Annotated in this window: 85 protein-coding genes and 1 tRNA gene (2 of these 86 only partly in view); 35 read left to right on the top strand and 51 right to left on the bottom strand. The window is 55.9% G+C overall.

What is annotated here, in order from left to right:
• From ACQKLP_RS23285 to ACQKLP_RS23260, 6 genes are all read right to left on the bottom strand, one after another.
• Positions 1–909, bottom strand: partial view of a carbohydrate-binding family 9-like protein gene (locus tag ACQKLP_RS23285; protein WP_427325380.1) — the 5' portion only. The gene continues 162 nt to the left of window position 1, outside the view; the window shows 909 of its 1,071 coding nt (coding positions 1–909); the start codon lies at positions 907–909; its stop codon lies beyond the left edge, outside the window.
• 139 nt (positions 910–1,048) lie between these two features.
• A complete protein-coding gene (locus tag ACQKLP_RS23280) occupies positions 1,049–2,626 on the bottom strand; it encodes a RagB/SusD family nutrient uptake outer membrane protein (RefSeq protein WP_427325378.1) in 1,578 nt (525 codons plus the stop codon).
• Between the two features lie 29 nt (positions 2,627–2,655).
• Positions 2,656–5,958 carry a TonB-dependent receptor gene (locus ACQKLP_RS23275; RefSeq protein ID WP_427325377.1) on the bottom strand — a complete coding sequence of 1,101 codons (3,303 nt, stop codon included), beginning with the start codon at positions 5,956–5,958 and terminating at the stop codon, positions 2,656–2,658.
• A gap of 187 nt (positions 5,959–6,145) precedes the next feature.
• On the bottom strand, positions 6,146–7,309 hold the full coding sequence (locus tag ACQKLP_RS23270) for a FecR family protein (protein WP_427325375.1): 1,164 nt from the start codon (positions 7,307–7,309) through the stop codon (positions 6,146–6,148).
• Positions 7,310–7,406: 97 nt separating this feature from the next.
• The gene (locus ACQKLP_RS23265) at positions 7,407–8,006 is read right to left on the bottom strand and encodes an RNA polymerase sigma factor (protein WP_427325374.1); all 600 of its coding nucleotides are present in this window, start codon (positions 8,004–8,006) and stop codon (positions 7,407–7,409) included.
• A 254-nt stretch (positions 8,007–8,260) separates the two neighbouring features.
• On the bottom strand, positions 8,261–9,154 hold the full coding sequence (locus ACQKLP_RS23260; RefSeq protein WP_427325373.1) for an SDR family NAD(P)-dependent oxidoreductase: 894 nt from the start codon (positions 9,152–9,154) through the stop codon (positions 8,261–8,263).
• A 122-nt stretch (positions 9,155–9,276) separates the two neighbouring features.
• Between ACQKLP_RS23260 and ACQKLP_RS23255 the strand changes: the two genes are divergently transcribed.
• From ACQKLP_RS23255 to ACQKLP_RS23245, 3 genes are all read left to right on the top strand, one after another.
• Positions 9,277–9,993: a hypothetical protein gene (locus tag ACQKLP_RS23255; RefSeq protein ID WP_427325372.1), complete on the top strand. Its 717-nt coding sequence runs from the start codon at positions 9,277–9,279 to the stop codon at positions 9,991–9,993.
• 38 nt (positions 9,994–10,031) lie between these two features.
• Positions 10,032–10,847: an AraC family transcriptional regulator gene (locus tag ACQKLP_RS23250; protein WP_427325371.1), complete on the top strand. Its 816-nt coding sequence runs from the start codon at positions 10,032–10,034 to the stop codon at positions 10,845–10,847.
• Positions 10,848–11,006: 159 nt separating this feature from the next.
• A complete protein-coding gene (locus ACQKLP_RS23245) occupies positions 11,007–11,387 on the top strand; it encodes a VOC family protein (RefSeq protein ID WP_427325369.1) in 381 nt (126 codons plus the stop codon).
• A 51-nt stretch (positions 11,388–11,438) separates the two neighbouring features.
• On the opposite strand, the gene ACQKLP_RS23240 is transcribed toward ACQKLP_RS23245, so the two are convergent.
• Entirely contained in the window at positions 11,439–11,651 is a 213-nt protein-coding gene (locus tag ACQKLP_RS23240) for a dodecin family protein (RefSeq protein WP_427325368.1), read from the bottom strand.
• Positions 11,652–11,952: 301 nt separating this feature from the next.
• Between ACQKLP_RS23240 and ACQKLP_RS23235 the strand changes: the two genes are divergently transcribed.
• On the top strand, positions 11,953–12,681 hold the full coding sequence (locus ACQKLP_RS23235; RefSeq protein ID WP_427325367.1) for a phytanoyl-CoA dioxygenase family protein: 729 nt from the start codon (positions 11,953–11,955) through the stop codon (positions 12,679–12,681).
• Positions 12,682–12,736: 55 nt separating this feature from the next.
• Here ACQKLP_RS23235 and ACQKLP_RS23230 read toward each other — a convergent pair whose 3' ends face one another.
• The 4 genes from ACQKLP_RS23230 to ACQKLP_RS23215 all read right to left on the bottom strand — a co-directional run bounded on the left by ACQKLP_RS23230 (position 12,737) and on the right by ACQKLP_RS23215 (position 20,185).
• Entirely contained in the window at positions 12,737–14,086 is a 1,350-nt protein-coding gene (locus ACQKLP_RS23230) for a PhoPQ-activated pathogenicity-related family protein (RefSeq protein ID WP_427325366.1), read from the bottom strand.
• A 24-nt stretch (positions 14,087–14,110) separates the two neighbouring features.
• Complete coding sequence (locus tag ACQKLP_RS23225; RefSeq protein ID WP_427325365.1) at positions 14,111–15,808, bottom strand: SusD/RagB family nutrient-binding outer membrane lipoprotein; 1,698 nt, start codon at positions 15,806–15,808, stop codon at positions 14,111–14,113.
• A 10-nt stretch (positions 15,809–15,818) separates the two neighbouring features.
• Positions 15,819–19,259: a SusC/RagA family TonB-linked outer membrane protein gene (locus ACQKLP_RS23220; protein WP_427325364.1), complete on the bottom strand. Its 3,441-nt coding sequence runs from the start codon at positions 19,257–19,259 to the stop codon at positions 15,819–15,821.
• Between the two features lie 71 nt (positions 19,260–19,330).
• On the bottom strand, positions 19,331–20,185 hold the full coding sequence (locus ACQKLP_RS23215) for a FecR family protein (RefSeq protein WP_427325363.1): 855 nt from the start codon (positions 20,183–20,185) through the stop codon (positions 19,331–19,333).
• A 25-nt stretch (positions 20,186–20,210) separates the two neighbouring features.
• Between ACQKLP_RS23215 and ACQKLP_RS23210 the strand changes: the two genes are divergently transcribed.
• A complete protein-coding gene (locus ACQKLP_RS23210; protein ID WP_427325362.1) occupies positions 20,211–20,837 on the top strand; it encodes a hypothetical protein in 627 nt (208 codons plus the stop codon).
• A gap of 971 nt (positions 20,838–21,808) precedes the next feature.
• Here the strand turns inward: ACQKLP_RS23210 and ACQKLP_RS23205 are convergent.
• The 4 genes from ACQKLP_RS23205 to ACQKLP_RS23190 form a co-directional block, all read right to left on the bottom strand.
• The gene (locus ACQKLP_RS23205; RefSeq protein WP_341841493.1) at positions 21,809–22,324 is read right to left on the bottom strand and encodes an RNA polymerase sigma-70 factor; all 516 of its coding nucleotides are present in this window, start codon (positions 22,322–22,324) and stop codon (positions 21,809–21,811) included.
• 29 nt (positions 22,325–22,353) lie between these two features.
• Positions 22,354–22,857 (bottom strand): lipocalin family protein, encoded by a 504-nt coding sequence (locus ACQKLP_RS23200; RefSeq protein ID WP_427325361.1) that lies wholly within the window; start codon positions 22,855–22,857, stop codon positions 22,354–22,356.
• A gap of 97 nt (positions 22,858–22,954) precedes the next feature.
• Positions 22,955–25,219, bottom strand: a complete 2,265-nt coding sequence (locus ACQKLP_RS23195; RefSeq protein ID WP_427325360.1) for a hypothetical protein — start codon at positions 25,217–25,219, stop codon at positions 22,955–22,957.
• A gap of 67 nt (positions 25,220–25,286) precedes the next feature.
• Positions 25,287–26,246 carry a 2-hydroxyacid dehydrogenase gene (locus ACQKLP_RS23190; RefSeq protein WP_427325359.1) on the bottom strand — a complete coding sequence of 320 codons (960 nt, stop codon included), beginning with the start codon at positions 26,244–26,246 and terminating at the stop codon, positions 25,287–25,289.
• Positions 26,247–26,324: 78 nt separating this feature from the next.
• Here ACQKLP_RS23190 and ACQKLP_RS23185 point away from each other — a divergent pair, with 78 nt between their 5' ends.
• Entirely contained in the window at positions 26,325–27,275 is a 951-nt protein-coding gene (locus tag ACQKLP_RS23185) for an aldo/keto reductase (protein WP_427325358.1), read from the top strand.
• Positions 27,276–27,342: 67 nt separating this feature from the next.
• Here ACQKLP_RS23185 and ACQKLP_RS23180 read toward each other — a convergent pair whose 3' ends face one another.
• Complete coding sequence (locus tag ACQKLP_RS23180) at positions 27,343–28,857, bottom strand: sulfatase family protein (protein WP_427325357.1); 1,515 nt, start codon at positions 28,855–28,857, stop codon at positions 27,343–27,345.
• A gap of 147 nt (positions 28,858–29,004) precedes the next feature.
• Here ACQKLP_RS23180 and ACQKLP_RS23175 point away from each other — a divergent pair, with 147 nt between their 5' ends.
• The 6 genes from ACQKLP_RS23175 to ACQKLP_RS23150 all read left to right on the top strand — a co-directional run bounded on the left by ACQKLP_RS23175 (position 29,005) and on the right by ACQKLP_RS23150 (position 37,892).
• A complete protein-coding gene (locus ACQKLP_RS23175) occupies positions 29,005–29,403 on the top strand; it encodes a response regulator (protein WP_427325356.1) in 399 nt (132 codons plus the stop codon).
• Positions 29,404–29,500: 97 nt separating this feature from the next.
• Entirely contained in the window at positions 29,501–32,125 is a 2,625-nt protein-coding gene (locus tag ACQKLP_RS23170) for a PKD domain-containing protein (RefSeq protein WP_427325355.1), read from the top strand.
• Between the two features lie 15 nt (positions 32,126–32,140).
• A complete protein-coding gene (locus ACQKLP_RS23165; protein WP_427325354.1) occupies positions 32,141–33,001 on the top strand; it encodes a helix-turn-helix domain-containing protein in 861 nt (286 codons plus the stop codon).
• A gap of 61 nt (positions 33,002–33,062) precedes the next feature.
• Positions 33,063–33,749, top strand: a complete 687-nt coding sequence (locus ACQKLP_RS23160) for an ankyrin repeat domain-containing protein (protein WP_427325352.1) — start codon at positions 33,063–33,065, stop codon at positions 33,747–33,749.
• Between the two features lie 204 nt (positions 33,750–33,953).
• Positions 33,954–35,675, top strand: a complete 1,722-nt coding sequence (locus ACQKLP_RS23155; protein WP_427325351.1) for a hybrid sensor histidine kinase/response regulator — start codon at positions 33,954–33,956, stop codon at positions 35,673–35,675.
• 114 nt (positions 35,676–35,789) lie between these two features.
• The gene (locus tag ACQKLP_RS23150) at positions 35,790–37,892 is read left to right on the top strand and encodes a copper-translocating P-type ATPase (protein WP_427325350.1); all 2,103 of its coding nucleotides are present in this window, start codon (positions 35,790–35,792) and stop codon (positions 37,890–37,892) included.
• Positions 37,893–38,001: 109 nt separating this feature from the next.
• Here the strand turns inward: ACQKLP_RS23150 and ACQKLP_RS23145 are convergent, their stop codons facing one another.
• Positions 38,002–39,234 (bottom strand): alkaline phosphatase family protein, encoded by a 1,233-nt coding sequence (locus ACQKLP_RS23145; RefSeq protein ID WP_427325349.1) that lies wholly within the window; start codon positions 39,232–39,234, stop codon positions 38,002–38,004.
• A 49-nt stretch (positions 39,235–39,283) separates the two neighbouring features.
• Here ACQKLP_RS23145 and ACQKLP_RS23140 point away from each other — a divergent pair, with 49 nt between their 5' ends.
• Positions 39,284–40,132, top strand: coding sequence for an SMP-30/gluconolactonase/LRE family protein (locus tag ACQKLP_RS23140; RefSeq protein WP_427325348.1), 849 nt, complete (start codon positions 39,284–39,286; stop codon positions 40,130–40,132).
• Between the two features lie 53 nt (positions 40,133–40,185).
• Positions 40,186–43,281 (top strand): ligand-binding sensor domain-containing protein, encoded by a 3,096-nt coding sequence (locus tag ACQKLP_RS23135; protein ID WP_427325347.1) that lies wholly within the window; start codon positions 40,186–40,188, stop codon positions 43,279–43,281.
• Here ACQKLP_RS23135 and ACQKLP_RS23130 read toward each other — a convergent pair.
• Genes ACQKLP_RS23130 through ACQKLP_RS23115 form a run of 4 tightly spaced genes read right to left on the bottom strand, consistent with a single transcriptional unit; the run spans position 43,278 to position 48,404 of the window.
• On the bottom strand, positions 43,278–44,681 hold the full coding sequence (locus ACQKLP_RS23130; RefSeq protein WP_427325346.1) for an MBL fold metallo-hydrolase RNA specificity domain-containing protein: 1,404 nt from the start codon (positions 44,679–44,681) through the stop codon (positions 43,278–43,280). The two genes, ACQKLP_RS23135 and ACQKLP_RS23130, sit on opposite strands and share 4 nt — an antisense overlap.
• Positions 44,678–45,172, bottom strand: coding sequence for a DUF4442 domain-containing protein (locus tag ACQKLP_RS23125; RefSeq protein WP_427325345.1), 495 nt, complete (start codon positions 45,170–45,172; stop codon positions 44,678–44,680). The genes ACQKLP_RS23130 and ACQKLP_RS23125 overlap by 4 nt, the downstream gene beginning before the upstream one ends.
• 10 nt (positions 45,173–45,182) lie before the next feature.
• On the bottom strand, positions 45,183–47,180 hold the full coding sequence (ppk1, locus tag ACQKLP_RS23120) for a polyphosphate kinase 1 (RefSeq protein ID WP_427325344.1): 1,998 nt from the start codon (positions 47,178–47,180) through the stop codon (positions 45,183–45,185).
• A gap of 3 nt (positions 47,181–47,183) precedes the next feature.
• Positions 47,184–48,404 (bottom strand): Pycsar system effector family protein, encoded by a 1,221-nt coding sequence (locus tag ACQKLP_RS23115; protein ID WP_427325343.1) that lies wholly within the window; start codon positions 48,402–48,404, stop codon positions 47,184–47,186.
• Between the two features lie 71 nt (positions 48,405–48,475).
• Here ACQKLP_RS23115 and ACQKLP_RS23110 point away from each other — a divergent pair, with 71 nt between their 5' ends.
• Both ACQKLP_RS23110 and ACQKLP_RS23105 read left to right on the top strand, forming a co-directional pair.
• The gene (locus ACQKLP_RS23110) at positions 48,476–49,330 is read left to right on the top strand and encodes a hypothetical protein (protein ID WP_427325342.1); all 855 of its coding nucleotides are present in this window, start codon (positions 48,476–48,478) and stop codon (positions 49,328–49,330) included.
• Entirely contained in the window at positions 49,327–52,953 is a 3,627-nt protein-coding gene (locus tag ACQKLP_RS23105; RefSeq protein WP_427325340.1) for a BamA/TamA family outer membrane protein, read from the top strand. Before ACQKLP_RS23110 ends, ACQKLP_RS23105 begins: the two co-directional genes overlap by 4 nt.
• A 158-nt stretch (positions 52,954–53,111) precedes the next feature.
• Here ACQKLP_RS23105 and ACQKLP_RS23100 read toward each other — a convergent pair whose 3' ends face one another.
• The 4 genes from ACQKLP_RS23100 to ACQKLP_RS23085 form a co-directional block, all read right to left on the bottom strand.
• Positions 53,112–55,493: a hypothetical protein gene (locus tag ACQKLP_RS23100; protein ID WP_427325339.1), complete on the bottom strand. Its 2,382-nt coding sequence runs from the start codon at positions 55,491–55,493 to the stop codon at positions 53,112–53,114.
• A gap of 67 nt (positions 55,494–55,560) precedes the next feature.
• Positions 55,561–56,184, bottom strand: coding sequence for a DUF3267 domain-containing protein (locus tag ACQKLP_RS23095; protein ID WP_427325338.1), 624 nt, complete (start codon positions 56,182–56,184; stop codon positions 55,561–55,563).
• A 5-nt stretch (positions 56,185–56,189) separates the two neighbouring features.
• Entirely contained in the window at positions 56,190–57,416 is a 1,227-nt protein-coding gene (gene lysA / locus ACQKLP_RS23090; RefSeq protein WP_427325336.1) for a diaminopimelate decarboxylase, read from the bottom strand.
• 38 nt (positions 57,417–57,454) lie between these two features.
• The gene (locus ACQKLP_RS23085) at positions 57,455–57,841 is read right to left on the bottom strand and encodes an RNA-binding S4 domain-containing protein (RefSeq protein WP_427325335.1); all 387 of its coding nucleotides are present in this window, start codon (positions 57,839–57,841) and stop codon (positions 57,455–57,457) included.
• Positions 57,842–58,304: 463 nt separating this feature from the next.
• Between ACQKLP_RS23085 and ACQKLP_RS23080 the strand changes: the two genes are divergently transcribed.
• Positions 58,305–59,678, top strand: a complete 1,374-nt coding sequence (locus ACQKLP_RS23080; RefSeq protein ID WP_427325334.1) for a cation:proton antiporter — start codon at positions 58,305–58,307, stop codon at positions 59,676–59,678.
• 66 nt (positions 59,679–59,744) lie between these two features.
• Here the strand turns inward: ACQKLP_RS23080 and ACQKLP_RS23075 are convergent, their stop codons facing one another.
• The 11 genes from ACQKLP_RS23075 to ACQKLP_RS23025 all read right to left on the bottom strand — a co-directional run bounded on the left by ACQKLP_RS23075 (position 59,745) and on the right by ACQKLP_RS23025 (position 72,020).
• A complete protein-coding gene (locus tag ACQKLP_RS23075; protein WP_427325333.1) occupies positions 59,745–61,487 on the bottom strand; it encodes a carboxypeptidase-like regulatory domain-containing protein in 1,743 nt (580 codons plus the stop codon).
• A gap of 573 nt (positions 61,488–62,060) precedes the next feature.
• A complete protein-coding gene (locus ACQKLP_RS23070; protein ID WP_427325332.1) occupies positions 62,061–63,749 on the bottom strand; it encodes a carboxypeptidase-like regulatory domain-containing protein in 1,689 nt (562 codons plus the stop codon).
• A 464-nt stretch (positions 63,750–64,213) separates the two neighbouring features.
• Positions 64,214–65,452: a lytic transglycosylase domain-containing protein gene (locus ACQKLP_RS23065; RefSeq protein WP_427325330.1), complete on the bottom strand. Its 1,239-nt coding sequence runs from the start codon at positions 65,450–65,452 to the stop codon at positions 64,214–64,216.
• A gap of 15 nt (positions 65,453–65,467) precedes the next feature.
• Positions 65,468–66,916: an Asp-tRNA(Asn)/Glu-tRNA(Gln) amidotransferase subunit GatA gene (gene gatA / locus ACQKLP_RS23060; RefSeq protein ID WP_427325329.1), complete on the bottom strand. Its 1,449-nt coding sequence runs from the start codon at positions 66,914–66,916 to the stop codon at positions 65,468–65,470.
• Positions 66,917–66,998: 82 nt separating this feature from the next.
• The gene (locus tag ACQKLP_RS23055) at positions 66,999–67,226 is read right to left on the bottom strand and encodes a Sec-independent protein translocase subunit TatA/TatB (RefSeq protein ID WP_427325328.1); all 228 of its coding nucleotides are present in this window, start codon (positions 67,224–67,226) and stop codon (positions 66,999–67,001) included.
• 184 nt (positions 67,227–67,410) lie between these two features.
• Positions 67,411–67,758 carry a 50S ribosomal protein L19 gene (rplS, locus tag ACQKLP_RS23050; RefSeq protein ID WP_126244091.1) on the bottom strand — a complete coding sequence of 116 codons (348 nt, stop codon included), beginning with the start codon at positions 67,756–67,758 and terminating at the stop codon, positions 67,411–67,413.
• Between the two features lie 85 nt (positions 67,759–67,843).
• Positions 67,844–68,524 (bottom strand): tRNA (guanosine(37)-N1)-methyltransferase TrmD, encoded by a 681-nt coding sequence (gene trmD / locus ACQKLP_RS23045; RefSeq protein ID WP_427325327.1) that lies wholly within the window; start codon positions 68,522–68,524, stop codon positions 67,844–67,846.
• A 13-nt stretch (positions 68,525–68,537) separates the two neighbouring features.
• Positions 68,538–69,059, bottom strand: coding sequence for a ribosome maturation factor RimM (gene rimM, locus ACQKLP_RS23040; RefSeq protein WP_427325326.1), 522 nt, complete (start codon positions 69,057–69,059; stop codon positions 68,538–68,540).
• 77 nt (positions 69,060–69,136) lie between these two features.
• On the bottom strand, positions 69,137–69,601 hold the full coding sequence (gene rpsP / locus ACQKLP_RS23035; protein ID WP_126244094.1) for a 30S ribosomal protein S16: 465 nt from the start codon (positions 69,599–69,601) through the stop codon (positions 69,137–69,139).
• Between the two features lie 124 nt (positions 69,602–69,725).
• A complete protein-coding gene (ffh, locus tag ACQKLP_RS23030; RefSeq protein WP_427325324.1) occupies positions 69,726–71,045 on the bottom strand; it encodes a signal recognition particle protein in 1,320 nt (439 codons plus the stop codon).
• 105 nt (positions 71,046–71,150) lie between these two features.
• Positions 71,151–72,020 carry a sigma-70 family RNA polymerase sigma factor gene (locus ACQKLP_RS23025; protein ID WP_074240841.1) on the bottom strand — a complete coding sequence of 290 codons (870 nt, stop codon included), beginning with the start codon at positions 72,018–72,020 and terminating at the stop codon, positions 71,151–71,153.
• 400 nt (positions 72,021–72,420) lie between these two features.
• Here ACQKLP_RS23025 and ACQKLP_RS23020 point away from each other — a divergent pair, with 400 nt between their 5' ends.
• A complete protein-coding gene (locus ACQKLP_RS23020; RefSeq protein ID WP_126244096.1) occupies positions 72,421–72,801 on the top strand; it encodes an START-like domain-containing protein in 381 nt (126 codons plus the stop codon).
• On the opposite strand, the gene ACQKLP_RS23015 is transcribed toward ACQKLP_RS23020, so the two are convergent.
• Positions 72,798–73,403: a hypothetical protein gene (locus ACQKLP_RS23015; protein WP_427325322.1), complete on the bottom strand. Its 606-nt coding sequence runs from the start codon at positions 73,401–73,403 to the stop codon at positions 72,798–72,800. The genes ACQKLP_RS23020 and ACQKLP_RS23015 overlap by 4 nt on opposite strands.
• Positions 73,404–73,545: 142 nt before the next feature.
• Here ACQKLP_RS23015 and ACQKLP_RS23010 point away from each other — a divergent pair, with 142 nt between their 5' ends.
• Complete coding sequence (locus tag ACQKLP_RS23010; protein ID WP_427325321.1) at positions 73,546–74,985, top strand: LptF/LptG family permease; 1,440 nt, start codon at positions 73,546–73,548, stop codon at positions 74,983–74,985.
• Between the two features lie 113 nt (positions 74,986–75,098).
• Positions 75,099–76,337, top strand: coding sequence for an ArnT family glycosyltransferase (locus ACQKLP_RS23005; RefSeq protein WP_427325320.1), 1,239 nt, complete (start codon positions 75,099–75,101; stop codon positions 76,335–76,337).
• A gap of 169 nt (positions 76,338–76,506) precedes the next feature.
• Here the strand turns inward: ACQKLP_RS23005 and ACQKLP_RS23000 are convergent, their stop codons facing one another.
• Positions 76,507–77,235, bottom strand: coding sequence for a superoxide dismutase (locus ACQKLP_RS23000; RefSeq protein WP_427325319.1), 729 nt, complete (start codon positions 77,233–77,235; stop codon positions 76,507–76,509).
• Between the two features lie 565 nt (positions 77,236–77,800).
• Between ACQKLP_RS23000 and ACQKLP_RS22995 the strand changes: the two genes are divergently transcribed.
• From ACQKLP_RS22995 to ACQKLP_RS22975, 5 genes are read left to right on the top strand one after another with little or no spacing between them, the layout of a single operon-like run.
• A complete protein-coding gene (locus ACQKLP_RS22995) occupies positions 77,801–78,904 on the top strand; it encodes a ThiF family adenylyltransferase (RefSeq protein WP_427325318.1) in 1,104 nt (367 codons plus the stop codon).
• Positions 78,905–78,932: 28 nt separating this feature from the next.
• Positions 78,933–79,631, top strand: a complete 699-nt coding sequence (locus ACQKLP_RS22990) for a hypothetical protein (RefSeq protein WP_126244102.1) — start codon at positions 78,933–78,935, stop codon at positions 79,629–79,631.
• Positions 79,632–79,688: 57 nt separating this feature from the next.
• Positions 79,689–81,848 (top strand): sensor histidine kinase, encoded by a 2,160-nt coding sequence (locus tag ACQKLP_RS22985; RefSeq protein ID WP_427325317.1) that lies wholly within the window; start codon positions 79,689–79,691, stop codon positions 81,846–81,848.
• A gap of 22 nt (positions 81,849–81,870) precedes the next feature.
• On the top strand, positions 81,871–82,968 hold the full coding sequence (locus tag ACQKLP_RS22980; protein ID WP_427325316.1) for a sensor histidine kinase: 1,098 nt from the start codon (positions 81,871–81,873) through the stop codon (positions 82,966–82,968).
• On the top strand, positions 82,952–83,368 hold the full coding sequence (locus ACQKLP_RS22975; protein ID WP_126244105.1) for a response regulator: 417 nt from the start codon (positions 82,952–82,954) through the stop codon (positions 83,366–83,368). Before ACQKLP_RS22980 ends, ACQKLP_RS22975 begins: the two co-directional genes overlap by 17 nt.
• Before the next feature lie 91 nt (positions 83,369–83,459).
• On the opposite strand, the gene ACQKLP_RS22970 is transcribed toward ACQKLP_RS22975, so the two are convergent.
• The 4 genes from ACQKLP_RS22970 to ACQKLP_RS22955 all read right to left on the bottom strand — a co-directional run bounded on the left by ACQKLP_RS22970 (position 83,460) and on the right by ACQKLP_RS22955 (position 87,473).
• Positions 83,460–84,950 carry a trypsin-like peptidase domain-containing protein gene (locus ACQKLP_RS22970; protein WP_427325315.1) on the bottom strand — a complete coding sequence of 497 codons (1,491 nt, stop codon included), beginning with the start codon at positions 84,948–84,950 and terminating at the stop codon, positions 83,460–83,462.
• Positions 84,951–85,028: 78 nt separating this feature from the next.
• Positions 85,029–86,264 carry a sensor histidine kinase gene (locus tag ACQKLP_RS22965; protein ID WP_427325313.1) on the bottom strand — a complete coding sequence of 412 codons (1,236 nt, stop codon included), beginning with the start codon at positions 86,262–86,264 and terminating at the stop codon, positions 85,029–85,031.
• 20 nt (positions 86,265–86,284) lie between these two features.
• Positions 86,285–86,962, bottom strand: a complete 678-nt coding sequence (locus ACQKLP_RS22960) for a response regulator transcription factor (RefSeq protein ID WP_427325312.1) — start codon at positions 86,960–86,962, stop codon at positions 86,285–86,287.
• 136 nt (positions 86,963–87,098) lie between these two features.
• Entirely contained in the window at positions 87,099–87,473 is a 375-nt protein-coding gene (locus ACQKLP_RS22955) for a DUF805 domain-containing protein (RefSeq protein WP_427325310.1), read from the bottom strand.
• A 222-nt stretch (positions 87,474–87,695) separates the two neighbouring features.
• Here ACQKLP_RS22955 and ACQKLP_RS22950 point away from each other — a divergent pair.
• A tRNA-Ala gene (locus ACQKLP_RS22950) sits at positions 87,696–87,771 on the top strand.
• A gap of 116 nt (positions 87,772–87,887) precedes the next feature.
• Here the strand turns inward: ACQKLP_RS22950 and ACQKLP_RS22945 are convergent.
• The 7 genes from ACQKLP_RS22945 to ACQKLP_RS22915 all read right to left on the bottom strand — a co-directional run bounded on the left by ACQKLP_RS22945 (position 87,888) and on the right by ACQKLP_RS22915 (position 97,197).
• The gene (locus ACQKLP_RS22945) at positions 87,888–88,469 is read right to left on the bottom strand and encodes a hypothetical protein (RefSeq protein WP_427325309.1); all 582 of its coding nucleotides are present in this window, start codon (positions 88,467–88,469) and stop codon (positions 87,888–87,890) included.
• Between the two features lie 199 nt (positions 88,470–88,668).
• On the bottom strand, positions 88,669–89,490 hold the full coding sequence (locus tag ACQKLP_RS22940) for a BT_3044 domain-containing protein (RefSeq protein ID WP_427325308.1): 822 nt from the start codon (positions 89,488–89,490) through the stop codon (positions 88,669–88,671).
• A gap of 28 nt (positions 89,491–89,518) precedes the next feature.
• Entirely contained in the window at positions 89,519–91,441 is a 1,923-nt protein-coding gene (locus ACQKLP_RS22935) for a RagB/SusD family nutrient uptake outer membrane protein (RefSeq protein WP_427325307.1), read from the bottom strand.
• A 31-nt stretch (positions 91,442–91,472) separates the two neighbouring features.
• Complete coding sequence (locus ACQKLP_RS22930; RefSeq protein WP_427325306.1) at positions 91,473–94,559, bottom strand: SusC/RagA family TonB-linked outer membrane protein; 3,087 nt, start codon at positions 94,557–94,559, stop codon at positions 91,473–91,475.
• Positions 94,560–94,592: 33 nt separating this feature from the next.
• Positions 94,593–95,906, bottom strand: coding sequence for an IPT/TIG domain-containing protein (locus tag ACQKLP_RS22925; protein WP_427325305.1), 1,314 nt, complete (start codon positions 95,904–95,906; stop codon positions 94,593–94,595).
• A gap of 253 nt (positions 95,907–96,159) precedes the next feature.
• Entirely contained in the window at positions 96,160–96,591 is a 432-nt protein-coding gene (locus ACQKLP_RS22920) for an acetyltransferase (RefSeq protein ID WP_427325304.1), read from the bottom strand.
• A gap of 24 nt (positions 96,592–96,615) precedes the next feature.
• Entirely contained in the window at positions 96,616–97,197 is a 582-nt protein-coding gene (locus tag ACQKLP_RS22915) for an RNA polymerase sigma-70 factor (RefSeq protein ID WP_427325303.1), read from the bottom strand.
• Between the two features lie 97 nt (positions 97,198–97,294).
• Between ACQKLP_RS22915 and ACQKLP_RS22910 the strand changes: the two genes are divergently transcribed.
• The 9 genes from ACQKLP_RS22910 (at position 97,295) to ACQKLP_RS22870 (ending at position 111,015) form a co-directional block, all read left to right on the top strand.
• On the top strand, positions 97,295–98,299 hold the full coding sequence (locus tag ACQKLP_RS22910; protein WP_427325302.1) for a FecR family protein: 1,005 nt from the start codon (positions 97,295–97,297) through the stop codon (positions 98,297–98,299).
• Between the two features lie 254 nt (positions 98,300–98,553).
• Entirely contained in the window at positions 98,554–101,826 is a 3,273-nt protein-coding gene (locus ACQKLP_RS22905; RefSeq protein ID WP_427325300.1) for a TonB-dependent receptor, read from the top strand.
• Positions 101,827–101,835: 9 nt separating this feature from the next.
• Complete coding sequence (locus tag ACQKLP_RS22900; RefSeq protein WP_427325299.1) at positions 101,836–103,494, top strand: RagB/SusD family nutrient uptake outer membrane protein; 1,659 nt, start codon at positions 101,836–101,838, stop codon at positions 103,492–103,494.
• A 20-nt stretch (positions 103,495–103,514) separates the two neighbouring features.
• Positions 103,515–104,801, top strand: a complete 1,287-nt coding sequence (locus ACQKLP_RS22895) for an IPT/TIG domain-containing protein (protein ID WP_427325298.1) — start codon at positions 103,515–103,517, stop codon at positions 104,799–104,801.
• Between the two features lie 18 nt (positions 104,802–104,819).
• Positions 104,820–105,941 (top strand): family 20 glycosylhydrolase, encoded by a 1,122-nt coding sequence (locus ACQKLP_RS22890; RefSeq protein ID WP_427325297.1) that lies wholly within the window; start codon positions 104,820–104,822, stop codon positions 105,939–105,941.
• A 173-nt stretch (positions 105,942–106,114) separates the two neighbouring features.
• Positions 106,115–107,377, top strand: coding sequence for a hypothetical protein (locus tag ACQKLP_RS22885; RefSeq protein WP_427325296.1), 1,263 nt, complete (start codon positions 106,115–106,117; stop codon positions 107,375–107,377).
• Positions 107,378–107,870: 493 nt separating this feature from the next.
• Positions 107,871–108,269: a hypothetical protein gene (locus ACQKLP_RS22880; protein ID WP_427325295.1), complete on the top strand. Its 399-nt coding sequence runs from the start codon at positions 107,871–107,873 to the stop codon at positions 108,267–108,269.
• Between the two features lie 141 nt (positions 108,270–108,410).
• Entirely contained in the window at positions 108,411–110,489 is a 2,079-nt protein-coding gene (locus tag ACQKLP_RS22875) for a M3 family metallopeptidase (protein ID WP_427325294.1), read from the top strand.
• A 163-nt stretch (positions 110,490–110,652) separates the two neighbouring features.
• The gene (locus ACQKLP_RS22870; RefSeq protein WP_427325293.1) at positions 110,653–111,015 is read left to right on the top strand and encodes a response regulator; all 363 of its coding nucleotides are present in this window, start codon (positions 110,653–110,655) and stop codon (positions 111,013–111,015) included.
• Here ACQKLP_RS22870 and ACQKLP_RS22865 read toward each other — a convergent pair.
• Positions 111,008–111,832: a CheR family methyltransferase gene (locus tag ACQKLP_RS22865; protein WP_427325292.1), complete on the bottom strand. Its 825-nt coding sequence runs from the start codon at positions 111,830–111,832 to the stop codon at positions 111,008–111,010. The genes ACQKLP_RS22870 and ACQKLP_RS22865 overlap by 8 nt on opposite strands.
• A gap of 9 nt (positions 111,833–111,841) precedes the next feature.
• Positions 111,842–115,343, bottom strand: the 3' portion of a protein-coding gene (locus tag ACQKLP_RS22860; protein WP_427325291.1) for a response regulator. It continues 83 nt past the right edge of the window; 3,502 of the gene's 3,585 nt are visible here — the last part of the coding sequence; its start codon lies off the right edge, out of view; it ends in the stop codon at positions 111,842–111,844.

Below are 115,343 nucleotides of genomic sequence, written 5' to 3'. Positions count from 1 at the left end.
CCGGCGGAACCGGTGCTGGCGGTAATAAATCTCCCAAAGCAAGGCCTCCGCTTCCACCCAGGCGGGCGCTGCGTAAAGTACCTTTTCTCCCGGTGATTTCGTCGTGAACTGCAGGAAACCCCATCTTTCGGGGGCATGCATGTCCACGATCCCCTGGGGCGACCAAACCCAGTTGTATTCCGGCGTCCCCTTCCGCTTGCGGTAGGTATTCCCTTCCACTTCGTGCTGCCACTGCACCCGCGAAAAATTCACGCGCCAGGTGCTGCCGTCGCGCGGCACGATGCGGGTATGATACGCGGCCAGCGCACGGAACGGGATGGCCATCTCCAGCGTCCAGCGGGTGTCTGTATCCTGGGGATCATTGAGCGTCCCTTTGATGTGGACGGCCGTTTGCAGCCCCTGCACGTCCCAGTTGAGGATCGCGCGGCCACCGGCGCGGTAGGCGCGGGGCATGAGCAGGTCCATCACGGTGTTGAGGGCATTCACTTCGATCTCGAAATATTCATACGCGTTGCCGTCGGGGTCGAGGAACATCTCGAAATCGTTATCTGCATAAATGATAGTGTCGCGCTGGCGGAGGCTGCCCCAAACATGCGGTTCCTCCAGTTCGGCGAACACGTAGAGGTAATTTTCGTCCCACAGCATTTTGGCGCGCGTCCGATAAAGCGGCGCGGGTTTGCGATGGCCTTCGATGTCGATGAAATCATCCGTCCACGGTGCTTTATTCCACACGGCTTCCCCGTCTTTCCCATCGATGTCCATAGGCGATGCAATGTGGTGGCAAACGTAATGGCGGGGCGTGTCCGTAAATACACGCGAATGTTCACTGTGCTGTTGCGCGCGCAGGGCGAAGGGGAGCAAAATCCATCCGCCTGCCATCGCTGCAACCAAATTCCGTAAATGCTGCATTATGGTTAAATATAAAGAATGGGGCGGGATGATGGCGGGCTGTGCTGACATACGGCTGATTTCATGTACCGGCGGCATAAAAAAAGCCCGCCGTTTACCGGCGGGCCTGTCACAAAAAGAGTAGCACCTATGGGTTTTATCAATAATTCGGATTCTGTTTCAGGTTCCTGTTCACATCGATTTCTTTCTGCGGGATGGGCCACAGGTAGTTTTTGGATGCGTCGAACTTCCGGGTTTCCACCACCACGTTGGTGCCGGTGAGGGTGAGCGCGCCGGTGTTCGGATCTACCTTTCCGGGGCGAACGCCGTGGATGGCGCCTTTCCGCACCTGGTCACCGATTTTCCAACGCTGGATATCGTACCAGCGGAGGCCTTCGAGCGCCAGTTCCACCCTTCTTTCACGGCGTACCAGTTCGCGCATTTTCGCCTGGCCGGTGTATACCGTCTGGTCCACATCGGGCATTCCGGCGCGGTTACGAACGTCGTTGATGGCGTCGTACACGCTCTGGTCGATCTGGCCTTTCTCGATCTTCGCTTCGGCGTAAGTGAGCAGCACTTCCGCGTAGCGGATGAAGATCGCGTTCTGGCCCGTGTTCCACATATCCGCGAAATCGTTCAGGTCGTAGGTGAACTTGCGGAAGAGGTAACCGGTTTTGGCGTTGTTATCGCCCTGGTAGTAATCGCCGGATTCGGGATCGATCGGATCGTAGAATTTGCCGCCGTATTGCTGGCCGGGAACCACGATGGAAGCCTGGAGGCGGGGATCGCGGTTGGCGTAGGGATTGGCGGCATCGTAGCCGGAGCCGGCTTCGGTGATCAGCTTCCCGTTCTTCATTTCATAAGCGTCCACCAGTTCCTGCGTGGGGCTGATAGAGCCCCATCCGCCGTAGCCAGACGACGGCATGATGCCGAGCCAGCCATTGGAAAGGGTGTTTTCCATGTATTGCAGGTCGAGGATCACTTCGGCGTTGTTTTCGTGCTGAATCCTGAAAAGGTCGGGATACACGGGGTACAACTGATAGCCGAGCTGCATTACTTTCTGTGCGTCGGCGATGGCGTCGTCATATTTGGCCATGAACAGTTCGAGACGCGCACGGAGGGCCAGCGCAGCGCCACGGGTGACGCGGCCCTTGTCGGCAGCGGTTACCTCCAGCTGCGGCGCGATGGCGGCCAGCTCCTCGAGAATGAACTGGCGCACCTCGGCCTGAGGGGCTTGTTTGATCGTATTGGCTTCATCCATGGTTACCGTTTTGGTTACCAGCGGAACATCGCCATATAGCTGTGTCAGGGTAAAATACTTATACGCGCGCAGGAAGCGGGCCTCGGCCTTCATGCGGTTCTTTTTGGCATCGTCCATTTTCACCTGGTCCACATTCTCCAGGAAGTTGTTGCATTTCTGGATGGTGGTATAGGTGAAGCGGTTTTTGGCGTCGGGGTCAGACGGGGTGGCATCGCCATTGCCGTGGGCCGTGAACCCTTCCCAGAAATACTGGTTGTAGGCGTTGTCCGACACGCAATCCATGTAGATAAGGTTTTCCGCGTCTTCCCAATCTTTATAGCAGCCATTGAGCGCAGCCAGGGCGTCGGATTCCGTTTTCCAGAGCACGTTGTTGCTGTACGCGTCCAGCGGCGTGCGTTCCAGGAAATCTTTATTACATGCCGAGAGGAGGGCTCCGGCAGATATTGCAGTTAATATGATGAAGTTCTTCCTTTTCATTTGTCAGTTTTTTTAAATGATACCTTCCGTTAGAATGTTACGTTCAGGCCCAGCGTATTCACTTTCACCTGCGGATAGTAGTAGATGCTGGAAGAGCTCGGTGCTTCGGGATCCACCCATTTGTACAGACCGCTGAAGGTCAGGATATTCTGGCCGCTGTAATAAACCCTTGCACGCTTGATGCCGATGCGGCGGAGCATATTCTCAGGCAAGGTGTACCCGAGCTGCAGGTTTTTCAGGCGGAGGTAAGAAGCGTCTTTCACCCAGAAGGAAGAAGGCATGCTGGACTGATCGTTCTGCTTCCAGGTGTAAAGGATCCTGGGAAGGGAAGCGCCCGGGTTCTCGGGAGACCAGGTATCGAGGAGGGCCGAAGTAGGCTTGCCGGCCGAAGTGCTGACGTTACCCAGTTTACCACCGTCGATGTAGGTTTTAACGCCTGCAGCGCCCTGGAAGAACACCGTCAGGTCGAAACTTTTCCAACCACCGTTGAGCGTAAGGCCGTAGGTAGCTTTCGGATAATAGTTGCCGATATAGGTCTTGTCTTTGGTATCGATGACGTTATCGCCGTTGAGATCGCGGTAACGGATATCACCTGCATTCGTATTGCCGTTCTGCTTGGCGTGGGCGTCCACTTCGGCTTTCGACTGGAAGATGCCGTCGGCGATGTAACCCCAGAATGCATTGATGGGCAATCCTTCCTGTTTGATCGTATAGCCGGAGGGGCCGCTGGAAATGAATTTCTCGATGTTGTTGCGGATAAACGATACGTTACCGTTGGCGCCCCAGTTGAAGTCGCCCTTGCTGTCGCTATACCCTACCGTGAATTCCCAGCCTTTGTTCACCACGATACCGGCGTTCTGCGCAGGCGGTTTGAGGCCGTACACGGCGCTCACGGGCACTTCGATGAGGATGTCGCGGGTACGTTTCTTGAACCAGTCTACCGTCAGGTTCACCTTGCCGCCCAGGATCGATGCGTCCAGGCCAACGTTGGATTCTGCCGTGGTTTCCCAAACGATGTCGGCATTGGCGCCGCGAAGCAGGGAGATCCCCGGCGCGATAGCGCCGCCGAAACCATAGTTCTGGCTGCCGAAGTACATCGGGATGTAAGGATAGAACGGCGCTGCGGGGTTTTCCCCATCGTCGGCGAGCGTCTGGTTGCCCAGTTCGCCCCAGGAAGCACGCAGCTTCATCGCCGTCACATATTGCTTCACGCCCTGGAAGAAGTTTTCACGATCGATGTTCCAACCTGCGGAGAACGAAGGGAACGTGCCCCAGCGGTTCTTCTTCGCGAAACGGCTCGAACCGTCGCGGCGGATGTTGGCTTCGAAGAGATATTTACCGTCGTAATCGTAGTTGATACGGCCGAAGAGCGACTGCAGTGCGGACTCATATGCATAGCCGCCCGTGGTTTGCCCGTCTGCCGAACCGAGGTTCAGCTGGCTGAGGTTGTTGTTCAGGAAGTTTTTCCGGAAACCTTCGTTGAACGTGTATTTGGTATATTCCTGGAAATAACCGGCGAGGGCTTTCAGGTTGTGTTTGCCGAAGCTGGTACCGTATTCGAGGAGGTCCTGGTGGGTCACTACCATGTTGGTCTGGCTGCCGTCTTTCAGCGAGTTGGGACCGGGGTACATGGTCGGATTACCGTTTTTGTCGTAGTACTGGATGTCGGAGATGAAGGATTTGGTCTGCACCGTACGCTGGGTATATGCCAGCGAAGGCTTGAAGTGCAGGCCTTTGATGATTTCCAGGTCGGCAGACACGTTGCCGAGCAGATCGGAAGTATTATCGTTCCGGAAGCTGGGCGATTCCAGCCATGCGGCCGGGCTGCCATCGGCGATGTAACCGTAGTGGCCATTGGCGAACTTGTACGGTACGGTCGGCGAAATACGGTTGAACTGGCGGATGATCTGGGTGAAATCGGGCACGCCGGGGTAGCTGGACTGCGGTTCTTTCACCGGGTTGTAAGTGTAGGCCAGGTTACCGGAAACGCGTAGGCGCTGGCTCAGTTGCTGGCTGATGTTGAAGCGGGTGGTGTAGCGTTTGGCATTGGTTTTTTCTACGAGACCGGCCTGGTCGAACATCCCGAGCGACAGCGAGTATTGTCCCGTTTCGCTGCCTCCGCTGAGGCCAAGGTAATAGTTTTGCTGGATACCGGAGCCCTGGTAGGCGAGGTCGAGCCAATCGGTGTTGGGGTAGTTGAAAGGATCGGAGCCGTCTTTGAATTTCTGGATCTCTTCCGGTTTATAGTAAGCCGCATTGCCCTGGTTCAACTGGGCCTGGTTGTACAGGGATGCCGATTGCCAGGAGGGCAGGAAGTCGGGCAGCGCGGTGGCTTTTTGCTTGCCTACATAAGTATTGAATACGATCTGAGGCGCGCCTTTCTTTCCTTTCTTGGTGGTGATGAGGATCACGCCGTTGGCCGCACGGGAACCGTAGATGGATGCGGAGGCGGCGTCTTTCAGTACGGAAATGGATTCGATATCGTCGGGGTTCACATTGTTCATGCTGGAGATCACACCGTCTACCACCACCATGGCGCTGGAATTGTTCAGCGTGCCGATACCGCGAACGCGGATGACGCCACCGTCTTTACCAGGCTGGCCGCTGTTGGCTGCCGTTACGGCCACGCCGGCCATGGTACCCTGCAGGGCGCTGGCTACGTTGGTTACCGGGCGGTCGGCCAATTGCTTGGAAGTTACGGCGGCTACGGAGCCGGTGAGGTTCACTTTCTTCTGGGTGCCGTAACCCACTACAACTACGGCTTCCAGGTCGGATTGCTTCGGTTTCAGGACGATCTTCATGTTTTCGGTCGCGGGCAATTCCAGGGTTTCGAAACCCATTTGGGAAACGAGGAGAACGGCGCCGGCGTCTGCCTGCAGCTGGAAGTTCCCTTCGCCGTCGGTAACAGTACCGCGTTGGGTGCCTTTGATCTGAATGGTGGCGCCGGGAAGCGGTTCACCCTTTTCGTCGGTCACTTTGCCTTTAATTTGCATGAGCGGTTTGGCATCGGGAATTTCCGAACGGGCTGCTGCGGAAGCAGCTTTTTCTTTCACGATCACCACATCGTCCAGCAGCGTAAATACCAGCGGCTGATTCCGGAAGCAGGCTTCCAGCACCTCGCTGATATGACGGTTTTTCACGGAGAGCGTAACCGGCGCGGCCTTTTCGAGTTGTTTGGCCGTGTACACGAAAGAAAAGCCGGTCTGGCGCTTGATCTCCCGGAACACCTTTTCCAGGGGAGCGTTCTTCTCCGAAATAGTCACCTGTTGACTGAGCGTTTTGGCGCTCACGCACATACATGCAGACAACAGGAACAAAGCGGTGAGTTTCATGATCCGCAATTTTTTGTTAATACCCTCCGGCAGGAAGGCATAAAGGAGCTTTAAATGCATAGATTTGCATAGTTTGAGTGATTCAATAAACTTTCTATCAGAGTGGACTGTTTTTAGTACTCAGACCTTCAGCGCCCTGCGGACCAGGCAGGGCGTTTTTATGTCCGGTACCTGCGTACGTGGTGTTTTACTTCATAACGACGATTTTTTTGCCTTCTATTTTAAATTTGACTTTTCCTGTTAATTCGAGCGCCTTCAGCACATCGGAGAGTTTTTTGCTGCGGGGCAGATCGAGGTAGAAACGATCGTCTACCTGTTCTATATCTCCCACCTCCACATCGTACCAGCGGGAAAGCTGGTTCATGACGCGGGCGATAGGCTCCCCTTCGAACACGAACCGTCCGTTCTTCCATCCCATCACCTGGTCGAGGTTTACGTGCTGATGCACGTCCAGCCTGCCGTTGCCGGCCTGCGCCTGCTCGCCCGGGGCGATGGTGCGGGAACCTGCGGCGGTGGAGACTTTCACTTTCCCTTCCAGCAGCGTGGTGCGCACGGCGCCGTCTTCGGGATACGCGCTTACGTTGAAATGCGTGCCCAATACGGCAATGTCTACCCCATTTGCTTTTACCGTGAAGGGCATCTTCTCGTCTTTCGCCACCTCGAGATATACCTCACCGGTGATCGTCACGCTGCGCGAGGCTCCCGCGAACGCGGTGGGAAAAGTGATGGAGGAAGCGGAATTGAGCCAGGCTTTCGTGCCATCGGGCAAGGTGAGGCGGTATTGGCCGCCGCGGGGCGTAGTCATGGTATTATATACGATTTCCCCTTCCCGGTTGTCTTCGCCGTCGTAAACGAGCTGGCCGTTAGACAGTTTATTGACGGAAGTGCCGCCCTGCTGCGCCAGGAGCCCGTTGGCCGCGCTATCGAGCACGATCTGACGGCCGTTGGAGAGGGTGAGCACGGCCTTTTCACCGCCGGGCATTACATCGTTGGCGACTTCTTCCTGTACGTTTGCGAGGGGCTCCTGCGCCGTTCTTGTACCTTTCCAGATGCCAAGGCCCGCCAGGAACAGCACAGCGGCCGCAGCGGCGGGTTTCCACCAGGCGATGCGCATCCTTGTACGGTCCGTTTCGTCGGAAATCCGTGCGTATACGCGCTCCATGGCGGCTTCGCCAAGTTGCCGGTCGGGCGCCGACGGCTCGTAATTGCGCCAGGCTTCTTCCAGCACCGATTGCAATGCCGCGTCGGATGCAGACCGGTTTACCCAGTCGGCCAACTCCTGCCGTTCGTCTTCCGAACTGGCGCCCTCAAAAAAGCGGTTGACGAGATATTGGATCCTTGCGTTAGACATATGGTTGAAAATTAAGATAACGTGAGCCCGCCCATAGCGTTGCTACAGATAAAGACAACCGCCGGAAGCGATAGGCATAGTGGTCGGGAAAAAAAATTTAACAAAATGGAAACACGAGGCAGGGCAACAGGAGGATTTCGAGGGAATGGGGGTGCCGGCTGAGCGTTTCGCGGAGGGTGCGCAGCGCCTGGATCATGTGGTTTTTTACCGTACCGGTAGTGATTTGCAGCCTCCGGGCGATTTCTTCGTGCTTGACGCCCTCTTCGCGGCTGAGGAGGTAAATGGCTTTCTGACGGGGCGGCAACTGCTGAATGGCCTGGTGCAACAGTTCGCGGGTCTCTTTCAGGGAAATATGGGACTGGGGGGTACTGTGCGCCGGCGCTTCATCTGTATGCAACTGGCGGATGACGTTCTCTTCCCGCGCCATTTTCCGGAAACCGTTGATGGCGTGGTTTTGTGCCATGCGGAAGAGATAACTGCCGAAGGAATCCACGTCGCGGAGCGACTTCCGGTCTTTCCATAGCTTCAGGAATACGTCCTGCACCACATCCTCCGCCGTGGCCGGCGAACCGGTCAGCTTGCTGATGAAGCCGTACAGCTTGAACTTGTATGCATGAAAAAGATGCGTAAACGCTAGCTCATCCCCATCTGCAGCCATTTTCAGCCATTCCTCCTCGTATTGAATAGACGTAGACAACGTGTTTAATCCCCTTGAAATTGGTCTCGACAAATTTATCGACATTTCAACTAATTGCCGCAGAACTTTTTTAGCGGGAATCTGCATGGATATCTGACTGAGAATCAATTGATACTATTTTCACACCCCCAAACATGACATTTCCCTCCAAATAAAAAGACCGGAAATTGCGGGATCGTTCCCAAATTTCGGGGTGCCCCCCGCAAGAACGAAAGCGCCCCCGGCCGGGGGCGCCCCTGTTTCCTTTTCCGTTCTTACCGCATATCGCCCTGTTCGTTGCCGATCAGTTCGCGTTCCCGCTGCGATGCATCGTGCGAAGAGTGTGTCCGCCATTCGTTTACCGGTTTGTCGGTCGGCTGCATGTTTTCATGCATGGTTTCGGCGTTGGCCTCGTCGTGTTTGGCGTTCATCATGCCCATCATCATTTTCGTTTGTGCGCCAGACACCACGCGGGATTCGCCTTTCACGAGCGCATCGTAACCATCTGCGGCCACTTCGGCCGGGTCTGCCAGGGAATGCTCCTGGTATTCTTTGGAATCATCCATATGCGCTTTGAAGAAGAAATCCGTGTCCGTCCGGCCAGGCACCAGGGCAGTCACCGAAACGCCGGTCCCTTCGAGCTCCACGCTCAAGGCCTGGGAAAACGACAGCACGAAAGCCTTCGATGCTGCATACACCGAAAAATCGGGGGCGGGCGACTTAGAGACGATCGACGCGAGGTTTAATATCCGTCCTTCCCCGCGTTCCACCATATCGCAGGCGATGAGCCGGGTGAGGGTGACGACGGAGGTAATGTTCAATTGGATGATGTCCAGGTGCCGTTGCAGCGGCACCTGGCAAAAGGGTCCCCGTTCTCCCTGGCCGGCATTGTTCACCAGGATGCTCACGGGCAGGTTCTGCGCACGTACCGTTTCATACACCTCCTTGGCCGCTTCCGGCCGGAAGAGGTCTGCCTCCAGCGGAATGGCCGTTACGCCCTGTGTGCGGAATTCGTTGCACACTTCTTCCAGCCGTTGGCCACTGCGTGCTACCAGGATGAGATTGTATCCGTCTTGGCAAAGCAATTTCGCCAGTTCGTACCCGATGCCGCTCGTTCCCCCTGTTACCAGTGCGTAGCCCCGGCCGGAAGGGTTCAGTTCGTTTTTCATGTTGCAGGTTTTTGATGTGAATCAATCTTTCGTTTACCCGGTATGCGCGTCAAACCCCATTCCATTCCCCAACAGCCTTGGTCGTGGCATGAAATGTGGACGATTGCCGTAAAACGGCTACCATGGCAACAACCACAAGAAAAACCCCCGTGAAGAAGAAACCCGCCACCCGCAGCAAACCGGTAGCGAAAAAGAAGGAAGCGAAAAAAGACGCCGGCAAAGCGTACGACGAGTTCAAGGAATTCGAAGGGCAACATTATACCGGCATGCGCGTGGGCCGGTCGCACAAATGGAAATATGACGCGGGTGACTGGAAGGAGACCAAAATCACCCCAGACCTCTGGGAAATCAGCTACGCCGTTACCAAACGCCGCGCAGGCCGCGCCCCGGAAGGGTCTGGCGTGCCCACCGGCACGGAATACCACTGGTACATCCTCGCGCACCAGCACGTTCGAAAACTGAACGCGAACGACTACACCACCTCCATGACCGGACTGAAGTATAAACTGGCGCATAAACGCGCCGATCGGAATAAATGGAGCGCCACCGCCAAAACCCAGCGCAAACGGCTCGTCAAAATGCTGCAGGAAATCATCGCACAACTGGAAAAGGAACCCGTTCCGCTGGAATTCGAGTATGATGGAAAAACGTACAAAGGCGAAGCGTTCCCCATCTCCCCTACCTGCCACGACGGCGTGTGCGACCAGCTCGAGATCACACTGAACGATGAAAACCTTGGCATCATCCGCTGCATGAAAAGCGGCTGGAAGCTGGACGGGGTGAAAGATCAGGGGTTGATCGACGCCATCGGCGAGGAAATTTTCCTGTGGTTCGAGTAGATTCGCTACCTTGCCGGCAATCAGCTATATCGGCAATTATGCGAGCGTTCACCCATATCCGGGATCTCTACAAACCCGTCCAGCCCGCGGTTTCCGCGGCCGGCGAAGCGGTTTCGTATGTGGAAATGCTTCCCTGTCCTGCCCTGCAGCCTTATATTTATTGTTACTGGCAGCTGAAAACGAATGAGGCGGCCGTGGGAGCGTTTCCGTACCGGGTGGTGGCCGATGGCTGCATGGATATTTTCTTTGCGCCGGGGAACGCCGCCGAAACCTGGTTGATGGGTATCTCTGACGCCTATACGGAGTTTCCGCTGACGGGGCATTTTCATTTCGCCGGGATCCGTTTCCTCCCCGGTATCTTTCCGCAACTCTACCACATTCCGGCCGATGCATTTACCGGGAAAACGGAACACCTCGCCGCCATCGATCCGGAATTGACCCGCCAACTGGCCGACCGGTGCGCCGGCATCCAACAACCGGAAGCCCTGGCGCTGGTGCTCGACGAGCTCCTGCTCGGGCTCATCAGTGGCAATACGTTCAGTCCCGACGGGCGCTTCTACGAAGCCCTCGATCTCATCCTGCGCCACAACGGCACCATTCAACTGGAAAAGGAGATCCAGACGGGGATCAGCCCGCGGCAACTACGCCGCATGTTCGGGCAATACGTCGGCGATACGCCCAAAGCCTTCAGCAGCATCGTCCGTTTCCAGCGGATATTGCAGGCCAAGCCTTCGTTGCGGAGCCTGCGGGAAGACAAGCTTTTCTTCGACGCCGGTTATTACGACCAATCCCATTTCATCCGCGAATTCAGGCGGTTTTACGGCCTTACGCCCGGCCAGGCATGGGGAAGGTAGCATTATGTCCGTTTTGTACTATGATCCCGGACGGTACCGGCCGAACTTTGTACCGTCATCTTCTAACAACCGAACATCATGCAGAAACATTTCTTACTGGCGGCCATGCTGCTTTTCTCCTTACCGCTATTCGCACAAAAAACCACAAAACCTCCGACCATGAAAATGAACGCCGGGATCATTACGCCCAAACTCGCGGAAACAAAAAAATTCTACACCGAAACACTGGGTTTCGGCGTAACGTTCGAAAACGAATTCTACCTGCTCATGCACACACCGGGCCATGCCGCGGAAATCAGCTTCCTGCTGCCGAAACATCCGTCGCAGCAACCGCTGTTCCAGCCAGCGTTCGGCGGCCAGGGCGTATACCTGACGATCGAGGTGGATGAAGTCGATAAAATGTATAAGGAATTGAAATCCAAAGGCGTTACGATCCGCATTGAATTGCGCAACGAGCCCTGGGGCGACCGGCACTTCGCCATCGAAGACCCCAACGGCATCGGGATCGACATCGTGACGTACGCCCCGCCTGCACAATAAATCAATATCCGGCCAGTTCCCGATGGGGCTGGCCGTTTCGGCCGTGCTGTTTTAGCGGTTCGCTTCGTCTATCCGGAAAGAAACCTTGCAAATGCAGCCGAACGTAGTGATCTGACCGTCTTTCACATGCACCTTGATATCCTTCACGTACACGGAATCCACGTTATGAATGGTTTTGCTCACTTCCGTAACAGCATTACGGATCGCATCTTCCAGGCTTTTTTCTGACGACGCGATGATCTCGATGACTTTTACGATAGGCATAATGCAGATTTAAATGGTGATGAATGGAACTGACAAGGGAATGCGCACACAAAACAAGCCAACCCCAGCTGCCGTAGCGGCTTTCAGCCATGCAGGGAATTGATCCGCAAAGCGTTTGGCGGCTGTTCTTTCCCGGAAATATATAACACATCCCCCCAAAAAGTGTTGACCTGCCGCCCCGGTCCGCGCCCTGTATGCGGATTACAGGTCGAATACATTACGCGGTTATAATATTTGTAAGATTTTAGATAGTCCTGAATGCAATGGAGGCGATGTATCGGCCGAATGCTTATTTTTAACCATGATTTCCGGCTTCCCTTCTGCCTTACAATTTTCCGAAAACGGCTTCGCCATCACGCAGCCGCTGTTCTCCGACGATCAGATCGCAGCGATCGTCCACGCCATCGATGCAACAGACCATTCCCAGCCCACTTTCCGCAAATCGGCCGATCTGTTTGCCGTGCGGCGCTTCCTGCACGAGGTCCCCGCCGTTCAGCCGCTCGTGCTCACCGATGCATTGTTGCAACTCGTGGAAACTTTTGCCGGAAGCGGTCATCGCCCCGTTAAATCCATCTATTTCGACAAGCCCCCGGAATCGAACTGGTTCGTGTCCTACCACCAGGACCTCACCATTTCGGTCGATAAAAAATCCGACGCGGAAGGCTATGGCCCCTGGACGGTGAAGCCCGGGCAGTTCGCCGTTCAGCCGCCGCTTGAAATGCTTGAAAACAATCTTACGCTGCGCATCCACCTCGACGATACAGACGAGCACAACGGCGCGCTGCGCGTGGTGCCCGGCTCCCACCGCAAAGGCGTCTACCGTCCTGAAACGATCGACTGGCAGCGGGAAACGGAGGTTTCCTGCGCCGTACCCCGCGGCGGCGTGATGCTCATGCGCCCTTTGCTGCTGCACGCTTCGGGGCGCACCACCAATAACCGCCGCCGTCGCGTTATCCACATCGAATTCAGCAACAGCGTGCTGCCGGAAGGGATGCAGTGGTCGGAATTGCTGCCGGGGACCTTCGCATAAAAAAAAGGGGACCTCCGCCTGGAAGTCCCCCTTGCCGATCCCAAGGCGTATTTATTTACCGGACTTTTTCCGTGTCTGTCAGGAACACGCGGGTACTCACCGTGTAAGGATCCCCTTTCTCCTGGCTGTATTTCAGGTCTACGTAAAATGCCTGGTAACCCGTTGCCGGCAATGGGCGCGACACCGAAACGTTCGACGTCGCGGAAATCCCCAGGCTTGTGGACGTCCATTTGTCGTTGCGGAAATCCAGGTCGGGCGAAGTTGCCGTCCAAACCACCACGTCTTCCAGTTTATCGGAAGTAGCCTTGATGTTGAGGGTCACTTCCTTGCCTTTCTTCTTCACGGTATAACTGCATTCGGGGTAGTGCTGTCCGTTGAAAGTGATGCCGAAAAAGGCGCTCAGCCCGTTCATCACCTGCTTTCCGTCGCCCATATTGTGCCCGGCGTTCGGGACGTAATTGAGGAGATATTTTCCGGGGATGTCATTGATATAATTCTTTACGTTATCGACCACCCAATATTCATCGTTCGTGCCCATGAACAGCATTTTCGGCATGTCCAGCTGTTTGCGGTAGCTGTACGGGTCTACCATCGCGGTAATGGCTTTTCCTTCCGCCGTGCCCGTCTGTTGCGGGATGCCGAGTTTTACATAATCCTCGATCTGGATGCTGTATTCTTTCCAGGTCTCGATCTGGTAGTCGAGGCTTTTGGGCATGTTCAGGATATCGATCACCATCGGGGCGATGGCTTTGACGCGGCCGTCGCTGGCGCCGGTGAGCCAGGTGGTCCACCCGCGCTTGGAAGCACCCGCCACCACGAACTTTTCCACGGGTTTGGAGGCGCGGCTGCGGGAAAGTTCCTGCACGGCGTCCATCGCGCGAACGGCGCTTTTCACCATCGGGAACAGCAGCGGCCAGGTGTAATCTTTCGACTGTTTGAAATTGTGCAGGGTGTAGGAAATCAACGCGTCTTCGGTGAGATCGTTGTACAGGGGCTGATTGGGCGTTTGCCGCAGCACGGCCGTGATGGCCTGCCGGTCGTGCGCGATCTGGCCGATGGCCTGGTACAATTTATCGTTGGCGCCCGTCCACCGCGGCTCCCCGTCTTTCAAAGATCCGCCGGTGATGAACAGCAAAGCGCCGTTATGTTTCACCGTTTTCGGGACAAAAACCATCAGCTGGTGTTTCCAGGTATGCTCGCGCCATTGTTGCGACGTGAGGGCTACGGAATAAGCAGTGATGTCGGCTACTTCGAACGAGTCGCGGACGGTCCATTGGAACGATTTGTCGTCGTTGTTGAGGTACGACCGGAGGGCGGTTTCGGGCGTCACCTGTGCGCGGGCGGCACCTGCCGCCAGAACGGCTACCAGGAAAATGTTAAGCGTTTTCAACATGCTGTATCTCATAATGCATCGGAATTTTCGGGTTGCTTACCAGGGTTTGCCGGTGCCGCTGATAACCCAGGGTTTCGACCAGGGGCTGTTCTGCGGACCGTTGGCGCCGAAGGCGGAATAAGTGGTTATCTCCAGTTTTGCCGCGGCGGCCATGATATTGGTGTTGTTCAGGTTTCTTTCGTCGAGCATATAGTAAAAACGGACGGGTACCACGGGCCCTTTCGCATTGGGACCAGCGGTCAGCACAGGGAAACCGGTGCGTTTATAATCCGCCCAGGCTTCGGTGGCGTTCGTCCATGCCGCGATCCATTTCTGTTCGATGATCTGCCGCTGCGTTCCCTGGAAAGTTCCGGCCGGGCCGGCCAGGTAGGCCGCCAATTTCGCCGTCACGCCCCAGGTTGTGAAAGACGCTTCGATCCCTTTGCGGTAATGCGTTTCCGCATCGCCTGCGGCCCAACCTTTCAGGGCGGCTTCGGCCAGGATGAAATGAACTTCCGCCGCGGAAATGAAGCGCGCTTTCAATAAGGGGCCTTTCGCCTCCTTGTAAATATCGTTCAGCCACGACACATGTGCGTTGGTGGATGCCTGCGCCGCATCGTTGCTCATGTTGTACACCGCAGGACCGGCCAGCGCGGGCGGAAGCCCCACGTAATCCACGTCCTGATCGATGTCTGCCGGCGTGAGCCCCCGGGAAGCCAGCACATCGGGCGAGATGTAGCGAACCTTGCGCGGCTCGCCGTTCACGATGGTATCCCGCGGTTGATAGATGTTCCCTGTGCCGGCGGGCTTCGTGTCGTCCACCAAAAGAAAACATTCCACTTTCTTTCCCCAGACGCCCAGCCGCGGATCGCCGAGCGATTGCAGCATATTCACGAATGTACTGCACATTTTGATGCGGCGGTAGCGGCTGCCGGCTTCGCGGTCGTACGTGGCGTTAACGGGCCAGGAATCCGCGTCGCTCGTGCCGATGAAAGCCATGGTAGCGTCGTCTGACGCATTGAGGATCAACGGGTACTGGTCCGGCGCCCCTACGATTTTTTCGATGCCCGGCCTGGCCACGGCGGGCAATTTTTCTGCGAGGCGCATGTAATAGCGGAGCGCGAGGGAATTGGCCATTTTCCGCCATTTGGCGGGGTCGCCCTGATAATAGACGTCTACGAGATCGATGGGTGCGGTGTATTGGTTTTTAGGTTTGGACAGGAGTTGATTGGCGCGGTCGAGGTCTTGCAGGATACCGGTGTAGACCTGCTGCTGGGGGTCGCAGGCGGGAGCGGCGTTGCCGGGGCCTTCCTGGTCGCCGCGGAGCGCCTGGCTGTAGGGGACGTCTCCGTAAAGATCGGTCAACAGGCCGAACAGCATGGCTTTCATCACCAGCGCCACACCTTCGTGCAACTCAAAACCCGCTGCCTTGGCTTTTTCAAGCACCAGCTGGTTGTTGCGGAGGATGTCGTAATAGGCCGTCCAGCTGTTGCTGCCGCCCCAGTCGTATTCGTTGTGCGTGCCTACCCATCCGTCTTTCTGCGTATGCTGCATCACGCCGGCGAGGTCCTGGAACCCGAGGTTCACGTAATTCTTCCCCGTTTCGGTGAGCACGGTAGACAGCACGAAGCTGGGATTGGTTTTGTCGGGATTGGCGCCGTTGGGATTCTCGTTGAGCGACATGAGGTGCTTCCGGCACGATGGGCCCGCAAGCATCAGGAGGCAACATACGATGAGGGTCTGTCTGCTTTTCATGTCGAATAATTTAAAATGTCAGGTTAAGTTTGAAACCGATCGGGATCGACCAGGGCGTTACGTTATACCGTTCTATACCCTGCTTGAACTGGATCCCCGATCCCTGCACGCCCGAAGCCGGCTGGTACGCCTGTTCCGGGTCCACGCCGATCTTGGCCGCCGTCCACAAAATAATGTTGCGGCTGTACACGGAAAATCCAGCGCTCCTCGCCCCGATGCGCTTCACGATGTTGCCGGGGATGTCGTAAGACAGCGCCACTTCCCGCAATTTCAGGTACGACGCGGGAAACAGGAACGCACGGGTGAAAGACCAGGTGGTACTGCCTGCATACGGCAGCGTCAGCGTTCCCGGTCCGCCGAGATTTTCAGCGAAACCGGTCGGATTGCCCTGCGGATCGAACCCCGTTGGGCGTACCCCGGGAATGAATACGCCGCCGTACGGCAATGTATACGGGCCATACGTAAAGGGATACCCGTTATATTCCGGCGTGGGCCCGCCCACCAGCGGGAAATAATTCCCGTTGACGCGGATCAGCCTGTCCTGGTTGGCTTTCAGGTAGTTGGCCAGCTCTTCGCCACGCATGTTGCCCGGGTTGATCAGCTTGTCGAGGAAACGCTGTGAATTGCCGTGCTCTTCCCCGTAACGATAGGTTTGCGACACAAAATCGCCGCCGTTCCGCCAGTCAAAAGTCATCGCCAGCGAAAAACGTTTATAACTGATCGTGGTTTGACCGCCGAGAATGAAATCAGGATTGAAGTTGCCGATCTTGTTGCGGGTATTTTGCGCGTCGATCGCCTGCCATTTGCCGACCGCATCGAGGATGGGATACCCGAAATACGGAGATTTCTCGTCCTTCACCGTCACCAGTTCCGCATCGTAAATATCGCCGATGTCTTCGCCGACATACGTCCAGGCGCCGCCACGCCCTTCTTCCCACAACACGTAATACGGCATATCTTCTGTAAGACTGGCGATCCGGGTGCGGTTGCGCGTGAGGTTGAGGTTTACGTCCCACCGGAAATCCTTTTTCAGCACCGGCGTTCCGCCTAGCGTCACTTCCACGCCGCGGCTGCGCAGCAATCCGGCGTTGATGTTCTTGCTCGAATACCCCGACGACGGCGGGATTTTGGTGCTGAAAATCTGGTTTTTATTTTCCACGACATAATACGTGAAATTGAACCGGAACCGGTCTTTGAAAAGAACCACATCCGTTCCCACTTCGTACGACGTCGCGATTTCGGGTTTAAGATAAGGATTGAGCAGCGTGCCCGAAGTGCCGAGCCGCGGGATATTCCCCCAGGCGCCGGCGTTGTTCAGTACCGCCTGGAGTTGGTAGGGCGAGGCGTCGTTGCCCACTTTTGCAATGCCCGCCCGCAGCTTGATCATGTTCACGTTGCGATGGTCCCATCCCGCCAGTTTATCGGCCAGCACGCTCAGCGAAGCACTGGGGTAGAAATACGGCGCCGCGTCCGGCAGGGTGCTCGACCAGTCTGTTCTGCCCGTTATGTCGAGATAAACGCGGTCGCGGTAGCCGACGTTGGCGGTACCGTACACGCTGTGCACGCCTTTTTCGTAGCGGCTCGTCCAGGCATCGAGGTTTTCGGGCAGGATGTTTTGCAGGGTAAACACGCCGGGAACGATGAGCCCGGTGCCGGGTTTATTCGTATTGCTGACGGTTTTGCCCGTTTGATAGCGCAGATTGCCGCCGGCGGACACGGAAAAATCGAATTGTCCCGCGCGTTGTTTGTAGGTCAGCAACGCATCCGTATTCCGTTCCATATGACTGATCCCGATGACACCGTAAGCACCGTTGCGCGAATCGAGGTAACTGCTGGCGATCTTCGTTTCGCGTTCTTCCCGGTAAGTATCCAGCGCATAGCGGACCATGAGGCTCAGGTGCGGCGTGATCTGCCAGTCGGCATGAATGTTCCCGAAAACACGGTCGCGCACGAAGCCATTCTGCACTTCGTACGCAAGGAACCAGGGATTATTGAATACGCCGTTCGACTGCGTTCGCTGCTGGATCCCTTCCTGCCCCGGCATCCAGTAATCGCGCAGGTCGTTGATATTGATGTGTGGACTGAGGCTGTAAAGCCATTGCAGGGGATTGGTACCGCGGTCGCCGGCGGGGCGGTTATTGGAATTGCTCCGGCTGTAATCGACGTTCGCGCTCACGCTCAGCTTCTGGTGGAGGCGCATCGTGGCGTTCAGGTTGAGTGCGTTGCGGAAAAGGTCGGTATTGGGGATGATGCCTTTGTTCGTCATGTTCGCGTACGACATCCGGTAGGCGATCAGGTCGTTATTGTTGGCGATAGAAAGATTGGAAGCGGATGTGATGCCCGTGTTCACGAAATTCTTCGCATTGTCCGGGTAAGATACCAGCGGCTTGGCGACTTTTTTCCCGTTGGCATCCAGCGGACTGTTCCACTGCACTTCCTCATAACCCATATCGAGCTGTGCGCCGTAAGTGGCATCGATGTTTTCAGAGACGAGGGAGCCGAAGGGATTGGTGAGCAAATTGCCGCTCCGCGAAACCGGGATGCCGGAAAATTGCCCCGACCCGAATTTGGTTTGCCATTGGAGATATTTGTAAGGGATGTCGAAAACGACGTTCTGCGCGGCGTTGACCGTTAACCGGTCTACTTTCCGGCCGGTTTTGGTGGTGATAATGACAACGCCGTTGCCCGCGCGGGAGCCGTACAGTGCCGCGGCGCTGGGGCCTTTGAGCACGGTCACGCTTTCGATATTGTCCATATTGATATCGGAGATGGCGTTGCCGTAGTCTACTTTGTTGTTGCTGCCGATCTCGCTGATATTGTTGAGGGTATTAGCGACCGGTACGCCGTCTATGACGAACAGCGGCTGGTTGTCGCTGCTGAGCGAAGTGGCGCCGCGGATGACCATATTTACGGAAGACCCCGTTCCGCCGGTGCTGCTGATGGTGACGCCGGCCATTTTCCCGGACATGGCGTTGAGGAAATTTTCCTGCGTTACGCGGTTGAATTCGCGGGAACCGAGCTCTTCCACCGAGTACCCCAGTGAGCGGGTGGCCCTTTTGATGCCGAGGGCGGTGACGGTGACGGCGCCCAGTTCGCGGCTTTTCTCTTTCAGCACCACGGAAAGCGTGGCCCTTGCGGCATCCTGGATGGTGTAGTTGCGCAAGGTGTCGCGCATGTAGGCTACGTGCGAGAACACGAAATAATACGGGCCGCCGGGCGGGACTTTCGTCATGACGAAAACGCCTTTATCGTTGGTGACGGCTTGCCCGAGTGCGCGGGCCGATTCGTTGAACAATTCTACGGCAACGCCTTCTACCGGCTGCATGGCTTCGTTCCGGACGATGCCGGTTACGGATGGGGTGGCGGTGGTTTGTGCGGAGGTGGTGATGTTCCAGCACAGCAACAGCAAAAGGAAGGCCTTTCCCGAAATAGAGCGTAAATGAGGTCTCATATCGGTAATGATTTTAAGAGTATAGGATGCGCCCTGCGCAGTGGTGCTGCCGGGTGCGGTACGGGTGATGTTTAGGGGGAGATCAGCAAGCTGTCGCCCGAGTGGCGTATCTGCAGGTTATTCAGCACGGCGATCGTCTGCAGGAAATTGTCCAGGGATTCTTTACCGCTGTTGAACGATCCGGTGAAATACCTGTCGCGCAGCAGTGCCGGGTCGTACAGCACGTGCAGGTTTTCGCGGGATTCCAGTTGCCGGAAGAGTGTTGTGAGCGGTGTATTGTCGAAATGTATGATGGCGGTTGTAGGAATCATTTCTTTGGGGGATGGGATGGCGGCGAGGGCGGGGCTTTTGCGGGCGGGGGGCGCTGGCCGGGAGACTTGTAGGGATTGAAGATGCGCATCGTACCGGAGGAGCTCTCCGGGGCGGAGGATGATATCTTTTTCGTTGCCTGCCTGCACTTTCACTTTTCCGCTGATGAGGAGCACGGTGGTGGGTTTACCGGGGACCGAGGTGATTTCGAAGACGGTGCCCAGGGCGGTGGTGTTCGTTTTGCCGGCGGAGACGGTGAATGGTGCGGGGTTCCGGGCTACGTCGAACCGGGCTTTGCCGGACAGGGTGATATTTCTTTGATGGGTGGGGAATGGATTTTTGTAACGGAGGGAAGCGCCTGGTTGGAGGAGTACGCCGGAGCCGTCGGGGAGCCGGTGCGAGAGGGGTTTGCCGGTGGTGTTTTCCAGGAACCCGGCGGGCGTTCCGGCATCATGGTTTTCTGCCACGACGGGTTTTGCGGCGGGACGGGTCAAATACCAGGTAGCGACGGCTGCTGCCAGCATGGCTGCTACGGCGGGGAGGCGCCATCCCCGGTCCCAGCGGCTCCTGGGGCGGTGAGCTTCGTTGCTGCGTTCTCCGCCGAGGGAATTCGGCATCCATTCATCAGATGCAACACTTGCTGTGGAGCGCCTGTTATCATCTGATGCATTCCTTGATGCGTTGCCCATTCCATCACCGGATGCGAACCCGGCTTCATTGCTGACTCCATCATCCAATACACACTTGCTTAATCCATCATCACCTACAATCCTTGCGTCTTTATTCCATCCATCACCGGATGCGAACCCGGCTTCATTGCTGACTTCATCATCAAAAGCGCATTTGCTTAATCCATTATCACCTACAGTCCTTACTTCTTTGTTCCATCCATCACCGGATGCGAACCCAGCTTCATTGCTGACTCCATCATTATATACACACTTGCTTAACCCATCATCACCTAAAGTCCTTGCTTCTTTGTTCCATCCATCAACGGATGCGAAGCCTGCTTCATTGCTGACTCCATCATCAGATACACACTTGCTTAATCCATCATCACCTACAGTCCTTGCTTCTTTGTTCCATCCATCACCGGATGCGAACCCGGCTTCTTTATTGACTTCATCATCAAATTCACACTTGCTTAATCCATCGTCACCTACAGTCCTTGCTTCTTTGTTCCATCCATCACCGGATGCTTCGATATGTGCTTCGATCTGCCCGTACATCGATGCGGAAATCCCCTCGGGCAAACGGCCCTCCGGATGAAACTGGTCCCATTGCTCTTCGGTAATGTATTGCTCCAGCGCGTCAGGATGCTGCAACAACCACGCCCTTACCATAGCCGTTTCCGCTTCCGTACATTCGTTCCGGAAGTAACGCTGGATCATATGGGATGTAATTTCGGTCATCTGTACTTTGAATGTCGATTGTCTGATTGCTGAGATGGGGCCTATGCCGGAAGTGCCCCCACTATTTATAAGTTAACTGCATTTACATGCTAAATTTCGTACAACTTCCATCCTCTTCCATTCACCTTCCACACAACTTTCCGTCTCTCACAAATCTTACATTCGTTCTCGTTCCCTTCCATTCAACTCCGTTCATCTTTCAAACATATTTCCAACTCCCCACATATCTCACATACTTTTTCCATTCGTTTTCCATCCAACTACCACCCTTCTTCCGCACACCTTTCCATCTCCCACACATCTGCCATTCATCTTCCATCTAATTCCCATTCATCTTCCACACATCTTTCCATCTCCCCACAAATCTCCCATACTTCTTCCATTCGTTTCCCATCCAACTACCATCCTTCCTCCAAATATCTTCATCACCCACAAATCTCCCATACTTCTTCCATTCGCTTTCCATCCTACGGCCACCCTTCTTCCACACACCTTTCCATCTCCCACACATCTGCCATTCATCTTCCATCTAATTCCCATTCATCTTCCACACATCTTTCCATCTCCCCACAAATCTCCCATACTTCTTCCATTCGTTTCCCATCCAACTACCATCCTTCCTCCAAATATCTTCATCACCCACAAATCTCCCATACTTCTTCCATTCGCTTTCCATCCTACGGCCACCCTTCTTCCACACACCTTTCCATCTCCCACACATCTGCCATTCATCTTCCATCTTAATCCCATTCACCTTCCACACATCTTTCCACCTCCCACACATCTTCGATTTATTCATCCATCTCCCCCACATCTCCCAGCCCCCTATCACAACAACGCCTTCCGCAACTGGCTCACCGCCCGCAACACATGATTTTCCACCGTACGCGGAGAAATCGACAACGCCTCCGCGATCTGCTGGTACGTCCATCCCTCCAAACGGCTCATCCGGAATACATGCCGCCGCACCGGCGACAAATGCTCTAAATAAAAATACACCCGCTCCAATTCCTCCTTTCCTTCCAGATCAAACGCAGGTGACTCCCGCTCCTGCCCTTCGGAAAACACCCCCATATGCCGGTCCCGCACATACTCCTTCCGCAACAAATCAATCATGATACTCTTCGCGATCCGGAATAACTGCTGCGATATCGAAACTTCCGGCGATAAAGACTCCCGGCGCTCCCACATCCGGATAAACGTCAATTGCACCGTCTCCTCCGCAACATATGCAGATTGCACATGCCGCAGCGTGAAGTAATACAACTTCTGATGATATAATTGATATACCATCCGGAAGGCATCCTTATTTCCTAGCCTGATATCCTGCGCGGTGTATCGCATATAATTCAATAATATCAATCGTATTCAGGTCACGACTTCTCAAGTATCAGCGTCAACGGAACCGTCGCCACATTCGGAATGACTGCTGTAATGGAAATTTTCAGGGTTTTATCCGTCAATTCGTCTATCCAGTGCGGGTCCGGATCGCCCTGCGCAGATTTGAGCAGCAGCACGGCATCATAGATATCCAGGGACCAGGTTCCGTCATTCCCCGTAACAGGAAATAAAAGCTCCGTGCAACCCGCCACCTTCATGGTATTGTCCTTATTAAAACGATATGTATTGTTCTTCGTGCAGGTAATCAGCGCCCCTCCAGGCCCCAGCATCGGCGCTAACACCATCATGCTCGTTCCCGCAGGAATATTCTGACCTCCCAATTTCACGCTCACCGCTATCACCAGGTCCTTCTGCTTCCAGGAACCTTCCACCATCTCCCTCCGCCCCGATGACGGAGGCGCCGCGTCGTCCTTCTTACGACATCCGGAAAATAACGTGAATAGTAAACATATCAGGGCTACGTAAACAGGCTTCATAAAATGATAACACTATTAAGTTAATGAAATCACCCGTATCTGCATAGTATTCGTTTGCCGGGGGAAAAGCCCTCACTGGGGACCGAAAAAAAATTCTTCAGCCGCCCGCATCCAGCAAAAACCGGCAATTCAACACCTTCTCCAACAAATCCTCCCCGGTATAGAAATAATGATTGGACGCCTCAAAACCCAACGTCGAATTCCCCCGCTGCAACACCAGCATCCGCCGCGCCAGCCGCAGCTCATCCTCCAGCAACGCCGCCCGCAGCGCCTTTCCCGCCTCGTCACCCCGCAACGCGATATATTCGCACTGGTTCGCCGCACTGCGAAAATGCACCGCCACCGCTTCCGCCACCTCCTGCTCGAACATCAACTTTTTCGCCTCGTCCGCCGGCAATCGCAGTCCACCGGTCTCCTTCCTCAACGTCTCCAATCCCTCCGCAAAACCATCCGCCACCTTGCGCAACTGCCTCACGTACACCTCCTGCGGATAATGCCCCCGCCAACGCGCGAGATCGTCGTACGGAAAACCCACCATCGTGGCCTGGTACCCCGTCCCCACATTCCACATCAAATTCGCCGGCCCCGTTTGCATGGGCGAAAAATACAAGCCTCCCCCAAAAGGGAATTCGCTGAACGCCTTACTGAACGCCTCCCAGGCCCGCGTCACCGCTTCGCCCGCAGCACCATACCGCGCAGCCGCCACCCTTGCCATCGCTTCTTCCGGCCGCAAATCCTTTTCCTTCATCATCAACGCCACAACGGCCAGGTTGGGAGACGGATACCCGCCCAGCGTCCAGCCCAGCATAAGCCCGTCCACCTTTTCTGCGCGCAACGCCGCCGCATGCTCCGCCACGTTCCGCAACGCCGGGATATACGGCACCGCCGCGATCTCCCAGGTATTGCCCGCCTGTATCTTGGCCATGGTCCTGATCCCGGCAAAACGCGCCGCGTCCCAATGCACCCTGGCACGGGGTCCCGGCCCGATCGCCGATATGGAATATTCTCCTATACTGCTTTTCACGCCCCCACGCTCAATGGTCACATCCCATTCGGACACGCTCATCAACAACACTTCCTTCGGCAATGCCGGAATGATCTGTTTCCCCCATCCCGCCGGCCAGCCCCAATCCCACACGATCAGCTCCGGCACCGGCCCGTCTTCCCGCTTCTCCATTCCCTTCCGGATGCCCTCGGCGTAATTGTGGTTCAGTTCCGCGATCACCGCCGGCCCGCCGCGCGGCCCGCATCTCGGGCAACCTGCACCCTGGCCGTGCGACCAGCAATTGGTGCGGTTTTCGGAAGCCGTGATGGAAAAGAACCCGCCCAATCCAGGCACCGCGCGCGTAATGGCGGCGATGCCGTTGCGCAGGTACGCCTGCACGTGCGGGTGGCTCGTACAAAGACTGACCACACCACCGGCTTCCGCACCCTTCAGCCGCGGATACTTTTCGAAAAAAGACGCGGGCCAGGTCCTCGGTTCGTTGAGGTATAAAAATATTTTGACGTTGTGCTTTGCGGCGCGGTCCACCAGCTTCCGGAGATTCTTCAACCGGGTTTCATGGCCTTCGCTTTGGAAGGCATCCCAGGGAAACGGGACCAGTTTGTGCAGTACGATGTGGATCCAGACGCTGTCTATCCCGCTGGCGGCCAACCGCGCGAGGTATGCATCCGGATAGGGATCGGAAGCCGCGTCCAGCAAGGGATCGCCATACAGCGCGAAATAGGAATAGCCTAGCCGCGGCGAAAATCCCGCAGATGGAACACCATGCAGGGAATTTTTCGGATCGCTCAGTTCGCGGATGAAATGGAACAGCGGTTCCCGGCTTTTGGGGAGCCCTTCGGGGAATTCCCGCTTCATCACTTCGCCGATAGCAGCGGTAGCGGCGGATGGCGGTTGATATTGCACCGGCGCGCAGGAAGGCTTGAAGCTTCCCAGTTTTTCGTAAAGAAAATCGTCTTCGCGCAGCGTGAATTCGAACCTCTTTTCATCCCATCCCAACAAGTCCGTTAACTGCGTCCGCGGCAACAGGTGCCAGTTTCGGCGGATGATGGTGATGTAGCTCCGCTCCCACGCCAGCTTTGCAACCGGTGCCGGCTTTTCGAGGCCCATGGCCAGGCCGGTGGAAAGGATGTTTTGCACAGAAGTGCCCGCCACGCGTGCCAGCGTATCGTGCGGCACCAGCGACCAGTTTCGCCAGACGAATGCGTGGTAAGTATCCGGAAAATGCGGCAGCGCGAGGGCGGCCTTTTCGGTCAGCGGAGGCATGGCCGCAAAAGAGCGGCGCCAGTTCAGTAAAAAGCCGGCAGTGGCCAGCGACAGATTTCCGAGGAATTTCCTTCGGGCAATAAGGTGCGGCATAGTAGGGACGTGGAATATTACCCCATGATACAAAAAACCATGCGATAATCATAGCACGCCCCGGGTTTTACCCGATCGGATGCGGGAGCGGCGCTCCTTTCAGCCCTGCGATGATATTTTCCGCCGCCATCCTCGCCATTCCGCCGCGCGCTTCTTCCGTAGCCGAGCCGATATGTGGCAGCACGGCCACATTGGGCATTTGCAGCAACAGGTTGTTCCGGTCCATGGGCTCGGGATTGGTGACATCCAGGCCCGCGCCCCAGATACGGTGCGTCCGCAAGGCATCCAGCAAATCGCTTTCCTGGTGCATCGATCCGCGGGCGGCATTCACGAAAATAGCCGTGGGCTTCATTTTCCCGAAGGCTACGGCGTTGAATATCCCTTCCGTTTGCGGCGTGAGCGCGGCATGAACGCTCAGCACGTCGCTTTGGGACAGCAGTTCGTCGAAGCTCACATATCGCGCGCCCAGCTCCTTTTCCGCGGCTTCGTTCCGGCTGCGGTTGTGATAGATCACTTCCATATCGAACGCGCCGCGGCACTTCCGCGCCAGCGCGGTACCGATGCTCCCCAACCCGAAAACGCCCAGCGTCCGGCCGTTGAGCTCTATCCCGAGATGGGCCGTGGGGTCGAAGAATCCCCATTCGCCCTTTTCGATCCGCTTATGCATGTAAAACGCCTTGCGCGAAACGGCCAGCATCAACAGGAAAGCCGTATCAGCCGTGGCATTGCTCAAAACGCCCGGCGTATTCCCCACCGGGATCCCCAGTGCCTTTGCGGTAGCCACATCGAGGTTGTCGTACCCGGCAGACATGAGCGCGATCACTTTCAAATGCCGGCACGCCTGCAAGAAATCCGCGTTCAGCTTATTCCCGCCCACGCTCAGCAGCGCATCATGCGCCTTGCACGCCGCCACCAGCTCTTCCGGTGCGAGGTCCCGCTTTTCCGTATGTTCCGTGAATTCGATACCTACGTCGCGCAGCAGCCGTATCCCCGCTTCGGGAATCTGCCGGGTGATGAATACTTTCATGTGAACGGATTTGTTAGGTGTGTAAACAATTTTCCTGCAATTTAAGTTTTAGCTTTATGACCCTTAAAAATCATGCGCATGGATAAAAGAACTTTGGGAAATACCGGCCTCGCCATCGCTCCGCTGATGTTCGGCGGGAACGTACTGGGCTGGACGGCCGACGAGCAAATGTCTTTCCGCCTGCTGGACGCCTTTACCGACGCGGGATTCAACGCCATCGATACGGCTGATACCTATTCCCGCTGGGCCCCGGGCAACAGTCCCGGCACTTCCGAACGGGTGATCGGCAAATGGCTGAAAGCTTCCGGGAAGCGCGGTAAAATCGTGCTGGCCACCAAAGTAGGCGGTGTGATTTCGGAGGAAAAGAGAGGCCTGCGCAAATCGTACATCCTGACTGCCGTAGAAGATTCCCTCCGCCGCCTGCAAACCGATCACATCGATCTGTACCAGTCGCATTACGACGATCCGGAAACCCCGATCGAAGAAACCCTCGAAGCCTACGCCTCCCTCATTTCCGCCGGGAAAGTCCGCCACATCGGCACCAGCAACATGACGCGGCCCCGCATCGTGGCTTCCGCCGCCATCAGCAAAGACAAGGGATGGCCGGCTTACCAAACCCTACAGCCCGAATACAACCTGTTCGACCGCGAAAAATACGAGACCGAATTTGCCGCCTACGCAGCGGAACACCAACTCGGCGTGATCCCGTACTTTTCCCTCGCCAGCGGCTTTCTCACCGGCAAATACCGTTCCGCGGCCGACATTGCCGGCAGCCCCCGCGCCAAATTCCTCGGAAAATATTTCAACGATCGCGGCACCCGCATCCTGGAAGCCCTCGATTCCGTAGCGGCCAAGCATCAGTCCAAACCCGGCATGGTAGCCATTTCGTGGGTGAAAAACCGGCCCACCGTGACCGCGCCCATCGCCAGCGCCACCAACCTCCAGCAGCTCGGCGAGCTCATCCGCGCCGTTTCGCTACAGCTGGATACAGCCGATATGGAACTGCTCAATACCGCCAGCGCGTTCTGATGTACTGCTTTCAAAAAACGAACGGCCCGGAGCAAACGCTCCGGGCCGTTCCGTTCGTATTATTCTTCTATCGGGTCTGCGATGCGTTCTTCAGCCGTTCGAGCGCTTCCGCCATGGCTTTCACCTTGTCGGGATGCTGCGCGGCGAGGTTCTGTTTTTCACCTACGTCCGCACGCAGGTCGTACAGCTGCGGGAGCTCGTCGTTGCCGGACTCGATGTTCACTTCTTTCATGAGCTTCGCGCCTTTCGACGGGGTGATGTATTTCCAGTTTCCCTGCACGAGTGACAAAGAACCGCCCTGCAACACAAGCCAGGAGCGGCCTTCCGGCTTTTTGCCCAGGAATGCGGGCAGCATGTCGTGACTATCCGGCGCGGCATTTTCGGGCAATTTTTGTCCGGTCAGTTTCGCGAAAGTGGCGTAAAGATCGACCTGGCTGATCAGCGCGTCCGACGTACCGCCGGCCTTCACGGTGCCGGGCCAGCTTACGATCCAGGGCACGCGGGTGCCGCCTTCGAACGCGCTGTATTTGCCGCCGCGCAGCGGGCCTGCGGGCTGGTGACCGTTCTGCTGGGTAACTGCGCCATCCACATAGCCATCGTCGAGCACGGGGCCGTTATCGCTGGAAAAAAGGACGATCGTGTTTTTCTCCAGGCCGAGCTGGCGGAGTTTGTCCATGATGCGGCCCACGCTCCAGTCCATCTGCAGGATCGCGTCTCCGCGGTAACCCAGTTTGCTTTTGCCTTTGAAGGCGGTGGCGGGCATGCGGGGCACGTGGATATCGCTCAGGTTGAAGCACAGCAGGAAAGGTTTTTTGCGGTTGGCTTCCATGAATTCGATGGCTTTGTCGGTAAACGCGTAAGCCACCTCTTCGTCTGTCCATCTTGCGCGGGAACCGCCTTTCATCCAGCCGATCCTGCCGATTCCGTTCACGATGGTATTGTTATGGCCCTGGCCGGGTGATGATCGCATTTTGAGCAATTCGGGGTTTTCCTTGCCGGTGGGCTCGTTGCCGACTTTCGACTGGTAATTGACTTCGATGGGATCGTCAGGGTCGGCGCCGATGATGGAGCCGTTTTCCACGAAAACGGTCGGCACGCGGTCGGCCGTGGCGGGGAAGAAGAAGGCGTAATTAAATCCGACTTCGTTGGGACCGGGCCTGATGGCGGTGTTCCAGTTGATGGGGGAACCGTCTCCCAGCCCCAGGTGCCATTTCCCGACGAGGGCGGTCTGGTACCCGGCTTGTTGCATCATGGACGCGAGCGTGGGGGAACCTGGCGGGATGATCATGGCCGCGTTGCCGGGGAGCACGCCTGTTCCTTTTTTGCGCCAGGGATACTGGCCGGTGAGCAGGGCGTAGCGGGACGGCGTGCAGGTAGCGGATGTGGTATGGCCGTTGGTGAAGCGGATGCCGCTTTTGGCCAGGGCGTCAATGTTGGGCGTTTGCACCTGGGTGGCGCCGTAGCAACTCAGGTCGCCATATCCCACATCGTCCGCATAAATGATAATGACGTTCGGCCGCTGCTGGGCAATCGCTTCTCCCGCCAGCATGCCGCATAAAAACATAAAGAGTAACCGTTTCATCCGGATAAAATTGTTCCGCGCAATCTTACTCAATATTTCCGCATAATTCAACTTAAAATGATTAATTTGATAGGGATATGCGGCGGGCGATAAACAAATGCATTTATTTCCTCATGCGAGTTTTTAGCCTTTGTAATCGTATAATCTATGACAACTGCTGTACCCAATCTTTTATTGATCGACGATGATGCGGACGACCAGGAGATATTTTTGTCTGCGCTGGCGTTCATTGACAATTCCATCCGCTGTTCCCTGGCATCGAACGGGCAGGAAGGCATTACGCACCTGAGTACATCGGAATCGTTGCCAGACCTTATTTTCCTCGATCTCAACATGCCGGTGATGAATGGCATGCAGTTTTTACAGGAGTTGAAAACCAGCCAGCGGACCAAACACATCCCCGTCATCATTTATTCCACGGCATCCGACCAGCAAACGATCCGGCAGGCGCTGGAACTGGGTGCTTTCCAGTTTTACACGAAACCGGAAAAGTTCTCGGAACTGGTGAGCATGCTCCACAGCCTGCTGTACCCCGCCACCCGATAACATCCATTCCCGGAATACCCGCCATCAGCCTGACTATTTGCGACCTGGGCAAGCAACCGCCCGAACGGATTTTCCGTATCCCGAACAATACCTTTGCATGAAGCACCTGTCGCTCCTGATGCTGATCATGGCCTTTTCTGCCGGCCTGCGCGCGGACCATATTACCGGCGGGGAAATGTATTATACGGTACTGTCCCGCGCCAACGGCAGCACCACTTACCAGGTGACGCTCAAACAGTTCCGCAGTTGCGGCACCCAGAACCGTTCCTTCTACAATCCCATTTACATCGGCGTGTACAACCGGGCCACCAACGCGGAAATCTTCATGCTGTCCGTCCCCCTCAACCGGGAAGAACAGCTGAGCCATACGAGCAACGACCCCTGCATCACCCGTCCACCCACGATCTGCTACTACGTCGGGTACTGGCATTTCAATGTTACGCTACAGGATTCCCCGGATGGATATGTCATCACTTCGCAGGTAACCAACCGCGTAAACCAGATCAGCAACCTGGAACCAGGCTACGACCGCATCGGCGCCACCTACACCGCTGAAATCCCCGGCACGGCGCAATTGGCCACTGCCACCGACAACCGCAGCGCACGGTTCACCGGCACCGACCTCGTTACCGTTTGCGCCGACAACCCGTTCCAATACAGCTTCGCGGCCGAAGACCCTGACAACGACGAGCTTCGCTATTACTTTTGCGAAGCTTACCAGACCATCGGTTACTCCAGCGGCAACCCCGGCACCGGAGGCGGGGGCGCCACCAGCCAGCCCACCGTGCCGCCGCCCTACGTAAGCGTGCCGTATGGCACAGGATACAGCCAGGATGCGCCCCTCGGCGTCCGCGTTTCCATCGATCCCGTCACGGGCCTCATCACCGGCATCGCGCCGGAAGTGGGGATTTACGTGGTTACCGTGTGCGTACAGGAACTGCGGAACGGTACCGTCATCGCCACGCAACGGAAAGACCTGCAGCTCAACATCACGGGCTGCACCCTCGCGTCTGCCACGCTCCTGCCGGAATATATGCTCTGCGGCAATTCGCAGCAGCTCGTGGTCGCCAACCGGTCTACCAGCCCATTGATCGCCCGCTGGAACTGGGAGTTCCGCAACGCCGCCGGCCAGCTCGTGTATACCTCCGCCAATCCCGTCGCGGATTTCACGTTCGCGCAGCCGGGTACTTATTCGGTGAAGCTCACAACCAACCGCGGCCTGCAATGCCCGGATTCCACGGAAGCCCTCGCGCTGGTATACCCCGGCTTCAACCCCGCCTTCTCTTCCGCCGGCTCCTGCATCGCCAAACCCGTTTCCTTCACCGACCAAACCACCACGGCCTTCGGAACGGTGAATTACTGGAACTGGGATTTCGGCCAGGCCATCACCATGACCAACCGTTCGGAAGATCGAAACCCAAACTGGACGTACCCTTCCACGGGCCGCTACACCGTTACGCTCATCGCACATAATTCCGTAGGCTGCAAGGATACGGTGCAGCAAGCGATCGATATTCTCGACAAACCACCGATAGGACTGGCGTTCAGGGATACACTGATTTGTCCGCCGGACCCGCTCACGCTCCGCGCCTCCGGGTCGGGCAATTTTACCTGGTCGCCCGCCGTGAACATGACCGGCTCGCAAACCGCCACGCCGAATGTGAACGTCACTTCCGACACGAAATATTACGTAGACCTCGACCAGAACGGCTGCCTGAACCGCGACTCCGTCCTGATCCGCACCACCAGCCAGGTGACGCTGCAGATGCCGGCGGATACGCTGATCTGCCAGGGAGATACCATCCGGTTGCGGCCGCAATCCAACGGGCTGGTCTACAATTGGGCAGCTGTCCCTGGATTGTTGCAGGCTGGGTCGCCCGCGCCGCTGGTGAGCCCGCCGGGAGATACGCGTTATTTCGTGACGGCCAGTGTGAGCGCCTGCACGGCCAGCGGCAGCGTTTGGGTGCGCGCGGTGCCTTACCCGCTCGCGCGGGCAGGGAACGATACGGTCATTTGTTTCGGAACCCAAGCGCAATTGCACGCCGCTACCGACGGCAGCGGATTTGCGTGGTCGCCCGCATTGCCGGGAACGCTCGACCCGGTGGTAAGGCCGGCGGAGAGCACGGCTTACGTTTTCACGGCTACGGATACACGCGGATGCCCTAAACCTTCGCGGGATACGGTGCTGGTGACGGTCCGCCCGAAAGTGCAGGCTTCTGCCGGGCGCGATACGGCGGTGGTGGTGGGGCAACCGCTGCGATTGCATGCTTCGGGCGGAACGCGGTATGAATGGTCGCCGGCGGCGGGGCTTTCCGACCCCGGCAATCCCGATCCCATTGCCGTGTACCGCAGTGCCAATAAGGGTTTGCGGCTGAAGGTGCTCGTGCAGGACCAGGCGGGCTGTGCGGATTCGGCGTTCCTTACGGTGAAAGTTTACAACACGCTGCCGCAGGTGTTCGTGCCAACGGCGTTCACCCCCAACGGCGACGGCCTCAACGATTGGTTGCGGCCCATCGGCGCGGGGATCAGCGAGATACGGTACTTCCGGGTGTACAACCGCTGGGGACGGCTCGTGTACAGCGGAAATGAAAATAACCGCGGATGGGACGGCCGGACGAAGGGCGAATTGCAGGATAACGGAACGTACGTCTGGCAGGTGAGCGCCGTGGATTACTTCGGGGCGGACTTCTTCCTAAGCGGCACGGCCACGCTGTTGCGATAACGCTTATATTCGCGTATGGCTTCGAATCAGCACCTGCCCGTTATCCGCATACAGGACATCTGCACACCGCTCAAGGCGGAGGTGTTCAGCATATTCCGGCATGAGGATCAGGGCCGGGCGAGCCTTCCGCAGCCCCACAAGCACGATTTCTACATGCTGCTGGTCGTAACTGCCGGCAGCGGTACCCATACGATCGATTTTTCGCCGTATCCCGTTACCCCGGGCTCGGTGTATTTCCTGGCGCCGGGGCAGCCGCACGACTGGGAATTGCATCCGGACACGAAAGGTTTCCAATTGATGTTCGGCAGGGATTTTTTGACGGGAGACACGCTCCAGTGGCCGTTTTTCTCTTTCTCCGCCAATCCGCACCTGCAACTGGAGGAAGCGCCCCTCCAAGCGGTGGTCCGGGAACTGGAAAGCATCCTCGAAGAATATGCCCTGGCCGATTACCTGACCGTCCGCATCATCACCTACCGCCTGCTTTCCCTGCTCACCATGCTCGAGCGCCGGTACGACGAAGCCCATCCCACCACCAACCAGCCACCCGTTCAGCGCCTCGTGAAGCAGTTCCTCGCCATGCTCGAAAAAAGTTACCGGGAAAACGCAACCGTCGAGCATTACGCCGCGCAACTCCATGTAACGCCGCAATACCTCAACATCGTCTGCCGCAAGGAAACCGGCATCACGGCGGGCAATCTCATCCGCCGTCGGCTGCTGCTGGAAGCGCGGCGGTTACTGTCGCTCACGACCCAGGATGTGAAAGAGATCGCGTATGAACTGGGATTCTCCGACACGTCGTACTTTTCCCGCTTCTTCCGCCGGTATACCGGTCAAACGCCCCTGGAATTCCGCCAGCAGGTTCAGAAAGTACCCTGATCCGCACGTTTTTCCCCTTTCCGTCCATTTGATTACGTTTAATTTTGGTAAACGACACCAGATGATGAAAACCATGTTACTGGCGCTGGTATTGGGCGTAACGATGCCCGCCTGCGCACAGCACGAAAAGGAGACGAGCAAGATGGACAACAGTGCAAATAAAAGGTTACAGGCCGCCGCGGCTGCGGGCGACACCGCCGCCATCGGCGACGCGCTGCGCGCCGGCGCGCAACTCGAATCGCGGGATGCGGAAGGCCGCACCCCGCTGATGACGGCCGTATACAAACATCATGCAGCAGCCGCACAGGCGCTGATCGATGCGGGAGCGAACGTGAACGCGCAGGACAAAATCCTGAATTCGCCTTTCCTCTACGCAGGCGCCGAAGGGATGACCGACATCGTGCGGATGTGTATGAAAGCCGGTGCAGACTACACCGTTTATAACCGGTACGGCGGCTCCGCCCTCATTCCCGCCTGCGAGCGCGGGCATGTGGAAACGGTGATCGCCCTGCTGGAAGACAAAAAATTCCCCATCAACCACATCAACCGGCTCGGATGGACCGGGTTGCTGGAAGCGGTGATCCTCGGCGACGGGGGACCGCGGCATATCCGCATCGTGCAACTGCTCATCGACGCAGGAGCAGATCTCAATATCGCTGATAAAGATGGCGTTACGACGCTGCAACATGCCCGGCAGAAAAAACAGACCGAAATCGCCAGCCTCCTCGAAAAGGCCGGCGCGAAATAACGACTGAGAGTGATAGGCGAGGAAAGAAGAGAAAAGGCTTCCCGGATGGGGAGCCTTTTTGGTATTTACACAAACGAATTGGCGTGGATATTAAGTTTTTGCCTGCACGGATGGATTGATTACATTTGAAAAGAGCCGGAAAAAAATTGGTCCGGAAGCCCCTGAACGTGATGGATACCTGTTCCTGAAATTTACCCTGAAGACATGAATATCATCGCCCCGATAACCCGACTGCTGGACACCGGTTGCACACGCTTTCCGGAGGAAAAACGTTGCCAGGTGCGGATCATCAATTCCCTTTCATTAGCGATCGGGAGCAGTCTTTTCATGCTCGGGGTCGTTTATTATTTCATCACCCGGTTGCCGATCGTATTCTTCGGCAATACCCTGGCGCTGGTGTGTTTCTGCATCCCGGTGATTTTCAACCGTTATGGCAAACTGAAGACCGCCACGCTGCTGCTGGTCGCCTTCCAATCTTTGTGGGCGGTTTATTTCGATTGGCTCCTGGGGCCGGGGGTACTTTTCATCATCGCCTGCATGTCGATGATCAGCCTCACTTACCTGACGATAGAAACCCATTCCTGGCAAATCATCGCCGTGGCCACGCTCAGCTCCTCCATCGTGTTCATGGAATGGCATCTGCTGAACGGCAACCCGCCGTACCTGCAGCAACCCGAGCCCGTGATCCGTTCTTTGCGGTGGATCAACATCGCATGGCACGTTTTCATCCCCCTGCTTTGCATTTACCATTACAAAAAATCCTATAACGATCTGCTGAAGGAATTGCTGCATAAACGGGACGAGCTGGAAAAATCCAACAAGTCGAGAAAACTCTTCCTGCAGGAAACCAGCCACGAAATCCGTAATCCGCTCAACGCCATCTTCGGCATCGTGCAGCTTATGCGCATGGATTTGCAGAACGGCCGTCCGCCGGAAACGATGGGCAGTCTGGTAGATCATCTGTACGTGGCGAGCTTCAACGTGAAAGACATTATCAACAACGTGCTGGAGCTTTCGCGCATAGAATCCGGGCAGCGGGACGAGGCGCATCCGGCCGAAGTGCGCACGCATTCCTTCCTCCACAACATCGTCCGCATCTACGAACTGCTGGCCCTCACCAAATCCGTCACCATCCGCCTCAGCATTTCGCCGCGCATGTTGACGGTGGTGACAACAGATGAAGTGAAGCTGTCGCAGATCCTCAATAACCTCATGACCAACGCCATCAAATTTTCCCCCAACAACAGCGAAATCCTCGTGGAATGCGGCGTGGCGGAAAAGGAGTGGTACATCAGCGTGACGGACCAGGGTGGCGGCATCCCGGCGGAAAAGCAGAAAGTTATTTTCGAGCCGTTCGTGACCGTGAAAAAATCATTCGTGGAAGGGACCGGGCTGGGCCTGCACATCTCCAAGTATTTCGCGGAATTGCTCGGCGGCCGCATCGGGGTTAATTGTGTGGACGGGATGAGCACCACTTTCACCATCTCCTTCCCCGTTCCGGACGGCGCCACGATTCCCGAAATGATGGATGAAACGCCCGGCAGGACGAGCTTCGCGGGCAGTACGGTGCTGGTGGTGGAAGACGACCGGATGAGCCAGATCATCCTGCGCAACTTCCTGCGCGCGAAAGGCATCCATGTGCTGGCGGCGGATAACGGGAACGAGGGATTGACGATCGCCCGCGAACAATCGCCCCACCTCATCATTCTCGATTCGCAAATGCCCAACATGAACGGCAGCGAAATGCTTGAACACCTGAAAAGCGATCCCCAGCTCCAGCACATCCCTGTAGTGATCGCCAGCGGCGACGCCTATTCCGAATCGGCCGATAAATTCCGGCTCCAGGGCGCCTGCGATTATGTCGTGAAACCCATCGAGCTGACCGCCCTCGGCCATGTGTTGGAGAAACATCTCCAGCAACCGTAACCTTTCTTTTACAACATTCCTGTTTTCTGTTATACAATTTTGGTAATCGCCAATACTGGCAAGGCATTTGAACATTCATCCCGCAAACTTGTTTTCCATTCAAACCACCGTACCATGAGCCCTAACGATCCGCACGAGCATCATCCCGAGCATCACCATCATCCGGCACCGCATTCCCATCCGCCGCAAGACCACACCCACGTCCATCATGACCATCCCCAACCCGCTCCCATGACCGGCCACAGCCAGCACACGGGCCACGAAATGCATGCAGACCATGGCGGGCACGGAGGCCATGATCACCACGCCATGATCGCGGATTTCAAGAAAAGGTTCTATGTGACGCTGGTGCTCACGGTGCCGGTATTGCTGCTGTCGCCCATGATCCAGCACTGGCTCGGCCTCCCATGGCAGTTCCCCGGGTCAGACAAAATACTCTTCGGGCTGTCGACCATCATTTTCGTCTACGGCGGCTGGCCTTTCCTCAAAGGCTGGTTCACTGAAATGAAATCCCGCAATCCGGGCATGATGACGCTGATCGGGTTCGCCATCACCGTGGCTTACGTCTACAGCGCCGCCACCGTGTTCGGGCTGGAAGGCATGGACTTCTTCTGGGAACTCGCTACGCTGATCCTCATCATGCTGCTGGGCCACTGGATCGAGATGACGTCGGTAGCGGGCGCTTCGCGCGAACTGGAAGCCCTCGTCAAACTGATGCCTTCCTCCGCCCACATCATCAAAAACGATACGATCTCCGAAATACCGACCGACCAGCTCCAGAAAGGCGACCTCATTCTCGTGAAACCGGGTGAAAAGATCGCTGCAGACGGCGTCATCACTGAAGGCGAAAGCGCCGTCAACGAATCGATGCTCACGGGAGAATCCAAACCGGCGGAAAAGAACCCGGGCGACAAAGTGATCGCCGGTTCCATCAACGGCAACGGCGCCCTCCGCATCGAAGTCACGCATGGCAGCAAGGAATCGTACCTGCAACAGGTGATCCAATTGGTCAACGAAGCGCAGCAAGACAAATCGCGCACACAGCTGCTGGCCGACAAAGCCGCGCGCTGGCTTACCGCCATCGCCATCGTGGCGGGGCTCGCTACGTTTTTCGCGTGGTACCTCACGGGAAGCACGCTGGCCTTCGCCATGGAACGGATGGTGACGGTGATCGTGATCTGTTGTCCGCATGCGCTGGGGCTCGCCATTCCGCTGGTGGTAGCCAAATCCACCGCACTGGCAGCGCGCAACGGGCTGCTTATCCGCAACCGTACCGCTTTCGAAAATGCGCGCAAGATCACCACGCTGGTTTTCGATAAAACGGGAACGCTCACGGTTGGCCAATTCGCCGTGACCCGGTTCGAAGCATTGACAGGCGATGTCACGAAAGCAGAAGTGCTCCGCCTCGCGTATGCGCTCGAGCAAAGTTCCGAGCATCCCATTGCCACGGGGATCGTGGCGAAAGCGAAAGAGCTGGGCATCAGCGCCGAACAGGCCGGCAAGATCACGGCTATCACCGGCAAAGGGATCACGGCGGAGCTGAACGGCGCCACGATTTCGGTGGTAAGCCCCAACGCGCTGCAAAACCCTCCTGAAAAAATCCGCGCCGGCGAAACGCTGGTGTACGTGCTTCGCAATGAAACGCCCATCGGTTTCATCGCGCTTTCCGACCAGGTCCGTCCTGAATCTGCAGCCGCCATCCGCACGCTGCACGAGCAAAACATAAAAACGGTATTGCTCACCGGCGATAATAGAGTGGTGGCGGAAGACGTGGCGCGCACCCTCGGCATGGACCAGTTCTTCGCCGAAGTACTGCCGCACGAAAAACTGGAAAAGATCGCGCAGCTCCAGCGGTCCGGCGAGTTCGTTGCCATGACGGGAGACGGCGTGAACGACGCGCCCGCTCTCGCCAAGGCGGACGTAGGCATCGCCGTGGGCTCCGGCAGCGATGTGGCCGCCGAAACGGCAGACATCATTCTCGTGAACAGCAACCCGAAAGACGTGGCCAGTCTCGTGCTTTTCGGCAAGGCCACTTACCGGAAAATGGTGCAGAACCTCGCCTGGGCAACGGGTTACAACGTGATCGCAATGCCTCTAGCCGCAGGGGTGCTTTCCGGCGCGGGGATATTGCTCAGTCCCGCCGCGGGCGCGGTGCTCATGAGCATCAGCACCGTGGTGGTAGCCATCAATGCCGGTATGCTGAAGATCAAATCATAACATCGAAATATCATAAAAACAAAAATCCCCCTCGTTGCGAGGGGGATTTTTGTTTATCGGGCGATCTGGTTGATCTCGCGTAGGCCTTGTTTGATTGCGGGTTGTCCAATTACTTGTTATCCGCCACCCACCAGCGGTTCACGGTATTCTCCTTCCCTTCCAGCACCACTTTATAAAACTTCGACGGCAGCTCTTTCACGTTCACCACCGCATGCCCCTGCGCTGCGGGAACTTCCGCCAGCAGCTTGTACTCGTCCGTTCCGCCGGTTTTGTAATTATTGGTGGTGGTCACCCAGATTTTCACATTGCCGCCCGGGTCGGGGTTTATCCATGAAATGTCCAGCACGTCCTGGAAATAGTTCACGTTGGCGCGGGCCACGGAAATCTTGCCCGTCAGCGCCACCCCGTCCGATTCGCGGGCCACGTGCTGCGGCAGCGGCAGCCCCAGGAACCGCGCGATGGTCGGCATAATGTCTACCACACCTGGATACGACGTTCTCGCATATACGTTCGGTTGCCTGATGTTGGACACGATCCACCCGGAACGCTGGCGGAACGACTGCCCGCCGTGATGCTTGCCCGATGGCTCGTCGCGGCCATGATCGGTCGTGATTACGATCATCCATTGTTCCTTGAACTGCTTTTGGCGATATTGCACCGCTTCCCAGATCTTGCCGATCTTTTCGTCCATTTTCTGGATGGCGGAAGAAAATTCCGGGCTGTCGCCGTACATATGGCCCATATCATCGGTATATTCGAGGTACACCCAGCTGAGGTCGGGGGCTTGCTGGCGGATGGATTTCGCCGCTTCTTCGGCCACGTGCGCATCGATCCGCTCCATGTACGCCTTTTTACGGTCGTGCGGGAAACGGACGGTATCCAGCTCGAAGCCGTCGTGCTTGATATCGATCGCGAGGTTACCGGTGGCAGGCAGGCGATCGCCCACGAGCCTGGTACGGTTATCCTCCCAACTGCTGTAAATGGCGGTTTTCTTTTGGGGGAAGTGGGATTTGAACGTCCGGAAGATGGTCCAGTATTGATAGTTGGGCTCCTTGATATCGTTGTCCCACACATTATGCTTGTTCACCCAGGTACCCGTGAGCACGCTGTTGTAGCCTACTGCGGAGATGGTCGGGGTTTGGGAATAGCCGCCTTTTTCGCCGCCGACGAAGGCGCGGAGGTAACTGCCCGACTGGATAATGCGTTTGAAATGAGGGAGTTCGGCACGCTCGAAGACGTCTGCCGGGATGCCGTCCACAATAATGAAAACGGCTTTGCGGGACTGCGCCTGTACCGCAGCGGATAAGAGTAGCGCGAAGGTAATAGTCAGGTATTGTTTCATAGTCGATAAAAATACATTTATTAAATTTAAACCCTAATCTCTACGTGTTATGAAAATGAAATATGCCATCCTTAGTCTTTTCCTCGCCGGCGCGCCGGGCGTGGCCGCCCTGGCACAGAAAGCCACGCTGACGAAGCTCTGGTCTACCGACACCACGCTGAAAGTACCCGAATCGGTATATTTCGACGGTAAACGCAATGTGCTGTATGTCACCAATATCGACGGCGAGCCCTGGGGGGCAGACGGACAGGGGTTCGTATCCAAAGTATCCCCCAAAACCGGGAAGATCGAGCAACTCCGCTGGGTGGAGGGGCTGAACGCCCCCAAAGGCATGGGCGTCCATAAAAACCGCCTGTACGTCGCCGACCTCGACGCCGTCGTGGTCATCGATATCGATAAAGGCGCGATCGAAAAAAGGATCCCCATCGCAGGCGCCACCGGCCTCAACGACGTGACCGTGGCACCCAACGGATACGTGTTCGTCACCGATTCCAAACAGAAAACCGTCCATCTCGTGGTCCCCACGATCTCCGACGCCTACATTTCCAAAGGCCTCAAAGGCCCCAACGGCATCCTGGCCAGCCCCGCAGGGCTCCTCGTGCTCGACGATAATTCCGTAAACCTCGTCCAGGCCGATAAATCCCTCAAGAAAGTAGCCCCCGCTTCTTCCGGCGCAGACGGCATCGAACATGTGAAGGGCGACGAATACATCGTTTCCTGCTGGAAAGGCGATGTGTATTACGTAAATATCAAAGACAACACCGCCGACAAAATCCTCGACACCCAGGCCGAAAAACTCCAGACCGCAGATATCGGGTACGACGCGAGAAAGAAAATCGTATACATCCCCACCTTCTTCGGCAACCACGTCACCGCCTACCAACTCACCATCAACTAATCCATATACTGCCGGAAAGCAAACAAACGCTTTCCGGCAGTTATTTCACCTGCATGAAGTATCTGTACCTGCTCGCACTCCTGATCTCCGTCTACACCGTTAAAGCTCAGTCTTCGCGGCAGGCCTACGTCTTCTCCCACCTTTCCATCCAGAACGGCCTCACCGGCAACCACGTGTCCGCAGTGCTGCAGGATAAAAAAGGGTTCATCTGGATCGCCAGCAACGCACTCCAGCGGTTCGACGGCGAAAACTATATTACCATCACCCAGTTCGACCGGTTGCCCGGTTCCATTTTCTACGACGACATCGCGCTGTACGAAGACCGCCAGGGCCGTATCTGGATCGGCGCGCCGGACAATATCCGGATTTACGATCCCGTTACTTCCCGCATTTCCACCGTTCCCATCGAAGCCGGCCTCACGCCCGGTTCGGAAATCGGGTGTTATGCTTTTTTGCAGGACCATAAAGGACGGCTGTGGATGACGGCCGATGCGGGGCTGCTGCAATACGATGCCGCGCTCCACCGCTTCCGCCGGCCCGCCGAAATCCCCGATAGCATCAGCACCAAAATGCATTCCGGCATCATGGAAGACGCATACGGAAGGCTCTGGATCAGCGGCACCAAAGAAATGTACATGGTGTCCCAGGACCGCCGGCAGATCTTCAGTACTTATAACAATCCGCACCGTTATCCCCTGCTCGATATCCGGACGAGCGTGAAAGAATTGCTGGAAGACAACCGCGGGCGCATCTGGGCCGCTACGCGCGGCACCAACGAATTGCTTTGCTGGCCGCCCGACAGCAGCGGCATGCGGCGATTCCAGTTCCATTATGGCAGTGCTGAGCCCGACCAGGTGTACGAGCTCGCGGAAGACCACCACGGCAATATCTGGGCAGGTATGAAAACCAACGGCCTGTTCCGGTATACCGACGCGCAGGGGAAGTTCTCCCTGCACATCGCGCCCTCGAAATCGCCGCTGGGCCTGCATCTCAACTACGAAACCAATTGCCTGCTTCCCGACCGCGACGGACATCTGTGGGTCGGGACAGACCTGGGCGTCAATATATTAAGCCTTCATAACGAAGGTTTCACCCGCATCGATCCGCCGGCGCCGCAAACTGCCGGCGCGGAAATGACGGGATTGCTGAAAGGGAAGAACGGGGATGTCTACATGGCCTACTGGGGCGCGGGGTTCTCCCATCTGCGGCCCGACCTCACACCCGTGAAACATTATACCCACGGCCCCGGCGGCATCCCGGAAGACAGGAACCTCGTCTGGAGCCTGGCCGAACTGCCGTCGGGGAAAGTGCTCATTGGCCAGGAAAACGGGATGATCTCCGAATACGATCCGCAGGCGCAGCGGTTCAAACATCATCGCCCCCCGCAATTGCACGACCAGACCGTGCTCACGATGTGGCCCGAAAACGATACCACCGTCTGGACCGGCCTCTACAAATTCGGTTTGGCCAAATGGGACCCGCGATCCGGGAAAGTCACCAATTATCCGCAGCTCACGGAATTCATCCGCCGGAATACGGCGATTACGGCCATCGTTCCCGGTGGTGACAGCCTCCTGTGGCTGGGGTCCAGCCGCGGCGGGGTTTTGCGGTTCCGCAAATCTGACGGACAGGTCTCGTCTGCGGTGATGTTCATGCGCGGAACGGATACCGTGCGCAACGTGACGGCGCTGCTGCGGGTCAACGATACGACTTTGCTGGCCGGTACCGATCACGGCGTTTACTTCTATTTTCCCGTTTCCGGGCGATGGGAAACCCTCATGATCAACAACCGCCAGTTCGACGAATGGATCCTGTCCATGGCGCCGGCCGGCAACGACCGGTTCTGGCTCACCACGCCCGCCGGGTTCTACCGGCTGAACAGCCCTACCCGGACGATTTCCACGTTCGAACAAAACAACGACATCATCACCGATCCCCGGAAAGTGCGGCGCTGCATCATCAGCCTGGCAGACGGGCGGCTGCTCGTGGGCGCGTCCGACCATGCCGTGGCGTTCCTTCCCGAAAAACTGGAAGTAAGGCCGCCGCCGCCCGACGTGACGATCGTAGGGTTCCGGGTGCTGAATCAGCCGATCATCGTGGATTCCGCGCTGTTTTTCAACAAGCCGGTGTATTTAAAGCATCATGAAAATTTCCTGGGGATCGATTTCAAATCGCTGCAATACCACGGGGAAAAACTGCAATATTTTTACCAGCTGGAAGGGCTGGACAAGGATTGGGTGCCGGCGGAAAACGTACTGTCTGCCCGTTACACCAAACTGCCGCCGGGCGAATACACTTTCCGGGTGAAGAGCATGAACACGGCCGGGATTTTCTCGCGCAATACCACTTCTTTGGAAATCGTCATCAGGCCGGCGTTCTGGCAAACGGGATGGTTCCGGACCTTGCTGTTCTTGCTGGCTGCCGGTTTGGTGTATGGATATTTCCGGTTCAGGATGTATCTGGTAAAGAAGGAAGCCCGCAGCAGGGCTGCTTTCCGGGAAGAGTTGTCGCAACTGGAAATGAAAGCGCTCCGCGCGCAGATGAACCCGCATTTCATCTTCAACGCCCTCAACTCGATCCAGACGTTCATGCTGAAAAACGAGACAGACACGGCGCTGGCGTACCTCAGCCGCTTCGCGAAGCTCATCCGCAACGTGCTCGATCATTCGCAGCTGAACAATATTTCCATCACGCGGGAAACGGAAATGCTGGAAAACTACCTGGAACTGGAGCGCCTCCGCCTCGACGGGCGCTTCGATTACACGATCACGATCGATCCCGACCTCGAGCCCGACTTCGCCGAAATCCCCGCCATGGTGCTGCAACCTTTCGTCGAAAACGCCATCTGGCACGGGCTCCAGCATAAAAATGAACACGGCCGTCTCCTCATCCGCTTCACCCGGGAAGGCCAGCAGGTGCATTGCGTGATCGAAGACGACGGCATCGGCCGGGAAGCCGCCACGGCACTGAAGCAACACAGCCATCCCGCGCACGTGTCGCGGGGCCTCCAGATAACAAAAGACCGGCTGCAGATTTACAACAGCCGGTACAATATGGATGCGTCTTTCGACATCGATGATCTGAAAAATGAGAACGGACAAGCTGCCGGAACGCGGGTAAACCTCTGGTTCCCGCTCACGGAAGATTAACCCAGCCCGATCTCGAAATGCCGCGTGGGGATTTCAATATCCTGGAACCCTTTCTTCAGCAGCCAGTCGCGGAACACGGTCTGCACTTCGTATTCGCCATGCACGAGGAAGAGCTTCTTTACATCGCGCGGGTTCTGGCAGGCGAGCCACTGGCTCATGTCTTCGTAATCGCCATGCGCGCTCATGGCGCGGATGATGCCTACTTCGGCTTTCACTTCATATCTGTCGCCGTAGATGGAAACTTCCTTGGCGCCGCGCATGAGCCGTCCGCCGAGGGATTGCGGTTCGCAATACCCGACGATCAGGATGGTATTTTTCCACTGCTCGATGTTGTTGGCGATGTGGTGCTTCACACGGCCGGCTTCCGCCATGCCGGATGCGGAAATGATGACGCAGGGCTCCTTGCGGAAGTTGAGCATCTTCGATTCCTCTACCGTTTTAATATAGCGAAGTCCGGGGAAGCTGAACACGTCTTCGTCCACTTCCAGCAGCTTGGCGACTTTTTTATTGAAGCATTCCGGGTGCATGCGCGTTACCTGCGTGGCTTCGAGCGACAGCGGGCTGTCCACGAAAAGGTCTACGGGCGGGAGTTTCCCGGCCAGTTGAGCGCGGTTGAGGGCGTAAAGGATTTCCTGCGTACGGCCGACGCTGAACGCGGGAATGATCAGTTTCCCTTTCTTCATGACACAGGTTTCGTGGATGAAGCGCAACAGCTCTTCGTCTGCCGGCGCGATGTGCGGGTGAAGGGTGCTGCCGTAAGTGGATTCCATGATGATGTAATCTGCCTGCGGGAATGCTTCGGGGGATTTGAGGATGGGATCGCCGTAGCGGCCGATGTCGCCGCTGAAAGTGATATGCTCCGTTTTCCCGCCTTCCTGGATCCGCAAATGCACGCAGGCGCTGCCGATGATGTGGCCGGCGTCGGTGAACATCACTTCCACGTCTTCGTCGATCCTGGACCATTTTCCGTAATCCACGGGCGTAAGTTGGTCAACGGCGCGCTTGGCGTCTTCGACCTTGTACAGCGGCTCGATGTAAGGCTTGCCTTCGCGGGCGTTCTTTTTGTTCACGTATTTGATATCGTCTTCCTGGATTTCCGCGGAATCCAGCAGGAGGATCTCGGTGAGGTCTCTTGTGGCGGGCGTGCAATAAATCTTGCCGCTGTAGCCCATTTTGCTGAGGCGCGGCACGAGGCCGGAGTGGTCGATGTGCGCGTGCGACAATACCATAATATCTATTTCTTCGGGGTTGAACCCGAAGTCGAGGTTGAGCGGGGTGGTTTCGCGCCCCATGCCCTGGTACATGCCGCAGTCGAGTAAGATCTTCAGTCCTTTCTTCAGGGTGATGAGGTGCTTGGACCCCGTCACTGTGCGTGCTGCTCCGTGAAATGCGATTTTCATGATGATGCTTTTTTAAAACTCCACGTAATCCTGAACCGTGCGATCTCCGTTGCGTCTTTGCTTTTGCCCGTCACTTCCACGGTAAGGGCTACGGGTTCGCCGGTTGCTACTGTCTGCGCGATGGCGTCCCGTATTTTGGCGCCTTCGTTGCAGGTGAAATATGTTTTCGATTTTGCCTTTTTGAGGAAGATGCCTTCCATGCCCGTCACCAGCATAGATACTTTTGCGGGCGCGGCATACACGTGCCCCATCGCCAGGATGCCGCTGCTCATTTCCGCGGCCATGGCCAGGCAGGCGAAATAGGTGCTTTGGAAGGGATTCTGCGACAGCCAGCGGTAAGGCACCGATGTGGTGCACGATTCTTCCGACGCCGCGCCCGCGCGCACACCGGAAATCCAGGCGCTGGGGAGCTTGTAAAGGAGGAACAGGGAAAAACCGAACCGGTTGTTGACCCTGTTGAAGAATGTTGCAGCGCTTCGGGTTGTTGCCATACCGAGGGTTTTACAGTTGCCGGACGTATGTATATGTATCCCGCTGGGCGTTCACATCGGGAGCTCCCGCTTCGCGGGGCACCGGCAGGTTGCGGGCGTCGGCCCCCAATATTACGGCATTTGTGTTATCCGTCAGCTGCAATTGGATAATATCTTTCAGCTGCCGGCGGTACACGGGGTCGTATATCGGGAAGCATACTTCGATCCGGCGGTGCAGGTTGCGGTTCATCCAGTCCGCCGATCCCAGGTACACCCGTTCGTTGCCGCCGTTATGGAAAATGAAGACCCGCGCATGTTCCAGGAACCGGTCCACGATCCTGCGCACCCGGATGCCTTCGCGGGGCACCAGGCAGCAAATGCTCCTGACGATCAGGTCGATCTCCACACCCGCGTCTGCCGCGGCATACAGCTCGGCGATCATGCTTTTTTCCTGCAGGTTGTTCAGCTTGATCGTGATGCGCGCGGGCTTCCCGGCCCTCGCCGCTTCCGCTTCGGCGCGGATCAGGGAGGTAAACTGGTCTACCAGGTTGAACTGCGCCACCAGCAAATGTTCGAAATGCATGAAATTGAATTTCCCCGGCACAATACCGGTCTGCATGTAGATGAACAGCAGCTCCAGTTCCTGCGTGATGCCCTGGTGGCGGGTAAACAGGATATGATCGGCATAAAAGCGCGCCGTGCTTTCGTTGAAGTTGCCCGTGGCCAAAAGCGCCGTATGGTCCCAGGAAAAACCGCGCTTGCGCTTCACGAGGGCCACTTTCGCATGGACCTTCAACCCGGGGATACTATATAATATCCTGACGCCCGCGGCTTTCATCCGCTTGGCCCACCGGAGGTTGTTGGCCTCGTCGAACCGGGCTTTCAGTTCCACCATCACCGTTACCTTCTTCCCGTTCTTCGCCGCGCTCATGAGCGCATGCACGATGCGGGAAGTAGACGCCACGCGGTACAGCGTTACGTAAATCTCGCGCACATCGGGGTCGGTGGCGGCCTCGTTGAAATATCTTAAAATGTAGTCGTACGACTGATAGGGGACATGCAGCATTTTATCGCCCGCCTGTATCTGGTCGAGCAGGGGCTTGTCCAGATCGATGGCGTGGCAATGCGCGGGGGGCATTTTCGGATATTCGAGGGACGGATCGGCCGGCAAAGGCAGATCGGAAAGATCGCGGAGATTGTGGTATCGCCCGCCGGGCACCATTTCCAGTGCCGCGATCCGGAAATATTCGCCCAACTGGTCGCGCAGGGCATCCGGCATGGCGGCGTCGAAGAGGAATCTCGTGGGAACGCCCATCTGGCGCTGCACGAGCATGTCTTCCACTTTCTGGAGGAGATGGCCGCTGAATTCATCCACGTCGATCTCCGCATCCCGCGTCACCTTGATGCTGTACGCCGCCTGAATGCCCACATGGGGGAACAGGAATTCCAAATGCTGGCGGATCACGTCATCTATAAATATCACATCGTTGCCGGACAGCCGTAAAAACCGCGGCAGATGGTCTGACGGGATGTTGACGATGCCCGTTCCGCCGTCTTCCAGGCAAACCACGAGGTACAGGGCGTTATTTTCGAGGAACAGGTCCATCGGCTGGCCGAACTGGATGCGCACGGGCTGAAGATAGGCCAGCACCGTGTTGTAGAAGTAATCGCGGATGGAAGGGAGGTGCTCCGGCGCGGGGGATTCCCCGTAATACACCCGGATCCCTTTCTCCCGCAGTTCCGGCAATACCGACTGCGTGAAAATCTTCCCGTATTCGTTCAACTGGCGCGCAATTTCCTGCTGCGCGGCTGCGAGCGCCCCTTTCTCCCCTTCCCGCAAATGGTGCAGCGCGAGGAGCGCCGGCATGCGGACGCGGAAAAACTCGTCGAGGTTCGAAGAGAAAATGGACAGGAACTTCACCCGTTCGTACAAGGGGACAAACGGCTCGCCAGCCATGGAAAGCACGCGGTAATTGAAATACAGCCAGCTCAGGTCGCGGTCGTTCAAGGGTATCGTTTGCTGCTCCAATGCTTAACCTTTTACCGGGAAAAATATAGCCGCCACCGTGAATGCGATCACGGAAGCCACGAGCCCGAACATGAAAGTATTGTACGCCAGGCGCAGCAGGCGGTATTTCCGGCCCAGCACCACGCCCAGGTTGTAAATATCGTGGATCATGTTGCTGTAGAGATAGTCGGTATTCTTGATGATCGTATCCATACCGGCTTCGTACTCCTGGTAAGACATCTGGTGGAAATTCCCGAAAAACAGGAGGTTCGATTTCTTGTTCTTGATATCTTCTTCCGTGAAGCGCCCGCTTGTTACGTTGGGCCGGGTGGCCAGCACGGCGAACACGATCGTGGTGACGCAGGTGGCGAGGAAAAGGACGGCGGGGAAGATGAAGTTGGGATAATCTTCCAGCTTGCGCAGGAGCACAGACAGCAATACCGAAATGATGATGGAGTTTACCGAGATCATGATGTTGGCCTTAGAATCGGCCATGGAGCTCAGGCGGATGTGATTGGTGCCCGTGGTCCGGAACATCGTTTCCACGCCGGGTTTCTTCTTTTCGTCCTTTTCCTTGTCTTTATCTTTCTCCGCTTTCTTCTTGTCCGGTGCGATGCCGATGCTTTCTTCCATGGCTTCCCGTTGTTTTTCTTCCAGCTTTATTTTCAGCTTTTCGATATTATCTTCTTTCTGCGGATTGAGGAGCGTTCTGGCGTATGCGGTGTGGTACTGGTGGGATTCGAGGAACTGGATGCTGGTGCGCGTCCATTCGGCGCTGCTGATTTTTTTGCCGGCGGCAAGTTCGGCTTCGGTGCGGAGGAGTTTGTTCCTTTTGGAGAATTCCTTGCTGCCGAGATGGAAAAGGTCGGCGTCGCACACGATCTGCTCCAGCAGGTTTTTCGGCTGCTGGGGGATTTTGGTGGCGAGCACGCAATCTGCCGCCGCGCGGCCCGTGGCTTCGGGGAGGCCCTGTTCCTGCGCGAAAGCGATCACCGCATCGGCCCCGGCCGATTCGTGGGCTGTGCGCTCCCCTTCCAGGTAACCCATGTCATGGAACCAGGCCGCCAGCATCACGATGAGGTGGTCGGCCTCTGAAAGCCGGTAATAGGCCGCTATCTGGTCGGCCGCCTGCACTACCTGGCTGGTATGCACGAGGTTATGGTATACCAGCACCGGGTCCGGGTGCGATTCGTACTGCCGGGACACATAGGCTTGCGCGGCTGCTATCACTGAACTAATTTCCATCTGGTGGTGTATTTACTATATTCCAAATTACGGCATTTTTTGCGTTAATTTTATCCTACAAAGAATGGCTTATGAAGATGTTAACTTGCCTGTTGCCGGTTATTTTGTTGCTGTCCTGCCAGTCGGCCGGCCAGAACGATGCCCGGAAACAGACTTCCCCCGAAGGCTACCGGCTCGAACAATACGAACGTTTCAGGGTGCGCGAATCGCTCCAGGAGATCTCCGGCCTCGTGTTCCACCGCGATGAAGCGCATTTCATCGCCAATAACGACGAACAGGGCAAGCTCTTCCAGGTAGACCTCCGCGCCACCACCCCCTACCCTTCCTGGAAGTTCGGCAAAAGCGGCGATTACGAAGAGACCGTGTTCACGGGGAAAGACTGGTTCGTCCTCAAAAGCAATGGCAGCATGAACCGGGTAGACGGCATGTTCTCCGACTCCGTTTCCTCCACCATCGCGCATTTCCCCCACAACTGGAAACGCGAGTTCGAAGCGGCGTATTACGACCGTGGCACCGACCGGATCGTCGCCATCTGCAAAAACTGCGAAGCCGATAAAGGACAACGGCAAACGAGCGCCTTCAGCTTCCGGCCCGATTCCATGACCTGGAGCCCCGAGCCCGTGTTCCGCGTTCCGTACGACAGTATCCACGGCCTGAAGGAAGGTCCCGCCAAACACTTCCGTCCCTCCGGCGCCGCTGTGCATCCTATCGAAAACAGGGTATATATCGTGGCTTCCGTCAACGAATTGCTCGTTATTACCGACCTTCAGGGCAACGTCCTCGAAACGCACCGCCTCCCGCGGAAACATTTCTCCCAGCCCGAAGGCATCACCTTCGCGCCGAACGGCGATATGTACATCTCCAACGAAGGCGACGAAGACCATACGGCAGATATTCTCAAATTCAAATACCACCCAAAAAATTGAAATACCTCGCACTCCTATTCCTCGCCTGCTTCTCCTTACGCGCCACAGCGCAGGAAGACAGCGTCCAGCAACGGATCATCCTCATCGGCGACGCCGGCGAGATGCGGAACGGCATCAACCCCGTCGTGGATGCGGTCAGGCGCAACTTCAAGCTCAACGAAGGCAGGCACACCGTGCTTTTTCTCGGAGATAACGTATATCCGCTCGGGTTACCAAGCCCCCTGGCCAAGAATTTTCCCGAAGCCCGCGCCATCCTCGATTACCAGGTGAACCTGGTGCGGGGCACCGGAGCGAAAGGGATCTTCGTCCCCGGCAACCACGACTGGTCCAAACACCGGCCCGACGGATGGCGACAGATCCGCAACCAGCAGCAGTACATCGATTCGCTGAACCTGCCCAACGTGGATTTCCTGCCGAAAGACGGATGCCCCGGCCCGCTGGCCGTTCCTTTGGGAGACGACGTCATGCTCATCGTGATGGACAGCGAATGGTGGCTCTACCCCGGCGCCAAGCCCGGCCTGGAATCTTCCTGCGATCAGAAGACGGAAGACGAAGTACTGGCGGAAATCAAAGACATCGCCGCCGCCAATCCCGGTAAACTGCTCGTGTTCGCGGCACACCACCCGCTGCGCAGCCACGGCATCCATGGCGGATATTATACCATCAAGCAGCATATTTTCCCGCTGACGGACGCCAAACCGTACCTCTACGTGCCCATGCCCGTCATCGGCAGCGTATACCCGCTGGTGCGGGGCGTGTTCGGCACGCGCGAAGACCTGCCGCATCCTTTGTATAAAAGATTGATCCGCGGGATCGAAGGCGCCATTCCGGCCGATGCGCCCACCGTATTCGTGGCGGGCCATGAACATACGCTGCAGCTCATCAACGAAGGCCACCGGTATTTTCTCGTGAGCGGCGCCGGCGCAAAGGATAGTCGCGTGAAACAGGGGCCCGGCTCCCTGTTCGCCAGTAAATATTACGGTTACAGCGTCATCTCGGTGATGAAGAACGGAAAGGTGAAAGTGGATTTCTATAACGAAAACGACGCCACGCCCATCTTCTCCCATTCCCTTTTCGACCTGAACGAATACCGCCGCAAACTGGCGCAGGAAGCCGCGAAGCCCACACCGTCGTCGGTAACGATGGCGGCCGATCCGCGATATGAAAAGGTGAACGGTTTCCACCGTTTCATGCTCGGCGAAAACTACCGCAAAGTCTGGAACACGCCGCTGAACTTCCCCGTGATCGATATCGATACCGTCAAAGGCGGGCTTAAAGTGACCAAGCGCGGCGGCGGCATGCAGACGCGCTCCCTCCGGCTGGAAGACTCTTCGGGCAGGGAATGGGTATTGCGGTCGCTGGTGAAAAACCCCACCTCCGCCGTTCCCGAACCGCTGCGGGAGACCTTCGCGCGGGAGATCGTCCAGGACCAGATTTCGGCATCCAATCCGTACGCGCCGCTCGTAGTGTCTTCACTCGCCGAAAAAGCCGGCGTTCCGCATACCAATCCCGCATTCGTGTATTTACCGGACGACACCGCGCTTGGCATCTTCCGCCAGGATTTCGCCAACGGCGTGTATCTTTTCGAAGAACGCGAGCCCGTTACGGCCGGTAAAACCTACAACACGCTGAAAGTGCTCGAGAAACTGCTCGAAGACAATGATAATTCCGTAGACCAGACGGCTGTGCTCCAGGCGCGCCTGCTCGATTTTTTCATCGGCGACTGGGACCGGCACGACGATCAGTGGCGCTGGTGGGCGGACACCAAAAAGAAGCGGAAAATCTTCAACCCCATCCCCCGCGACCGCGACCAGGCGTTTTTCGTCAACGAAGGCCTCATCCCAAGAATGGCGAGCCGCGCCTGGCTCATGCCCAATATCCAGGGCTTCCGGAAAAACATTCCCAACATCAACGGCCTCAATTTCAACCCGCGCTACTTCGATCGCAACTTCCTGACAGATCTGTCGGAAGAACAATGGTCGAAGCAATCGGCGGAATTCTCGAAGCTGATGACGGATGATGTGATCGAAACAGCCATCCGGCAACTTCCCGATTCCATCCGCCAACTGACCGGGCCCATGATGCTGGAGAGGCTGAAGGCAAGACGGGACATCCTACAGCAGGAAGCCCTCAAATATTACCGCTTCCTCGCAAAAGGCGTTGATGTAACCGGTTCGCAGAAAAACGAACAGTTTATCATCGATCGCCTGGAAGACGGGAAAGTCCGCGTGACATCGCGGAAGATCAGCAAGTCGGGCGATATCGAGCAAAAGCTCTTCGACCGCACTTTCGATCCCAGGCATACCCGCGAGGTGGCGATTTACGGCCTGGGCGGCGAAGACCGCTTCATCTTCACCGGCAACGGCAATCCCCGCATCCGCGTGCGTTTGATCGGCGGGCCCGAAAAAGATACGTATATCGACAGTGTGTCCCGCGGCGGCGGCAAAAAAGCGCTGATTTACGATCTCAGGCAGAAAGGGGATTCCTTCGCCGTGGGCGCCCGTACCGGCATGCGCCTGTCCTCCCACCCCGACGTGATCCGCTATAACCGGATGGCCTTTAAATACAATAAACTCATGCCGCTCGTTACCGGCGGCTTCAACCTCGACGACGGGCTGCTCCTCGGCCTGGGCATGGAATATACCGGTCAGGGATTCCGGAAAGATTCCTTCGCCGTCCGCCACCGGCTTACCGGCATGCACGCCCTGGCCACGGAGGCCTGGCAATTCCGGTACGAAGGCCAGTTCAACGACGTCGTCGGCAAATCCGACCTGCTGCTGCATGGCCTGGCGAGGGCGCCGCATAATACCGTGAACTTTTTCGGGTTCGGCAACGAAACGGAATACGACAAAAATAAATCCGACCCGCCGATCCGGTATTACAGGAGCCGGTTCGATTTCTATTCTGCCGAAGTGATGCTGCGTACCAAGCTCGCGCAAAACATCACCTTCGCCGTGGGGCCTTCCATTACCGCGGCTACGCTGGAGCCGGAGAACAATTACGGCCGCTTCCTCGACGATTTCGACAAAGCCGATTCCGCGCGGCTCTTCGCCAATAAAAGCTACGCCGGCCTGCGCGGCACTTTCAGCATCGACACGCGCGACAATAAGCTCGTGGCCACCCGCGGCCTGCTCTGGAACACGAGCGTGCTCGGCAGCAAGGGCCTTACCGGCGCCAGCAACAACATGCTGCAGGTGCGGTCGGACATGAGCATCTACGCCAGCCTCGGCCTGCCGCCCAACGTGGTGCTCGTAACGCGGCTCGGCGGCGGTTATACCTGGGGCAACCCGGAATTCTTCCAGGCGCTTTCGCTGGGGGGAACAGCCAACCTCCGCGGCTTCCGCAACAACCGGTTCACCGGCCACGGGATGTTCTACAATAACATGGAGCTGCGCATCAAACTGTTCGACTTCACTTCCTACATCCTTCCCGGATCGGTAGGCATGATCGCGTTCAACGATGTGGGCCGCGTCTGGCTGCGGGGTGAAGACTCCGGGCAATGGCACAACGGCTTCGGCGGCGGGCTTTACTTCTCGCCGGTCAACCTCGTGGTGGTAACGGCCGTGCTGGGCCATTCGTCTGAAGGCACGTTGCCTTACGTGACGTTCGGGTTTAAATTCTGATCGTTCTTGTTCGATATGGAAAGAAGGCGCCTCCGGAACGGGGCGCCTTTTTTCATGCCGGTGATGCCATCATACGAATCTTCAATATTCGTTATAACAGGCGCAAACGACAAGGGCTGACCAAAGCGGTCAGCCCTTTTTTCGTATTATGGCAATCGTTAATTGACGTTTTCTGCCGGGGCAGGCGCCGGCAAAGCGCGGCCCATGTTCACGGTGAGCCGGATGGCCTTGAGGCCGCTCACGCCCTGAAGCTCTTCCAGATCGAGCATTTCCACATCGCGGAGCAGCACGTCTTTGTCGATGAGGAAGTCGATGAATTTACGATATTCTTCCGCTTCGCGGGTATACGAATATACGATGGCGATCTTGCCGGGCTGCGTGAGGCGCTCGTTGGTATCTTTGATCCGCACCTTGTCGATCCGCTTCTTCATGATCTCATACCGCATGTTGTACGCCCCTTCCACATCGAACCGCCGTTCGTCTTTCCGGAAACTGATGGCGATGGGGTTGGAATGCGCGAGGATCAACTGCGTGGTTTGCAGCGGCAACGTGAGCGAAGGCGCCAGGTCGTGCGTGAGCCGCGCGATCTTCGCCATCGATGAAAGCTGCCACAGCCGGAGGTTCCGGAGGTACATCATGTCGAATTTGCGCTCCGGCGCTATCGACTGCCCGATGTAAATATTATACTCCACGCCATCTGTCCGGTATTTTTCGAAATAGCAGGGATAGGATTGCTGCAATTCGTCCTTTTCCTTTTCCAGGAAATTATTGATGGCGGCATTGATTTCGCGGAGGCTTTCCTCGTACTCCCGGCGATGATGGTAGATGTGGCCCGTATGCTTGTCGATTTTCGTGAAGTATTCGTTGAGCAAGGGTTTGAGGGCATCCTCACTATCGTACAGGTGCCGGAAGGTGGGAGCGATCTCGTGATCGAGGAATTCGTTGATCTTCACTTCGTCTTCCGCGAACAGCGTATCGTGCATGCCGCTGAGCATCCGGTTGTTCTTGTATTGGAGTTCTTCCAGCAGCGGCAGGTGCAGACTGCCGTTGATGCTTTTGAACGTTTTCTGGATGAGCTGCAGTTGCTCGCGAAGGTCGTCGCGGATGGCCGTTCCCCTTTCCACCGAACTGTTGCGGATATCTACGGCGCCATACAGCGGGTACACATCTTCGAACAGGATGTTACCGATATCTTTCTGTTTCACGCCTTTCGGTGTGTGGAGATATTCCCAGGCCGCATCGGTGAACTTCCATTCCACCGCGGGTTGCAGGGCGGTGAACTGGTCTTTGATCACTTCGTTGATCCGCTCGTTGGCCAGTTCCACGCTGCGGCGGAGCAACATGGAGCCCAGCGCGTAGACGGGCTGCAGGTTGGCGAGGATTTCAAAATCCAGCGGCGTAGATTCGGAAGTGGCCAGCTCGAGCATGCCGAGCAGGTTGTTTTCATGCTGGATCGGGAAGAGGATGAAGCTCTTGATGCCGTGCAGCGGTAAATATTTGAGGAAAGGGTACAGCTCCACCGACTGCCGCGTCACTTCAGGAAGCACCAGCGGCAAGGGGTTGGCCTTGAGGAAGGCCATGAGCTGATCGTTGAGCGACAACCGTTCCTGTTCGCTTCTCGCACTGCTGAAAATGATGCTCTGCGAAATGTACGTTGTTTCGAGGACGCTGCGGTTGTTGACTTTCAGGAACGGAACGAGATGAACGTTCAGGTCTTCCCGGCCCGCCAGTGTTTTGAGGTACTCCCGCGCCTGGGTGTAGGTTTTCAGCTCGTTGTCTTTCCGGATGTTGAGAATAAGGCTCTTCAGGCCGTTCACCACATAATCCCGCGTCACGTCCTGGATCGTCCAGATCACGAACCCTTCCAGCGCAAACGCGTCCAGCGGAACGAGCTGCTGCAGCACGGAAAGGTCTTGCGCCCGGAAGTCGCCCGCGCAGATGGACCCGCAATCCAGCTTCGGCAATTCACCTTTCAGCCTTACGTCCACGAACCGCGGATCGATATTCACTTTTATGTATTGCGTGAGCCCTTCGCCGTTAAAGGAAATGGGATGCACGATGTCTGTGTCGTAATTGATCTGGAGGTTGTACCAGCGTTCCAGGATCAGCTTGTAGAGCCAGGAAAGCTTGTCGCGGCGGATCTTTTCGGGAGACATGCCTTTGGGCATGGCCAGCAGTTCCTTTCCATCTTCCGAAAAAATCTGCTGGAACTTGTCCGAATAATAAAATATGGCGAACCGATACGGCACGCCGATGCCGAAAATATCGCGGGTATCGTCTATGGTGACGGGGAACACGGTGGCGGTCACGAGGTCCAGGTACTCCTGGTATTTGGCAACGTCCACATCGCTGGCGAGGGGCTGGCCCAGTTCGGGATTGCTTTCGAAATGCCTTACGATTTCGGAGAAGAATGCAGCCCTGGCCCCCTTGGCCTTTTGCGCCTTGTCTTTCATGAAGCGCACGAAAGGGACGAAAGAGATATGGCTCTCAATCAGGTGTTCCTCTATCAGCTGATCCCGGTTTGCGGTAAGTATCTTCATAATTTTCTAAACCTTTATGGCTAACAGCGACAGTGCAGGATAACAGAATGTCTGGGGGGAATAGTTGCTAGGGCAAAGTTACGTAAAAATACGAAATCCGGGCATCGGCATCGTCGAAGGTAAGGGGTTGCTGCTTCCGGAAGCGGTGCATATAGCCGCAAAGCCCGAAATCGCCCATGCAGCAGATCGTATGGAAAACGTACATCCCCAGGAAAAAGGCCCGCCAATCCGGCGCCAGCCAGGCAGCCACGCCCATGGCGGCGGAAAGGACGACAAATGGCCCCAGCGCTATCACGAGGAACTGCCGGTAATTCACGGCAAAATTGTGGGCCACGGCGTAAAACATGAGCTTTTTCCAGACTACGCCGTACCGCACGTCGCGGGCGCCGAACAGTCGGAACAGCAGCCCGTGGATCAGTTCATGGATGGGAATGAGGAGGAAAACGGCCGCTATGCCGAGGGTTAGCCGGCCGGAGAACTGTCCGCGCGTGAGCTCGCCCGCCTCGCGGGAAAGGATATAGGCGGCCACGATCGATATGCCGCCCAACACGGAGGCCGCCATGAGGAGCCAGTAGAAAAGGGAACCCCTGCGCATACCGTCCTTCACCGGCACCAGCAGCTCGCTTATCCGGAAAGCGGCCAGCTCCGTGTAGCCTCGGGCCTGAAGTTCGTCGCGCAGGGGTGATGGCATATTTTTTACAGGGAGATTTCCACCTGGTTCTTCAGCAGGTCGTCGATCGTATCGCGCCGGCGGATGAGGTGGGCCTTCCCGTCTTTCACGAGCACTTCGGCGGGTTTGAGGCGGGAGTTAAAGTTGCTGGACATCTCGAAACCATAGGCGCCGGCGTTGTAAAACACCAGGAAATCGCCCTCGCGCACCTCGGCGATCTTGCGGTCCCAGCCGAAAGTGTCCGTTTCGCAGATATTGCCCACAACGGTATAGATACGCTCCGTGCCTTTCGGGTTGGAGATATTTTTGATGAGATGGAAAGAGTCGTAGAACATGGGGCGGATCAGGTGGTTGAAGCCGCTGTTCACGCCAACGAACACGGTGGCCGTGGTCTGTTTGATCACATTGGCCTTTACGACGAAGTAACCGCACTGGCTCACGAGGAACTTTCCCGGTTCGAACCAGAGCTGCAGGGGCCGTTTGTACGATTTGGCGAACTTGTTGAAAGCCTCGCTCAGCTTGCGTCCGAGCAGATCGATGTCCGTTTCCGGATCGCCCTGCTGGTAAGCCACTTTGAACCCGCTGCCGAGGTCGATGAACTCCAGGTCGGGGAAATGCTCGGTCATTTCGAACATGATCTCCACGCCGCGCAGGAACACGTCTACGTCCTTGATCTCGGAGCCCGTGTGCATGTGGAGGCCTGTCACCTTCAGTTTCGTGCTTTTCACGATCCGCTCGATGTGGCGCATCTGGTGGATCGAGATGCCGAACTTGCTGTCTACGTGCCCGGTCGAGATCTTGAAGTTGCCGCCCGCCATGATGTGCGGGTTCAGCCGGATGCAGATCGGATAGCTGTCGCCGAACTGGTTGCCGAACTGCTCCAGGATGGAAATGTTGTCGATATTGAGGTTCACGCCCAGTTCCTTGGCCGCGATGATCTCGCCGAGGTCCACACAGTTGGGCGTGAAAATGATGTTTTTAGGATCGAAACCGGCTTTCAGCCCCAACTGCACTTCCTGGATGCTCACGGTGTCGAGCCCGCAGCCGATGGAGTTGATGTAACGAAGCACGTTGATGTTCGTCAGCGCCTTGCAGGCGTAGAAAAAGCGCGCATCGGCCTTGCTGAAGGCGGTCTTCAGCTTTTCATACTGGGTTTTGATCTTCTCGGCGTGATAGATATACACCGGGGTGCCGAATTCCTGCGCTGTTTTTACGAGAAAGTCCGCGCTGAGTACGTCGCTTTGTTTAGCCATTGTATCGGGTAAATTGAATGTGCGAAAATAATAAGAAATTAATCTTCCTGCATAAAATCGTCGAGGTCGCGGCGTTCTTTCTTCGTGGGGCGCCCGATTTTGCTCTGCCGTTTGCCGGTATCGAAGCTGGAAGCCACGCGCTTGTTGGGATCCAGGTCTTCTTCCGGGGTAAGGTCGATGTAATATTTGATCGCTTCCGAATACGCCTGGCGGTTGGCGAGCAGGCCCGTCACCTTCACTTTCCATTTGCGCGCATCTCCACGGACCTCGAATTCATCGCCGATATTCACGGCCCTGGCGGCTTTGATGGACACCCCATTCAGTTTCACCCTGCCCGCATCGCACGCTGCGGCGGCGGCCGAGCGGGTTTTGAACACCCTGATCGACCAGAGATATTTGTCTACACGCAGTTTTTCAGCTGTCATCCTGCAAAAATACGAAACGCGCGTTTTCCTTCACAACGCTGTTTGACGTATGCCGGTCGTCCGGAAGCTGCGGCGTTCATCCACCACAATCCTGTCATAACCAGCTATTTATCAACCAACAAACTTATTTATCCGAATGGCGGAGCGGGAGGAAGCCGGCAGTTGTCCGCTGCCTGGCCGCCGTTGCGTCGCACCCTTCCGCTGCAGGACCGCTGGCCGGCATCGCTTCTCCGCAAAAAACCTCCCATTTCAGCCCATCCGGAACAGCCAGGGCTGCAGCCTCCCCCCGGGCGCAACAAATCCCTGGAAACCGGCCCACCGGTCCTTCGCCGGAAAAGGCGCGCAGATGAGACTTAACGTGCAGATTTCTGAACGGTTTTGTATCTTGTAGGCCTCAAAAAGTATCGCCTACATGCAAAAACGGCACCTGCTTTACCCCATAATCATCGGAATTTTCGGAGTGATGATCTGGTTCATCATTTCCCGGGGCCAGCATCTCCCGCATGCTGCCAACTCAACCTCGCCCATCCTGCAGCCGGTGCCTCCGGCCGCGGCGCCTGCGGCTGCGAACGGAAGCCTGGTAACCGACCTGCTGCACCACTTCCAGCATCCGTTGAGCATGCTCCTGCTGCAAATCATCGTCATTCTTTGCGCCACCCGCGCATTCGGGTTCATGGCGCGGAAAATCGGGCAGCCGGCCGTTGTCGGTGAAATCATCGCCGGTATCGTATTAGGGCCTTCCCTGTTCGGGCTCCTGGCGCCAGACGCCATGGCCGCCCTTTTCCCCAAATCTTCGCTGCCGCCGCTGCAGTTCCTCAGCCAGATCGGGCTCGCCTTTTTCATGTTCATCGTGGGCATGGAACTGGATATCCATAAAATCCGCCAGAAAGCGCACGACGCCGTCATGATCAGCCACGCCAGCATCGTGATCCCCTTCTTCCTCGGCGTTTGCCTGGCCTACTTCACGTTCAGCCAGTTCGCGCCGGCCCATGTTGGGTTTCTGAGCTTCGCGCTGTTCATGGGCATTGCCATGAGCGTTACCGCCTTCCCCGTGCTGGCGCGCATCGTGCAGGAGCGCAACCTCACGGGAACGCCGCTGGGCGCCATGGCCATTACCTGCGCTGCGGCAGACGATATCACGGCCTGGTGTATCCTGGCCATCGTGGTAGCCATCGCAAAAGCCGGCGGCATCGCCAGTGCCATGGTCACCATTGCCCTGGCCATCGTTTTCGTATCCGGCATGCTGTACCTCGTGCGCCCCTGGCTCAAACGCCGGATGCGCACGCTGCAGGGCAACAAAACCAAAGTGGCGCTGGGCTTCTTCGTGCTGCTCATCGCCGGTTATATCGCCGAAGTGATCGGCATCCACCTGCTGTTCGGCGCATTCCTCGCCGGGGTGATCATGCCGGCGGAATCCAATATCAAACAGGTGCTGACCGATAAACTGGAAGACGTGAGCCTGGTGATCCTGCTGCCCATCTTCTTCGCTTTTACCGGCCTGCGCACCCAGATCGGGCTGCTGAACGAAGGCGCGCTCTGGGGCGTGTTCGGCGTCATCATGCTCGTGGCCGTTGCCGGCAAATTCGCCGGATCGGCGCTCACCGCCAAGCTCATGGGCCAAAACTGGGAAGAATCCCTCTCCATCGGCGCCCTCATGAACACCCGCGGGCTTATGGAACTGGTGGTGCTCAACATCGGCTACGATCTCGGCATCCTCACGCCGCAGGTCTTCGCGATGCTGGTGCTCATGGCCCTCGCCACCACATTTATGACCGGCCCCCTGCTCGACTATTTCGGATGGTATTTCCACGGCCGCAAAGCCAAAGCCATTTCCTGATAACAAATTGCTACGAAAAAGGCCCCTTCCAACGAGAAGGGGCCTTTTGTATTCCGAAAGGTCACATCAACCTTTGATCCGCAACACCTCGAATTTCCCCTCGCTGATACTGACCACCGCCGTTCCGTTCACCTCCTTCGCCTGGCCGGAAAACGTGCCCTGCACCAGTTCTCCTTCCTGCCCGAATTTCGTGATCTTCACCTGCATCGTTTGGGAAGTATAGGTTTTCCCGTTCAGTTGCATGGTCAATACACTTTCTTCGTAAGTACCCGCAGCTTCGGCTTCGACGCGCAGAGAAAGTTGCTGGTTGCCGGCAACCATGGTGCACAGGATTTCGTGGCTATGCACGTCGTACATGCCGAGCGCCACGAATGTCTCCCCGGCCTTTCCGCCGATCTGCACCGTCTGCTGGTTGTACCCCCCGCCATTGATTTTGAATTGCGCCGGCTGCAGCTGGTCTTTCGCACAAACTTTTACATCCCCCAATTCCTTCCCGGAATCGTCTGCAGGGATGGCTATGGTCTGTTCCGAACTGCCGCCTACCATGTCGAACGCTTTGAGCACGATCGTTTTGCCTTTGGGACCGAAGATCAGGAAGCGCGACTGGTCGTCTGTATACGCGCTGCCGAGGTGCTCACCGTTGAGGTACATGCTCACGAACCCGACCCATGGCTTGCCTTCGCAGTTCGTAATGCGGCCGGTAAGCTGCGGCCCGCAAGGGAAAGAGATGTTTTGGGTAACGGAACCGCCTGCTGCCATCGCGGCGATTTCTTTCGTGGTCCCTCTCCCGTTGTTGAGTTTGGGGTCCAGCTTCATGGTGGTGGGCATGCCTGCGGGCACGCGGGCTTTGAATTTGCCGTCTTTATCGGTCTGCACGGTTATCTGCCCGATCGTAACGTTGGCGCCGGGCACTTTCGGGGAACCCGATTGGCAGGGGTCGGCTACAAATCCTTCCACCATGGCCGAAATTTTAGGATCGTCTACGTTCCAGGTGGAAAAATGGCCGACCGTGCCCACGTAACGGTTGCCTTGCCGGGTGGCGCTTCCTTCTTCTTTCCAGACGCCGGATGCCTCGTCGAAGTGCCAAAGCGGAATGGTAGCGGGGGCCGTTGCCTGTTGAAAAGCCGGTATGGGGAAGGAAAGCAAGGATGTTTTCCCGGATTTGAGTTGCAGCTTTTCACCGGCCGTTGTCGCCATGTCTACGTCGATCATACCGTAGGAATAAAGCACCACGGCCGATTTGTCCGTCCGTTCGGCGGCCAGGTCCCCGCCGGGGATTCTAACGCTGAATTGAGGATCGGCGGGGTCGAGGTGCGTTATGGCCAGGTCTACGGTTCCGGTGTATGCGCTGCCGTCCGATTTAACGATCGCGCCGGCAGGTATCTGAACGGATGCGCCGCCGGTCAGGGTGAGGGTACCTCCGGCCGCGGCGTTGAGCGTGTGGGTGGTGGTCCTGTTTTGCAGGGTGATCCTTACGCCGGCGCTGTTGCCGCCGGTGGCGGTGAGGTGGCGCGTCTGGCTGTGGTAGCCGTTTTTGGAGCAATACACGATCAGCGCGTTACCGACCGGTTTTACACCACCCAGCCTGAAATTTCCGGTTGCATTCGTAGTGGTTTGCAGGTCATCCGATTTGATCGCGGCACCGGCAACGGGCACACCGTTTTCGTCAACGACCGTTCCATTCAATTCAATGATGGCACCGTTGTTACCGTCGGGGCCTCCGCCGGATTCGTTGCTTTTCTTGCATGCGGAAAAAAGCGCGGCACAAAACAGCGCCGCGAAGAGCATTCGGCGCTTTGGTTGTAACATGTTGGGATTGATGAGCATTTTACTGATGATGAAGGGTAAAAAATGAAGGGTAAAAGCGCGAAAAAACTAAACAGGGGCGACAAAAGACCTTCATCCACCGTCAACTGCCATTTTCCTCCATCCAACGATCCTATCAACCCGTTGAAATGAAGGCAAAATCTATCTTGCCTCCATTTTACCATCCGCCAATACCGTTTCAGACCTGCAAAATCATGGATAAACTGCCATTTCCGGCCGATCGGATGACTGCTAACCATATCCAGCATTGGACTGCCCCCTACCTGCGGCCCATACGGCTGCACTGTATTGCAATTGCCCCGTCAAAGCACCTCCACTTATCCACATCATATGCGTAAGACAAACGATACATTTTAAAATGCGTCCCAGTTAAAGTTGCCCGGCCGGTCAATTCCGTCATAGAAACTTCATTATCCACATTTTAATGCGTTTAATGACGATAGGCAAGCATATACGAAGCCGCACTATTTATCGGGATCTTGATAAAGTCGCCCCAAACAAAAGCCCCCGGAAATTCCGGGGGCTTTTGTTTGGGAAAAGGGAACGCGAAGATCGTTAACCCAATATCCGCCGCACAATGAATTTCCCGTTTTTGATCTCCACCTTTTCGGTGCCCCCGGAAAGCGTCAATTCGCCGGAGAAAGTGCCTTCCACCAATGCTCCCATCACGCCGTATTTCGTGACGGTGATTTGTATTTTATCGGAAATATAGGTTTTGCCGTTCAGGTTCAGAACTACCAGGCAATGCTGGTACACCCCGGTTGCCACGCCTCCGAATTTCAGCGAAAGGGTCGTCTGGCCAGCCGATATCGAGCAGTCGGTCGTGGATTCGGAATTTACGGCCAGCGCCCTTCCGCCTTCCAGTTTAATGGGTGTTTCCTGGATTCCCTGCTTTACGGTGAACTCGGTGGCCGCCACAGGCTTCGGCGCGCACAGCTCGATTTGTCCCAGGTCGGTAACGGTATTGCTGTTCGGCATGACCACCGTTCTTGCCGCTATGGCGCCATCGGGCCCAAATGCGGTGAGGGTTACCGTCTGACCCTGCGGCGCAAACGCCCTGAAGCGGTTTTGCGCGTCGGAGAATACCATGGCGATGACTTTACTGTCTTTCTCCAGGCGGATGTGAGAGAGCTGCGTTTCGGCGGAACATAAGGTGATGCGGCCTTCCAGCGTAGGTGCGCAGGCGAAGCTGACGTCTTGCGTAGATGTAGCGCCTTCATTTATGGCGGGCACATTCCTGGAAAAAGTTCTGCCATCGCTGAATCTGCCGCCGATGCTCAGCTCGAACGCCATGCCGGCCACCACGCGCGCGGTGTAATTTCCCTCGTCGTCGGTAACTGTAGCAGTCTGACCCAGATATACCATCGTCCCTTTTACCGGCGCGTTGTTCGCGCAGGCATCCGTTACCTTTCCTTTTACTATGGCCATTTTCGCTGGTACATCCACGTTCCATGTCGAGAAATGGTTCACGCTGGCTTCGTAGATCGTGCCGTTGAGGGTGGCGGAGCCTTCCTCTTTCCAGATCCCTTTGGCTTCATCGAAATGCCACATGGGAATGGAAGCTGGCGCGCCTGCGCGTTGACTGTTCGCGACCGGGAAACGGAGCTGGGCCTGTTTACCGGTTTTAAGTTTCAGCGGCTGCCCGTCTGCTGAGGTCAATTCCACGTCGAGCATGCCGTAGGAATACAGGGTAACGGTAGAATTATCCGTGCGCACGGCGCTCAGATCGCCCCCGGGGATTTTGAGGCTGAATTCGGGGTCTGCGGGGTCGATATGCGCGGCCGACAGATGCACATTACCGGTGTATGCGCTGCCGTCTGCCCGCACCACGGCGTCTGCCGGGATGTTGACGCGTGCGCCGCCGGGTAGTTCTGCCTTGCCGCCGGCGGCCGCGTTAAAGGTGATGGGTTGCGTCTGGACCGGCAGGGCGATCAGCAACTTTGGATGGCCATTACCGCCGGGTACCCGCCGGATTTGTTTACGGTAGCCGTTTTTGGAGCAATCTACCACCAGCATGTTGCCATCGCCCGTTTTGACATTGGTGAGGGTGAAGGAGCCGTTGAGGGCGGTGTTGACTTGTTGTCCGTCGGCTTTTACGGTAGCGCCGGCAACGGGTTGGCCGTCTTCATCGAGCACGGTGCCCTGCAGGGTAACGGGGTTCCCGGTGTTGGGGGGATTGACTTCCCGGGGGCCGCCGTTTATTTCTTTTTCCTGGCAGGCGACCAGGAGCAGCGCTCCCAGCATACAACAAAGGGAACTACGTAGGGTTTTGATCAGAGGCAATGAAAAATTCATCGTTATTGGATTATACATGAAGAGAATATCCCATGTCAAACGCGGGGCAAAAGTGAAAGTTACCGGGTGGCTACCGGATTGCAGATAAGGCTGATTGGACAGGAGAATTGCGGGGCTGAATCGCGGGGGATGGAAAGAGTAAGTAGCTTTCTATTGGAGGGTTCCTGGATTGAAATGAAAAGTTTGACTGCCGGGAGAGAACAAGCCAGAGCAATGATGCCGCTTTTGACAAAATGATTGCTGGGTAAACCAAACTCCCCATGGAACATCGACGAAGCTATCAATTTGCTGATTCCCAGGTTAACAAGCGAAGCGATAGTATGACCAAGAAAACCAACCTACTTCATCGCGGTCGATTGCTGCACAAAAAAAGCGCCATGTTGCCATGGCGCTTTTACAATATCGGAGTGATGTTATTTTTTCCGGGTAGTGGTCCGTTTTTTCGCCGGTGCTTTTTTGGCGACGGGCTTTTTAACGGGCGCTTTCACCTCAGGCTTTTTCACCGGTGCAGGGAACCTGCTTCTGTCAACGGTGGCGGCCTTGTCGTCCAGCGTCATTTGGAGGGATTCTTTGAGGATCTCCTCTTTTTCGGCCTGGAAGAGTTTCATTTTCTCTTTCGGAACGCGGAGGTCGTAGCTGTTGGATTCTCCGGCGATGGCCTGTGAGAAGCCGGGGTTGAGCCTTTCCAGTTCGTCGGTTTCCATCGCAAGTTTTTTGGCGATGGCTTCGAGCCGGTATTTGCCGGAGATATTGAACTCAACGGTGTTGAACATATCTTCTTCGGTGAGGGGGGCCGCTTTTCTGAATTCGGCGGCGGTGCTCATCCTGGCATTGGGCAAAGGCACGTTGGCCGTGTAATTGCTGCCGACGCCGAAGAAGGTGTTGAACCTGTCGAGGATATAACCGGTGGCGATGAATTTATATACATGGGAGCGGGACTCTGCGGGCAGGAAATACTGGATGCCCCAGAAATCGCTCCGGCCGCTGATCCTTTGTGCGCGCTGAACGCCGCCGGCGCCGCAATTGTATGCGGCAACTACCAGCAACCAGTCGTCGAACTGATCATAGAGCTCATTGAGGTATTTGGCGGCAGCCACGGTGGATTTATAGATATCCTTCCGTTCGTCCACTTTTTTACCGACGTTGAGCCCGAAGATGCGGGCGGTACCGCTCATGAACTGCCACATGCCCACGGCGCCCACGCGGGAGCGGGCGTTGTGCAGGAGGCTGGATTCGATCACGGCGAGGTATTTCATTTCCTCGGGAATGCCGTGGTCAACGAATACTTTTTCGATCATCACGAAGTATGGCGCAGACCGTTCTACCATTACCGCGAGGTGCTGGGAATAACGGGTGGCATAATCGTTGATATAATTTTTTACGAAATTATTGTTCATCTGTTCGTACACCTTCGGAGTACTGATAACAGACGGAAGAGCCTGGGCAGCTCTTTTTACCGAAACGCTGGCAGGAGCCCCGTGCACCGTTGTGTCTTTCGGCAGGTGCGCGGTCTTTTTTAAGGTAACGGAGGTATCGGCGGATGCATCCTGGATCGGGTACACCATCTCCTTATTCACCTCAACGCTGGCGGCAACCACACTGGTACTCCCCACTAAAGCCGGCAATGATAGAAGTAAAAAGACTTTCGTCATACGCGTTGGTTTGTTTTAAACTGTATCTACTTGTTGCATCTGCAACATGGTTTGCGCAATTTCTAACAAGTTCTGCTCGTCTAATTCTCTCGTTATGATCTGTAGGCCATATGGCATCCCGTTGGAATGCCTGGTCAAAGGAACGGAAATCGCCGGAACCCCTGTGAGGTTGGCCAGCACTGTGTAAATATCGGCAAGGTACATCGCGATCGGGTCATCCATTTTCTCCCCGATTTTGAACGCGGTCGTCGGTACTGTCGGCAACAGGATGGCATCGTAACGCTGCAAAATCGCCTGCATCTTTTCCACCACCAGCCTTCGTACCTGCTGCGCTTTCGTGAAATAAGCGTCGTAATATCCGGCGCTCAGCACGAAGGTTCCCAGCAATATACGTTTTTTTACCTCCTTCCCGAAGCCTTCAGACCGGCTTTTTCGATAAAAATCGGTCAGATCGATACCCTTTTCCGGCGTCCGGTGGCCATATTTGACCCCGTCGTACCGGCTCAGGTTACTCGATGCTTCGGCGGTAGTAAGCACGTAATATGCCGCTACCACGAAATCAAGGTATTCAAAATCAACCGGTTCTACGGTATGACCTTCCGCCTTTAACTGTTCAAAGAAACTTTCAAATCCTCCCCTCATTTCCGGGTCCAGGCCCTCGTGATGGAGGGCATCCCTTAGATACGCGAATTTGCGCTTTTTATTGTGCAGATCGGTACTTAATTGATATTGAGGCACTTCACTTTGTGAGGCCGTGCTATCATAGGCATCGGGACCGGCTATGACTTGCAAAACTCTGGCAACATCTGCAATATTCGAGCCAAAAATGCCAATTTGGTCGAACGAGGAAGCATAGGCCAGGAGCCCATGCCGGCTTATACGGCCATAGCTGGGCTTGAGGCCCACAATGCCGCAGAAATCGGCCGGCTGGCGCACGGAGCCCCCGGTATCGGAACCGAGGCTCACATGGCATAAACCCGCCTGTACCGCCACTGCCGAACCGCCGGAGGAGCCCCCGGGCACGCGCGTCTCGTCGAGCGCATTGAGCGTAGGCCCGTAAGCGGAATTCTCATTGGTAGATCCCATCGCGAACTCGTCGCAATTGAGCCTGCCAATGATGATAGCTCCTGCTTCCAGGAGCCTTTCCACGGCCGTGGCGTTGTAGAGGGACTCAAAACCCTCCAGTATCCGGCTCGCCGCACTCACGGCGTGCCCCTTATAACAAATAACGTCCTTGATGCCAACGACAACGCCCGCCAGCAAACCGGGCCGCTCCCCATTCCGGATCTTTTCATCCAGGGAACGCGCCTGCCGGAGGGCGTCTTCCGTAAAAACTTCCAGGTATGCGTTTAAATGACGGGTCTGCTCGATGCGGTCAAGGTACATCCGTACCGTTTCCTCGCAGTTCGCTTTCCCGGCATACAGCGCCTCCTGAAAAGACGATATACTGCTGTATTCAGTCAAACCCAAACCAGTTTAAATCTTACAATGGTAGATCTCTGCAAAAATCGGCTCTGCACCTGCTATTTAGTCGCGGGAGCTTGGATTAAGCCTGTTTTTTAACTTCGGATTCACGCATCCCTTCTTCCACTTCGCGGCGCACGTTGTCTTTTGCATCCTTGAACTCACGGATACCTTTACCCAGGCCGCGCATCAGTTCGGGAATTTTTTTGCCGCCAAAAAGCAGCAATACCACTGCGGCGATGAGGATCAGTTCAGTCATACCGAGTTCCTGGAAAAGTAAAAAAGGTGATTTAACGAAAATAGCAGTCATTTCTCAGTTTTTTATAAATGTTCAGCTAACAAAGATAACGTTTATTTGGGCTTTCGCAACCCTTATCCCCCACTTTAATCGAGTTTTAAGGTCTCCTTCACATCTCTTCATAACGGCCTGTCTATCAACAAAAAAAGCGGGAATCCTTCCGGATCCCCGCATACTAATTTCCCTGTATAAAATACTAAACCCTTTTTTCCTTGATACGGGCAGCTTTACCCTGGCGCTCGCGCAGGAAGTACAGTTTAGCCCTTCTTACCTTACCAACTTTGTTCAGCACAATGCCGTCGATGTTGGGAGAATACAGCGGGAAGAGCCTTTCAACACCCACCCCGTCAGAAATCTTACGAACAGTGAAAGTAGCCGTGAAACCAGTACCCTGGATCTTTACCACATCACCTTTGAAGGATTGGATACGCTCCTTGTTTCCTTCAACGATCTTATAGTTAACGGTAACGTTGTCACCGGCTTTAAACTTCGGAAATTGCTTGTTAGCAGTCAACTGCTCGTGAACAAAAGAAATCGCGTTCATCTTTCAATTATTATTAGGACGGCAAAGGTAAGGAAGAATATCCAATAACCAACACCTTTTCCCGGTTTTTTAAAATTTATTTGATTCAATCATGGTCCAACAAGTCCGGCCGGCGGGCTTTTGTCCGTTTCAGGGCCTCGTCGTGCCGCCACTCGTCTATCTTTCTGTGGTCCCCGCTCATGAGGACCGCGGGCACTTTCCAGCCCCGAAACTCTTCCGGCCGCGTATACACCGGCGGCGCCAGCATATTGTCCTGGAACGAGTCGAAAAGGGCCGAAGTTTCGTCGTTCAGCACCCCGGGCAACAGCCGCCCGATCGCGTCCACCACCACCGCTGCGGCCAGTTCGCCGCCCGACAGCACGAAATCGCCGATCGAGATCTCCATCGTCACGAAATGCTCCCGCACCCGCTCGTCGATCCCCTTGTAATGCCCGCAGATGATCAGCAGATTCCCTTTGAGCGACAGCCGGTTGGCCGTTTTCTGGTTGAATTGCTGCCCGTCGGGCGTCATATAGATGATCTCGTCGTAGGTCACTTCTTTTTGCAGCGATTCGATCGCGGTCACCAGCGGCTCGATCATCATCACCATTCCTGCCCCGCCGCCGAACTGGTAATCGTCGGTCTGGTTGTTTTTCAGGGTAGAAAAATCGCGCAATTGATGAATGTTTACCTCCAGCAGGCCCTTTGTTCTCGCCCTTTTCATGATCGAGTGGGAGAACGGGCTCTCCAGCAGATCGGGCTGTACGGTAATGATGTCTATCCGCATAACGTTATTTCTGTTACCCTAAATAAATGTCCAGCAGGCCGGCCGGCAGTTCGAGATGGAGCACCTTGCCCTTGCGGTCTACCTTCAACATGGTCTGTTCGTTCAGCGGCAGCAGCATTTCCTTTTCCTTATAGGTGACGCGGGCCAGCAGCTGGTGCGGCATTTCGATGATCTCGTCCACCGTTCCCAGCACCCCATGTTCCGCATCCTGCGCCGTAAAGCCCAGGAGGCTCAGGGGCGCCTGGCCGGAAGCCTGCGCCTGGAAATCTTCTTCCTGGAGGTACACGCCTTTCTGCAAATAGGCCCTTGCGGCCTCGCGGCTGTCTATCCCTTCCAGTTTGACGTAAATATGCTCCGCATCCTTGGCTTTGGCTTTCTGCACGAAATAAGGCAGGAAACTGTTTTTCCGCTCTTCGATGAAAATAGCGGGCACGTCTTTAAGGGAAGACCGTTTGCCGAGGCTGTGCTTCAGCAGGAATTCCCCGTCGGTGCCATGAACGGCGGCCAGTTTGCCGATATTGAAATAGTTCGCCATGAACAGGTGTGATAAAAAAGCAAAAAGGGAATCTTTGCGAGCAAATCTTCCCTTTTTGAAATGTGTTATACAGCGGATTATGCTTCTGCCGGTGCTTCGCCTTCTTCAGCGGCGGGAGCGGCCGGAGCTGCGTCCTCAACTTTACGTACTACCGGAGTGGCAGCGCGTACTACTCTTTTCTGGCTTTCGCGGCGGGCGGTCACTTTTTCTTCGTGATCAGCCTGCCATTGCTCGAATTTGGTGTAAGCGGTAGGTTCATCGAACAGACCGAGTTTCACACCACGGAGCAGGTGTTTCAGGTACAGAACGCCTTTGAAGGACAGGATCCTACGAACAGTGTCGGTGGGTTGAGCACCTTTCTGCAGCCAGCGGAGCGCTTTCTGCGTGTCAATGTTGATAGAAGCCGGTACGGTCAGCGGGTTGTAGGTACCGATTTTCTGAATGAATTTACCATCACGGGGCGCGCGGGCATCAGCCACTACGATAAAGTAAAAAGGTCTTTTCTTGGCGCCGTGTCTCTGTAATCTGATCTTAACTGGCATAAATAAGTCGAATTATTTTTTGCGAGTGGTGAAAAAAAATTGTTTCTATTGGGGCAGCAAATGTATAGCTAAAAATGAATTTTACAAAATAAAAGTTCACTTTTCACTTTTGCCGCTATTTTACTTATTTCATTTTCAGCCCTTTGGCTCCTCCAGGCATCTTATTCATCATTTTCATCATCTGACGCATTTGTTCAAATTGCTTCATGAACTGGTTGACGTCGGCGATTTCCTTCCCTGCGCCCCTGGCGATGCGGCGGCGGCGGCTTCCGTCGATGAGATCGGGATTGGCGCGCTCCGCGGGCGTCATGGAGTTGATCATGGCCTCAATGCCCTTGAACGCATCGTCGCTGATATCGAGGTCTTTCACGGCTTTGCCTACGCCGGGGATCATCCCGAGCAAATCCTTGATGGAGCCCATTTTCTTGATCTGCTGCAGTTGTTCCTTGAAGTCGTCGAAATCGAACTGGTTCTGGCGGATCTTCTTCTCGAGCTTTTTGGCCTGTTCTTCGTTGAACTGGGCCTGTGCGCGCTCCACGAGGGTGGTGATGTCGCCCATGCCGAGGATACGCTGCGCCATACGTTCGGGGTAGAAAACGTCGAGCGTGTCGAGCTTTTCGCCCATAGACACGAACTTGATCGGTTTCTGCACCGTGTAGGTGATGGTGAGGGCCGCACCGCCGCGGGTGTCGCCATCGAGCTTGGTGAGCACGATACCGGAGAAATCGAGCTTTTCGTTGAAGGCCTTGGCAGTGTTCACCGCATCCTGGCCGGTCATGGAATCCACCACGAAGAGGATTTCCTGGGGCTGGACGGCCTTTTTCACGTTGCTCACTTCGGTCATCATCACTTCGTCGACCGCCAGGCGGCCGGCGGTATCGATGATCACGACGTTGTTGCCGTTGGCTTTCGCCTGTTTGATGGCGTTTTCCGCGATCTGAACGGCATTTTTATTTTCGGGCTCGCTATACACTTCCACCCCGATCTGGCCGCCGAGTACCTGCAGCTGGTCGATCGCCGCGGGGCGGTATATGTCCGCTGCAACGAGCAGGGGCTTTTTGTTCTTTTTGGATTTGAGGAAATTGGCCAGTTTACCGGAGAAAGTGGTTTTACCGGAACCTTGCAGGCCGGCGATGAGGATCACGGTGGGATTGGCTTTGAGCTCCAGTTCCACTTCGGTGTTGCCCATCAGTTCCACCAGTTCGTCTTTCACGATCTTCACCATGAGCTGGCCGGGAGAAATGGCGGTGATCACCTTTTCGCCGAGGGCTTTGTCTTTTACTTTATCGGTAAAGTCTTTGGCGATCTTGTAGTTCACGTCCGCGTCCACCAGGGCGCGGCGTATCTCTTTCACGGTAGTGGCGATATTGATTTCCGAGATACGACCTTCGCCCTTTAGTTGTTTAAAGGCCGACTCGAGCCGCTCTGATAATGATTCAAACATATTGGTAAGCTGGTATGATCTTTAAAAATGCAAAATGGTGAATATTTCGAATATTCACCATTTGGACTGCAAAAATAAGTTTTTGTTGCGTTCGCGGGAAAAAAATCAGCCACCGAGATAATTCCGCAGCAGTTTGCTTCTTGAGGTGGTGCGGAGTTTGGTGATGGCCTTGTCTTTTATCTGACGTACGCGTTCGCGTGTGAGACCGAATTTTTCGCCGATGTCTTCGAGGCTCATGGGATGTTCCACGCCGATGCCGAAATAGAGCATGATCACGTCTTTCTGGCGGTCGGTGAGGGTGGAAAGGGAGCGTTCGATCTCGCGGCGGAGGGAATCGTGGTGATCGAGCTCCTCGTCTGCGCTGACGGCATTGGGATTCTCGAGCACGTCGAGCAGGGAATTGTCTTCACCGTCGATGAACGGAGCGTCCATAGACACGTGGCGGGCGGCAACGCCGAGGGTGGCTTCCACTTCTTCGGTGTTGATTTCGAGGATGGTGGCGAGCTCGTCGGGCGAGGGCTCGCGTTCGAATTCCTGTTCGAGCTGGGAGTAGGCTTTGCTGATTTTGTTGGAAAGGCCTACTTTATTGAGCGGGAGGCGCACGATGCGCGACTGCTCTGCGAGGGCCTGGAGGATGGATTGACGGATCCACCAAACGGCGTATGATATGAATTTGAAACCGCGGGTTTCATCGAAGCGCTGTGCGGCTTTGATGAGGCCGAGGTTGCCTTCGTTGATAAGGTCTGAAAGGGAAAGGCCCTGGTTCTGGTACTGTTTGGCTACAGACACCACGAAGCGGAGGTTGGCTTTGGTGAGCTTTTCCAACGCGCGCTGGTCGCCCTGCTTGATGCGGATCGCCAGGTTCACTTCTTCTTCCGGCGTGATGAGATCCACTTTGCCGATCTCCTGCAAATACTTTTCTAGCGACTGGGACTCACGATTCGTGATGGACTTCGTGATTTTTAGTTGGCGCATTGACATAGCACGGGAACAGTTACAGGTTATTAATAAGTTAATTTAGAAGAATGCCCAACAAAAATAACTTTTTTTAGATACGACCCAAAAAAAATTACTAACCATTGAATCCTTTTCAAGCAAAATCGATTGTTGGTGATAATCCGTTCGTGTTATGCCGCATTAACCGGCACTGATGCTGGATTCACCTATGATTGCCGGGGTGTGGAAAACGGGGTTGGTTTAACCGTTTCTTCAATCGCAAAATACATAATTAAATATTTTTATATTCCATTTTGTTATAAATCGTGAAAATGAGCGCTTTAGGCGGGAAAATGTTTTTCAAAATTTATTTTGATAGAATAAATAATTTTCTATAATTGCAGGCAGATGATTTTGATTTCTATAATAATACAGTGCGATGTCAAAGAAAGTGCAATATGAGTTAGAATATCCGGTGCGGTGCTCCCCAAGTATTCTTTATGAATTTTTGTCGACCCCTGCTGGTTTGCAGGAGTGGTTTGCCGACAAAGTGGATTTCCGGGATAATGTTTTTTCGTTTTCCTGGAATGGTTCCGCAGAGGAAGCAGAAGTGCTGGAACAGGAAGAAGACGAGTTTATCCGCTTACATTGGACACATGCTCCCAAAAACGAGTATTTCGAATTCAGGATTCGGATCTCCGAAGTAACGAACATGACAATCCTGGTAATCAAGGATTTCGCAGAGAAGAAAGAAGTGGCGGACCAAAGCCAGCTCTGGGATTACCAGATCAAGGACCTTTTCCACCGTATCGGCAACTAACTATCTGAGGAACCTCCCAACCAGCCCAGCAGCGATGCATATTCTACCGCCGCAACGGGCAGGATATTTTCCCAATCTGTCAACTTACACTGTTTTGCTATTTTAACGAAGGGCTGTTGCAGGATGCCTTTCCAATGCTCCTCCGTGAGCGTGGAAGCCGCGCGATAGTTGTCTTCCCCGAAATGATGCTGCCAGGGATCGTCGTTCACACAAACGTACCATCCTGCGGATGCGAGCCGTTCGTGCATGCCCGTTAGCGCCCCGCGCCGGCGCTCCAGCTCCTCCCCCGCCAGGTGCAGCGTGAGGCTGAAATAGCGCCCCCACCAGAAAAACGTCCGGCAGGCGAATATGCTGTTCCGCGAGAAAGCACGGGGATAGTCGAGCATGACGTACGGCAGGCCCAGGTACTGTTCCCCCCGCGAGATCTTCGGCGGCTGCGCCCCCTCAAGCTCCCATCCCCCGATCGTCTTATCCGCCTCCATGGCCGATTGCAGCGATCCAAACATCGCATATACCTTTTCGATCACCCGGTTTTTCGTGAGGATGATCTCCGCGTCTGCCGCCAGTGCCATTTCGCTTTCCGTAAGCCTGTAGTCTTCCATGCCGAAAATATTAACCAATTTTTGGGCGGGCCGCTGTTCCTCCTGTCGGGATTCGTATTAACTTTGTGCGGCCGCTTTTCAAAAATAAGCTGAAAACCAGGCCTTTTTACATTTTACCGTTTTATTTTTCATTCGCCGATTCGTGAAGAAACTCGATAAACTGATCATCAAAACCTTCGTGGGCCCATTCATCGCCACGTTTTTCGTGACGCTGTTCGTGCTTATCATGCAGTTCGTCTGGAAGTATATCGACGATCTCGTGGGCAAAGGGCTGGACACGCCGGTGATCATGGAGCTGCTCATCTATACCAGTGCCAGCCTCGTTCCGCTTGCGCTTCCGCTGGCCGTGCTCCTTTCTTCCATCATGACCTTCGGCAACCTCGGCGAAAGCTTCGAGCTCGTGGCCATCAAATCGGCGGGCATTTCCCTGCTCCGTTTCATCCGCCCCCTGCTCATCCTTTCCATCGGCATCGGCATCGGCGCTTTCCTTTTCGCCAACTACATCATCCCCATCGCCAACCTCCGCGCCAAATCGCTCCTCTACGATATCACCAATTCCAAGCCCGCCTTCAACATCAAACAGGGCGTGTTTTACGGCGATATACCTGGATACACCATCAAAGTAGCGAAGAAAGAAGCGGATAACAAGACCATCCACCAGGTGATGATCTACGAAAACTCCCTGGGCGATAAAAACCCGCGCATCATCCTCGCCGAAAAAGGCACCATGGAACTGTCGGCCGATAAACGCTTCCTCCTTTTTACGCTCTATAACGGCTGGCGATATGAAGAACGCGGCAACACCCGCGCCCAGCAAGGCAATGAGTTGATCCGGCTCGGGTTCAGGAAATACATCAAACCGTTCGACCTCCAGACGTTCGCGTTCGACCGCCTGCCGATGGACCTTTTCGCCAGCAACCAGCAGATGCTGAACGTCCGCCAGCTGGATTACGGTATCGATTCGCTCCGCCGTATCGATTCTTCCATCGTCCGCACCGTCAACGCCTATGTGACCACCCGGTATCCGTTCTACAAGTGGAAAGACACGGGCTGGGCGGCCAATGTGAAGCCTTTGGCTACGGACACTTTTTTCAATTCGATCCCTGAAGCCAGCCGCAGGTACGTGATCGAGCGGGTGGAATCGAACCTCCGGGAATCGGAGTCGAGCCTTTCCACTTCTTCCAAAGATTACGTCGACAATAAGGAAAAAATATCGCTTTTCAAGGTGGAATGGCAGCGCAAATTCTCACTGGCCGCGGCCTGCGTGGTGCTTTTCCTCATCGGTGCGCCGCTGGGGTCCATCATCCGGAAAGGCGGGCTGGGAACGCCGCTCGTGTTTGCGGTGATCTTCTTCGTCATCTTCAACATCTTCTTCATGACCGGCGAAAAAATGGCCAGAAGGGAAGTTATGGCTTCCTGGAGCGGCATGTGGCTCGCCAATATCGTATTGTTGCCCATTTCGGCTTTCCTGGTGTACAAGGCCATGAACGACAGCCAGCTTTTCAACAAGGAATTCTACTACCGCTTCTTCCAGCGCGTGAAAAAGGAATGGCAAAAACGCTTCAAAAAACAGCCCGCCTGAGTTTGCGGCACGGTTGATGCGGTAACAGCTTTTTCCGGCCGGGGCACTACCGGCGGGGAAAATGGCGTTATTACCGTTGAACGGCCCGAGAGACCGGCAAACCATATCCACTGATGAAGCAAATCCTGACAGTTCTGGCGGCAGCACTGCTGTTCCTTCCTTTTCCTGTTTTATTCCGGACGGGCCTTGTGCCTGGAGCGGACGCACCGCTGTACGGATGGCTACAATCCGCTGCGGAAGCGGTTTTCGGCCAAGGTCCTTTTGCTGCGCGCGTTCCCAATGCGCTGGCGGGCATTTTGACCGTGCTCACCTGTTTCCAGCTCGGGAAGCGGCGCGACGATGAGCGTTTCGGGATGTGGTGGGCCCTGGTGCTGGTGGGTTCCTGGCTGCCGCAACTGTTGTTCAGGAGCGATGCGCCGATGATCTGGGGCAATTATTTCCTTTTTCTTTCTATTTACCTGGCTTACCGCCTGTCGTGGAGCACGTCGCCCTGGCGCGCGGCGGCTTTGTCGGGCGTGGGTTTGGGGATCGCGACCTTGTCTGCCGGGCTCGTGGCGCCTGTCATCTGGGCGTTGACGGGGCTGGTCTACTGGACCTGGAAGCGGTTCCATACCGGTTTGAAATGGCCACAGCTGTTATTTATCGTCATGATTGCAGCGGTGACTGCAGGCTGGTACTATGCCTGGCTGGGCTGGCGCGGCGGGCTGACGGGGCTTCGCATCCAGCCGTATTCGTCGGCCGGCCATTCGTTTTCGCTGCACTGGCTGGCCATGGTGGCCTGTTTCCCGGTGCTGGTGTTTGCGCTGACCTGGTTGCAGACCGCTCGCACGCGGTCTATTTACCTGGCGCAGCCGGCGGAAAACAGGGATATGTCGTGGTGGATGTGGGCGTTGTTCTGGACGGGACTGCTGGTGCTTTCCGTGATGCGCGCACCGCTGGAAAGTGCGTCGTTGCTGCATTTGCCATTGGCGTACCTGGCGGCGGTGCAGGTGCACCGTGTGGTGGAGGGGCGGCTCCGGCTGCGGCCGTGGAACCTTGCGCTGCTGGGCATTTTGGGCATCGGCGGAGGGTTGATGCTGGCGTTGCTGCCGCTGGCGGGCAAATATCACCCCGAGCTGCTGCCGACCTGTTTCCGGCCGGATGCGGATTGGCATATCGCGGAGATGGCGTATGGCATTTTGTATATGATCTTCACGGCCGTGGGAACAGCGATGGTGGCGAAGAAGCGGGCGCAGGAAGGGTTGATGCTGCTGCTTTTCGGCGGGATGTTGCTGATTACACTGGCGGCGGTGAGTTTCGGGGATAAGGTGCGATTGGCGCCGCAGGGCACGGCTGTCGAAACGAAAAAGTGATCTTTTACAAGTAAAGTAATGAAGGGCCTGTACCATTTTTAAGGTGCGGGCTTTTTTCTTATGTTGGGGCGCCAGGCCGGGAAACTACCTGCAATTGCCGGCGGACGGCCATAAAAAAAGCGACCGCTGCGCGGGGCAACGGTCGCGGGCATATGTTGGGCCGGGGGCCTTATTTCTTCAGTGCTTCTTCGTAGAGCGCGCTCACTTTTTCCCAGTTTACCACGTTCCAGAAGGCCGCGATATAGTCGGGGCGCTTGTTCTGGTGTTTGAGGTAATAGGCGTGTTCCCAGACGTCGAGGCCCAGAATGGGCGTTCCGGGTTCTTTGGCGAGGTGGGTCATGAGCGGATTGTCCTGGTTGGGGGTGGAAGTGATGGCGAGTTGCCCGCCTTTCTTCACGATAAGCCAGGCCCATCCGGAGCCGAACACGCCTTTGGCGGCGTCGCCGAATTGCTGGCGGAAGGCCTCGTCTGACCCGAAAGCCGCGGTGATAGCGGATTTCAGTTTAGCGGAGGGTTCCGTTTTGGTGGGCGACAGCAGGCTCCAGAAAAGGGAGTGATTGTAATGGCCGCCGCCGTTGTTACGAATGGCAGGCGATGCCGCGGTAACGGCGGACAGGATCTGACCGAGGGATTTGGAGGCGAGGGGGCTCGACTTCAGGGCATCGTTCAGATTTTTCACATAAGCGGCGTGGTGTTTCCCGTGATGGATTTCCATGGTGAGCTGGTCGATATTCGGCTCCAGCGCGCCGGCGGCATACGGAAGGGGCGGCAGTTCGAACGGGGCTTTGGCGGCGAGGAGGTCTTTATTCTGCTCCCCTGCGGCGAAAAGCCCGGACGGATTGGCTATCGCAGCCACGCCGGCCAGTCCGGCCAGTTTTATGAATTCTCTCTTATTCATACTGAACATATTATTATTACAAATCTATTATTTCCACCGTAAAACCATGCAAATATTACACCAATGACGGGCGTTTTATTAATTTGCGGCTAAGGAGGCCATTATTTTAAGGTTACTGCAAAATAAAGCCTTCGTTTCTCGTTTAATTTGAAATTAATTGCTATTTTACTTTTATATTCATGTGTAAGCTGTAGTGTACTTAATCATTTTGAAAAGATGAAGCCATTTATCCCTGGAGCCAGGATCAGTCCCCGACGGTACGAAAGGTATGCCGCAGGCGAGCCTGACTGCCAAATCCGGCGAAATCCGGGCATCGTCCATCTCCCCTTAAAAGTCAAATCAAGCGCCATTCTTTTCCATTCAAGTTCATTAGTTAATACCCCTGTTTCCTGAAAAAGGAAAAGGTGACACAGGATTCCCGGCCGTTGGGGTTATGCAAACGGTTGAATGCAATAAATTAAACCGGCCGGCAGCCGAAACGAAGCCGGGCGGAATTTGATTTTTGGATATAAGTATCAGAGCACAGGCAATAAATCATAAAAAGAAAATCGAGCGTAGCGGCAGTATGACACTAAAGGAACGCATACAAGAGACACAATCGGCGCCTATCACCTACACCCCGGTATTTTTCTACCCGGACCGGGCTGCAGATCAGGCAGCACTGCAGCAATTGCTGCAGGCGCAACCGCATATAAGGGTATATGATGAGCTGGCCGGTCAGCTCCGGGAACTGGTGAAAGTCCAGCACCCGACGCGCCGGCTGTCGGAAGCGGAAACGGTTGCGGCCGTGGAAGCGCACCTGAACGGCGTTCCGCAAGACCAGTACGGCGTTTGGGTATTTTACCCGTGGACGGCCAAGTTGGTGCACCTGCTGGGAAAAGAAGAATTCATCGCGCTCCGCACTTCGCGGAACATGCACAAGATCACGGCGGCGGAAAGAGATGTGCTGCAGGAGAAGAAAATTGGCGTCATCGGTCTTTCCGTAGGCCAGACCATCGCCCTCACACTGGCCATGGAGCGGATTTGCGGGGAATTGCGGCTGGCGGATTTCGACGATGTGGAACTGACGAACATGAACCGCCTGCGCACGACCGTCGACAACCTGGGGATGCCCAAAGTGATCGTGGCGGCGCGGGAGATCGTGGAAATGGACCCTTATATCCAGGTGAAAGTGTACCTGGACGGGGCTACGGAAGCGAACCTGGACGATTTTCTCACCGGCGGCGGCAAGCTGGACATCCTGGTGGAGGAATGCGACGGGGTGGACGTGAAGATCCTCAGTCGCCAGAAGGCCCGCAAACACCGCATACCCGTGGTAATGGATACCAACGACCGCGGAATGCTGGACATCGAGCGGTTCGACCTCGACCCGGAATATCCCCTGTTGCACGGGCTCATCCCTCCTATCGAAGACCTGGGCATGTTGAAACATTTGAGCAACGAGGAAAAGATTCCCATCCTGGGGCCGATGGCGGGTATGGCAGACATGAGCCCCCGCATGAAATATTCGCTGGGAGAGATCGGCAAAACCATCACCACCTGGCCGCAACTGGCCTCCTCCGTTATGCTGGGCGGGGCGTTGGTGACGGACACCTGCCGGAGGATATTGCTGGACCAGCTGAAAAGCTCCGGCAGATATTATGTGGATTTCGATCAACTCATTCAATAACGCCCAAATTAACTAAACGAAGCAATCAATGAGCGCACCGATCAACGTTAGGGCATTTTTCGCACCAGACGACCCGGAAGCAGCCATGCGATTTTACGAAGGCCATAGTAAGCTGTTGCAGATTTACTTCGGCATTCACAAGATCACATCCGGCAATGTGGACTGGATCAGCCACCGCAATACGGTGGTGGTGATCGTGGAAGACGAAACAGGCACCAAAACCTACGGTGGCGCCCGGGTCCAGATTGCGGACGGCGTACTCCCCCTCCCCATCGAAATGGCGGTGGGCAAGTACGATCCGAAAGTGTATACGGACGTGGTGCCCGGCAGCGCGGAGATCTGCGGGCTGTGGAACTCCAAGGAGGTGGCGGGCATGGGCATCGGGAGCCTCATCCTCAGCAGGGTTTGCGTCGCGCTCACCACGCAGCTGCCCGTGGGCAACGTACACGTACTTTGCGCACCGGTAACGGTGAGGGGCGCCAAGCGCGTAGGCGCGGTCATCGACACGTCGCTGGGGAACGAAGGGGTGTTTTATTACCCGAAAGACGATCTGGTGGCAACGGCGATGATCATCCGCGACAACCACGAGCTGGCCAGCGCCGATCCCTCGGAGCAGGCGCTCATCGCCGATCTGCGGAGCAATCCCAACCAGGTGCGCACCGAAACAGGGCCCAAAGGGACCTTCGAAGTCAATTACATGTTGGGCCTCCCACAAATGGTTCCTTAAAATCAGTATGTTTGCTGCGGAATTTGCCGCCTGACTATATAACAATCGTGAACTAAAATGTCTATACGTTTATTCGCCCTGATCCTGCTTACCCTTGCTGCCCAATTGACGACCCGCGCACAGACGCCCGTCGTATTCCGCGACAGCGCCCAGCTTTTGCAGGTAGGCGAATACCTGGACCTTTATATCGACAGTTCCAACGAGCTTACCATCGACCAGGTGCGCAAGCAGGAATTCCGGCACTCCGGCAGCAGGGTCCCCAATCTCCAGATCACGCCCTTCACCAGCTGGGCCCGCATCCACGTCACCAACGCCACGACCATCACCCGGCTCCTCCTCGAAGTGGAATACCCCACGATCGACGAGATCTCGCTGTACGAAGTGCTCCCGGACGGAGGGTACAAAGTGACCGAACTCGGCCAGTACCAGCCTTTTAAGATACGCCCCATCAACCATCAGAACTACATCTTCCCCCTCGATATCCAGCAGGGGCAGACCCGTGAATATTTCCTGAAGATCCGCGCGGGCGAACAGGCCCAGCTGCCCATGTACCTCGGCGCGGAGTCGACGCTCTTCGCCAAGAACACCGAGCGTAACTTCATCTTCGGGCTGTACGCCGGCATCATCCTCGTGATGGCGCTATACAACTTCTTCATCTGGCTCACGGTGCGCGACAACAGTTACCTCATTTACGTGAGCTATATCATCTGCGTGGGCCTCACGCAGGCCTCGCAGCAAGGGTATACATTCCGGTTCCTGTGGCCGAACAGTCCATGGCTGGCCATGCACGACACGCTGCTCATCCCGGTCTTCAACGGGATCACAGCGGCGCTGTTCATACAGTCGTTCCTGCATACCCGTGAAAAGTACAAACTGGGGCATAAACTCCTCACCGGCGTGGTGGTCGCCTATTCGCTGGCGCTCGTTCCCACGTTGATGGACAATCACTTCGTGGCCAACATGATGACGCAGATCATCGCCATGACGGCTTCGTTGCTGGCGATCTTCGTGGGCTTCAAGGTATGGCGGAAAGGATACGGGCCGGCGGCTTACTTCCTCGTGGCCTGGGGGATATTCCTGGCGAGCGTGTGTATTTTCGTGTTGCGGAATTTCAATATCCTGCCGTATAACGACTTCACGTATTACGCCCTGCAGGTGGGCTCTGCGGCGGAGGTAACCCTGCTTTCCTTCGCGCTGGCCAACAAGATCAATATTTACCGGAAGGAGAAGGAGGAATCCCAGGCGGTGGCGCTCCGTATTTCCCAGGAAAACGAGCAGCTGGTGCGCGAACAGAACGTGATATTGGAAGCGAAAGTGGCCGAACGCACCGAGGCGCTGCAAACTTCCAACGGCGAACTGAACAAGGCGCTCACCAACCTGAAAAGCGCCCAGACGCAGCTGGTGGAATCGGAGAAAATGGCCTCGCTCGGTCAGCTCACCGCCGGCATCGCCCACGAAATCAACAATCCCATCAACTTCGTAACGTCCAACATCAAGCCGCTGAAGCTCGATTTCGAGGACATCCGCACCCTGCTGCGAAAATACGACACCATCCGGCCGGGAGACGACGTGGCCGGGCAACTGGCGGAGATCGAACGGTTCAAGCAGCAGATCGATATCGGGTATTTGCATGAGGAGATAGACACCCTCATCAAAGGGATCGAAGACGGCGCCAACCGTACCGCAGAGATCGTGAAAGGCCTCCGGACGTTCAGCCGCCTCGATGAAAGCGACCTCAAATCGGTAGACATCCATGAAGGCCTCAACTCCACCATGGTATTGCTCCGCAACAATATCCCCAAGAACGTGACGGTACATTACGATTACGGCGAACTGCCGAAAATCGAATGCTTCGCCGGCAAGCTCAACCAGGTGTTCCTCAATATCATCAACAATGCGCTGAACGCCATCAAGATGAAGCCGGACCAGGGAGACGAGCGGCTCACGATCAAAACGCGGCTGGAAGCCGACAAGATGGTGAGCATCAGTATCAAAGACAGCGGCATCGGCATGTCTGACAAGGTAAAGGAAAAGATTTTCGAGCCGTTCTTCACGACCAAAGACGTCGGTGAAGGCACGGGCCTCGGGCTATCCATCGTATTTAGCATCATCGAGAAGCACCACGGAAGGATCGTGGTAAATTCCGAACCCGGAAACGGAGCGGAATTTATCATATATTTACCCCAGAATGTGCCTATCGCTCAGAGTCATGCGTAAATAAAAGCAGAAAGAACCCTACATGAAAAATAACCGTATCAGGATCTTGTACATCGACGATGAAGTACATAACCTTAATGCATTCCGCGCGAATTTCCGCAGAACTTACGAGATATATACCGCCAGTTCTGCCGCCGAAGGCATGCAGGTACTGAAAGGAATCGAAGTTCACATCATCATAGCAGACCAGAAGATGCCCACTACCACCGGTGTGGAATTCTTCAACGAGATCAAGGATTTGCTGCCAGACCCCATCCGCATCCTCCTGACCGGTTATACCGACGTGGAAGATATCATCGACGCCATCAACAAGGGGCACATCTTCTCCTACATCAAAAAACCCTGGGACGAGCACGAGCTGTTCAAAACCATCAACAATGCATACGAAATCTATTCCGCCCGCAAGCAGCTGAAGGAAAAAGTGGCGGAACTGGAAAAGACGAACGACGAACTGAACCGGTTCATCTATTCCACCTCGCACGACCTCCGCGCACCGCTCATGAGCGTGCAGGGCATCATCAACCTCAGCCGGCTCGATAACACGATGACCGACCCGCAGGGGTATATGGGGATGATCGAAGTATGCATCACGCGGCTGGACAGTTTCATCCAGAAGATCATCGAATATTACCGGAATTCGCGGCTGGACCTGGAGTATGAGAAAATCGATTTTGTAACCCTGCTGAACGAAAGCATCGACACGTTCAAGCATCAGAATACCAACATCGGTTTCAATGTGAATGTGGACCAGCCGGTGCCTTTCAAGGGCGATTTCTTCCGGATCAGCGTTATCCTGAACAATCTGATCAGCAATGCCGTTAAATATCAGAAGCCGGACGAGACCTCCCCGCAGGTGAACCTTTCGGTGAAGGTAGAGCCGCATAAAGCCACGATCAGGATAGAAGATAACGGGATCGGGATACTCAGCGAGCACCTGAGCAACATTTTCAAAATGTTCTTCCGCTCCAAGAACAACAACAAACCCGGAAGCGGTATTGGCCTGTATATTGTAAAAGAAGCCCTCAACAAGATCGGGGGCACCATCGGCGTAGATTCCCGTTACGGAGAAGGCACGCAATTTGAAATTACCATTCCGAACAGAAATGAATTCGATACCTGATCTCCGCGTAATATTAATCGACGATAACGATATCGATCTGCTCCTGCATGAAAGGCTCATATCCATTCAGCAGATCAGCCGGACGATCCTTTCCTTCAGCAACGCCAACAAAGCGCTGGAATTCCTGTCCAGCAACATTACCCTCCCCCACATCCCGCCCACCGTCATCCTCCTCGATATCCAGATGCCGGAAATGGACGGGTTCGAATTCCTCCGTTCCTTCGACTCCTATCCGCAGAAGATCAAGAACCAGTGTTACATCATTATGGTTTCCTCTTCCCTCGACTTCGGCGATATTTCCCGCACCAACGCCAACCCGATGGTGATCCGCCTGCTCAAGAAGCCCTTGCAGCCCAAAGAGCTGAAAGACGTCATAGAGGGCATTTTCCGCGATCAGTAAATAAAAAAGGCTTCTTCATGCGAGATGAAGAAGCCATATATGTTCCCCGGGCACGGGCCCGGAAAACGGACCCCCTGGTTACAATTCCTTCCTAGTTTTCGTTGATGCCGTAATAATAAGCTTTTCCACTGCCGGGATACGTACCCTCGATCTGGTAATTGCCGTTCTGACGCGCCAGGGCCGCTTTCAGCTCGTCTACCGTGCGCACGGCGATGCCGCCCACCCGGGTAATTACAAATCCTTCCTTCATGTTCGTTTGCTGGTCGAGCAGGCCGCCTTCTTCGATGGATTTCACTTGCACGCCGCCTGCAATGCCCAACCTGGCTGCATCCTGGCGTGAGAGGGCTGCAAAATCAGCCCCCAGTGCGCTTACCGAAGCACCATTGCCTGCGGCCATATTGCCGAGCTTACCTTTCAATGTTGCACTTAATTGCTGTTCACTGCCATTACGTTGCAGTGTGATCGCCACTTTATCGCCGGGCTTGAGCCTTGCGATCTGTTCAGACAGTTCCGAACCGGAATTCACCGCCGCGCCGTTCACCTTCGTGATCACGTCCCCCTTCTTCACACCGGCCGCTGCCGCTGCGCCGGAAGGATCGGTATCCATCACGTACACACCGTCTGTATTGCTGGCGGTAATGCCGAGCTCTTTCTTCTGTGCATCGTCGAGGTTCTCGGGCGCCATGGAGATGCCCAGGTAACCGCGCTGCACGCTACCGAACTGTTTGATGTCGTTGATCACTTTTTTCATGAGGTTAGACGGGATGGAATATGCGTATCCCGCGTAAGATCCCGTGGGCGAAGCGATGGCGGAGTTGATGCCCACCAGTTCCCCGTTCGTGTTCACGAGCGCGCCGCCGCTGCTGCCGGGGTTCACGGCCGCATCCGTTTGCAGGAAGGCTTCCACCGGGGCGGAACCCTGGCGGTTGATGCCGATGCTGCGCGATTTGGCGGAGATGATGCCCTGCGTTACGGTAACGTCGAGGTTGAGGGGATAGCCGATGGCCAGCACCCATTGGCCCAGTCGCACGTCGTCAGAGTTGCCGACCGGTATGGCGGGCAGGCCTTTCGCGTCGATCTTGATGAGGGCCAGGTCGGTATTGGGATCGGAACCGATTACCGTTGCCTTGTAGTTTTTACGGTCGGTCAATGTAACCGCAATCTCGGAGGCGCCGTTCACCACGTGGTTATTGGTGACGATGTAACCATCTTCGCTGATGATCACGCCCGATCCGGAAGCCCGCTGTTCGGGGGTGCTGAATTGCCGGCGGCCGCCGCCTTCGCCGAAGAACCGGCGGAAAATGTCGTCATCCATCCCTTCGAACGGATCTTGCTGGGCTACCTGCCTGCTTTTCACGACCGTGCGGATATGCACGACGGAGGGCACCGCGTTCCCTGCCGCCTTTTCAAAATCAGTAGGCTGGGCCGAAGCCGGGCCTGTATATGCTGTTTGAATGAGGGGTTGAGGGTTTCCGAAGCCGATACCGTCCGAAATTCTGCCGGATTTGCCGCTGAGGACGAATCCGCCGGCTACCACGGCCCCACCGATGAGGAGGCCTGCAATGAGTTTCTTATTGATCATAGTATCCAGAGTTTTATGGTGTAAAACTGCCGTGGCATTCTGAATACTTTCTGAATATCGGGGAAGCGGGGAACGATTTTAACTTTTCATTATCACCTGGAAGTTGTGCATGCCTTTCTCCCAGCTGTATTTCACTTCGAAACCGTAGAGATCGCAGATCTTGCGGACGATCTCCAGGCCCAGGCCCAAAGACTCCGCATCCTTGCTGTTCTTGGCAAAACGCTGATAGATGCGGTCTTCCTGCAGCGGGTACGCCTGGCCGGTGTTGCTGACGGTCAGCATGCCGTTGGCGCCCTTCACCACGATCTTCCCGCCGGGCAGATTGTGCCGGATGGCGTTAGACAGCAGGTTGCCCAGCAGCACTTCCAGGAGGTTGGGGCTCATGTTCACCGGCAATTCATCGAGCCAGTCTTCTTCCACCTGCAGCCCTTTCTGTGCGATCTGCGGCTCGTATTGCGCGAGCAGATGCCGCGCCGTTTCGCGGACCAGCACGGCTGCCGTGTCGGGGAATTGCCCGTTCTGGATGCGCGTGAGCAGGAGGAGCCCCTTGTTCAGCCGCGTCATCCGGTGGCTGGCGTCCGCCAGTTCGCTGATGAGCGCGGCCTGCTCTTCGGACAGCGGTGTGGTTTGCATGAGCATTTCCAGCTTTCCCTGGAAAACCGCCAGCGGCGTCCGCAATTCGTGGGACGCGTTTTCCGCGAATTCTTTCTGGGAAAGATAGGACTGGCGGCTTCTTTCCGCCAGCTGCTCCACCGCCGAATTCAGTTCCCCGAACTCGCTGATGCCCGATGGCGCCAGTTGCAGCGGCGCCGGATCGTCGACCTTATACGCCCGCAACTTGCGAAGCGTCTGGTAAAAGGGCTTCCAGATGCGCTTCGCCAGCGATTGATTGATGAGCAACAATCCCGACAACAGCAATATCAGCAGTACGGATTGTAAGACGATGATACTCCCGATCAGCCGTTGATGGTCTGCCAGCGACGATTTGATCTGCAGCCGGTACGTTTCCTGGTTGATGACGAGGTAAGACGTGAGCAGCCGGTATTTATCGGACGTGTAGAGCGAATCGCTTTCGGGCCGGCGGGGCGCTTTTTCGAGCGTAACGCCATCGTCCAGCTGGGGTTGCAGCGCTTCCGGCTCAATTTCCATGACGCGGAGCCGCGGGATGAGCTGCGTTTTGGTGGCAACGAGACTGGCGTCGATGTTAGATAGCACGATGCGTTGCAGCACGTAATAAAAGACCGGGATCGCGACCATGAGGAGCACGATCGACAGCCAGAAATAATATTGGAGGGTTTTGTTGAGCAACTTCATCGGTGAAACTTTTTAACGTGTCAGGGCGTTTCGAGTTTGTACCCCATGCCATAAACCGCTTTGATATGATCGGTCCACCCGGCCTGGATGAGTTTCTTCTTGAGGTTTTTCATATGGGCGTAGATGAAATCGTAATTATCGAACAGTCCTTCCCCATCACCCGACAAATGCTCTGCTATCGCGTGTTTGGACACTACGCGGTTGCGGTTGGTGAGCAGGTAGAGGAGCAGGTCGTATTCCGAGCGGGTGAGGTCTGCGGGTTGATTCCCAACGCGGACCGTCCGTGCGGCGGTATCTACGGTGAGGCCGGCGGCTTCGAGTATGGAAGAGCCGGAGAAGCGCCTGCGGCGGATGACGGCGGCGATGCGGGCGCTCAGTTCGGAGAGGTGGAATGGTTTGACGAGGTAATCGTCTGCCCCGAGCTGGAGGCCGTGGATGCGGTCTTCGATGCCGTCGCGCGCGGAAATGATGATGACGCCGTCTGTCTTGTTGTTTTCGCGGAGGGCTTTGAGCACCTGGAGGCCGTTTCCGTCTGGCAGGGAAATATCGAGGAGGATGCAGTCGTAGTCGAAGGATTCGATGCGCTGCAGGGCGGAGTGTTTATCGGCGACCAGCTCACAGGTGTACGCTTCCGCCTGGAGGTAGTCGGAGATGCTTTGGCCGAGGGCTTTTTCGTCTTCGATGATGAGGATCTTCATAATTCCGGGATGAAAATACGGAATTTCGGCGGTGGGGGATGGGAGATGTTATGGCTATATTTTGGGGGAGGGATGCCCGGCGGGAATAAAAAAAGCCCCGCGGCGGCGGGGCTTCCGGTAAAGTTGCGGGGTTGGCTTATTTGGCCGGATTGCGTTCGAAATCGAAGGAAGGGTCTGGATTGTAGGGGTCGGGGCCGTATTTGTTTTCCGACTGATCGCCCTGCGTGATCGCAAGGATGAGCCCGTAAATGGGGATGAGCATGTACCATCCACTTTTGTTCACATCGTGCGCGCGGCGGATCATAACGGCCACACCGGGCAGGATGAATATCAGCGTAACGACGAGGCTGACGATGGAGAGCAAGGCGGCAGGAAGCACGAACGCCCCTGCGAAAGAGATCCCCCAGGAAACGATGAGATTGAAAAGGAAGAACCACCAGAATTCGGCGCGGCTGGCGCGGCCGTTGAAGTCGGTGGATTTTTTGAATACCGTGATTACGTGTTGTTTCATAGTTGCAGGATTGGTTTTAAAATTATCCGGGGCAAAATACCGGTGGCCGCACCTGCTAATGAAGGGAAATCCGCGGAAGCGGGGATTTGGATCACCGGAGGCCAATATTCCCGGTATGAAAAAACAACCGGGAACGTGAAGAAAATCGGCGGCCCGAAAAATTGCAAAAGATTTTTTTTGAATTTTGAAAAAAGCCCCTATTTTTGCACTCCATTCACGCAAGGGGGGTTAGCTCAGTTGGTAGAGCGCTTGCATGGCATGCAAGAGGTCAGGGGTTCGACTCCCCTATCCTCCACCAGGAAAAAGCCTTTCAGAAAAATCTGAAAGGCTTTTTTGTTTTATGCACAGATTAAGAAATTTCGCCAAAAGATTCCAATTTCGAATGGTTCGCTGATTTGCCGTAGCGTAGTAAGACTAACTTGAATGAGAACCGATCAGCGGACTTTTTTGCCGGGCAATCTCATATTCGATAACCGGCAATAACCGCATACATCCGCCGTCGAATTCCATAATATTAAATCTGACCACCAATCCCAGGTCCTTTGCCCAATGGTAAAGCTGAAGCCCCTGCAAATTTCCATTTAAATGATACCCCATATGGGTAAGAATCCTTGCCCATATCCCACTATTCACTTTTCCAACATAAAGCGTCCTTGAATTCCTGATGCGCTTGTAAATAACGGGTAGCTGCCTGCCTTTCCCCACCTCCCTGCTACTATCATTATATTTTCTCATTGCATCAACTATTTCCATATTAGTCACCTCCTGACCAACTATATCAACCCAATAGATGCAAGGGCCGTTCATCGTCTTTAGATTATCAAATAAATCTTTAAACTGATCAGATGTGTCAACGGGCGCTATCAAATAATTGCTTAATGTTTCGCAGTGAATGTCAAAAGAATGCTCATTTCTCACTCCAGATTCAATGAAATTTTCCAGGGCGTTCTTCAATTTGAAGGCTTCTTCGCGGACGAAAGATTTTGTTTGCTCCATAAGTATCGGATTTGACGTAATAATTAAAGTTACTTGATATCCGCCTTTTCCGACACAGCCAAAAGAATTTCATTTAAAGCCCGGAAATTGAAATAACCGGGCAATTACTCTGTCGTTGAAAGCGCCCCTTCCTATACTGAATTTCCTTTGTGGACCAGCATATGAAGGGGCGCTTCGTTTTATCAAACGACTGTATGACTCAAGGTTGTGCTATCTTCACCAACGTTTCCTGCACGCGCTTCAGCTCGCCGGAAACAGGGTCTTTATAGGTATAATCCAACAGAAAAGTCTTCGTGTCCGGCAGATATTTGTTGACGCCCGTTGCGGTAATCTCCATGCCGGAAGTCAGCGTCACCGACCGGTCGGCCGCAATCGTCAGCAGGATGTTGTATTTCGCATTCACCGTATCTTCAAACACCTTATCCGCATACATTTCCAGCGAATTTTCGGACATCGCGCGCAGGGTTTTCTCCTTCCCGATGCTCTCCGCCCCGAGAAGGCCGGTCATGCTGTAAGCGCCGGAGAACTGGTTATTGAACACCAGGTGATACAGCACCCACTTCTTGTCCTGGACGACCTCAAATTCCGACGACCGCGCGATGCTGACAGGCAGCACATAATCTTTCCTGGCATCGAGGCCATGGGTCGTGATCGTGAACGGAAGACGGGCGTATTCTTCTCCCGATTTCACGGTAACCGACATGTTGCTGATCTTGTAATTGGCCGCAGGCAACGGTGTGTACAGTGTAGTGCCAGTGGTAGCGATGTCGTTGAGGCTATCGACGATGCGGGGCACCACTTCCACCCCCACGTTCACATCGCGGTCGTTTGGCGCCACGCCGCTGACGTACACGCTCACGAAGGCAGGGTTTTCGGCACCGAACATGACATCTGCGCTGAGCACGCCGCTCCGCACCATGTACACCTGTTTTTTGTATAATTCTCCCTGCGTGGCGTCTTTCTCGCAGGCCGACATCAGGATGGCGGCAGCGGCCAGGCAGGACCAGTATGATTTTCTCATGCGAATCATTTCAAATTGGATTAATGCGTCACCATCCCGGGTTCTGGACGAGCGACTGGTTCTTGTTGATATCGGTTTTTGGAATAGGCCAGAGGTATTGCTTGATGGAAAACTTCCGCACGGCTTCCTTCGCGACGGTGCGCACAAAGAACTGGTCTTTGTTGGCTTTCGTGATCTCGGTGTTCATACCGGTAACGGGCTTCGCATCTTCCAGCGGGGCAATTTTCCAGCGGCGGGTATCGAAATACCGGCGGCCTTCAAACGCCAGCTCGATCTGCCTTTCGCGGCGGATGGCCGTGCGCAGCGATGCGGCGGACCCCAGCTCTTCGGGGCTGAGTCCCGGCAGTCCCGCCCTGAAACGGATACGGTTAAAATACTTCGCGATCTCTGCCAGGTCGCGCTTATATTCCTTACCATTCACGGTATGCGCGGCGCTCAGCTCATTGAGGGCCTCCACGTAATTGAGGTACACTTCCCCCATGCGGAACAGCATGAAAACTTTCCGCGACCGCGAAGATCCTTCCCAGGTGTAGCTATCTTCCGGGTGGATATATTTCTGGATCGAATAGCCCGTCAACGGATAATCGCCGCCGGCCTTGCCTTCGTTCCCGTCGCGGTAATATTCCACAACGAAGTTTTTGCGCCAGTCTTTCGCCGCGCTCGTCCCTTTCCAGAAAAAGCCGGTGAAGCCGATGGATGCGTAGAAGCGGGGCTCGCGGTTGGCATACATTTTAAACACGCCCGACCGGGTGAACTCGTCTGCCGTAGCGGTGTATCCGCTTTCGCTGTAAGGATAGTCTGCGCTGGCGTTGTCTTTCGTATGGCCATCGCGCATGTAGTAAGCGTCTACGAGCTTCTGCGTGGCGCCGCCGCCATTCCAGCTGTCGGTCTGCCGCGGCATGCAAAACTGGATGGTGTTGTTGAGGGAATTGACGGAGCGGACGAAGATGGCTTCGCGGTTCTTGCTGGCCAGCACGTCTCCTCCGGCAAACATATCGCGGTAAGACAGGAAGGGGTCGATATCTCCCGCGCCATCCGGATAGTTGCCCGAAGGTACATTCGCGGGCAGCTTCGCCGTTTCGGGCACTTTGGGCGTGGTATACAGTTCATACTGGTTGAGATCGATCACGGCTTTGGCGGCCGCGGCGGCCTGCGCCCATTTGCCGTCGTCAAATTGCTGGCTGATAAACGGCACCCCTTTGGCCGTGCGAAATCCGCCGTACTCCGTGTTCCCGTTGAACAACGGGCTGGCGGCATACAGCAACAAGCGCGATTTCACCGCCAAAGCCGCTCCTTTCGTCGGTTGCCCGATGGTAGTCGGCGATGTGCTCAAAGGCAGCAGTTCCGCCACTTCCGTGAGCTCTTTCGCTACATAATTCACGCAGGAGTCGTACGTGGAACGGGCCAGCATCAGCTCTTCTATCGGCTGGCTGAATTCCAGCGGCTTTTCCGGCGCAATGATCACCGGGCCGTATTGCTGGATGAGGCAGAAATAGAAATATGCGCGCAGAAACCTCGCCTGCGCTTTCTTGTCCTGCTTCTCCCCTTGCGACATATCCTTCACCTCATCTACCCGGTGAATGAATACATTGGCCGAGCGGATGCCACGGTACAGGTTCGTCCAGAAGTTGTAATACCCCGTGGTAGCGTCGTATTCGCCGGCTGCGATGTAGGCTGCCGGCAAATCCGCTCGCCTCCAGACCTGCACGGCCTCGTCAGACGCGGGTACCCAGGGCGTTCCGCCCGAGCGGAAAAAATCGGATTCGTCGGGGATATAATTGTAAATGTCGTAGAGGTAAGACGTGGCGTAAGAGGATTTGGCGAACACGGTGTCCATGTTCATCAGATCGTTCAGGTACGGGCGAACGTCCAGGAATTTTTTGCAGGCCGTCATTTGCGATACCGCCAGCATGGCTGCGGATACGACAAGGAGGCGGAAAAATGGCTTCATAAACTAAAAATTCAGCTTCAACAATCGGTTATCAGAATCGCAGGTCTATCCCGAAAGAGACGGTTTTCTGGATGGGATAAGCAAGCCCGCCGCCGCTGGCCAGCTCGGGGTCCCAGAGCTTGACGTTGTCCCAGACGAGCAGGTTGAACCCGGTGGCGTACACGCGGAGGGTTTTCACTTTCAGCCGTCGCAGCCAGGACGGGGGAACGGTATACCCGATCTGCATTTCCTTCAGGCGGATGTATTTGGCGTTGGCCAGCCAGAAAGTGGACGCCTGGCTGTTGTTGGTGCTGTTGCCGTACGTCATGCGGGGGAATCTTGCGTCGGGGTTCTCGGTGCTCGGGCTTCCCTTGCCGCCGCCGGAATACCAGTCGGGCGTCCAGCGGTTGGCGGGATCGTTGACGATATCGAGCACATTGCCGGTTTCACCGCCCAGGAACGGGAACATCCCATATCCCGAGTAGAAGAAATCGGATTTGGAAGCGCCCTGGAACCGGAAAGCCAGGTCGAAATCGCCATACCGCACTTCCGCGCCAAAGCCGTATACGACCTGCGGAACGGTGGAAGTGCCGATGGGGACTTTGTCATCGTCGTTGATGAGACCGTCGCCGTTTACGTCCCGGTACTTGATATCGCCGGGGCGCACTTCACCGAAAGTCTGCACGGGGCTGCTCATGATATCGGCGGAATCCTTAAAGAGGCCCAATGCCTTGTATCCTTTCAGTTGGCCGTAGGGGAAGCCTTTGAGGCCCTGGTAGGGGAACCGGGGCTTCGGCTCGTCGTATTCCAGGATTTCGTTGTGGGTGTAGGTGAAGTTGCCGCGCAGGGTAACGATGGTTTTGTTGAACTGATGGGTATAGCTGGCGCTCATATCGAAACCCGCGTTCTTCATGGCGCCCACGTTGCCCCAGGGCGCGGTGGTGTTGCCCACTACGTCGGGCAGGGTGGTGCGCAGCATGAAGATGCCGGTACGCTTGCTGCGGAACAGGTCTGCCTGCACGGTAACCCGGTCTGCCCAGTTGAGATCCACACCGAAGTTCAGCTTGTGGTCTACTTCCCAGCCCAGGTTGTCGGCCCCCAGCTCGCCTTCGCGGATGCCCGGAAAGCCGTTGTTGCCATAATCGCCGAAGGCGTATCCCGGCGCGCCGGTATTCACGAACGTCATGTAAGGGAAGCGTTTTCCGCCGCCGATCTGATCGTTGCCCACCAGTCCGTAAGATGCGCGCAGCTTCAGCTGGCGCAGGTCCGGGAGGAGTTTTTTGATGAAGGGCTCTTCAGACAGCGCCCATCCCGCGGCGATCGACGGGAAGAAGCCGTACTGGTTGCCGATCTCGAAATTCTCGGAGCCGTTATACCCGAAGTTCGCTTCCATGAGGTACCGCGATTTGTAACCGTACGTCACACGGCCGCTGGTGCCCATCGCGCGGTAAGGGATCGAGGTGACGTCGGTAACCGCCTGGTTGTCTACCTTATCCCGCCGGTTGAACAGCAACAGGCCCGATACCGAATGGTCTTTATTGAAAACCCGGTAATAGTTCAACGCCGCTTCCAGGTACTGGGAACGGGTGCCGTAGGCCAGTTTGGAGAAGCTCATCGGGGTAGATTCGGTTTTCTTCTGCAGCATGAGCGCGCCGGTTTCCGGATCGCGCTGGCGCTGGGCCAGGTACAATTCAGGGAATTTTACGCGGTTGATGTTATGCACGTTGTAGGAGTCGAACGAATAGAGGATGTGCACTTTCAGGCCCGGCGTAATGAAAGGCAGCTCCTGCGTGAGCTTCAGGCTGCTTTCGATCGTATTCTGCCAGTCTGTGATGAAACCGGTTTTCGTTAACAGCACATAAGGGTTGGCCTGGTTGTTCATTCCGTACGACGCCATTTGCCCCGAAGAATATTGCAGCGGAACGGTGAGCGGCGTGAGCGTGCCCATCGATCCCCAGATAAAATCGGATGCGATGCCGGGCCGGTTCTGCTGTGCGATGTTGCCGCCTACGCCGATATTGATCAGCATGGTGGGCGTAACGTCTACGTCTACGTTCGAGCGGAAAGTATATTTCTTGTAATTGACGTTGCTGTTGTAGTTGTTGAGGTTATCGAATTTATAGAGGCCTTCTTCGTTATAATACGAGCCCGACAGGTAATACCGCGCCGTATTGCCGCCGCCGCCGATGCTGGCGCGGGCCATGAGGTTGCTGGTGTGGTCTTTGATGGTGAGGGCGCGCCAGTCTACGTCGGGATAGATATCCGGATCGAGGCCGTATTTGATGATCTCCATTTCTTCCCTGTTGTACACGGGGTTCATGCCGCGTACTTCGCGGGCTTCATTGGCCAGGCGGGCATAGTCGTAGGCGCCCACATAGTCTTGCAGCCGCGAAGATTGAAGGGTGCCACGCTCTACGCGGAAATTGATGGAAGGCTTCCCGGCCTTTCCGCGCCTGGTATTGATGAGCACAACGCCGTTGGCGCCTCTCACCCCGTAAACCGCCGTGGCGGAAGCGTCTTTGAGGATGGAAAAAGACTCGATATCGTCCGGGTCGATTTCGTTTATGCTTCCCCGTTCGATACCATCTACCAGCACCAGCGCGCTCTGGTTGGCACCGAAAGTCCCGATACCGCGGATCCAGAACTGCGAAGCATTGCGCCCCGGCTCGCCGGTGCGCTGCATGGCGATCACGCCCGCCGCATTGCCCGCCAGCCCGTTAACGAGCGATGCGGTGGGCGTGCGGAGCGCAGACACAGGAACGGTAGTTATCGCACCCACCATCGTCGCTTTTTTCTGGGTCGCATATCCTACCACTACCACTTCATCCACATCCGATAATTTCTGCGACAGTTTGATGAGGACCCTCCCTCCGCCGGTGACCCGGTATTCCTTTTCCGCAAACCCCATCGCCGTCACGAGGATGACATCGTATTTGGCTACAGACAGCTTGAACTGGCCTTTCCCGTCTGTCACCGTTCCGAGACTGGGCATATTTTTTACCACAACGGTGGCGCCGGGAAAAGGCTCATTACTGGCACTGTCGAGCACCTGCCCCTCCACGGTGAATTTCTCCTGGGCGTAGAGCCCCGCGCTGCATGCGAGCATACAGCAAAAAACGAACAGTATTTTCTTAAACATACGTTCCTTGTTAAATAGGTTGAATTGTGTTGCTTACTCCACCGTTACTGCGCGGATGCGGTGATTCCTCATGTCGGTTACGTACAGCACATCGTTTTTATCGACCGCCACGCCATTGGGAAAATTGAACTTGGATTTCAGGGGAAGACCATCTTCGTATCCGGCGGCTTCTTCCGGCATTCCGGCGTAAGTGGTGACAAGGCCTGTGGGCGTTACTTTCCGGATGCAGTTGTTCCGGGAGTCGGCTACATACATATTATTCTGGCTATCGAAAACCATGTCTTCCGGCGCATTGAATTTCGCGTTGGCACCGGGCCCGTTGAGGAAGCCCGCGCCGCCGTCGGTCCCGGCAAAAATAGTGGTGTTACCGGTTGCGGGGTCCACTTTGAAAATGCAATGGCGCGCGCGGCTGGAGGCGTAAATCACGCCGTTATTGTCTACCGCAACGCGGCCGAACCCGTTGAAGTTGAATTGCGTGACCACCTTTTCTTCTTTCGTTACGGGATTCACATAATTCAGCCGTCCGGCCAGCCAGTTGTAGATATAGAGCTTTCCCGAAGTATTATCGTAAGCGCCCGCGAGCGGATAATCTCCCGCGCCGAATACGGGTGACCCTGGCGTGGTGGCGTAAAACGCTTTCGGTTGCCAGCTGTTGAGCGGCGCCAGCCCGGTCAGGATAACGGGGTACTGGTTATCCCGCTGGATGGCGATCACCTGGTTGTCGGATTTGCGGATGGTAACACCATACGGAGATCCGGCGGGGATGCGCGTTACTTTGTTTTGTGAAATGGAAACCTGCCGCAGTCCGCGGAAATCGGTGCCATCGTATTGCAATACCATGAGGTTGCCCTCATCGTCTGCGGTGATATACTGCGGGAAGCTGAATTGCGCCTCGGCGAGGGGACCGTCTGCCGTAACGCCTTTCCCATCCGGCCCAACTTTTCCGGAGATGGTGCTTACGGATTGTGTAATGATGTACCTGAATCGTTTTTGGGCACTCACTTCGCGGTCATGCACCTTCAATTTTAGATCTACGTCGCCGCTGAGTTTCCGTGGCACCAGCGCATAGATTTTGTTATTCTTCACGCCCACCACTACCGCTTTCTTTCCGCCTACGCTCAGCCGGACATGGGCGGTGTCGTTCCCGAAATTATCGCCGGTGATGACGAGTTGCGTGGCCTTTCCGCCCGAGTCCGGGGAAAAATGGGAGATGGTGATAGGTTTGCCCGGGTCATAGGGGTCTGCTTCCTTTCCGCCATCGTTGTCTTTCGAACAGGCGGCCGTTAAAAACAGGACCGTTAGGGGGATAAGGAACCCGGGCGATTTGATGTTACTCGTAAATCGCATGTGCTTATGTTTAGACAATAAAATAGCGGCATCAGGGCGCTACCGTAAAAACGTGGTTAGAATGTATGCCTTGGAATTTTGGCCCTTCCGCAGGGCCATCGGAGTCTTCACTTTCATTTTGGTCGATCACAAAAGACGGGCGTACGCATCTACGTCCTGCTACAAAAATAGCATATCGTTTAAGCGGGGGTTTAAGGATATTAGCAGTAATTATAACGATTTTAGCGCCGGGAGCTTTCTTATCGCGCTATTGTCACGGAAAGGTGAAATGCAGCAAGGGATAAGGTTTCCCCATGCCGTCCGTTTCCGACCGCCCTGTTTCCACAAATCCCATTTTCCGGTAGAAGCCCACGGCCTGGAGGTTTTGCTCGTTTACGTCCACCTTCGTCACGCCCAGTTCCGACAATGCGAAACGGACGAGCTGCCGCCCGATCCCCTGCCCCCGCGATGCCGCATCGATGAACAGCATTTCCAGGTTTTCGCCCGAAACGCCCAGCACGCCGGTCTGCCGCCCATCGTGGCCGGTCACGTACAGGTCGAGCGCAGGCAGGAATTGTTCCGGGATGATCTTTTTGAACAAATCGAAATCGGATTTTTGGAGGAAATGATGGGTGGCCAGCACGGAAGATTCCCATACGTGCATGATGCCGGGGTAATCGGCGGCGGTCGCTTTTCGGATGTTCATGTCCGCAAATTAGGTATTTCCACGTCAGAGCAGCGTGCCGGAAGCGATCACCACGATACCGACTGCGCCGAATCCCTTCAGTTCTTCCCGCATTAAGCCCAGCGATCGGGTCATGTGTTTTTCCACGGCTTTTACGGAAATCCCCAGTTTCTCGGCGATCTCTTTATAACTGAGATGGTCGCGGCGGGAAAGGAGGAAAATCTCCCGGCTGCGCTCCGTCAGCTTGTCGAGCGCCGCCGCGAAGGCTTTTTCCAGCTCGCGCAGGTCGTAATTGATATGCAGGTCGGCCGTTTGCCCGGAAGGCATTTGCTGGTGATGCTGTTCGTGGAGGAGGGAGTTCCGCAGCTCGTTGAAGATCCGGTTGCGGAGGGCGTTGTATAAATAGGAAGGAACGTTCTCGATATGGGCCAGCTCCGTCCGCCGGCGGTAAAAATTCGTAAAAACCTCCTGCAGCAGGTCTTCCACGATCGCCGGAACGGGCAGTTTCCGGAAGGCATAGGCATACATCGCCCCGGCATGCCGCTGGTACAGCGTCTCGAACGCGCGCGCATCGTTTCCGGCCAGCAACGTCACCAGTTCCCTATCAGACAGTGCGGTATATCCCATGATCGGCGGTAAAAATAGGAGAAAATTCAGGATTTTGGCAGGAAGGGGGTAGGGTCGGGCCCCGATACCGTGTCTTATCCTCACACAAGCCCACGTAATGAACGACCAACATCTGTTGCAACTGCTGGATAAATACCTCCGGGACAACTGTTCCCCGGAGGAAAAAGAAGCCCTGGAATCCTGGCTCGAGCGGTACGAATCCCCCTTCCGGGATGCCGCCCCCGACCCGGCGCCCAGGCTCGCCGCAGTGTACGACAGTATTTCGGCCCGGCTGAAAGCCGAAGGCGAAATGCCCGAAGCCCCCGCCACGCCCGTTCGCCGCATCCGCGCCCGCTGGTGGAAAGCCGCAGCCGCCGCGGCCATCCTCCTCACCGGTGCCGCCGCTACCTGGACCGTCTTACGCAAGCCCGCCATGCTCCTGGCTTCCGCCCCCGCCGGCGAAAGCACCTTCGTGGAGCTGCCCGACGGCAGCCGGGTGTGGCTCAACGCCAGCAGCAGCCTGGAATACCCCGGCAACATGGCCCGCAACGGCCGCACCGTGCGCCTGAAAGGCGAAGGATATTTCGAAGTGGCGCCCGACCAGCAACAACCGTTCGTGGTACAGACGCAAGACCTGTCTGTCCAGGTACTGGGCACCTCCTTCAACCTCAAAGCCTACAACGAGGACGCCGCGCTGGAAACCGCGCTCATCGAAGGCAAGGTGGCCGTTTCGCTGCTGGGCGCACCGGCGCGCCGGCAGCTCCTGGCCCCAGGCCAGAAACTCCTCCTCACCCGGAAAAATACGCCGGGCGCCGGCGGGGAAGACTGGGGGAACTTCTACGCACAAGTACAAAACAATACCAAAACAAAAGATACGATCGCCACAGAAACGCTCTGGCGCAAAGGGCGCCTCCAGTTCCGCGACCAGTCGTTCACCGAACTGGCCAAAATCATGGAACGGTGGTACGATAAACGCATCATCATCGCCGATCCTGCGCTGAACGACAACCGGTTTTCGGGGGAATTCCGCAAGGAAGGGATCAAAGACGCGCTCAATGCCCTGCAGCTGATCGCAAATTTCACGTACGACATGAGAGGGGATACTGTCATCATCAAGCAATAGTCAACCAACAAAAACAGCTATGGAACGATCCACACCTTGCATTACATCAGACTAGGCGCTCTCCGGCCGCCATCGAATTAAAAAAGGATAGTGCTGGCACACTACCCTTTAAGCTAAACATGGAATGAAACAAGTTTTCCGTGCGGGAAGGTTTTTGTTTCAAATTGTTCAACACTCAATCCAAATTTATGAAAAAAACGCTGCGTTCAAAACCAGCATTACCCAAGCATTTCTTGCGAAAAACATTATTGTTTATGAAGCTATGCCTGATCCTCATGACTGTGACCGTTCTGCAACTGCAGGCAGCCGTGGGATATTCGCAGAACCGGTTTTCCATCGAAAGCCGGCAGATAGAGCTGAAAAAGCTGCTGGAGTGGATCGAAACGAAAAGTTCCTATCGCTTCCTGTACAATATCAAGACCTTCCCCGCAGCGGATAAGGTGGACGTCAAGTTCGACAATGCCACCCTGCCGTCCGTGCTCGACCGCATCCTGCAAGGCCGGGCCCTCACATACCGCATCCTCGACGACGGACTGGTAGTCATTTCTCCCCGGCAGGATGAAAAGATCACCGTGAAGGGAAAGGTACTTTCCGCCGAACAGACCGAACTGATCGGGGTGAGCATCCAGCTCAAGGGCACCAGTACCGGAACGGCCACCGACGAGCAGGGCAATTTCAGCCTCAGCGTGCCTCCCAACGGCGTGCTGCTCGTCTCTTACATCGGGTACGAACCGCAGGAAGTGCCTGTGAACGGGCGCGCGCAGCTCCCCAACATCGTGCTGAAATCTTCCAGCTCCGGCCTGAATGAAGTCGTGGTACTGGGTTACGGCCAGAAACAGGTGCGCCAGAGCGTTACCGGTGCGATCAGCAGCATCCAGACCAAAGAGCTGAAGCAAAGCCCGGTAGCCAACCTGACCAACGCCCTCGCCGGCCGCCTCCCCGGCCTTATCACGGTGCAGCGCAGCGGACGGCCGGGCTCCGACTATTCGCAGCTGTTCATCCGCGGTATTAATACCACAGGCTCCACGAACCCGCTCATCGTGATCGACGGTCTTCCCCGCGGGAACGCCGACCTCGGCCAGCTCGACGCCAACGAGATCGAGTCCGTTTCCATCCTGAAAGACGCCTCCGCCACTGCGCTCTACGGTATCCAGGGCGCCAACGGCATCGTGCTGGTAACAACGCGCCGCGGGCAGGAAGGGCCTCCCAATATCCAGATCAACGCGCAAACCGCCCTGCAGCAGCCCGTTACCTTCCCCCGCTTCCTCGACTCCTACCGCTCCGGCCTCCTCCAGAACGAAGCGGCCAAAAACGATGGTATGGCACCCCGCTGGAGCGAACAGGAACTGGAATATTTCCGCACCGGCCTCAAACCCTACGATTATCCCAATACCGACTGGTACACCGAAATGGTGCGCGACTATTCCCCGCAGAAAACCGTGAATGTGAACATCAACGGCGGGTCCAAATATGTCCGCTACTTCGTTTCCGGATCGTACCTGCGCCAGGAGCCCCTCTACAAACATGGCAATGAGAACATCTACGGTATCAAGTACAAATACGACCGCTTCAACTTCCGCTCCAACATCGACATCACGCTCGACAAAAACACCGACCTGCAGGTAGACCTGGCGTCCCGCCTGGAAAACCGTACCAGTCCTTCGCTCGACCGCACCGGCGGTGAAATGTTCTGGGTATTGCTGTCGCAAATGACCAATCACCTCACGCCCGTGAAAAACCCCGATGGCAGCATCGCTTCCGGGAACATGCGGGAAGATTTCTATAACCTTTACGGCGTGCTCACGCAAAACGGCTACCTCGATGCATACTGGCATAGCACGAGCGGTTCGGTAGCGCTCACCCGCAAGCTGGATTTCATCACGCCCGGCCTGAAAGTGAAAGGATTGTTCACGTTCGAGAATTTTGGCGACATCAATACCGCGTTCGACCAGGAGTTCGATTCCTACCGGTACAAATCGAAGCCCGGCACGTTCAACGGCGAATATTTCCAGCACCGCACCGCTACCAGCCTGCAACGTTCCGGCGCCACCAGCGGGCAGCGTTATTACTATTACGACCTGAAGCTGATGTATGACCGGGATTTCGGGAAACATTCGCTGGGCGGGCTTTTCCTCTTCAACCGCAACCTCCGCACACAGGCCGGCGACCTGCCCCGCGTGTATGAAGGATATGTGGGCCGCGTGACGTACAACTACGATAAAAAATATTACCTCGAATTCAACGCAGGGTACAACGGGTCGGAAAACTTCCCGGTGGGCAAGCGCTACGGCTTCTTCCCCGCATTTTCCGCCGCGTGGATGATCAGCAACGAAGATTTCATGCCGAAAGACGGCGCGCTCAGCTTCCTGAAAGCCCGCTTCTCGCACGGGTATGTGGGTAACGACCAGATCGGCGGCGGGCGCTGGCTGTATATGTCCGACTTCTCCCGCACCGATGGGTTCACCTTCGGCAGCGTAGCCACCGGCAACGGCGGTTACTACGAAAGCCGGATCGGCAACACCGCCATCACCTGGGAAAAGGCGTCGAAAACCAACCTCGGTTTCGAAACCGGGTTTTTGAAAGACAGGATCAAGTTCAACGTAGACATCTTCCGCGAGCTGCGCAAAGACATCCTTACCTACGCCGGTACCATCCCTTCCTACCTCGGCATCACGGCAGAGATCAACCGCAACCGCGGCCGCATCGTGAACCGCGGCATCGAGGGCGACCTGCATGTGAACATGGACCTGGGCCGCGTGGGCATCTTCACCAAGATCAACTACCAGTTCGTGAAGAACAAAATCCTGGAAATGGACGAGCCCAAGCTGGAATATGCGCACCAGAGCGTGGTGGGCCTGCCCATCGGGTACGGGCTCGGATATCTGGCGGAAGGATTGTTCCAGTCGAGGGACGAAATTTCCAAACACGCGCAGCAGAACTTTGCGCCGCTCATTCCCGGAGACATCAAGTACAAAGACGTTGTGGAAGACGGGGTGATCAATGAAGCCGACCGGGTGATGATGCCCATGCTCAACGTGCCCACCAGCTATTTCGGCGCCACTTTCGGCATCGATTACAAGGGGCTCGACGTCAGCGCCCTCTTCCAGGGCGCCCTCGGAGGCCGGCAGATCTATTCCGCACAGCTGGTATGGAACTACCGCGAAAGCTACCGCCCCATCCACGAAGGCCGCTGGACGCCCGAAAACGCCGCCAACGCCACGTTCCCCGCATTGCACTACAGCGAAAGCAATATGGGCAACAACTTCATCAACTCCAGCTACTGGGTCCGCAAAACCGATTACGTAAAACTGAAAAACGTGGAGATCGGCTACCGCCTGCCGAAACATTGGATGAACCGCGTCAAGATCAAAAACGCGCGCATTTTCGTGAACGGCATGAACCTCATCAGCTGGGACAACGTCCGCGAGCTGGGCATCGATCCGGAATCCAATACCGGCGACCGCTGGGGCTGGCAACCTTATCCGCTCATGCGCGTCTACAACGCAGGCATCACCATCAACCTCTAAACCAGCATCATGAAAATAACAAGCATTACGAAGCGATTCATCTGGCTGTTGCTGCCCCTTTGCTGCGCATGCAACAAGAATTTCCTGGACAGGAAGCCCAGCGATAAAATCACCGAAAGGGAAGTGTTCAAGAATATCGAGAATGCTGAAAAGTTCGTGAACGTGATCTATCAGAGCCTTCCGAATATGTTCAAACCCGGCGGCGCCTGGATCCTCGGCAGCGCAACCGACGAAACCAACCAGTCTATCGACGCATCGGCCTCCTACCCGGACGCCGGCAGTTTCAATAATTCGTCCATGAGCCCTTCCGCATTCCCCATGCAGGGCCAGTGGGCGGAATTCTTCGGGAAGATCCGTTCCTGCAACCTCTTCCTGTCCAACTACGACATCATCCCCAACGATCCGAATTATCCCGAACGCAAAACCCGCCTCCGCGGCGAAGTGCTCCTGCTGCGTGGTTATTACTACTTCCAGCTGATGATCCGCTGGGGAAAAGTGCCCCTGCTCACGGCCGTGCAAAACCCGTTCGATAACCCGGAGGATATTTACTACAAACGGAATTCCATCGACGAAGTCGTAGCCCAGATCGCCAGCGACCTCGATGCTTCCGCGGCGCTGCTGCCCGCAGGTTACGACCAGCGCCCCAACAACTGGGGCCGCGCCAGCAAAACCATCGCCCTGGCACTGAAAGGCAGGCTGCTGCTGTATTACGCCAGTCCGCTCTACAACCCCACCAACGCCGGTCCGCGCTGGGCCGCGGCCGTAACGGCCTGCCGCGCTGCGCTGGACACCGCGCTGAACAACGGGTACGTCCTCAACGCAAAATACAGCGACGCGTTCACACAATATTTCAGCCGCGAAGTGATCTGGAGCCGTCCGGCGCCGGGGGCTTACCGCGATGGCGGGCTCGACCAGGAAATGAACCCGCGCGGTGCCGGCGGTTACGGCAACATCAACCCCCTGCAGGAATTGGTGGACGCTTATGAAATGAAAGCCACCGGTCTTCCCATCACCGACCCCGCATCCGGGTACAACCCGCTGGAGCCGTACAAAGGCCGTGATAAACGCTTCGAAGAAACCATCCTGTACCCCGGCGCCATGTGGAAAGGCCGTGCGCTCGATCCCAATGGCGCAGACGCTCCGCGGCCCGGCCAGGTCATCTCCAACTACTGGCCCCGCAAATACCTCCTCGAAAACGTGAACCTCTTTAACCTCACCGGCGCTACCGACCGCAAGTGGGTACTGATCCGCCTCGCCGAACTCTACCTCAACTATGCAGAGGCGCTGAACGAAGCGAACGGCCCCGTGGGAGACGTCAACGCAGCCATTAACGCAGTGCGTAATCGTGTGGACATGCCCGCCTATAACGGCACCGACCGGGACAAGATCCGTGAAAAGATCCGCAATGAAAGAAGGGTCGAACTGGCGCTGGAAGATCACCGCTTCTGGGACGTCCGCCGCTGGAACATCGCCCATATCGTCGACAACCGCGAGGTGCATGGCGTGAAAGTGATCGGCCAGGGGAACGTGACGTATGAATATCCCGTAGTGGAAAAGCGCATTTTCAACAACAACCAGAACCGCGACTACTGGCTGCCGGTCCCGCAAAACGAGATCGACAAGGTGGCTGGCCGCAATTCGGAATTCAAGCAAAACACCGGATGGTAAAACCTTTCAAACCGACATCAATGACGAAACATATCGCATTCCCCCTCATAGCTGCGCTGGCGCTGTTCGCAACTGCCGGCTGCAAGAAAGAAAAAGGCTTCGAGCACGATCCCAATGCGCCCGTGGTGATCGAGAAATTTACGCCGGAAGTGGGCGGCGCAGGCGTGGAAGTGCTCATTTACGGCAGCAATTTCACCAAAGATACCAGCGGCGTTTCCGTAACCGTGAACGGCGTTCCGGCGTTTGTGGCCGGTGTGGTGGAAGACCGCATCCTTATCGCCATCCCTCCCAAAGCCGGGACGGGCAAAATCGAAGTGAATATCCGCGGCCATAAGGGATCGAGCAAAGACGATTTCGGGTACAAACCCTCCACCGTCGTAACCACCTTCGCCGGCAGCGGAAATTCCAGTTACGTAGACGGGAAGGGCACCGCCGCATCGTTCAACATCGGCAACCGCTGCGGAATCGATATCGACGAAAACGGCAACCTCTACGTTCCCGAAGCCGGCAACCTCCGCGTGCGCAAGATCGCGCCGGACGGAACGGTGACCACGCTAACCGGGAACGGGAACAGCGGATACAAGGAAGGCTCCGCATCCGAAGCGGAATTCTATATGCCGTTCGACGTAGTGGCGGCCGGCAACGGGATCGTGTACGTTTCCGACCCCGCGGCATGGACGATCCGGAAAGTGACCGCCAACGGCACCACTTCCCTCGTAGGCTGGTTCGAAGCCTGGGGAATGGGCATCGACCGGCGCAACGGCACGCTCTATTACACCGATGCGCGTGGGGACGGCAGCGTGTATAAAGTGGACCCCGCGACCGGCGCTTCCCAAAAGATCATCGGCGGCCTCAGCTATCCTTCAGACGTAGCGGTAGACAGCAAAGGGAACCTTTACGTGGTCGTGAACGGCAGCCACATCATCCGCCAGTACAAAGCCGGCAGCTGGGAACCCGGCGTTACCATCGGCATCCCCGGCCAGGCAGGCCTCGTGAACGGCCCCGCCGCTTCCGCGAAATTCGACCTGCCCTGGAGCGTGGCCGTAGACGCGAACGACAACCTCTTCATCGCCGGGAACGGCAGCTGGGACGGCAGTTCCACCAACACCAACCAGTGCATCCGCTTCGTGAACACGACCTACTGGGAAGTGAGCACCTTCACCGGCGGCAGCACGGCAGGTTTCGCGGACGGTACCGGCTCCGCAGCCCTCTTCAGCGCGCCCACCGGCGTTACCGTTGGGGCAGACGGCGCGGTGTACGTGGTAGACAGGAAAAACGACAGGATCAGAAAAGTGATAGCCGAATAATCAATTATGCAAAGAATCATGAAACATCTGCTGGCGGTATGCATCCTTGCAACTGCCAGCATTACCGCCGCCGCACAAACGGCCGCGTACAAATGGAACGAATTGCCCGTGAGAGGCCTGCTGATGAGCGCTCCGGCGAAGCAGGACATAGCCGTATTCTGTGATTTCGTCCGGAAAGCGTTGCCGAAGGAAGGCGTCAACACGCTGGCCATCCGCATCGAATACGGCTACCAGTACAAATCGCACCCGGAAGTGGCAGAAAAGAACGCCCTGTCCGAAAGCGACGTGAAACAGATCGTGAAAGCCGCCAGGGAAGCGAAGATCAGGCTCATCCCCATCATGAACCTCATGGCCCACCAGTCGGAAGCCTCGGAAATGGGGCCGCTCCTGAAAGCCTATCCCCAGTTCGACGAATCGCCCGACTACAACCCGCCCGTTCCCTGGAAAAGCGGCGGCATGTTCGATTTCTACAGCAAAAGCATCTGTCCCCGCCACCCCGATCTGCTGAAAGTGTTCTTCCCGATGATGGACGAGCTCGTGGAAGCGTTCGAAGCAGACGCGCTGCACGTGGGGCTCGACGAAGTGTGGATCATCGGCTACGATAAATGTCCGCGTTGCGGCGGGGGCGACAAATCCGAAATTTTCGCCGAATACGTCAACAAGCTGCACGCACATCTGAAAGAGAAAAACGTGGAAATGTGGATGTGGAGCGACCGCCTCATCGACGGCAAAACCACCAACCTTCTCGCCTGGCAGGCCAGCATGAACGACACGCACCGCGCCATCGACCGCATTTCCAAAGACATCGTGATCACCGACTGGAAATATGAAAGCGCCCCTCCCACACCGGGCTACTTCGCGTTGAAAGGATTCAATGTGCTCGCCAGCCCCTGCTCCAACACGGAAGTTGCGCTCGACCAGCTGAAGCAGGTGCTCCAGATCCGGAAAGACGCCACCCGTGCAGAATGGGCCCTGCCGCTGGGACAGCGCATGCAGGGCGTTTTCGAGACGATGTGGTTCAATTCCAAAGAGTTCATCGACGCGTATTACGAGCGCGGCGAGTACCGTCCGCTGGCGAAAGAGAACGTAAAAGCCTTCAAGGCGCTCTTCAAAGCCGTGCGCGAAGCGCAAAAGCAATAACAGTTACCATCCCTGAACAATCCCTATACCATGAAGCCGCCCATCCGGGCGGCTTTCCTTTTATCCAGCCGTTAAAACCGCACATAACCGCCACCGCAACAACTAGGTAGCACTACCTATAGGCGGGCGTTTTCCTCGAACTATATTTGCGGCTGAAAAGAAATGAACCCCAAATGAAAAAGTTGTTATGCGTATTCCTGCCGGCCCTGGTGCTGCTGGCAGCCTGTAAAAAGGACCCGAAGCCGGCGGAGCCGGGAACGGAATTACCGGGAAAAATCCCCTCAGATCCGAAACCCCGCCCAGTTGGCGAGCCCATCGGCCCAGGCGTAGTCGCCATGGTAACGCCGGCCGGTGCCACCATCACTTCGGCCGATGGTTCGTTCAAACTGCGTATACCCGTCGGCGCGGTGAACGCCAATACCGACATTCTGGTCCAGGAAGTGAAGAACACCGCTCCCGGCGCCGTGGGCAGAAGTTTCGAGCTGCAGCCGCATGGCACCGTTTTCCAAAAGCCCGTGACCCTCGAATTTTCGTGGGAGGGCCACGAAAGCTGGGTAAACATTCCCGAAGCGCTGGGCGTTGCGCGGCAGGACGAGAAAAATTTCTGGCGGCTGGCCAAAGCGCCGGTCATCGATAAGGTGAAAAAAACCGTTTCCGTGCAGACGACCCATTTCTCCAACTGGGCCCTGCTGCAATGGCTGCAACTGGAGCCGGTGGCCACTACCGTGAAGGCGGGCGGCCAGGCGCAGCTGACGGTGAAGTCGTACATCCCGCTTTCCGCCGACGATCTGCTGACGCCGCTGGTGCCTGCCGACGGTCAGGATATCGCATTGGGCGAAGGGAAGCCTTTGCCCGGGAGCTTCATACAGTCGTGGACGGTAGGCGGCGTAGGAACGGTGCAGGGCAACGGCGGACAGGCGACTTACTCCGCGCCCGCAACCGTACAGAAGCCTGAGATCGCGAACGTGACCGCTACGCTGAAAGACAGGAAGCAGCAGCTGATGGTAGTGAGTACGTTGACGGTGATCCCGCAGGGCCTGGTGTACCGGATCAACGGCGGGCCCTGGCACCTGTTACCGGCCGATGGCGGCGCGGGAGACGAAGGGTTCGAGGTCACCGCATCCAACGGGATAAGGTACATCGTGCTCGCGTGGGGCGGCGGCACCGGGGCTTTCCATTGGGACAGGCTCATGAAAACGGCACTGGTTTATTCGGACGGTGCCGATAAGCATACCGCCAGCATCTATTACGACAAAGCCCTCAAGCAATACGTTCCCGCAGGCGGTGCGCTCAACGTTGTGGAACTCGGCGCCAAAGGCGATTTCATCAGTGGAAGTTTTACCATGACCGGCGGCGGCGAATTCATCGACAACGACCAGGAGCCCATCGGTAAAAACAATATTGAAGGATACTTCTGTGTAAGGCATGATCTTTGATTTTATCGGAACATACATTTCATCCACACCCCTGACGCATCCATTCCCCCAAAAAATTCATCCATGCCCCGCACATCCATGCTGTGACCTCAAAACCGCTGCATTCATCCATCCACCCCGAAAACAGCATCCATTTCAGGCCGTGAAAATGGCGGTTCAGCCCCGAAATTCTCCGGTTCGCCCTGCCAAACGCGGCAGGGCGGCCGATTAGCGGGAAAATGAAGTAACAAATCCGCGTTACTGCCCGTTTTACCTGCAATCATCCAGCCCCATCATCCAACTGTTGCCTCAAAATTATTCAACAGCTATCATCCAGCTAACCCCAATAATCCATCTAACCCCAAACATCCATTCAGGCCACAACCCGGTCTTACAGCCCCAAACTATTCCGGTCTGCCCTGCCCGTGTGGCAGGGCAGCCGCATTTTTTCCCCTATTTCCACGGAAAGAGTAACAAAAAGACCGCGGCCGCCGTTTTACCCGAAAACACTGCGATGAGAATTTTCTACATTTTCCTGTCCGCCATCCTGGTAACGACAGCCTGCAAGAAAGACGGGAACAAGCCCCCGGAAGCCTTCCGCGGGAAATACGCCGGCAGGTTTTATGTGGAAAAGGGCGGCGTCAATTATAACATTTCCAACGTCAGCATCCGGTTCGACGGGTGGGAGTACGAATTCGGGGTTTCGGACGTGGCGAATTACCCCAGCTACAACCAGGGCGGAAAAGGGTTTTTCCTTACACCGCCGGATAAAATCACCTTCAACATGCTGCTGCCTACGGCCACCCAGCTCAAGCGGGAATACATTTATACCATTAAGGGAGATTCCCTGATTTTCATGAACCCGATCAGCGATACCGAGCGGGAATATTTCCGGCTGAAACGGGTGCCCTGATACCGTAAAATCCCTTCAAAACATTGTCAAAAGCTCCGCCCGGCGGGGCTTTGTCTTTTTTTCCCTATTTTTACCGTTAGCCAACTTGTTACAACAATGAGCATATCTAATTTTACCCGAAACCTGATAATTGCAGTGAGTATGACGACAGGACCATCCGCTATGGCACAGGCGCCGGCAGCTACCAACCCGTTTCTGCTGGAATTCAACACCACTTTCAAAGTACCGCCCTTCACCGAGATCAGGGCCGAACATTTCATGCCCGCGTTCGAGGAAGGCATCCGGCAGCAGCAACAGCGCATCGGCGCCATCACCATGCAGCGCAGCGCGCCCACTTTCGAAAATACCGTGGCCGCACTGGAAAAAAGCGGGGATCTCCTCCGCAATGTGAGCACCGTATTCTTCAACCTGACATCGGCCAATACGAATCCCGACCTGGAAGGCATTTCCCGCCAGATCGCCCCGAAAATGGCCCAGCACAGCGACGATATCTATCTCAACCCTGCGCTTTTCAACCGCGTGAAAACCGTGTACGAAAAACGCAACACCATAAAACTTACACCGGAGCAACACCGCCTGCTCGAAAAAACCTATAAAGCCTTCGTGCGCAGCGGCGCCAACCTCGATGCCGCCAAACAGGCCAGGATGCGCGAGATCAACAAGGAAACTTCGCTGCTGACCGTGAAATTCGGCCAGCACCTCCTCGCGGAAACCAACCAGTTCGAGCTGATCGTCGACAACGAAGCCGACCTCGCCGGGCTTCCCGCTTCCCTGAAAACCGCCGCCGCCATCAGCGCCAAAGAAGCCGGCAAGGAAGGGAAATGGCGCTTCACCCTGCACAACGCCAGCGTGATGCCATTCCTTCAATATTCCGCCAACCGCCCCCTCCGCGAAAAAATGTACAAAGCGTACATCAACCGCTGTAACAATAACGACGAGCGCGACAACAAGGAAATCGTAGCCCAGCTGGCCGCGCTCCGTGCCGAAAAAGCCGGCATGCTCGGCTACGCTTCCCACGCCGATTTCGTGCTCGAAGAAAACATGGCCAAAACGCCCGCCCAGGCCAACGACCTTCTTAACCGCCTCTGGGAAGCCGCCCTGCCCGTAGCCAAAAACGAAGCCGCGGAAATGCAACAGGTGATGGACCGCGAAGGCAAAGGCGAAAAGCTCGAAGCGTGGGACTGGTCTTACTATGCCGACAAAGTGCGCAAGGAAAAATACAACTACGACGCCGAAGAACTGCGCCCGTATTTCCAGCTGGAGAACGTTCGGGAAGGGATTTTCTCCGTGGCGAAAAAGCTCTACGGCATTACGTTCACCCAACTGAAAGACATTCCCGTTTACCAGGAAGACGTAGTGGCGTATGAAGTGAAAGAAGCCAACGGCGACCATGTCGGCGTGATCTATATGGACTTCTTCCCCCGCGGCTCCAAGCGCGGCGGCGCCTGGATGACTTCCTACCGCAAACAGGCCACCGAAAACGGGAAGCGCGTGGCACCGGTGGTTTCCATCGTCTGCAACTTCACCAAACCCGCCGGCGACCAGCCCGCATTGCTCACGCCCGACGAAGTGGAAACCTTCTTCCACGAGTTCGGCCACGCGCTGCACGGGCTGTTGTCTAACGTGAAGTACGAAACCCTCAGCGGCACCTCCGTTCCCCGCGACTTCGTAGAGCTGCCTTCGCAGATCATGGAGCACTGGGCGTTTGAGCCGGAAGTGCTGAAGATGTACGCCAAACATTACAAAACCGGCGAACAACTGCCCTCTTCCCTCGTGAAGAAAATGGACGACGCTTCCAAATTCAACCAGGGCTTCGTGACGGTAGAATACCTCGCCGCCTCGCTCCTCGATATGCAATACCATACCCTCGCCCCCGGCGCAAAGGTAGACCCGTTGCAATTCGAAAAACAGCAGATGGACAAACTGGGCCTCATCCCCCAGATCGCACCGCGGTACCGCAGCACCTATTTCCAGCATATTTTCGCCGGCGGATATTCTGCGGGATATTACAGCTATATCTGGTCCGAAGTGCTCGACAGCGATGCGTTCGCTGCGTTCAAGGAAACGGGCAACATCTTCGACCCTGCCACCGCCAATTCGTTCCGGAAAAACGTGCTGGAAAAAGGCGGAACGGCCGAACCGATGGACCTCTACAAAGCGTTCCGGATGCGTGCCCCGGAGGTGAAATTCCTCCTCAAAAACCGCGGATTGGAGAAATAATACATACGCCCGAAAGGCCGGAGTCATCTCCGGCCTTTTTTTATGTTGCAACTTATAAAGTTCAAACGTGTGCGCCTATTGGATTTAACCGCCTTTTTGTTACATTTGCTGACACTTAAAGACAAAACCCGTCCTGACGATGAAGCCAAAAATTAGCTGCCTTTTGATTGATGATGACAGGGACGATCAGGAAATTTTTAAAATCGCCTTGCAGGATGTGAACGACGAAGTGCATTTTCTGGCTGCCGACGATGGCGTGGAAGGCCTTCAGCTTCTCCAGTCGGGCGAACACGGAACACCATCCTTCATCTTCCTCGACCTGAACATGCCGCGGATGACCGGCAAAGACTGTCTCGCGGCCATCCGCAGCCAGCCGCATTTGAACGGCATCCCGGTCGTGATCTACTCCACTTCTTCCGACCCGAAAGACATCCAGGACACCAAAGCCCTCGGCGCCACGGACTACGTGGTGAAACAATACAGCATCACCTCCCTGAAGGAAATCCTCCGTAGATTCTTCAACTGATTTTATTCCATACCCGCAGCCGTTGCGGTAATTGCCGGTACCTCGGGGCTATCGGGGAATAGCGCAGGCTTTCCTTGGTACCCAGCGCCAGGAACCCGCCCGTTTCCAGGCTGTCGTCGAACAACTGTAGCGCCTTGTTCTGGAGGTCTTTGTCGAAATAAATGAGCACGTTCCTGCAAAGGATCAGCTGGAATTCGTTGAAAGACCGGTCTGTAGCGAGGTTGTGGGAGGAAATGACCATCCGGCGGATGAGGTCCTCACCGAATTTGGCCAGGTCGTATTTGGCGGTGTAATATTGACTGAAATCCTGCGTACCGCCCGACTGGATGTAGTTTTCCGAATACTGTTTCATGGACCGGAGCGGGAAGATCCCCTTCCGCAGGTTCTCCAGCACCGCCGGATTGATGTCTGTAGCATATAACAGCGACCGGTGCAGCAATCCCGCTTCGCGCAGCAGGATCGCCATGCTGTACACCTCCTCTCCCGTTGAACAGCCGGCGTGCCAGATGCGGATCAGCGGCGCATGGGCGATGGCCGGCAAAACCTCCTTCCGCAGCAACCTGTAAAACGCCGGATCACGGAACATCTCCGTCACGTTCACCGTCACCTCCTCCACGAAATGCCGGAAATACGTTTCATCGCCCAGCACGCGGCGGCGGAAATCGTCGAGGTTCCCGAAGCGGTCGAGCGCAATGAGCCGGCCGAGGCGCCGCCGCAGCGAGGGGCGCGCATAATTGACGAAATTATACCCGTGCGTCTCCAACACATCGTGCAGAAACCTGTCCAGCCACTCATCCTTCATTTCCATCTGCTGCATCCGAATATTTTATTTTCCTGCATCGTATAACCATACCCGTAATAAAGACAGCAACTGGTCGATGTCGACCGGTTTGCTGATGTAGTCGGACGCGCCCGCCGCGATACACTTTTCGCGGTCGCCCTTCATGGCCTTGGCCGTAACGGCGATCACGGGCAGATGGCGCGTGGCGGGATCGGCCTTGATGCGGCGGGTAGATTCGTATCCGTCCATTTCGGGCATCATCATATCCATCAAAACGATGTCGATGTCCTTGTTTTCCGACAAAAGTTGCAGTGCCTCGCTGCCGTCTGTCGCGGAAATGACCTTCATGCCGAAGCTTTCCAGCGCGCGGGTGAGCGAAAAGATGTTGCGCACGTCATCGTCTGCCAGCAGGATATTTTTCCCGCGGAGCACTTCCGCCAGCCTGCCGAGCCCGTTGCCCGGGCGTTCCGCGTCTTTCTTCTCCCCTTCCACCAGGTGCAGGAAAAGCGACACCTCGTCCATGATCCGCTGGTACGAATTGGCGACTTTCACCACCACCGAATCGGCGTAGCTGCGGATTTTCGATTCTTCGTCGCGGCTGAGGTTCTTGCCGGTGAACACGATGATGGGAATATTTTCCAGTCCGGGCTCCCGCTTCACCTGCTCCAGCGTTTCGTAAGAACGGGCGTGGGAAACCCCCATGTCCAGGATCACGCAGTTCACTTCCTGCTTCTGCAGCGATTCCAGGCTGCCGCTGATATCGTTCCGGATCTCGGTGTTGACTTTGTAGTTTTCGAGGAAATACGCCAGGGCCTTCGCATGCTGCAGGTTTTCCTCCACGATGAGCACTTTGCGCGGGTTTTCGTGAAGCATGAATTCGATCTTCCGGAAGATATCGTCCATCTTGTCGAAGGTCAGCGGCTTATCGATGAAGTCTACCGCACCTTTCGACAGACTTTTAAACCGCGCCTGGAAGGCAGACATGATGTGGACGGGAATGTGGCGGGTGGCGGAATGGCTTTTCAGTTCCTCCATCACTTCCCAACCGTCTTTGACGGGCAATTGAATATCGAGGAGGATGCCGGCGGGGAGGAATTGCTCGGCGAGGGATTGCGCCTCGTCGCCGCGGACCGTCACGATGCCCTTGTACCCCTTGCTCCGGGTGAACTCGAGCAACGACCGCGCAAAATTCAGGTCGTCTTCCACGATGAGGATGCATTTGTCTCCCGGTTTCATCGCCGCACGGTCGTCTTCCACCGTTCCCACCGGAATGGCGTCGCTCACGAACCGCTGGCGGTAAACGCTTTTTTCTTTGGCGGGCATCAGTTCGGAGGCGGACAGTTTTTCCACTTTCCCGACGCCGGAGGAAACGGGCAGCAGTACGGTGAACTGGCTCCCATGGCCCGGTTCGCTCACCAGCCTGATCTCGCCGCCCATGAGCCGCGCCAGTTCCCTGCTGATGGAAAGCCCCAGGCCCGTTCCGCCGAAGCGCCGGCGCGTGGAGCCGTCTTCCTGCTGGAATGCCTCGAACACCACGTCCTGCTTATCTGCAGCGATGCCGATGCCGGTATCCGACACGGTGAACGCGATGGTATTGGTATAATCTGCCGGGCGCCAGGCGCGCAGCGTCACCGTGCCTTCGTCGGTGAATTTGATGGCGTTGCTGAGGAGGTTGCGCAGGATCTGATCGAGCCGCTGCCGGTCTGTCTCGAAAACGCCCTGCACGTCTTCCGCGATCTCCATTTCGAAATCCACGCCTTTTTCCCGCGCCAGCGGTTCGAACAGCGCGCGCATGTCTTTCACCACTTCGTCCACACCGGCTTCGGTATACACCAGGTCCATTTTCCCCGCTTCGATCTTGGACAGGTCGAGGATTTCGTCGATGAGCATGAGCAGTCCCTTCCCGGAGTTCTGGATCACGCGGGCGTATTCGATCTGTTCCGCAGAAAGGTTGCGCTCGTTGTTTTCCACCATCAGGCGCGACAGCAGCAATATGGAATTGAGCGGCGTCCGCAGTTCGTGCGACATATTCGCCAGGAATTCCGATTTATATTTCGTGCTTTGGGCGAGCTCTTCCGCTTTGCGCTGGATCTCGCGGTTGGAGTCTTTCACGAGGCGGTTGGTCTCTTCCAGTAGCCGCGCCCTTTCTTCCAGTTCGGAATTGGCGTCTACCAGTTCTTCCTGCTGGGTGCGAAGCTCTTCTTCCGAGGCCTGCAGTTTTTCCGTCTGCGCTTCCAGTTCGCTGTTGGCGTTTTCCAGTTCGTTGTGCTGGGCCTGCAGTTCTTCGGCCTGGCTCTGTGTTTCTTCCAGCAGTTCCTGGAGGCGCTTGCGGTTGTCGAGGATGTGGATGACGGTGCCGATATTGAGCACGGCCGATTCGAGGAACGATTTCTCCTGGTCGCTGAAACTGCGCAGGGACGCCACTTCCAGCACGCCCATTACTTTCCGTTCATGATACAGCGGCAGGGCGATGACGGATTTCGGCTGGATGGCGCCGCAGCTGACCTGCATGCGCAGCAATCCTTCGGGAATGTCTTCCAGCACGATGGGCTTCCGGCTGAGGGCGCTTTGTCCCGCGAGCCCTTCGCCGAAGCGCAATACTTCTTCCAGGCCGTCGCTTTCCGCGGCATGCCGGCCATACAGCCGCAGCCGGCCGCCTTCTTCGGCCACGTATACCGCGCCGGTGCTCCCGTTGGTGTAAGGCACTACAAAATCCAGCACGCGCCGGGCCAGCTCGTCGAGCTCATATTCTCCGATCATCTGGTCGTTAAGCGCCGCCACGCCCGATTGCAGCCATTCGCGGTCTGCCAGGTCGGTAAAGGATTTTTCGAGGGATGCCGCCATGCGGTTCAGGGAAACCGACAGCTGGCCGAGGCCGTCGTCAACATCGTCCGTAACGCGGGCCGCATAATCGCCGGCCGATATTCTGGCGGCCACTTCCTGCGTCATCCGGATGCGGCGGGTGATGTCTTCGTCCTTTTTCTCCAGTTCCTTTTGCAAAGCGGTGCGCTGTTTATAGTCGCTGTTGACTTTCAGGAAGGAAACGATGGTGATGATAATGGCCACGATGGAAGCGATCAGCACAAAAACCGGCGTAGTGCCGGCGAATGCGTTCATCCGGCTGGTACGTTGGGCGAGGAGGTGTTGTTCGGAAGTTTTCATTTCCGTGATGAGCATCCGCGCCCGTTCCATATGCACTTTTCCCCGCTCCATGTCGTCTATCGTGATTTCAGACCCGCGTTTCTTCTTGTCGATATTATTATTGAGCACGGCCAGCCGCTGCCGGATGGCGAGCGTCAGCTCTTCTGCAGAGGCTTGCTGCCTGACGTTGTCGGCCGTCATTTCCTTCGTGAGGCGAATATGCCGCATGATACTGTCTTCCGCGCCCTGGTATGGCTGCAGGAATTCGCGGTCGCCGGTGATGAGGAATCCGCGCTGACTGGTTTCCGCGTCTTTCAGATGGGACAGCACATCATCGAGATGGCGGATCACCTGGTTGGTATGTTCCACCCATTCCGCGCTGGAAATGAGGTTGCGGATGCTGATG

It is taken from the genome of Chitinophaga sp. NPDC101104 (genome assembly GCF_050277495.1).
Taxonomy (GTDB): Bacteria; Bacteroidota; Bacteroidia; order Chitinophagales; family Chitinophagaceae; genus Chitinophaga.
This window is presented reverse-complemented; position numbering and strand designations above follow the sequence as displayed.

Bases quoted from the DNA above. Each gene is read 5' to 3' on its own strand.
- ACQKLP_RS23135 (WP_427325347.1), top strand. From the start codon at position 40,186: ATGAAGTATCTGTACCTGCTCGCACTCCTGATCTCCGTCTACACCGTT.
- ffh (WP_427325324.1), bottom strand. From the start codon at position 71,045: ATGTTTGAATCATTATCAGAGCGGCTCGAGTCGGCCTTTAAACAACTA.
- ACQKLP_RS23100 (WP_427325339.1), bottom strand. From the start codon at position 55,493: ATGAAGATACTTACCGCAAACCGGGATCAGCTGATAGAGGAACACCTG.
- ACQKLP_RS22975 (WP_126244105.1), top strand. From the start codon at position 82,952: ATGAATTCGATACCTGATCTCCGCGTAATATTAATCGACGATAACGAT.
- ACQKLP_RS23005 (WP_427325320.1), top strand. From the start codon at position 75,099: ATGAAGCAAATCCTGACAGTTCTGGCGGCAGCACTGCTGTTCCTTCCT.
- ACQKLP_RS22995 (WP_427325318.1), top strand. From the start codon at position 77,801: ATGACACTAAAGGAACGCATACAAGAGACACAATCGGCGCCTATCACC.
- ACQKLP_RS23235 (WP_427325367.1), top strand. From the start codon at position 11,953: ATGATTTCCGGCTTCCCTTCTGCCTTACAATTTTCCGAAAACGGCTTC.
- ACQKLP_RS23095 (WP_427325338.1), bottom strand. From the start codon at position 56,184: ATGCCATCACCCCTGCGCGACGAACTTCAGGCCCGAGGCTACACGGAG.
- lysA (WP_427325336.1), bottom strand. From the start codon at position 57,416: ATGGCTAAACAAAGCGACGTACTCAGCGCGGACTTTCTCGTAAAAACA.
- ACQKLP_RS23165 (WP_427325354.1), top strand. From the start codon at position 32,141: ATGGCTTCGAATCAGCACCTGCCCGTTATCCGCATACAGGACATCTGC.
- ACQKLP_RS22960 (WP_427325312.1), bottom strand. From the start codon at position 86,962: ATGAAGATCCTCATCATCGAAGACGAAAAAGCCCTCGGCCAAAGCATC.
- ACQKLP_RS22990 (WP_126244102.1), top strand. From the start codon at position 78,933: ATGAGCGCACCGATCAACGTTAGGGCATTTTTCGCACCAGACGACCCG.
- ACQKLP_RS22965 (WP_427325313.1), bottom strand. From the start codon at position 86,264: ATGAAGTTGCTCAACAAAACCCTCCAATATTATTTCTGGCTGTCGATC.
- ACQKLP_RS23085 (WP_427325335.1), bottom strand. From the start codon at position 57,841: ATGACAGCTGAAAAACTGCGTGTAGACAAATATCTCTGGTCGATCAGG.
- ACQKLP_RS22985 (WP_427325317.1), top strand. From the start codon at position 79,689: ATGTCTATACGTTTATTCGCCCTGATCCTGCTTACCCTTGCTGCCCAA.
- ACQKLP_RS23190 (WP_427325359.1), bottom strand. From the start codon at position 26,246: ATGAAAGTATTCATCACCCGGCAGATTCCCGAAGCGGGGATACGGCTG.
- ACQKLP_RS23025 (WP_074240841.1), bottom strand. From the start codon at position 72,020: ATGCGCCAACTAAAAATCACGAAGTCCATCACGAATCGTGAGTCCCAG.
- trmD (WP_427325327.1), bottom strand. From the start codon at position 68,524: ATGCGGATAGACATCATTACCGTACAGCCCGATCTGCTGGAGAGCCCG.
- ACQKLP_RS22865 (WP_427325292.1), bottom strand. From the start codon at position 111,832: ATGCAGCAGATGGAAATGAAGGATGAGTGGCTGGACAGGTTTCTGCAC.
- ACQKLP_RS23260 (WP_427325373.1), bottom strand. From the start codon at position 9,154: ATGAAAAACGAACTGAACCCTTCCGGCCGGGGCTACGCACTGGTAACA.
- ACQKLP_RS22935 (WP_427325307.1), bottom strand. From the start codon at position 91,441: ATGAAGCCATTTTTCCGCCTCCTTGTCGTATCCGCAGCCATGCTGGCG.
- ACQKLP_RS22910 (WP_427325302.1), top strand. From the start codon at position 97,295: ATGAACGACCAACATCTGTTGCAACTGCTGGATAAATACCTCCGGGAC.
- ACQKLP_RS22900 (WP_427325299.1), top strand. From the start codon at position 101,836: ATGAAAATAACAAGCATTACGAAGCGATTCATCTGGCTGTTGCTGCCC.
- ACQKLP_RS23160 (WP_427325352.1), top strand. From the start codon at position 33,063: ATGATGAAAACCATGTTACTGGCGCTGGTATTGGGCGTAACGATGCCC.
- ACQKLP_RS23175 (WP_427325356.1), top strand. From the start codon at position 29,005: ATGACAACTGCTGTACCCAATCTTTTATTGATCGACGATGATGCGGAC.
- ACQKLP_RS23215 (WP_427325363.1), bottom strand. From the start codon at position 20,185: ATGCCGAATTCCCTCGGCGGAGAACGCAGCAACGAAGCTCACCGCCCC.
- ACQKLP_RS22970 (WP_427325315.1), bottom strand. From the start codon at position 84,950: ATGATCAATAAGAAACTCATTGCAGGCCTCCTCATCGGTGGGGCCGTG.
- ACQKLP_RS23200 (WP_427325361.1), bottom strand. From the start codon at position 22,857: ATGAAGCCTGTTTACGTAGCCCTGATATGTTTACTATTCACGTTATTT.
- ACQKLP_RS23225 (WP_427325365.1), bottom strand. From the start codon at position 15,808: ATGAAAAGCAGACAGACCCTCATCGTATGTTGCCTCCTGATGCTTGCG.
- ACQKLP_RS22945 (WP_427325309.1), bottom strand. From the start codon at position 88,469: ATGGAGCAAACAAAATCTTTCGTCCGCGAAGAAGCCTTCAAATTGAAG.
- ACQKLP_RS23170 (WP_427325355.1), top strand. From the start codon at position 29,501: ATGAAGCACCTGTCGCTCCTGATGCTGATCATGGCCTTTTCTGCCGGC.
- ACQKLP_RS23205 (WP_341841493.1), bottom strand. From the start codon at position 22,324: ATGCGATACACCGCGCAGGATATCAGGCTAGGAAATAAGGATGCCTTC.
- ACQKLP_RS22880 (WP_427325295.1), top strand. From the start codon at position 107,871: ATGAGAATTTTCTACATTTTCCTGTCCGCCATCCTGGTAACGACAGCC.
- ACQKLP_RS23270 (WP_427325375.1), bottom strand. From the start codon at position 7,309: ATGTCTAACGCAAGGATCCAATATCTCGTCAACCGCTTTTTTGAGGGC.
- ACQKLP_RS23280 (WP_427325378.1), bottom strand. From the start codon at position 2,626: ATGAAAAGGAAGAACTTCATCATATTAACTGCAATATCTGCCGGAGCC.
- ACQKLP_RS23055 (WP_427325328.1), bottom strand. From the start codon at position 67,226: ATGACTGCTATTTTCGTTAAATCACCTTTTTTACTTTTCCAGGAACTC.
- ACQKLP_RS22980 (WP_427325316.1), top strand. From the start codon at position 81,871: ATGAAAAATAACCGTATCAGGATCTTGTACATCGACGATGAAGTACAT.
- ACQKLP_RS22920 (WP_427325304.1), bottom strand. From the start codon at position 96,591: ATGAACATCCGAAAAGCGACCGCCGCCGATTACCCCGGCATCATGCAC.
- ACQKLP_RS23255 (WP_427325372.1), top strand. From the start codon at position 9,277: ATGGCAACAACCACAAGAAAAACCCCCGTGAAGAAGAAACCCGCCACC.
- ACQKLP_RS23145 (WP_427325349.1), bottom strand. From the start codon at position 39,234: ATGAAACAATACCTGACTATTACCTTCGCGCTACTCTTATCCGCTGCG.
- ACQKLP_RS23180 (WP_427325357.1), bottom strand. From the start codon at position 28,857: ATGAAACGGTTACTCTTTATGTTTTTATGCGGCATGCTGGCGGGAGAA.
- ACQKLP_RS23070 (WP_427325332.1), bottom strand. From the start codon at position 63,749: ATGCTGGGAGCGCTGCTCCTGGTCGCCTGCCAGGAAAAAGAAATAAAC.
- ACQKLP_RS23020 (WP_126244096.1), top strand. From the start codon at position 72,421: ATGTCAAAGAAAGTGCAATATGAGTTAGAATATCCGGTGCGGTGCTCC.
- ACQKLP_RS23245 (WP_427325369.1), top strand. From the start codon at position 11,007: ATGAAAATGAACGCCGGGATCATTACGCCCAAACTCGCGGAAACAAAA.
- rplS (WP_126244091.1), bottom strand. From the start codon at position 67,758: ATGAACGCGATTTCTTTTGTTCACGAGCAGTTGACTGCTAACAAGCAA.
- ACQKLP_RS23250 (WP_427325371.1), top strand. From the start codon at position 10,032: ATGCGAGCGTTCACCCATATCCGGGATCTCTACAAACCCGTCCAGCCC.
- ACQKLP_RS22925 (WP_427325305.1), bottom strand. From the start codon at position 95,906: ATGCGATTTACGAGTAACATCAAATCGCCCGGGTTCCTTATCCCCCTA.
- ACQKLP_RS23155 (WP_427325351.1), top strand. From the start codon at position 33,954: ATGAATATCATCGCCCCGATAACCCGACTGCTGGACACCGGTTGCACA.
- ACQKLP_RS23115 (WP_427325343.1), bottom strand. From the start codon at position 48,404: ATGGAAATTAGTTCAGTGATAGCAGCCGCGCAAGCCTATGTGTCCCGG.
- ACQKLP_RS22905 (WP_427325300.1), top strand. From the start codon at position 98,554: ATGAAGCTATGCCTGATCCTCATGACTGTGACCGTTCTGCAACTGCAG.
- ACQKLP_RS23230 (WP_427325366.1), bottom strand. From the start codon at position 14,086: ATGAGATACAGCATGTTGAAAACGCTTAACATTTTCCTGGTAGCCGTT.
- ACQKLP_RS22875 (WP_427325294.1), top strand. From the start codon at position 108,411: ATGACGACAGGACCATCCGCTATGGCACAGGCGCCGGCAGCTACCAAC.
- ACQKLP_RS23220 (WP_427325364.1), bottom strand. From the start codon at position 19,259: ATGAGACCTCATTTACGCTCTATTTCGGGAAAGGCCTTCCTTTTGCTG.
- ACQKLP_RS23185 (WP_427325358.1), top strand. From the start codon at position 26,325: ATGGATAAAAGAACTTTGGGAAATACCGGCCTCGCCATCGCTCCGCTG.
- ACQKLP_RS23075 (WP_427325333.1), bottom strand. From the start codon at position 61,487: ATGTTACAACCAAAGCGCCGAATGCTCTTCGCGGCGCTGTTTTGTGCC.
- ACQKLP_RS22955 (WP_427325310.1), bottom strand. From the start codon at position 87,473: ATGAAACAACACGTAATCACGGTATTCAAAAAATCCACCGACTTCAAC.
- ACQKLP_RS22930 (WP_427325306.1), bottom strand. From the start codon at position 94,559: ATGTTTAAGAAAATACTGTTCGTTTTTTGCTGTATGCTCGCATGCAGC.
- ACQKLP_RS23065 (WP_427325330.1), bottom strand. From the start codon at position 65,452: ATGACGAAAGTCTTTTTACTTCTATCATTGCCGGCTTTAGTGGGGAGT.
- ACQKLP_RS22940 (WP_427325308.1), bottom strand. From the start codon at position 89,490: ATGAGAAAATCATACTGGTCCTGCCTGGCCGCTGCCGCCATCCTGATG.
- rimM (WP_427325326.1), bottom strand. From the start codon at position 69,059: ATGGCGAACTATTTCAATATCGGCAAACTGGCCGCCGTTCATGGCACC.
- ACQKLP_RS22915 (WP_427325303.1), bottom strand. From the start codon at position 97,197: ATGGGATATACCGCACTGTCTGATAGGGAACTGGTGACGTTGCTGGCC.
- ACQKLP_RS23110 (WP_427325342.1), top strand. From the start codon at position 48,476: ATGAAGATGTTAACTTGCCTGTTGCCGGTTATTTTGTTGCTGTCCTGC.
- ACQKLP_RS23130 (WP_427325346.1), bottom strand. From the start codon at position 44,681: ATGAAAATCGCATTTCACGGAGCAGCACGCACAGTGACGGGGTCCAAG.
- ACQKLP_RS22890 (WP_427325297.1), top strand. From the start codon at position 104,820: ATGAAACATCTGCTGGCGGTATGCATCCTTGCAACTGCCAGCATTACC.
- ACQKLP_RS23140 (WP_427325348.1), top strand. From the start codon at position 39,284: ATGAAAATGAAATATGCCATCCTTAGTCTTTTCCTCGCCGGCGCGCCG.
- ACQKLP_RS22885 (WP_427325296.1), top strand. From the start codon at position 106,115: ATGAAAAAGTTGTTATGCGTATTCCTGCCGGCCCTGGTGCTGCTGGCA.
- ACQKLP_RS23015 (WP_427325322.1), bottom strand. From the start codon at position 73,403: ATGGAAGACTACAGGCTTACGGAAAGCGAAATGGCACTGGCGGCAGAC.
- ACQKLP_RS22895 (WP_427325298.1), top strand. From the start codon at position 103,515: ATGACGAAACATATCGCATTCCCCCTCATAGCTGCGCTGGCGCTGTTC.
- ACQKLP_RS23125 (WP_427325345.1), bottom strand. From the start codon at position 45,172: ATGGCAACAACCCGAAGCGCTGCAACATTCTTCAACAGGGTCAACAAC.
- ACQKLP_RS23000 (WP_427325319.1), bottom strand. From the start codon at position 77,235: ATGAATAAGAGAGAATTCATAAAACTGGCCGGACTGGCCGGCGTGGCT.
- ACQKLP_RS23275 (WP_427325377.1), bottom strand. From the start codon at position 5,958: ATGAAACTCACCGCTTTGTTCCTGTTGTCTGCATGTATGTGCGTGAGC.
- ACQKLP_RS23150 (WP_427325350.1), top strand. From the start codon at position 35,790: ATGAGCCCTAACGATCCGCACGAGCATCATCCCGAGCATCACCATCAT.
- ACQKLP_RS23240 (WP_427325368.1), bottom strand. From the start codon at position 11,651: ATGCCTATCGTAAAAGTCATCGAGATCATCGCGTCGTCAGAAAAAAGC.
- ACQKLP_RS23080 (WP_427325334.1), top strand. From the start codon at position 58,305: ATGATCTGGTTCATCATTTCCCGGGGCCAGCATCTCCCGCATGCTGCC.
- ACQKLP_RS23195 (WP_427325360.1), bottom strand. From the start codon at position 25,219: ATGCCGCACCTTATTGCCCGAAGGAAATTCCTCGGAAATCTGTCGCTG.
- rpsP (WP_126244094.1), bottom strand. From the start codon at position 69,601: ATGCCAGTTAAGATCAGATTACAGAGACACGGCGCCAAGAAAAGACCT.